This window comes from Moellerella wisconsensis ATCC 35017, from assembly GCF_001294465.1.
Taxonomy (GTDB): domain Bacteria; phylum Pseudomonadota; class Gammaproteobacteria; order Enterobacterales; family Enterobacteriaceae; genus Moellerella; species Moellerella wisconsensis.
In genome coordinates this window covers 1-115,343 of record NZ_LGAA01000010.1, presented here as the reverse complement: position 1 = coordinate 115,343, position 115,343 = coordinate 1, and the positions used below count along the sequence as shown (strand labels likewise).

89 protein-coding genes, 1 tRNA gene, 1 rRNA gene and 1 other annotated feature (1 of these 92 running past the window's edge) are annotated in these 115,343 nt (G+C 40.1%); of the genes, 31 read left to right on the top strand and 60 right to left on the bottom strand.

The features are described from left to right. Together M992_RS05355 and M992_RS05350 are read left to right on the top strand one after the other, a co-directional pair. On the top strand, positions 1-78 hold the final stretch of the coding sequence (locus M992_RS05355; RefSeq protein ID WP_053907657.1) for an acyl carrier protein phosphodiesterase. Its footprint begins 525 nt before the window's first position; only the last 78 of its 603 coding nucleotides appear in the window; its start codon lies beyond the left edge, outside the window; its stop codon occupies positions 76-78. A 189-nt stretch (positions 79-267) separates the two neighbouring features. Further along, positions 268-870, top strand: a complete 603-nt coding sequence (locus M992_RS05350; protein ID WP_047256459.1) for a peroxiredoxin C — start codon at positions 268-270, stop codon at positions 868-870. A gap of 295 nt (positions 871-1,165) precedes the next feature. Here M992_RS05350 and brnQ read toward each other — a convergent pair whose 3' ends face one another. From brnQ to phoB, 3 genes are all read right to left on the bottom strand, one after another. Beyond that, positions 1,166-2,494, bottom strand: coding sequence for a branched-chain amino acid transport system II carrier protein (gene brnQ / locus M992_RS05345; RefSeq protein WP_053907656.1), 1,329 nt, complete (start codon positions 2,492-2,494; stop codon positions 1,166-1,168). Positions 2,495-2,884: 390 nt separating this feature from the next. Continuing rightward, positions 2,885-4,192 (bottom strand): phosphate regulon sensor histidine kinase PhoR, encoded by a 1,308-nt coding sequence (gene phoR, locus M992_RS05340; RefSeq protein WP_053907655.1) that lies wholly within the window; start codon positions 4,190-4,192, stop codon positions 2,885-2,887. 22 nt (positions 4,193-4,214) lie between these two features. After that, positions 4,215-4,904, bottom strand: a complete 690-nt coding sequence (phoB, locus tag M992_RS05335; protein ID WP_053907654.1) for a phosphate regulon transcriptional regulator PhoB — start codon at positions 4,902-4,904, stop codon at positions 4,215-4,217. A 244-nt stretch (positions 4,905-5,148) separates the two neighbouring features. Between phoB and sbcD the strand changes: the two genes are divergently transcribed. The 3 genes from sbcD (at position 5,149) to M992_RS05320 (ending at position 11,020) form a co-directional block, all read left to right on the top strand. Continuing rightward, a complete protein-coding gene (gene sbcD / locus M992_RS05330; protein ID WP_053907653.1) occupies positions 5,149-6,381 on the top strand; it encodes an exonuclease subunit SbcD in 1,233 nt (410 codons plus the stop codon). Next, positions 6,378-10,064 carry an AAA family ATPase gene (locus tag M992_RS05325; protein ID WP_053907652.1) on the top strand — a complete coding sequence of 1,229 codons (3,687 nt, stop codon included), beginning with the start codon at positions 6,378-6,380 and terminating at the stop codon, positions 10,062-10,064. Before sbcD ends, M992_RS05325 begins: the two co-directional genes overlap by 4 nt. 356 nt (positions 10,065-10,420) lie before the next feature. Further along, positions 10,421-11,020, top strand: coding sequence for a nitroreductase family protein (locus M992_RS05320; protein ID WP_047256465.1), 600 nt, complete (start codon positions 10,421-10,423; stop codon positions 11,018-11,020). A gap of 144 nt (positions 11,021-11,164) precedes the next feature. Here the strand turns inward: M992_RS05320 and M992_RS05315 are convergent, their stop codons facing one another. Both M992_RS05315 and M992_RS05310 read right to left on the bottom strand, forming a co-directional pair. Beyond that, positions 11,165-11,941: a ribonuclease T2 family protein gene (locus M992_RS05315; RefSeq protein ID WP_053907651.1), complete on the bottom strand. Its 777-nt coding sequence runs from the start codon at positions 11,939-11,941 to the stop codon at positions 11,165-11,167. A gap of 117 nt (positions 11,942-12,058) precedes the next feature. Further along, entirely contained in the window at positions 12,059-14,011 is a 1,953-nt protein-coding gene (locus M992_RS05310; RefSeq protein ID WP_053907650.1) for a bifunctional 2',3'-cyclic-nucleotide 2'-phosphodiesterase/3'-nucleotidase, read from the bottom strand. Positions 14,012-14,517: 506 nt separating this feature from the next. Here M992_RS05310 and rdgC point away from each other — a divergent pair. The 3 genes from rdgC (at position 14,518) to mqo (ending at position 18,391) form a co-directional block, all read left to right on the top strand. Continuing rightward, complete coding sequence (gene rdgC, locus M992_RS05305; protein ID WP_053907649.1) at positions 14,518-15,426, top strand: recombination-associated protein RdgC; 909 nt, start codon at positions 14,518-14,520, stop codon at positions 15,424-15,426. A 326-nt stretch (positions 15,427-15,752) separates the two neighbouring features. Next, positions 15,753-16,268 carry a GNAT family N-acetyltransferase gene (locus tag M992_RS05300; protein WP_053907648.1) on the top strand — a complete coding sequence of 172 codons (516 nt, stop codon included), beginning with the start codon at positions 15,753-15,755 and terminating at the stop codon, positions 16,266-16,268. A gap of 479 nt (positions 16,269-16,747) precedes the next feature. After that, the gene (gene mqo / locus M992_RS05295) at positions 16,748-18,391 is read left to right on the top strand and encodes a malate dehydrogenase (quinone) (protein WP_053907647.1); all 1,644 of its coding nucleotides are present in this window, start codon (positions 16,748-16,750) and stop codon (positions 18,389-18,391) included. A gap of 268 nt (positions 18,392-18,659) precedes the next feature. Here the strand turns inward: mqo and yedF are convergent, their stop codons facing one another. The 4 genes from yedF to exbB all read right to left on the bottom strand — a co-directional run bounded on the left by yedF (position 18,660) and on the right by exbB (position 22,738). Further along, positions 18,660-18,899 (bottom strand): sulfurtransferase-like selenium metabolism protein YedF, encoded by a 240-nt coding sequence (gene yedF / locus M992_RS05290; RefSeq protein WP_053907646.1) that lies wholly within the window; start codon positions 18,897-18,899, stop codon positions 18,660-18,662. Continuing rightward, positions 18,896-20,110, bottom strand: a complete 1,215-nt coding sequence (yedE, locus tag M992_RS05285) for a selenium metabolism membrane protein YedE/FdhT (RefSeq protein WP_053907724.1) — start codon at positions 20,108-20,110, stop codon at positions 18,896-18,898. Before yedE ends, yedF begins: the two co-directional genes overlap by 4 nt. A 1,240-nt stretch (positions 20,111-21,350) precedes the next feature. After that, positions 21,351-21,779 (bottom strand): TonB system transport protein ExbD, encoded by a 429-nt coding sequence (gene exbD, locus M992_RS05280; RefSeq protein WP_053907645.1) that lies wholly within the window; start codon positions 21,777-21,779, stop codon positions 21,351-21,353. Positions 21,780-21,784: 5 nt separating this feature from the next. Continuing rightward, entirely contained in the window at positions 21,785-22,738 is a 954-nt protein-coding gene (exbB, locus tag M992_RS05275) for a tonB-system energizer ExbB (RefSeq protein WP_053907644.1), read from the bottom strand. Positions 22,739-23,289: 551 nt separating this feature from the next. On the opposite strand from exbB, the gene metC reads away from it, so the two are divergent. The 3 genes from metC (at position 23,290) to dkgA (ending at position 26,379) form a co-directional block, all read left to right on the top strand. Beyond that, the gene (gene metC, locus M992_RS05270; protein ID WP_053907643.1) at positions 23,290-24,474 is read left to right on the top strand and encodes a cystathionine beta-lyase; all 1,185 of its coding nucleotides are present in this window, start codon (positions 23,290-23,292) and stop codon (positions 24,472-24,474) included. A gap of 155 nt (positions 24,475-24,629) precedes the next feature. Next, positions 24,630-25,295 carry a DedA family protein gene (locus M992_RS05265; RefSeq protein ID WP_053907642.1) on the top strand — a complete coding sequence of 222 codons (666 nt, stop codon included), beginning with the start codon at positions 24,630-24,632 and terminating at the stop codon, positions 25,293-25,295. Positions 25,296-25,545: 250 nt separating this feature from the next. Then, positions 25,546-26,379: a 2,5-didehydrogluconate reductase DkgA gene (dkgA, locus tag M992_RS05260; protein ID WP_047255083.1), complete on the top strand. Its 834-nt coding sequence runs from the start codon at positions 25,546-25,548 to the stop codon at positions 26,377-26,379. A 98-nt stretch (positions 26,380-26,477) separates the two neighbouring features. Here dkgA and carB read toward each other — a convergent pair whose 3' ends face one another. The 8 genes from carB to ribF form a co-directional block, all read right to left on the bottom strand. Continuing rightward, positions 26,478-29,708: a carbamoyl-phosphate synthase large subunit gene (gene carB / locus M992_RS05255; RefSeq protein WP_047255082.1), complete on the bottom strand. Its 3,231-nt coding sequence runs from the start codon at positions 29,706-29,708 to the stop codon at positions 26,478-26,480. Positions 29,709-29,721: 13 nt separating this feature from the next. Further along, positions 29,722-30,885, bottom strand: a complete 1,164-nt coding sequence (gene carA, locus M992_RS05250) for a glutamine-hydrolyzing carbamoyl-phosphate synthase small subunit (protein WP_053907641.1) — start codon at positions 30,883-30,885, stop codon at positions 29,722-29,724. Between the two features lie 434 nt (positions 30,886-31,319). Continuing rightward, a complete protein-coding gene (gene dapB, locus M992_RS05245) occupies positions 31,320-32,141 on the bottom strand; it encodes a 4-hydroxy-tetrahydrodipicolinate reductase (protein WP_053907640.1) in 822 nt (273 codons plus the stop codon). Positions 32,142-32,433: 292 nt separating this feature from the next. Further along, positions 32,434-33,387: a 4-hydroxy-3-methylbut-2-enyl diphosphate reductase gene (gene ispH, locus M992_RS05240; protein WP_053907639.1), complete on the bottom strand. Its 954-nt coding sequence runs from the start codon at positions 33,385-33,387 to the stop codon at positions 32,434-32,436. After that, positions 33,368-33,838 carry an FKBP-type peptidyl-prolyl cis-trans isomerase gene (fkpB, locus tag M992_RS05235; RefSeq protein WP_053907638.1) on the bottom strand — a complete coding sequence of 157 codons (471 nt, stop codon included), beginning with the start codon at positions 33,836-33,838 and terminating at the stop codon, positions 33,368-33,370. The genes ispH and fkpB overlap by 20 nt, the downstream gene beginning before the upstream one ends. A gap of 95 nt (positions 33,839-33,933) precedes the next feature. After that, positions 33,934-34,440 carry a signal peptidase II gene (gene lspA / locus M992_RS05230; protein ID WP_053907637.1) on the bottom strand — a complete coding sequence of 169 codons (507 nt, stop codon included), beginning with the start codon at positions 34,438-34,440 and terminating at the stop codon, positions 33,934-33,936. Next, entirely contained in the window at positions 34,440-37,253 is a 2,814-nt protein-coding gene (ileS, locus tag M992_RS05225; RefSeq protein WP_053907636.1) for an isoleucine--tRNA ligase, read from the bottom strand. The genes lspA and ileS overlap by 1 nt, the downstream gene beginning before the upstream one ends. Before the next feature lie 38 nt (positions 37,254-37,291). Next, positions 37,292-38,218 (bottom strand): bifunctional riboflavin kinase/FAD synthetase, encoded by a 927-nt coding sequence (gene ribF, locus M992_RS05220; RefSeq protein WP_053907635.1) that lies wholly within the window; start codon positions 38,216-38,218, stop codon positions 37,292-37,294. A gap of 463 nt (positions 38,219-38,681) precedes the next feature. Between ribF and rpsT the strand changes: the two genes are divergently transcribed. Further along, positions 38,682-38,942: a 30S ribosomal protein S20 gene (gene rpsT, locus M992_RS05210; RefSeq protein ID WP_047255073.1), complete on the top strand. Its 261-nt coding sequence runs from the start codon at positions 38,682-38,684 to the stop codon at positions 38,940-38,942. 72 nt (positions 38,943-39,014) lie between these two features. Here the strand turns inward: rpsT and nhaR are convergent, their stop codons facing one another. Continuing rightward, on the bottom strand, positions 39,015-39,938 hold the full coding sequence (nhaR, locus tag M992_RS05205) for a transcriptional activator NhaR (protein ID WP_053907633.1): 924 nt from the start codon (positions 39,936-39,938) through the stop codon (positions 39,015-39,017). Between the two features lie 193 nt (positions 39,939-40,131). After that, positions 40,132-41,310, bottom strand: a complete 1,179-nt coding sequence (gene nhaA / locus M992_RS05200) for a Na+/H+ antiporter NhaA (RefSeq protein ID WP_053907632.1) — start codon at positions 41,308-41,310, stop codon at positions 40,132-40,134. A 382-nt stretch (positions 41,311-41,692) separates the two neighbouring features. Between nhaA and M992_RS05195 the strand changes: the two genes are divergently transcribed. Next, positions 41,693-42,541 (top strand): DMT family transporter, encoded by an 849-nt coding sequence (locus tag M992_RS05195; protein WP_053907631.1) that lies wholly within the window; start codon positions 41,693-41,695, stop codon positions 42,539-42,541. Between the two features lie 118 nt (positions 42,542-42,659). Here M992_RS05195 and dnaJ read toward each other — a convergent pair whose 3' ends face one another. After that, positions 42,660-43,817 (bottom strand): molecular chaperone DnaJ, encoded by a 1,158-nt coding sequence (dnaJ, locus tag M992_RS05190; protein ID WP_053907630.1) that lies wholly within the window; start codon positions 43,815-43,817, stop codon positions 42,660-42,662. A gap of 113 nt (positions 43,818-43,930) precedes the next feature. Then, entirely contained in the window at positions 43,931-45,844 is a 1,914-nt protein-coding gene (dnaK, locus tag M992_RS05185; RefSeq protein ID WP_047255068.1) for a molecular chaperone DnaK, read from the bottom strand. 338 nt (positions 45,845-46,182) lie between these two features. Here dnaK and satP point away from each other — a divergent pair, with 338 nt between their 5' ends. Further along, positions 46,183-46,746, top strand: a complete 564-nt coding sequence (gene satP / locus M992_RS05180; RefSeq protein ID WP_053907629.1) for an acetate uptake transporter — start codon at positions 46,183-46,185, stop codon at positions 46,744-46,746. Between the two features lie 57 nt (positions 46,747-46,803). On the opposite strand, the gene mog is transcribed toward satP, so the two are convergent. After that, entirely contained in the window at positions 46,804-47,379 is a 576-nt protein-coding gene (mog, locus tag M992_RS05175; RefSeq protein ID WP_053907628.1) for a molybdopterin adenylyltransferase, read from the bottom strand. Positions 47,380-47,774: 395 nt separating this feature from the next. Then, entirely contained in the window at positions 47,775-48,728 is a 954-nt protein-coding gene (gene tal, locus M992_RS05170; RefSeq protein WP_047255065.1) for a transaldolase, read from the bottom strand. A 287-nt stretch (positions 48,729-49,015) separates the two neighbouring features. Between tal and yaaA the strand changes: the two genes are divergently transcribed. Then, the gene (gene yaaA, locus M992_RS05160) at positions 49,016-49,792 is read left to right on the top strand and encodes a peroxide stress protein YaaA (protein ID WP_053907627.1); all 777 of its coding nucleotides are present in this window, start codon (positions 49,016-49,018) and stop codon (positions 49,790-49,792) included. Between the two features lie 121 nt (positions 49,793-49,913). Here the strand turns inward: yaaA and thrC are convergent, their stop codons facing one another. The 3 genes from thrC to thrA are packed head-to-tail and all read right to left on the bottom strand — an operon-like array spanning position 49,914 to position 54,601. After that, a complete protein-coding gene (gene thrC, locus M992_RS05155) occupies positions 49,914-51,206 on the bottom strand; it encodes a threonine synthase (RefSeq protein WP_053907626.1) in 1,293 nt (430 codons plus the stop codon). A gap of 3 nt (positions 51,207-51,209) precedes the next feature. Further along, on the bottom strand, positions 51,210-52,139 hold the full coding sequence (gene thrB / locus M992_RS05150; RefSeq protein ID WP_053907723.1) for a homoserine kinase: 930 nt from the start codon (positions 52,137-52,139) through the stop codon (positions 51,210-51,212). Positions 52,140-52,141: 2 nt separating this feature from the next. Next, complete coding sequence (gene thrA, locus M992_RS05145; protein ID WP_053907625.1) at positions 52,142-54,601, bottom strand: bifunctional aspartate kinase/homoserine dehydrogenase I; 2,460 nt, start codon at positions 54,599-54,601, stop codon at positions 52,142-52,144. 25 nt (positions 54,602-54,626) lie between these two features. Next, positions 54,627-54,750 (bottom strand) — a sequence feature (Thr leader region). A 677-nt stretch (positions 54,751-55,427) separates the two neighbouring features. Between thrA and arcA the strand changes: the two genes are divergently transcribed. Next, positions 55,428-56,144, top strand: a complete 717-nt coding sequence (gene arcA / locus M992_RS05140; protein WP_047255060.1) for a two-component system response regulator ArcA — start codon at positions 55,428-55,430, stop codon at positions 56,142-56,144. 75 nt (positions 56,145-56,219) lie between these two features. Here arcA and creA read toward each other — a convergent pair whose 3' ends face one another. Continuing rightward, entirely contained in the window at positions 56,220-56,699 is a 480-nt protein-coding gene (gene creA, locus M992_RS05135; protein ID WP_053907624.1) for a protein CreA, read from the bottom strand. A 188-nt stretch (positions 56,700-56,887) separates the two neighbouring features. Here creA and robA point away from each other — a divergent pair, with 188 nt between their 5' ends. Further along, complete coding sequence (robA, locus tag M992_RS05130; RefSeq protein WP_053907623.1) at positions 56,888-57,781, top strand: MDR efflux pump AcrAB transcriptional activator RobA; 894 nt, start codon at positions 56,888-56,890, stop codon at positions 57,779-57,781. A 209-nt stretch (positions 57,782-57,990) separates the two neighbouring features. Here the strand turns inward: robA and gpmB are convergent, their stop codons facing one another. Then, a complete protein-coding gene (gpmB, locus tag M992_RS05125; RefSeq protein ID WP_047255057.1) occupies positions 57,991-58,638 on the bottom strand; it encodes a 2,3-diphosphoglycerate-dependent phosphoglycerate mutase GpmB in 648 nt (215 codons plus the stop codon). A gap of 51 nt (positions 58,639-58,689) precedes the next feature. Between gpmB and yjjX the strand changes: the two genes are divergently transcribed. Further along, a complete protein-coding gene (yjjX, locus tag M992_RS05120; RefSeq protein WP_047255056.1) occupies positions 58,690-59,226 on the top strand; it encodes an inosine/xanthosine triphosphatase in 537 nt (178 codons plus the stop codon). An 80-nt stretch (positions 59,227-59,306) separates the two neighbouring features. Here the strand turns inward: yjjX and trpR are convergent, their stop codons facing one another. Both trpR and sltY read right to left on the bottom strand, forming a co-directional pair. Continuing rightward, on the bottom strand, positions 59,307-59,627 hold the full coding sequence (gene trpR, locus M992_RS05115; protein WP_053907622.1) for a trp operon repressor: 321 nt from the start codon (positions 59,625-59,627) through the stop codon (positions 59,307-59,309). 71 nt (positions 59,628-59,698) lie between these two features. Continuing rightward, a complete protein-coding gene (gene sltY, locus M992_RS05110) occupies positions 59,699-61,615 on the bottom strand; it encodes a murein transglycosylase (protein ID WP_053907621.1) in 1,917 nt (638 codons plus the stop codon). A 508-nt stretch (positions 61,616-62,123) separates the two neighbouring features. Between sltY and ettA the strand changes: the two genes are divergently transcribed. After that, on the top strand, positions 62,124-63,791 hold the full coding sequence (gene ettA / locus M992_RS05105) for an energy-dependent translational throttle protein EttA (RefSeq protein WP_053907620.1): 1,668 nt from the start codon (positions 62,124-62,126) through the stop codon (positions 63,789-63,791). Between the two features lie 76 nt (positions 63,792-63,867). Here the strand turns inward: ettA and nadR are convergent, their stop codons facing one another. Genes nadR through serB form a run of 3 tightly spaced genes read right to left on the bottom strand, consistent with a single transcriptional unit; the run spans position 63,868 to position 67,506 of the window. Continuing rightward, complete coding sequence (gene nadR / locus M992_RS05100; RefSeq protein WP_047255052.1) at positions 63,868-65,100, bottom strand: multifunctional transcriptional regulator/nicotinamide-nucleotide adenylyltransferase/ribosylnicotinamide kinase NadR; 1,233 nt, start codon at positions 65,098-65,100, stop codon at positions 63,868-63,870. Positions 65,101-65,113: 13 nt separating this feature from the next. Further along, on the bottom strand, positions 65,114-66,499 hold the full coding sequence (gene radA, locus M992_RS05095) for a DNA repair protein RadA (RefSeq protein ID WP_047255051.1): 1,386 nt from the start codon (positions 66,497-66,499) through the stop codon (positions 65,114-65,116). A 29-nt stretch (positions 66,500-66,528) separates the two neighbouring features. Next, positions 66,529-67,506 carry a phosphoserine phosphatase gene (gene serB / locus M992_RS05090; RefSeq protein ID WP_047255050.1) on the bottom strand — a complete coding sequence of 326 codons (978 nt, stop codon included), beginning with the start codon at positions 67,504-67,506 and terminating at the stop codon, positions 66,529-66,531. 181 nt (positions 67,507-67,687) lie between these two features. On the opposite strand from serB, the gene M992_RS05085 reads away from it, so the two are divergent. After that, the gene (locus M992_RS05085) at positions 67,688-68,464 is read left to right on the top strand and encodes an AhpA/YtjB family protein (protein WP_072165921.1); all 777 of its coding nucleotides are present in this window, start codon (positions 67,688-67,690) and stop codon (positions 68,462-68,464) included. 535 nt (positions 68,465-68,999) lie between these two features. Here the strand turns inward: M992_RS05085 and deoD are convergent. The 11 genes from deoD to M992_RS05030 form a co-directional block, all read right to left on the bottom strand. After that, entirely contained in the window at positions 69,000-69,716 is a 717-nt protein-coding gene (deoD, locus tag M992_RS05080; RefSeq protein WP_053907618.1) for a purine-nucleoside phosphorylase, read from the bottom strand. Between the two features lie 137 nt (positions 69,717-69,853). Further along, positions 69,854-71,077, bottom strand: coding sequence for a phosphopentomutase (gene deoB / locus M992_RS05075; RefSeq protein WP_053907617.1), 1,224 nt, complete (start codon positions 71,075-71,077; stop codon positions 69,854-69,856). Positions 71,078-71,246: 169 nt separating this feature from the next. Next, positions 71,247-72,569 (bottom strand): thymidine phosphorylase, encoded by a 1,323-nt coding sequence (deoA, locus tag M992_RS05070; RefSeq protein WP_053907616.1) that lies wholly within the window; start codon positions 72,567-72,569, stop codon positions 71,247-71,249. Positions 72,570-72,626: 57 nt separating this feature from the next. Then, positions 72,627-73,406 (bottom strand): deoxyribose-phosphate aldolase, encoded by a 780-nt coding sequence (deoC, locus tag M992_RS05065; RefSeq protein ID WP_053907615.1) that lies wholly within the window; start codon positions 73,404-73,406, stop codon positions 72,627-72,629. A gap of 699 nt (positions 73,407-74,105) precedes the next feature. Further along, on the bottom strand, positions 74,106-75,380 hold the full coding sequence (locus M992_RS05060; RefSeq protein WP_174721766.1) for a NupC/NupG family nucleoside CNT transporter: 1,275 nt from the start codon (positions 75,378-75,380) through the stop codon (positions 74,106-74,108). Between the two features lie 295 nt (positions 75,381-75,675). Next, positions 75,676-76,446, bottom strand: coding sequence for a TatD family hydrolase (locus M992_RS05055; protein WP_053907613.1), 771 nt, complete (start codon positions 76,444-76,446; stop codon positions 75,676-75,678). Between the two features lies 1 nt (position 76,447). Then, positions 76,448-77,554: a patatin-like phospholipase family protein gene (locus M992_RS05050; protein ID WP_082335393.1), complete on the bottom strand. Its 1,107-nt coding sequence runs from the start codon at positions 77,552-77,554 to the stop codon at positions 76,448-76,450. 243 nt (positions 77,555-77,797) lie between these two features. Continuing rightward, positions 77,798-78,205, bottom strand: coding sequence for a BON domain-containing protein (locus M992_RS05045; protein WP_053907612.1), 408 nt, complete (start codon positions 78,203-78,205; stop codon positions 77,798-77,800). Positions 78,206-78,508: 303 nt separating this feature from the next. Then, positions 78,509-80,098 carry a peptide chain release factor 3 gene (prfC, locus tag M992_RS05040; protein WP_053907611.1) on the bottom strand — a complete coding sequence of 530 codons (1,590 nt, stop codon included), beginning with the start codon at positions 80,096-80,098 and terminating at the stop codon, positions 78,509-78,511. 514 nt (positions 80,099-80,612) lie between these two features. Next, positions 80,613-81,077, bottom strand: a complete 465-nt coding sequence (gene rimI / locus M992_RS05035; protein WP_053907610.1) for a ribosomal protein S18-alanine N-acetyltransferase — start codon at positions 81,075-81,077, stop codon at positions 80,613-80,615. Beyond that, on the bottom strand, positions 81,046-81,474 hold the full coding sequence (locus M992_RS05030) for a DNA polymerase III subunit psi (RefSeq protein ID WP_231637001.1): 429 nt from the start codon (positions 81,472-81,474) through the stop codon (positions 81,046-81,048). The genes rimI and M992_RS05030 overlap by 32 nt, the downstream gene beginning before the upstream one ends. Before the next feature lie 123 nt (positions 81,475-81,597). Between M992_RS05030 and rsmC the strand changes: the two genes are divergently transcribed. After that, positions 81,598-82,611, top strand: coding sequence for a 16S rRNA (guanine(1207)-N(2))-methyltransferase RsmC (gene rsmC, locus M992_RS05025; protein ID WP_047255039.1), 1,014 nt, complete (start codon positions 81,598-81,600; stop codon positions 82,609-82,611). Positions 82,612-82,791: 180 nt separating this feature from the next. Then, positions 82,792-82,878: transfer RNA gene (locus M992_RS05020), tRNA-Leu, on the top strand. Positions 82,879-83,141: 263 nt separating this feature from the next. On the opposite strand, the gene M992_RS05015 is transcribed toward M992_RS05020, so the two are convergent. From M992_RS05015 to M992_RS04995, 5 genes are all read right to left on the bottom strand, one after another. Beyond that, entirely contained in the window at positions 83,142-83,402 is a 261-nt protein-coding gene (locus tag M992_RS05015; protein WP_053907609.1) for a DUF1435 family protein, read from the bottom strand. 368 nt (positions 83,403-83,770) lie between these two features. Beyond that, positions 83,771-85,420: a Na/Pi cotransporter family protein gene (locus tag M992_RS05010; protein WP_047255037.1), complete on the bottom strand. Its 1,650-nt coding sequence runs from the start codon at positions 85,418-85,420 to the stop codon at positions 83,771-83,773. A gap of 487 nt (positions 85,421-85,907) precedes the next feature. Further along, positions 85,908-87,353 carry an alkaline phosphatase gene (gene phoA, locus M992_RS05005; RefSeq protein WP_053907608.1) on the bottom strand — a complete coding sequence of 482 codons (1,446 nt, stop codon included), beginning with the start codon at positions 87,351-87,353 and terminating at the stop codon, positions 85,908-85,910. Between the two features lie 201 nt (positions 87,354-87,554). After that, a complete protein-coding gene (locus M992_RS05000; protein WP_248842488.1) occupies positions 87,555-88,166 on the bottom strand; it encodes a DUF3156 family protein in 612 nt (203 codons plus the stop codon). Then, positions 88,141-89,634: an APC family permease gene (locus M992_RS04995; RefSeq protein WP_053907606.1), complete on the bottom strand. Its 1,494-nt coding sequence runs from the start codon at positions 89,632-89,634 to the stop codon at positions 88,141-88,143. Before M992_RS04995 ends, M992_RS05000 begins: the two co-directional genes overlap by 26 nt. Positions 89,635-90,043: 409 nt before the next feature. Here M992_RS04995 and M992_RS04990 point away from each other — a divergent pair, with 409 nt between their 5' ends. The 4 genes from M992_RS04990 to M992_RS04975 all read left to right on the top strand — a co-directional run bounded on the left by M992_RS04990 (position 90,044) and on the right by M992_RS04975 (position 93,895). Beyond that, entirely contained in the window at positions 90,044-90,700 is a 657-nt protein-coding gene (locus M992_RS04990) for a helix-turn-helix transcriptional regulator (protein ID WP_053907605.1), read from the top strand. Positions 90,701-91,268: 568 nt separating this feature from the next. After that, a complete protein-coding gene (locus tag M992_RS04985; RefSeq protein ID WP_047255886.1) occupies positions 91,269-92,072 on the top strand; it encodes a DUF3100 domain-containing protein in 804 nt (267 codons plus the stop codon). Between the two features lie 2 nt (positions 92,073-92,074). Then, complete coding sequence (locus tag M992_RS04980) at positions 92,075-92,551, top strand: hypothetical protein (protein ID WP_047255887.1); 477 nt, start codon at positions 92,075-92,077, stop codon at positions 92,549-92,551. A gap of 15 nt (positions 92,552-92,566) precedes the next feature. Further along, the gene (locus M992_RS04975; RefSeq protein ID WP_241543334.1) at positions 92,567-93,895 is read left to right on the top strand and encodes an amidohydrolase; all 1,329 of its coding nucleotides are present in this window, start codon (positions 92,567-92,569) and stop codon (positions 93,893-93,895) included. Positions 93,896-94,009: 114 nt separating this feature from the next. On the opposite strand, the gene M992_RS04970 is transcribed toward M992_RS04975, so the two are convergent. The 4 genes from M992_RS04970 to M992_RS04955 form a co-directional block, all read right to left on the bottom strand. Further along, the gene (locus M992_RS04970; protein WP_053907604.1) at positions 94,010-95,503 is read right to left on the bottom strand and encodes an aldehyde dehydrogenase family protein; all 1,494 of its coding nucleotides are present in this window, start codon (positions 95,501-95,503) and stop codon (positions 94,010-94,012) included. A 47-nt stretch (positions 95,504-95,550) separates the two neighbouring features. Continuing rightward, entirely contained in the window at positions 95,551-95,919 is a 369-nt protein-coding gene (locus tag M992_RS04965) for a cupin domain-containing protein (protein ID WP_053907603.1), read from the bottom strand. 33 nt (positions 95,920-95,952) lie between these two features. Further along, complete coding sequence (locus M992_RS04960; protein WP_053907602.1) at positions 95,953-97,254, bottom strand: NAD(P)/FAD-dependent oxidoreductase; 1,302 nt, start codon at positions 97,252-97,254, stop codon at positions 95,953-95,955. A 369-nt stretch (positions 97,255-97,623) separates the two neighbouring features. Continuing rightward, the gene (locus tag M992_RS04955) at positions 97,624-98,379 is read right to left on the bottom strand and encodes a helix-turn-helix transcriptional regulator (RefSeq protein WP_053907601.1); all 756 of its coding nucleotides are present in this window, start codon (positions 98,377-98,379) and stop codon (positions 97,624-97,626) included. Between the two features lie 288 nt (positions 98,380-98,667). Between M992_RS04955 and uriH the strand changes: the two genes are divergently transcribed. Further along, complete coding sequence (gene uriH, locus M992_RS04950) at positions 98,668-99,609, top strand: uridine-preferring nucleoside hydrolase UriH (RefSeq protein ID WP_053907600.1); 942 nt, start codon at positions 98,668-98,670, stop codon at positions 99,607-99,609. A 75-nt stretch (positions 99,610-99,684) separates the two neighbouring features. Here uriH and M992_RS04945 read toward each other — a convergent pair whose 3' ends face one another. Next, on the bottom strand, positions 99,685-100,674 hold the full coding sequence (locus tag M992_RS04945; RefSeq protein ID WP_053907599.1) for a glycosyltransferase: 990 nt from the start codon (positions 100,672-100,674) through the stop codon (positions 99,685-99,687). Between the two features lie 216 nt (positions 100,675-100,890). Between M992_RS04945 and M992_RS04940 the strand changes: the two genes are divergently transcribed. Beyond that, positions 100,891-101,817, top strand: a complete 927-nt coding sequence (locus M992_RS04940) for a DUF808 domain-containing protein (RefSeq protein ID WP_053907598.1) — start codon at positions 100,891-100,893, stop codon at positions 101,815-101,817. Positions 101,818-101,995: 178 nt separating this feature from the next. Here the strand turns inward: M992_RS04940 and narI are convergent, their stop codons facing one another. From narI to M992_RS04915, 5 genes are all read right to left on the bottom strand, one after another. Continuing rightward, positions 101,996-102,673, bottom strand: coding sequence for a respiratory nitrate reductase subunit gamma (gene narI / locus M992_RS04935; protein WP_047255895.1), 678 nt, complete (start codon positions 102,671-102,673; stop codon positions 101,996-101,998). Beyond that, entirely contained in the window at positions 102,670-103,392 is a 723-nt protein-coding gene (gene narJ / locus M992_RS04930) for a nitrate reductase molybdenum cofactor assembly chaperone (RefSeq protein ID WP_053907597.1), read from the bottom strand. The genes narI and narJ overlap by 4 nt, the downstream gene beginning before the upstream one ends. Further along, the gene (gene narH, locus M992_RS04925; RefSeq protein ID WP_047255897.1) at positions 103,389-104,942 is read right to left on the bottom strand and encodes a nitrate reductase subunit beta; all 1,554 of its coding nucleotides are present in this window, start codon (positions 104,940-104,942) and stop codon (positions 103,389-103,391) included. Before narH ends, narJ begins: the two co-directional genes overlap by 4 nt. Continuing rightward, the gene (locus tag M992_RS04920) at positions 104,942-108,706 is read right to left on the bottom strand and encodes a nitrate reductase subunit alpha (RefSeq protein WP_053907596.1); all 3,765 of its coding nucleotides are present in this window, start codon (positions 108,704-108,706) and stop codon (positions 104,942-104,944) included. Before M992_RS04920 ends, narH begins: the two co-directional genes overlap by 1 nt. A gap of 79 nt (positions 108,707-108,785) precedes the next feature. Next, complete coding sequence (locus M992_RS04915) at positions 108,786-110,180, bottom strand: NarK family nitrate/nitrite MFS transporter (RefSeq protein WP_053907595.1); 1,395 nt, start codon at positions 110,178-110,180, stop codon at positions 108,786-108,788. A gap of 390 nt (positions 110,181-110,570) precedes the next feature. Here M992_RS04915 and narX point away from each other — a divergent pair, with 390 nt between their 5' ends. The 3 genes from narX (at position 110,571) to idi (ending at position 113,915) form a co-directional block, all read left to right on the top strand. Then, the gene (gene narX, locus M992_RS04910) at positions 110,571-112,379 is read left to right on the top strand and encodes a nitrate/nitrite two-component system sensor histidine kinase NarX (protein ID WP_053907594.1); all 1,809 of its coding nucleotides are present in this window, start codon (positions 110,571-110,573) and stop codon (positions 112,377-112,379) included. Between the two features lie 2 nt (positions 112,380-112,381). Further along, a complete protein-coding gene (gene narL, locus M992_RS04905) occupies positions 112,382-113,041 on the top strand; it encodes a two-component system response regulator NarL (protein WP_053907592.1) in 660 nt (219 codons plus the stop codon). A gap of 322 nt (positions 113,042-113,363) precedes the next feature. Next, positions 113,364-113,915, top strand: coding sequence for an isopentenyl-diphosphate Delta-isomerase (gene idi, locus M992_RS04900; protein WP_053907590.1), 552 nt, complete (start codon positions 113,364-113,366; stop codon positions 113,913-113,915). Between the two features lie 1,260 nt (positions 113,916-115,175). On the opposite strand, the gene rrf is transcribed toward idi, so the two are convergent. After that, positions 115,176-115,291 (bottom strand): 5S ribosomal RNA (gene rrf, locus M992_RS04890). Positions 115,292-115,343: the final 52 nt, after the last annotated feature.

The window sequence follows — 115,343 nt, the reverse complement described above, 5'->3', positions numbered from 1 at the left end:
ATCTTTTGGCAGTTTTACCCACAAATGATGCAAAAAGCGATAAAAAAACAATTTATCTCTGAGCATATCAAACCATAAACATAAGAATTTACTGCTTGAACTTTAGCAAAATAACCTTATCTTATTGGAGTAACACGTCAGAACGCCAATCATTGATAGACAAAATCTATCTTATTAATCGGTATTTTGACCTTTAATCTGGATAATAAATTCCTTATTATCCCTAAGTATTAAAAAAACTTTAATTCACACTCACAGGAGTAAATTATGGTTCTGGTAACACGTCAAGCCCCTGATTTTACCGCCGCTGCCGTTATGGGCAATGGCGAAATCGTCAATGATTTCAACCTGAAAGCACACCTGAACGGCCGCCCAGCAGTTATTTTCTTCTGGCCAATGGACTTCACTTTTGTTTGTCCTTCAGAGCTGATCGCTTTTGATCACCGTTATAAAGATTTCCAAGCTCGTGGCTTTGAAGTTATCGGTGTTTCAATGGACTCAGAGTTCGTACATAACGCATGGCGTAAAACCCCTATCGACAACGGTGGTATTGGTGAAGTTCAATATCCTATGGTTGCTGATGTTAAACACGAAATCATTAAAGCATACGGTATCGAACACCCAGAAGCAGGTGTTGCTCTGCGTGGTTCATTCCTGATCGACAAAAATGGTGTTGTTCGTCACCAAGTAGTTAACGACCTCCCATTAGGCCGTAACATCGATGAAATGCTGCGTATGGTTGATGCTCTGCAGTTCCATGAAGAGCACGGCGAAGTGTGTCCTGCACAGTGGGCTAAAGGCCAAGAAGGCATGAATGCATCTCCAGATGGCGTTGCAAAATATCTGAAACAGAACTCAAGCAAACTATAATCGACTAGATTAACGAGTACTGTCTCATAAGCCAGCGTAATTGCTGGCTTTTTTATACTTATTTTTGGCGATATATCTGTTTGATGCTTTATTTCTCCCCCCCCCCCTTTTTCATTCCACTCTTGATTAATCAAGCTATGCAGTTACTGAGGATTAATCAAATTAACAGTAAATATAAGCCATAAAAAAAACCTTAGCCCAAATGAGCTAAGGTTTTAAATTTGATAGATAATCTCATCTTTTTGCCGAAAAACCCTGAGTGTTTACTCTACATTGAGCGGCTTGATTGATTTAACTATGCTTGTTTGTGCTTATGATTTGCAGAAGCAAATAATAAATCATAAATAATTGCAGCCACCAGAACGATAGCAGTAGGCAATAGCCACGCTAAATCCTGATCATATAAAGGCATTTTAGTCATCCACAGCGGGATCCAATCCTTTAAATGATCTGACGCTTTTGCCGCACCGATTAAGCCGAAAATTACACTGGCTAACATGGTTGGAGAAACCACCGCTGGCGCATTCTTCCACCATTTCAATGTGAAGCTAAGCAAAATCAATACGATACATGGAGGATAAATAGCCACCAGCACCGGTAAAGAGAAAGCTATCAGTTTGCTTAGCCCTAAATTGGAAACTAACATTGAGAAGACCCCCAAAATTAATACCAATTTTCGATATGATATTGAAATATAACGGCTAAAGAACTCAGCACACGCACAAGTCAGGCCTACTGCAGTGACCATACAAGCAACAAAAATCAGTACCGCAAGGAAAAAGCTGCCGTAATTACCAAAGGTATACTGTACGTAGGCATGTAAAATATCCGCGCCATCAGCCGCTTCAGGGATCAACGTGCCACTATTTTCGCCCAGTTTAAACAGTGATAAATAAACGAGTGTTAACAGAACGCCAGCAATCAATCCAGCCCACATGGTATAACGAGTCAATAATGATGAATTCTCTACCCCACGCGAGCGAGCGGCATTCACAATGACGATACCAAACACCATCGCGCCCAAAGTATCCATGGTCAAATAGCCATTAATAAAGCCATTTGAGAATGCCATATCATGATAACCATTCATGGCTGGCATCGGATCGCCTGCCGGCCACATGACCGCAGCAATCCCCAATACAGCCAGAGCTAACATTTTGACTGGCGCTAAAATGTGCCCAACGCTATCGAGTAAACGGCCAGGATAAAGCGAAATACCAATGACCAAAACGAAATATACTGCGCTATAAATCAGCAAAGAAATATCAGATTCACCGCCAACTAAAGGGGCAATACCCACTTTGTAAGATACCGTTGCGGTACGTGGGGTAGCAAACAGCGGGCCGACAGATAAATACGCAATAACAGCCAGCAATAAGCCCGCAGTTTTACCAATCGGCGAACTTAGGGCCTCAACCCCACCGCCGACTTTAGCTAATGCCACCACTGTTAATACCGGTAATCCAACCCCGGTAATTAGAAAGCCAATTGCGGCAGTCCAAACTTGATCACCTGCCTGCAAACCAACCATTGGTGGAAAAATAATGTTCCCTGCACCGACAAACAGCGCAAAGGTCATGAACCCTAGGGCTAAAATATCTCTTGATGTTAAACGATGAGCCATAATTTTGTTAAATTTTTGTTTGAATTAAAGGAAGATGAGAGCTGTTAGCTCTTAACCTATTGAAAATTAACTGGCGACACTGAGTGCTATTTTAAAATATCCTTAACAGAATAATATACAGCGATATTAAATCTTATGAGTCAAAAATATTAAAAAACAGGAAAAATCGCCAACAACTGGCGACAAGTAAAACTTTTATAGGGCAAAAAGGCAAGCCAAATAGTACAGACAAGAATAAAATACCAAACTATTTTTCCAAACCAGTGATTACTATTAATAATCAAAGAATATGCACTATATGATGTGTATAAAAAACAAACAAGTATCGATATTACGAGTAAAAATTAAAAAATAAAACGCTCTATAGCGAAAGAATCGAAACAAATATAATCACTTAGGTGACTTTCTCTCAATAACAATCAACGCTGGTGGCAAAACAAAACTAAATTCACTGCCTTTACCAAGCATACTATTGATGAATAATTGGCTGTTATGATGCTGTAATGCATGTTTAACAATCGCTAGACCAAGCCCTGTACCTCCGCCACTTTGGCGAGAGCGCGCTTTATCCACCCGATAAAAACGTTCCGTCAGCCGTGGTAAGTGCTCGACAGAAATTCCCGGCCCATTATCCACCACCGAAAACGTAGCCCCTTGTCGCGTCTGCTGCCAGCTCACGTTGATTAAAGTACCGTCTGGAGTATGGTTAATCGCATTATAAACGAGATTAGCCATTGCGCTGCGTAGCTGTTCTTGATTGCCATACACCAACAGATTTTCATCGATATTAAAAGTAATCTGTTGTTTTCCTTGACTAAGGCTATGGGCTTCCTGCGCTAAAATGTTGAGAATTGACGGAATATTGACTTGTTCATTTAAGTTAATTTGTGGTGCAACTTCAATACGAGAGAGTTGGAGAAGCTGCTTGACCAAATTATCCATTCGGAACGCTTGCTCTTGCATTAATGTCAGTACTTTTTTATTGATTGGAGAAACATCGGGCTGATCATCCATCACTTCTAAATACCCTTGAATCACCGTCAATGGGGTGCGTAACTCATGGCTAACATTGGCAAAAAAGTCACGCCGTGCTTTTTCTAGTCGACGTTTCTCGGTGATATCTCTGGCGACCATTAACAACTGATCATCGGTATAAGGTAAAATACGAAATTCCACAACCGAGCCATTATTCAGCTCTAGCGTCAGGGCTTGAGTATAGTTTTTAGCACTAAAATAGCGATTAAAATCAGGATAACGCAATAAATTAATAATATGTTGCCCGCTATCTTCTGGCCAACGAAACCCGAGTAAATGCTGAGCATGGCGATTACACCAAAAAATAATGCCTTCTTCGGTCAGCATCACTATCGCATCAGGCAAAGATTCAGCACCGCTACGAAAGCGCTTAATTAATTGGCCTAATTCGCGACGACGTTTACGATTACGCCGCTGTAACTGATTAATTCCATAGAATATTGGCTCCCAGCCCCCTTTACCTTCTGGCGCTATCATGCTGCGATCAAGCCATAACCAATAAGAGAGTTTGAGTAAATTATAGCTGTGCCATATTAAGGCGGCTAACAGTGATATCACCAATAGCCATGCTAAGTGACCAACAAAAATAGCTAAAATAAAGGCGGGTAAACAAAATAAAATTAGCCCCCAAACCAGTTGTTTCCATGATAAACGCTCGAGCACGTAAGCTCTCCCTATGGATTAATCAGTAACGAACAGAAAAACGATAGCCAGTACCACGTACAGTTTGCACCATTTTTTCATGCCCCCCAATTTCTAAGGCTTTACGTAAGCGACGAATATGTACATCAACGGTTCTATCCTCCACATAGACATTCGCCCCCCACACATAATTAAGCAGTTGCTCGCGGCTATACACTCTTTCAGGATGGGTCATAAAAAAATGCAGTAATTTATATTCTGTCGGCCCCATGTCAATCGGGATATCGTTGCTAGTAACACGGTGGGAAGTCGGATCGAGAGCTAATCCATTCATATCAATAACATCTTCAGCCGCCATTGGAGAAATACGGCGTAAAATAGCTTTAACTCGCGCAATTAATTCTTTCGGTGAAAAAGGTTTAGTCAAATAATCATCGGCGCCGACTTCTAATCCCTTTACTCTATCTTCTTCTTCGCCTCTAGCAGTGAGCATCATAACTGGAATATCCCGCATCTCACTGTCTCGTTTCATATATTTAATCACTTGGATACCCGAGCCACCGGGGATCATCCAATCCAACAAAACTAAATCAGGATATGGATCGACCAACTGCCCTAATGCTGAATCATAATCATCGGCTTCGATAGGCTGAAAACCATTTTGTTCTAATACAAAACAAACCATTTCTCGGATGGGCGCTTCATCTTCAACAACCAGAATACGTCTTGCCATGGGTGATCCTGTGAATAAGGTTAGATTATTTGCGATTTTGCCGATTATGCGTCACTTTTATGACAGAATTATGAATTTACACTCTCGATTCTGACATACTTTCGTTAATTTAGATCTTTTCGCGCTTACCGTTGATATATTGCTGCGATTATTACTATCATTTTGTTGGTTTTTTTATTTCAACGTTCACAATAGCCACAATAACTTAAAAATACCGTGTTATCTCTCTTTTAGGCGGATCATTATGCGTATAATTCACACATCGGACTGGCATTTGGGGCAATATTTTTTCACCAAAACCCGTGCTCCTGAACATCAATATTTTTTACATTGGCTGATAGAGCAAGTTAAACATTATCAAGTTGATGCTGTGATTGTCGCCGGTGATATTTTCGATACCGGTTCACCACCGAGCTATGCACGCGAAATTTATAATCGTTTTATTGTTGAATTGCATAAAACAGGCTGCCAATTAGTTATTCTTGGGGGAAATCACGATTCGGTAGCGATGCTAAATGAATCTAAACAACTGCTTTCATATTTAAATATCCATGTTATCGCCAACGCTAATAATCAATCGATTGAACAATCAGTAATTGTATTAAACGATAGCCAAGGAAAACCGGGCGCGTTGCTGTGTGCAATCCCTTTTTTACGCCCTCGCGATATGATAAAAAGCCTGGCTGGGCAAAACAGCAGTGAAAAACAACAATCACTACTTGAGGCAATCACCGAGTATTATCATCAAAGTTATCAATATGCTGAGCAATTACGCCACCAGCTCGGCAAAGCTTTGCCGATTATTGCGACCGGGCATTTAACCGCAGTCGGTGCCAGCACCAGTGATTCGGTTCGGGATATTTATATTGGCAGTTTAGAGGCTTTCCCCGCCGATGCTTTTCCTCCCGCGGATTACATTGCTTTGGGGCATATCCATCGTCCACAAGTGATTGGTGGGCAAGCCCATATTCGCTATAGTGGCTCACCTATTCCGCTAAGTTTCGATGAAAATGGTCAAGATAAAACACTGTGTTTAATCGAGTTTACACAGGATAAATTAACCACTATCGAATGCCTCAGTATCCCCCAGTTTCAGCCGATGGCAACCCTTAAAGGTACACTTAACGATATTCAGCAGCAATTAAGCCCATATCAAAATTATCACGCTGAACGTCCGGTATGGCTGGACATTGAAGTTGCCTCGCAAGATTATTTAGCCGATATACAACAGCGAGTTGAACAAATGACCGCCGGATTACCGGTTGAAGTGATTTTATTACGTCGTGCTCGTCGCCAGAATCAAACGCTCAGTGCCACTGCCAATAATGAGACCTTGAATGAACTAACTGTCGAAGAAGTTTTTCTGCGACGCTTAGCCGATGCCGAGCTGGAAGACCCTCAATATCAACAGCGACTGACATTATTATTTCGCCAATCCTACGAAGCATTTCAGTCTACTGGGGAGGATCAAGCGTGAAAATTTTAAGCCTACGATTGAAAAATATTAATTCACTCAAAGGTGAATGGAAAATTGATTTCACTCAGGAGCCATTCGCTAGCCAGGGATTATTTGCAATAACAGGCCCAACAGGCGCAGGGAAGACCTCGTTGCTGGATGCCATTTGCCTCGCGCTTTATCACCAAACACCGCGCTTAGGAACGATTTCACAGAGTCAAAATGAGCTGATGACTCGCCATACCGGAGAATGTTTAGCTGAAGTTGAATTTGAAGTTAAAGGTATCGGTTACCGAGCTTTTTGGAGCCAACGTCGAGCAGGCGGCAAAGCCGGCGGAAAATTACAAGCGCCGAAAGGTGAACTAGCATACATAGCCGATGGAAAAATCTTGGCGGAAAAAGTTAAAGATAAATTAGAATTAGTTACTCAGTTAACTGGTTTAGATTTTGGTCGTTTTACTAAATCTATCTTGCTATCACAAGGGGAATTTGCCGCCTTCTTAAATGCCTCAGAAAAAGATCGGGCAGATTTACTGGAAGAAATTACGGGTACCGAAATTTATAGCCAGCTATCTAAATATATTTTCCAACAACATAAACTCGTCCGCAATTCGCTCGAGTTACTCAAGGCACAAGCCGGTAATATTGATGTGCTAACCCCAGAGCAACATCAATCTTTGCTTAATCAGCAGCAATTACTGACAGAGCAAGAACAACAGTTATCTCAACAGCGGCAGCAACTGCAACTCGCAGAACAGTGGCATCTTAAACAACAGCAATTGCTTGAACAGCAAAAGGTTCAACAAGTCCAAAAAATCGCGGCAGAAAAAGCCGTCACTGATGCCGCCCCCCAGTTGCAGATTTTAGCCAACAGCGAGCCAGCAGAAAAACTGCGCCCATTATGGAATGAGCTCCAGCGCAGTGAAAAAACTCTGGAGCAGCAGGCACAAAAACAACAACAAACCCAACAGCAACTCATCGCAGAGCAGGCTCGTTATCAACCACTTGAGCAGCAGAAAAAACAACTAGAAACTCAATTAAAACAGCATATAACGCAAACTTACCAACAAAACGAACTCATAGAAACTCAAATTCGTCCTCTGGATATAGATATCGATCACCTGCGTAAGCAATTATCGGGCGCAGAGCAACAGACCACCGATATTCAGCAACAACAGCAACAAAAAGCCACTCAACTAGCAAAAGTGGATACACAGTTAGCCCAAGATATTCAGCAGCAACAACAATTAGCCGGTGAACTGCAACACAACCAGCAGTGTACAGCTATCGCACCTAAACTTAGCGGCTGGCGACAAAATATTGCTTTATTATCAGGGTTATATCAACAACATGCCACACAGCAACAGCAGGCTGAAAAATTACAAATTGAGCAGCAAGAAATCCAGAAAACCCAGCAGACGCTGAGTAATAGCCTGCATTATGCCGAGCAAGAAAAACAACAAGCACAGCAACAATATCACCTTAGTCAGCAAGCCATCGCTCAATGGCAGCAACAGCATAATACTGATCAGCTAAAGCAGCATATAGAGCAACTGCAGCAGCGATTACACACGCTTAATCTGCTGCCCTATTTATTACAACAGCACAACGATAATCAGCAGTCGCTATCGTTAGCTGAACAGCAAATTATTGATTTATCAACATCGTTAAATCAATTAGCGCAGCAAAAAGTGACCTGTGAGAATAATATTGCGTTACGCCAGCCTCATCTAGATGATTTAACAGCAAAATTAGCACTCGAAAAGCAAATCGTCAGCTTAGAACAGCAACGCCAATTATTAATCGCAGGCGCGCCTTGTCCCTTGTGCGGCTCGCAAGATCACCCTGCCGTTGAAGCTTATCAACAACTGTCATCTAGCCAGACTGAACAACAATTAGCTCAATTAAATCAACAATTAGAACAAGATAAACAGCAACTCATCACGATCAATAGTCATATTGCGCTGGATAATGAACGTCTCGTCGAGCAACAAAAACAGCGTGAGAACTTAATTAAGCAGCAAAAAATCGTCGCACAGCAATGGCAAACAACCAGTGAGAAAGCCACAGAAACAGTATTACCTTATAGTTTAGAGGCCATTGAGCAGCGGCAACACAGCCTAAGCACACAATTAACTGAGAATACCCAATGGCTAGCCGAATTAGATATTTTAATTGAAAATCATAAGCATGCAGAAAAAATACTGACAACAAAACAAGAATACTATCAACAACAATCAGCAGCATTACAATTAGCTAATGAGCGTAATCTCCATAGCGTGCAGACCATAGCAGCCCTTGAGCAGCAACGGTATGCACTACATCAGCAACAACAAGATATCGAAGCCGAACTAAATAATCAGTTAGCTGAATATCAACTGTGTTTACCTGCCATAGAAGAACGACAATCTTGGCTGCAACAATTAGAGCAGCGTTGTCACCTATTTGAGCAACAGCAGCAACGTCTACAACAGCTTGCCCAGTCGATTGAATTGCAAAAAACTCAGCGCCAGTCATTGTATGAACAACAGATAACGCTAAGCCAACAACTTGATAAAATTCAACAACAAGTTGCTGAACATCGCCAATTAATTAATACCAAACACGCGTTGCGCGTTGCGCTATTTGGTCAGCAGCTAATATCGCAAGTACAAACTCAAGCACAGCAAAAACAGCAACAGCTAGAGCGTACACTGCAAGAAATAGATGCGGAGTTATTACTGGCTGAGCGGAAAATTTCCTCGCTACAAGGTCAAGCCAACGAGATTGAAACTGCACATAAAGAAGCTACCGCCGCTCAAGTAAAAGCACAAAACGACTTTGAACTAGCATTAAAGCATTGCCCATTTGCGACTCGTCAAGATTTTCTATCTGCGCTAATTACCGAAGAAGAAAGCCTGCGATTACAGCAATTAAAACAACAACTACAGCACGCATTATGGCACGCAGATAATCGTAGCCAGAGCATAGAACAATCGCTCAAAGAGCATGAGAATAATCAACCCGATCCCGCAAAACGAAACGCTATCGAAGCACTAAAAACACAGATTGAACAATATGATCTGGAAATTAGAAATATTACGCTACAGCAAGGGCAAATTCTCAGCCAATTAGCCACAGATAAGCAATTGCGCCAACAACAGCATGCGCTATTACAGCAAATAGAAAAGCAACAGCAACAATATGATGATTGGAGCTATCTAAATGAATTAATTGGCTCTGCCGAGGGTGATAAATTCCGCCGCTATGCTCAGGGATTAACCTTAGATCATCTCGTTAGTTTGGCTAATCTGCGCTTAAATAAGCTACATGGGCGCTATTTATTACAACGTAATAATTCAGGAACCTTAGAATTACAAGTGATCGACAGTTGGCAAGCAGACAGTGTGCGCGATATTAAAACTCTCTCAGGCGGCGAAAGCTTCCTAGTCAGTTTATCTCTGGCACTGGCATTATCCGATTTAGTCAGCCACAAAACACAGCTTGAATCTCTGTTTCTGGACGAAGGCTTTGGTACTTTAGATCCTGAAACCTTAGATATCGCGCTTGATGCACTCGATCATTTGAATGCCAGTGGTAAAACTATCGGAGTAATCAGCCATGTTGAAGCAATGAAAGAACGAATTCCACTGCAAATCGAGGTAAAAAAAATTAATGGACTGGGCTATAGTGAGTTACCAGGGAAATATAAAATATCAAAATAATTCAATGAATTATATTTGTTATCTTAACTTTATAACTGATTTTTTGGCCTAATTCTGCGATTAACACGTAAAAATTTGAACCTAAAGGTTAAAAATTTTTTCTATGATTTTTAGTGGCTACCGTTATAGTAGTTACAAGAGTTATTTATCAGGTAATTACTTACTGGATAATAATAAATTGTTTGAATAAACGTCAAAAATCATAAATTAACGAGCGCGCCTTACTCCGCATAAATAATCGTTAATTTATTGACATATAAAATATAAGTTATTGAATTACCTTATAGAAGCGCCTAGATAAAATACTAAAATTTTTAATCTATGCCGCATCTACCTAATGACCTAAGGAGACACACATGTCTAACGCCTTTATTGAAATGCTAAAAAACCGCCGTACTATTTATAATCTAGGCGATTCACTGTCAGTCTCTCATGACCATATCAGTCAGTTAGTTAAAGATGCCGTGAAGCACTCACCGTCTTCTTTTAATTCACAAACCTCACGTGTGGTCATTTTGTTCGGCGAACAACATAAAAAACTGTGGGATCTAACTAAAGAAACTTTGCGCGCTATCGTTCCCGCAGGATCCTTTGCTGCCACTGAACAAAAAATCGACAGTTTTGCCGCCGGTGCCGGTTCAATTCTATTTTTTGAAGATCTTAATGTAGTTAAAGGTCTGCAAGAAAAATTTGCTGCCTATGCGGATAATTTCCCAATTTGGTCTGAGCAATCCAGTGGTATGGCGCAATTAGCCGTATGGAGTGCATTGGCTGAAGAAAACATCGGCGCATCGTTACAGCACTATAACCCACTGATTGATAACTTTGTGGCTAAAGAATGGCACATCCCAGAACATTGGTTACTGCGTGCACAAATGGTGTTTGGCTCAATTAATGCGCCTGCGGGTGACAAAGACTTTATGGATGATGAACAACGTTTCAGAATCTATCAATAAAATTTTTAGTGGCCACAAAATAGCGCATCTACAATAGTGAGTGGTCACAAACCACACTATATAAAATATTAGCCATATTATACAAACGCCTCCTAGCTTATTTAAATTAGGAGGCGTTATTTATACTGTCTAGCAAATGCTCACTTAATGCTCGCGCGCTGGGCAATCAATCACCTTAAAATCGGTGCTATAACAAATATAAAATTCGTCGCGATTAATTTGGATATGCTTATTTTTTAATTGGGGATTATATTGCTGTAAAAATTCAATCAACTGCTTATTCGGCAATCTGTCAGCCGGTAAAACCAAACTATTAAATAGCGCCTGCTGTTTAGCAAAATATTGTTGTGGCTGCTCAAAATCACAAGCTCCGTGTTTTTCCCATTCACCTTGCAGTAAATCTGCCCCCGGCGAAGCACAAAGATACGGTTTCAATAACGAATAATCCACGGGCGCTAAATCACCTCGACATAAACGCGGATGCTTACTAATATCAGACCAATCGCGGCACTGTTCCATCGATTTACCATCACACGTTTGTGCCCATAAACCATGTACAATCCAACCAAATTTATTATCTGAAAAACATTGCAGTTCAAATTTTTTATATTCCTGCTGAGCTTTGTTTGCCTTATTTTTATACTTAAGCTGTTCAATACTGCGTCTTTTAGAATCACAAAATGTCGGCGAATAGTTAATAGCTAACTTAAAATAATCAGTTTTAGCCTGATCATTACGCCCATATTTATCGTGCTTCGCCTTAAAATTATAATCAATCGATGTAGTCGCAGGGACCTGACAAGAGACACCTTCAATTAATCTGTCTTGCGGCTTAAGCGTGGATGTAAGTTGACTTTCTGACGTCACACAACCTGCAGCGAGTAAAATCAGCACCACTGATAATCGTTTTAATGAACGCATCTTAAAATTCCCTGACTCGATATTTTATCTTTGAATTGTTTTTATAGTTTATTTTTGGATTAATAATAAAATTAGGTAACAGTAATAGGCCCACCCTAAAGGGCAGGCATTCTATTATTATTTTGCCATCAAATCTAATTGATAAACGGCGAAACCAATATCATCATTTCCAATATAAGTCATTGGATATTGGCCATGCTGCTGAATAAAATTAGCGGCTTTATCGCTCGGTGACGTTTCAATACGAATATCTAATTTTTTATCGCTATGAATTGGCATAAAGGACCAATTATTTTCTGCTTGAGTCGCAACTTGTCCCTGTTGTTTTGACACTTTGGCAATATAATTGGCTAAAATAGTCCGGTTTTCATCTGGGGAGGCAAAAGCGATATGATCATCACCGGTGCCGGCAAATTTACCGCCATAGCCCCGATAGTTATTGGTTGCCACTAAGAAAATCGCTTGTGGATCGATTGGTTTACCTTGATATGTAACGTCTTTAATGCGATTGGCTTGTTTATTCAGCAACTGGCAGTCGGTATCATATTTAGCTGGTTGTGTCACATCGACTTTATAATTTATGCCGCTGATGGTATCAAAATTATAGGTTCGAAAGCCGTCCCAATTAAGCAATGATTGCGGTTTACTGGAAGTCACATCAATTTGGTTATACATTCCTGCCGAGCATTCAAGCCATTCAATAACCTCGGCACCACTGGCTTTTACTACCACTAAGGTGTTGGGATAAAGATACAAATCGGCAGCATTACGAAATGTTAAATCGCCTTTTTCAACTTCAACAAAATCTGCGGGAGCATTTTTACGACCACCAGCTTTAAACGGTGCTGCTGCCGCTAATACTGGCAAATCAGCCAAATCTGGATCACCTTGAATAAACTGGCGTGTATAATCAGCCTGTGCATCATTAACTATTTGAACGGTCGGATCACTTTGTACTAAGGCTAAATAGCTGTACATATTTTCAGACGCTTTACCGATAAATTTGCCGACAAAATCACGGGTTCCCCGGTGCTGCTGTTCAATAATTTGTGCTAATTGAGCATCGCGTTCAACGAGCGGTTTTTTGTTGGTTTTATCATAAATAGGACGCGCTTCGGCCTTGGCTTCCGTGACTTTCCAGCTGCCACTGTCGTTATTCAATACCATATCGACGACTCCTAAATGATCGCCCCATTGACCCGGCATCACAGCAGGAACACCATTTACGGTACCTTTTTCAATATCAACGCCCTTGATATTGGCAAATTCTTGGCTGGGGAACACTCCGTGAGCATGGCCAAACATAATGGCATCTATACCAGCGACTTCGCTGAGATAATAAACAGAGTTTTCTGCCATGGCTTTATAAGGATCTTGTGAGAAACCCGAATGCGGAATAGCAACAATTAAATCGGCGCCTTCTTTTTTCATTTGAGGCACAAATTTGTTGGCAGTTTCGGTAATATCATTAACCACCACTTTGCCGTCTAAATTAGCTTTGTCCCAAATGGCAATTTGTGGTGGAACAAAGCCAATATAGCCAATTTTAATTGTATGGCTATTCCCCTCGCGATCTTTCACCGCAGTATCGACGATAATATATGGCGTAAAATAATTTTTGCCACTTTTAGCATCCATGATGTTGGCATTAATATAAGGGAATTTAGCGCCAGCAATCGCTTGTTTAAGATAATCGAGCCCAAAATTGAATTCGTGATTACCAAAATTACCCACGGTATAACCCATAGTATTCATCAGCATATGCGCCGGATGAGATTCTCCCTCAGCCAGCCCTTTGGCTGCCATATAGTCAGCAAGAGGGCTACCTTGGATCAGATCCCCATTATCGACCAATATCGCATTAGTTACTTCGCCTTTCGCAGCTTTGATCAAACTGGCGGTACGTACTAAGCCAAATTGCTCCGTTGATTTATCCTTAAAATAATCAAAATCAATTAAATTGCTATGAATATCAGAGGTTTCCATAACACGTAAATCAACTGTCGCCGCATTAACATTTGCAGCGATCAATAGAGCTAATGTTGAAATTTTCAACATATGCTTCACCATAATTACACCTCATTTATAGGTTATATCAAGGGGATACGCGAGTTTTACTTTCCCGGAGTTAACTCAGGGAATGCCATTCAAGATAAAGCCATTCATCGTCATATAACCGCGACGACTAGCTCGCTAAAAAACACTTTATTGCACTAAAAAAGCATGGATTTCAGCGAAAAATTTAAGCAATCATCGTTACATTACTAGTACATTAGTAAATAACACACCAATAAAATACACAGAAAAAACAATGAATTTCAATTATTTAATTATTCCGCGATACTATCAAAAAAGGTATATTTTTTCGTGAGTGTTATCACATTTGTCATGTTTACCTCAATCACATTACAAACATAGGGTGATCTACCCAGCAACTTTCTCAATTAATCAATTATTGCTGAGTTAAAATTACTTTGGCACTTAATGTTTTTAACCATCATTTTTTTCGCTAATCACCGGACAATTCGCTATCATTGAGCCAGTTCAATCTTGGAATAAAAAAGGTAGGTTGTGTCATGTGGTTCAAGAATTTAATTATTTATCGTCTAAATCGAGATTTAGCATTATCCGCCGATGATTTAGAACAACAGCTTGCCCCACTGGCTTATCATCCTTGTGGCAGCCAAGATATGATGAAAGTCGGTTGGGTACCGCCAATGGGACATCACAGCGATGCGCTCACTCATGTTTCAGGTAATCAAATTCTTATTTGTGCAAAAAAAGAAGATAAAATGTTGCCATCTCCAGTGATCAAGCAGGAGTTGCAAGACAAAATTGAACGTCTTGAAAGTGAGCAAGGAAGAAAACTCAAAAAAACTGAAAAAGATTCATTAAAAGATGAAGTGGTACACACCTTATTACCGCGCGCATTCAGTAAATTTAGTAAAACCTATATTTGGATAGATACCGTAAATCAACTGGTGATTGTTGATGCCGCAAGTGCGAAACGTGCAGAGGATAATTTAGCACTGTTGCGAAAAAGCCTAGGCTCTCTGCCGGTAGTTCCTCTGAGCTTTAAAAATCCAATTGAGTTGACTCTAACCGAATGGGTACGGGCGGGTGATTTACCGCAAGGTTTTGCTTTAATGGAAGAAGCAGAACTTAAAGCAATTCTGGAAGAAGGCGGTATTATTCGCTGTAAAAAACAAGATTTAGTCTCTGATGAAATTGCTGTACATATTGAAGCGGGGAAATTGGTTACCAAACTTTCACTCGATTGGGAGGAACGGATCCAATTTATGCTCGCCGATGACGGGTCATTAAAACGTTTAAAATTCAGTGAAACATTAAAAGATCAGAATGAAGATATAGGCAAAGAAGATTTTGCTCAACGTTTTGATGCTGATTATGCCTTGATGACAGGCGAGCTAAGTGCGCTTATTTTGCGATTAATTGATGTTCTTGGCGGCGAAGCTGAAAGTTAATTAGCCAATAATCAAATATTGCGTATGGAAATAGCTACCATGCGCAATTTCACCTTCCTTTCTCGATAATTACTATCCATTAATCCCCGTTGAGTATCACTAAAGCTAAACTAATCGCTCTAGCATTCAATTTACTGAAAAATATCCACTCCTTTGCAAGCTAAAATACGACTCCCATGACAGCTATCTGCTATTTTTTCACTCAGTTAACATCCTGATAACCCGCTTATTGACGGGATACAAAAACTCTGGTTGATTAAAAGTTAACTTCCCTCAGTCGTACTACCTAGCTCACATTATCCATATTCCATTATCGAGGAGACAACATGAGTATCGTGACCGAAACAATATTAGATCCAAGCTCAGTAGTTAGTCTGCAAAAAATCACCGCAGAAAACTTCTCTGAAATTTGCCTACTGAGCCACACTCTGGGTGAAGCTCAACGCTCAATGGTTGCAGATAATGCTTACTCGATAGTAGAAGCTCAGTTTTCTGATTGTGCTTGGTATCGCGGTATTTATGCTGATAATGTTCCTGTTGGATTCATCATGCTACATTCAGGATTAGATGATGATGAGCTCGAATATCAAGGTATTATGCTGTGGCGTTTTATGATAGCAGAACCTTATCAAAAACTCGGTTTTGGGCGCGAAGCTTTGCTGCAAGTTATTAATTATTTGAAAAATAAAGGCTACCCACGCCTATATAATAGCTGTGGCGAAGGCGAAGAGAGTCCCTTTGAATTTTATCAAAAACTGGGATTTGTCCCGACTGGAGCTTATGTTGATGATGAATGTGAATTAATGTTAGATCTTAATAACTGGCAAAATCTACAAAGTTAAATATATCGCTATATTTACTATGTTGTCTCATCCCTATTGATAAAAATAATACTATCAGCGCACACCGTATAACCTCAGCCATAGACGTCTACTAAATGGTATCGGTGTGCCAATTTCAATACTCTTATATTTAGTCCTGTAAAAATAACATCCCGCTGTTGTTTGAGATTCTCTCATAAACTATCTGCCGATTATTCCAATCTTTTTTACCGCTAATATGAAACAATCATTTCAATTACTATTAAACGATTATTTTTTGAACACCTGGCGATAATGGGTTTAAAAAACAAACAACAATTATTGATAAATTCAACTTTTTAAGTGAATTTTTAACTAAATTGGAAATATTAAACTATTTTTCATTTACCATTGTGGTCATTTGGATTATCGTAAAATGCTAAAAAATTTAAACATCAGCAAACAATTGTCTATAATTGGCAAAGAAGACTACTTTTTGTTAACAAACAAGGTTCGGGGATATGAAAAAGCTTTTAAAATATATTATAGGGATCATCATTCTTATAATTGTTGCTACATTAATTTTTCTTTTTAGACCAATAACTTCATCTCAGGTTAAAACTACCGCAGACGAGCCAGTGGTAGATGTCGTCCTTATCGGCGGCGGGGTCATGAGCGGTACATTAGGAACGTATCTGGCTGAGCTAGAACCAGATTGGCAGATCCGCATGTATGAGCGCTTAGATAATGTGGCTGAAGATAGCTCAAATGGCTGGAATAATGCCGGTACTGGCCACTCTGGTTTTATGGAAATGAACTATACACCGGAAAAAAATGGCAAAGTAGAAGTCTCTAAAGCGGCGGCTATTGCCCAACAATTTGAGATTTCAAAACAATTTTGGTCTTATCAAGTACAGCAAGATATTTTGGGCGCACCAAATACCTTCATTAATCCGGTTCCTCATATTGCGTTCGTTTGGGGCGATAATGTTGATTTCTTATCAAAACGCTATCAAGCGATGATCAAAAACCCGATGTTCTATGGCATGAAATATTCAGATTCGCCAGAAGAGATCAAAACATGGGCACCACTGATTATAGAAGGGCGTCCAGCTGATGAAAAAGTTGCCGCGACCCGCATGGATGTCGGCGCAGATGTTAACTATGGTGAAATTACTCGCCAGTTAATTACTAATTTAGCTAAAAACGATAATTTCAAACTTGAAACATCGACCGAAGTAAATGGGATTAGCCGTAATGACGATGGAACGTGGAGTGTCAGTTTTAAAAATGTTAAAACTGGAGCCGAAAGCCATGTTAAAACTCGCTTCGTCTTTATCGGTGCGGGCGGTGCTGCCATTAAATTATTGCAATACACTGGCTTAGAAGAATCTAAGCAGTATGCTGGCTTCCCTGTCGGTGGACAATTCTTAGTTTCTGATAATCCTGAAGTGGTAAAACAGCATACAGCAAAAGTGTATGGTAAAGCCTCGGTAGGTGCACCTCCAATGTCCGTTCCACATATCGATACCCGCTACTTAGACGGTAAAAAATATGTTCTGTTTGGTCCATTTGCTACCTATTCAAATAAATTCTTGAAATATGGAAGCCAATTAGACTTAGTCAATACCGTCAATAATAACAACTTATTCGGTATGATTGCTGTCGGTGCAGAAAACTTTGATTTGGTTAAATACCTGATAAGTCAGGTCATGTTAAACGATGAAGAACGATTCCAATCACTGCAAGATTATTATCCTGACGCTAAGAAAGAAGACTGGAAGCTAATCACTGCAGGACAACGTGTTCAGATAATCAAACAACCTGAAGGCAAACCTGCTGCACTGCAATTTGGTACAGAAGTATTTGTTTCTGATGATAAAACAGTTTCTGCATTATTAGGCGCATCACCAGGTGCTTCGACTTCTCCTTACATTATGCTGACTCTGTTAAATAAAGCGTTCCCAACAAAAGTGGAAAATCAATGGAATGAAAAACTGCATGAAATCATTCCTTCATACGGTAAAAATTTAGAAGAAGATCCACAACTTCTGGACCAAACACGTCAATATACTAGCCGTGTACTGGGCTTAAATTATACCCCAATGACACCTGCTAATGCGGAGCAATCCTCATCTGCGGTTACTGAAGCCCAAGCCCAGTAATCTATGCAGTAGCTAACTCGTCATTAATTTTAAAAGAGAGTATTTATATACTCTCTTTTTTTATTTCAAATTCTATCATCAGCCTCATATACGGGCGATTTTATACACCATCTCACCTTGTCTACTCGCTTTATCTCGCTGCCTTTTTTAGATACATGCTAAGGTACATATAAAAACTTACATAAAAAATCAGCCGGAAGATCATCGCTCTTCCGGCTGGCTATAATTATTTATCGATGTGATGGCTCAAACTCGATATTCCATCATTCTATTTTTGAATCAAATAACGAATTGTTGGACCATCTTGCTGAATATCTAATACTTTATAGCCATAATTAGCGGCATCAAGCGGAATATTATTGATGGATTGTGGACAATCACTAATTACCTCTAATATTTCTCCAGCCTTTAACGATGGCATAGCTTCAAGCGTCGCCACGGCAGGATATGGACAAGGTTCACCCACCATATCCAAACTATAATCAGGAATAATATTTTTCTGGCTCATACAGACTCCTTAACAGCCAATGGCATAGTTTGGATTCTTTTACGGAAAAAATGTTTTTCCCATACCAGCATCAAAATAAACGAAAGAGCAAGTAACAGATAAGTCACTCCTAATCCGCCCATCGGGCCAAAAGTTTTTAATAAATTAACTTTATCGAAATCGGTCGCTAACCACGGAGCAAAATCATCCCAGTAATAAGCTAATATTGTGGCGCCGATGATATTACCGAATCCAACCCACCAATAATGGACTTGCCCTTCGACCGCGCGATACATCCAACCTGTTTCACAGCCTCCCGCCAGCACAATACCAAAACCAAATAAGATCCCACCAAGAATAGCATTCGGCCCGGCCCAGAAGATTTTGGGTGATGCACCTAATTGAACATAACTAAAAATGCCTATCGTACTGACCGCCATTCCGATAATAATCGCTTTAGCCATATGAGTACGCCCAGTAATCCACAAATCGCGAAATGCAGAGGTAAAGCAGATTTGAGCCCGTTCAATTAATAAACCAAACCCAATACCGCACAGCATAGCAAAGCCCATAACTGGCGATTTTAACAAATAATAGAAAGCGCCCGCTAAAGAAAGCGCAAAAATAACCATGCCGAGCCTAAAGCGTCTACGCGCAACATCATGGCGCTGAGTTAACGGCGAAGCTGCAGTGACTTTTTTGAGTTTAACCGGAATACGGAACATCGGTAATAAGGTAAATTTAGCCCCGAAGTAAGAGCCAATAGCCGTCGCCACAGCAAAGAACCAAGCATGTAATGAGAACTGAGGGATACCCGTAAAAAATGCGGCTAAGTTACAGCCCATGGCTAAACGCGCACCAAATCCTGCAATAATACCACCAAGAATAGCTTGAAAAATACGGATACGATGTTGTGGCTGGCGTAATTTCACATTATTGGCCCATAATGCCGCTGCAATACAACCAGCAAACATACCAATAATCATCACACCGTCGATTCTGTCTAATGGTGTGCCTTCAAAGCCAATAATTTTAAAATATCCCCACTGCTCTGGATACGCACCAAACAACTGCATAATGTGTCCGCCCCAACGAGTAAACTCACCAGTCACAGCCCAAAAGGTGCCTGTTAATCCAAAATAATAGGTTGATAAGATACCGGCGGCAATGACCGCTGGCAGCGGTTTCCAAAAGCGCACCAGATAGAGTGATTTAAATTCAGACCAATTCATAATAAATTCCACAATATTCACGTCAGGCACCTGACAGAGAATGCTACTATCGCCAAATTTGCGCACAGCAGGTTTGATCGCGGTATCTTACTACGATTAAATATTTTCAACAGTACAATATAGAGGGGATTTATTAAAAAACTGTTATAGCTAAAAATAAAGCAAAAAAAAGCGTTATCAAAGATAACGCTGCTAAATATATAGCTTCATTGTATCGATAGAGGGGTAAATATATATGAAAAATTCACCGTAAAACGGCTTATTGCTTGCTATGCGTAGTAAAAGTCAGCCCATCTAACTTTCATTAATAACACGACAGAAACAATACTTATTTAATTTAAGAAACGAGAATAAAAGATAAAACTGATGTAACTTAATTATAAGTTTAATTGAAAAATAGATGTTCAATTAACTAGGTTTGAATAATTTAATACTTCAAAAAATGACTTAATATTATTCGCTGGTTTTGATCAGTATTGAAAAATTATCTTTTTGATAGCGTCCTGGTGTATAAAAATTTACTGGCTTAAATTAAAAAGTATTCAAAAATGTTTCAAAGTGTTATCTAACTGCATTATAACCCAACAACTGACTAGCGCAAGTATTTTTTTGATTTAAATCAAATTAACCAATAACAACAAAATTATACCAATAAAAACAATATCTTGAAATTTACATATAATTAAAAACACAGTAATAACTCTAATTAAAGGTTATTTTCATCAGCTTTACGCTGTTACAAATTATATTAACAAGTATTGATATCATCTGCTGGTTTGCTGTATTAAACACAAAAAATACGCATTAAATTAATCAGGCTAATTAGCCTTTAATTAATTTATCTTATTATTGATAAAAATAATCATGAATTTATTGAATGAGCCATAGCTAAAATGAATAACTAATGTTATTTCAAATATAATTAATTAAATAAATAATAAATTATTAAGTGACTTATTACCAATTCAATTTATCATTTAATTAACATTATTGATAACTAAGTAGGATTTAGATAAAGTAATAAAGCACTAATAATTTAAACCACATTATTATAATGGTTTAAATTAGGTAATCAATTATTAGTTAATTGCTACAAAAATAAACAGAAACAGCGCCTATGGCGACTAACATAAATAGTCAAAATCTACGGTAATATAATGTTTAATTTAAAAAAAAACGGCCTCAGCTATTTATATTGAGACCGTTTTAATACATTTCAATTAATGATTAATAAATTGATTTACGGTGCCTTAGAAACAGTTTCCATCCCGACTAAGCCAATCTTTAAATAACCAGCTTGACGTAACGCATTCATAACATTCATCATCGTTTCATAATCAACCGTCTTATCAGCTTGAAAGAAAATAGTCGTTTCTTTATTAGCACTAGTCAGACCATCGAGTACACTAGACAACTGTTCTTTTGATACTGCCTGCTCACCAACAAATAATTGACTATCTGCCTTAACCGTCAAGAATACCGGTTTTTCTGGTCGAGGCTGTGGCTGTGCCGTTGAGGCAGGTAAATCAACTTTAATATCGACCGTAGCTAATGGGGCTGCAACCATAAAGATAATCAATAAAACCAGCATCACGTCGATAAAAGGCGTGACGTTGATTTCATGCATTTCACCGCTATCATCCAGTTCTTCGCCTAAACGCATTGCCATAATAATTACCTTGCTTTGCTATTTTCTAAATCGAGATCACGACCTAGCAATAATGCAGCTTGTGCTGCCATATCACCGACCTGCCCCCGATAGCTGTTGATCATACGAGCAAATATATTATAAATAACTACTGCTGGAATCGCCGCAATCAAACCAATCGCCGTTGCCAACAATGCCTCAGCAATACCAGGAGCCACAACCGCCAGATTAGTTGTTTGTGAGTGCGCGATACCAATAAAACTGTTCATTATTCCCCATACCGTGCCAAAAAGCCCGACAAATGGAGAAATAGCCCCGATAGTTGCAAGATAGCCATTACCTCGTCCCATATAACGACTAATTGCCGCAACAGCGCGCTCAAGACGAAATGTTGTTCGCTCTTTTGTACCGGCAAGATCGGTGCTATTTAATGAGAGAGTACGCTCTGAGGCCGCTTCATTTAATAGCAAATATGAGATACTGGTTTTGCTAAATTTTTCAGCAATTGACAGTGCTTCATCCAGCGAAGCTACATCGGCTAAAGCCCGTTGCTCTTTTTTCAATCGACGACGGGCAGTTATTAGCTCGGCACCTTTGGAGAAAAATAATGCCCAAGTGATTACTGAGGCAATAATTAAGCCGATCATAACCACTTTTACCACTACATCGGCATTTTGATACATTCCCCAAACAGATAGGTCTTCATTAAATCCACCTTTGGGTTGTTCAGCGACGAATTCTTCAACCGCCACTGGCCGTCCTTCATTGCCTTCTAAAGACGCATTATTCTCAGTAATCGCAGGTATTGCCGAATCAGGCTTAGATTCCGCGATTGTTTGGCCATTTACTGCGCTAGAATTAGATGAAACTGAATTTAGTGGTGCTGATTGTTCTGCATTTGGCGTTGCGGGAGTGGTATCTGCAACCGCAGAACCCGACAAGCCGATTGCCAATAGAATAGAAGCTGTCAATTTACGCATCAGTTGGCCTATTACTCTCTTTTACCTATTTAATGAATATTTAGTCGCGATGAACTTCCTTTACATCGACTAACCCCGCAAAGCACACATCCATCCGCAAATGCTATGCGCCACTTTTCTTTGCTAATACTCCTCTGGAATACAGAGAGATGTTCAATAAAGCTATCTTAAAGCTATTCTGGAGCATAAGAAAAGTGCTGAAAATAACCGCAGTTTTAACATTACCGTCGCTGATAATTCAAACTACGCTGAATATATGCTAGAAAAACATGGCAAATAATAGCAGACACAAGATGAATTGATAGTAATTATCATTACTATTCAGCATTTTTTTGTTATTTTCCCAAAAAAACTAACTTGATTAAATAGTCGATAACTTTTTTTTATCTATTTTCCCGATCAAATTGAATAATTATCAGGTTCAAGATTTCTATTTGTACTTATCAAGCAAAATCATTTAACGTCAAAGCAAGGCTTTGTTAAATAAAAAATCAGCCTATGTAGTTTTAGATTAATAGCAATTCGAAGTATTTAGGGATCGAGAGGCCAATATGACAAACGAAAAATTATACACACAGTTAGTCCAGATAGGCAGAGATGCCAAATATACTCAAAAAGGCGTAAATCCGATTATTCAACGCTCCTCTTCCATTATCTTTGATTCGCTGGCGGATAAACAACACGCCACTACTAATCGCAGTAAACAAGCCTTATTTTATGGCCGCCGAGGTACGCAAACGCATTTTGCCTTTCAGCAGGCAATGACTGAATTAGAAGAAGGTGCGGGATGTGTATTGTATCCTTCTGGTGCAGCCGCTATCACAAATTCTATCCTCGCATTTATCCAAGCCGACTCTCATATCGTAGTGAGTGGTGCTGTTTATGATCCAACCCAGAATTTTTGCGATCAGATCCTCAGTAAACTGAAGGTGAAAACGAGCTATATAAATCCACTTATAGGCGAAGATATTACCGATTATCTGCAACCAAATACTCGGGTGGTTTTCCTTGAGTCCCCCAGCTCTATTACCATGGAGATCCAAGATATTCCGGCGATCGTACAAGCAGTGCGTAGTTATAATCCCGAAATTATCATAATGATGGATAATACTTGGGCTGCGGGAGTGCTGTTTAAACCACTGGATCATGATGTTGATATTTCTATTCAATCAGCCACTAAGTATATTAATGGGCATTCTGATGGCATGCTGGGTATTGCTGTGGCTAACCAACGCTGTATTGATACCTTACGTGAAAACTCTTATTTGTTAGGGCAAACGGCTGATCCCGATAGTATTTATATGGCAGGACGTGGTCTACATACACTCGCAGTACGCTTAAAACAGCATGAAAAAAGTAGCCTCGAAATTGCACATTGGTTAGAGAAACGCCCTGAAGTTGAATGTGTTTATCACCCCGCATTAGCGAGTTGCCCTGGACATGAAATATTTAAACGCGATTTTAGTGGCTGTAATGGCTTGTTCTCTTTTAGCTTAAAACAGACGTTATCCGGCCAGCAGTTCCAGAATTTTCTCGATTATTTTACCCATTTTAAAATGGCATTTTCATGGGGCGGCTATGAATCACTCATTTTAGGTTATCAACCCGAAGATCTCCGAGCGATGCGACAATATGATTATACTCCAGCCGCAGGAACCCTATTCCGCCTGCATGTTGGTTTAGAAGATAGTACCGATTTAATTGCCGATTTAGCCGCCGCATTTGCACGACTTTAATTGCAAATACCGGAGCAGTGAAAAAACAATACTCAGTATATTTATCTAGATCATTGCTCCTTCGGCCTTTTAACGTAAACAAATCAAAACGGAAGGTTTTTTTTATTGTAAAATAGCTAATAAATATAATTTATCAGCAAATAACAGGAACGATTATGGAAGTATTACACGAAATTGTGCGTGCCCTTTGGGATCACGATTTCATGAAACTCTCCAATCCCGATATCCTTTGGGTTATTTATGGGGTTCTTTTTATCGTTATCGTTTTAGAGAATGGTGTGTTACCGGCGGCATTCTTACCGGGAGATACACTGTTAATCCTCTCCGGTGCCTTGATTGCTAAAGGGGTTTTACATTTTATCCCTACGATATTAATCTTGACGGTCGCCGCTAGCCTCGGCTGTTGGCTAGGTTTTCTGCAAGGGCGATGGCTAAGTGATACCAAGGTGGTCAAACGCTGGCTAGAACAATTGCCGCAAGAATATCATCACAAAGCCAATCATTTGTTTCATAATCAAGGATTATATGCGCTATTAATCGGGCGTTTTCTGGCATTTGTTCGCACCTTGTTACCAGTATTAGCCGGATTATCCGAGCTAAGTCATCGTCGTTTCCAGCTATTTAACTGGTTAAGTGGATTATTATGGGTCGGCCTCATAGTGACTCTCGGCTATGCTCTAAATCAAATTCCATTTATTAAGCAACACGAACAATTGGTTATGAGCGCATTAATGATATTACCGATTTTATTGCTGGTTGCTGGGCTTATCGGCTCAATAGTTATGTACTGGAAGCACCGAAAAAATCGCTCAAGCCATTAATTAGTCGATAAATAGATACGACTCACCACATTGATACTGTAGGTGCCAAATAGGTGCGAGCTTAATTTTATATATAAGCCGCACCAAATGCCGACTCATTATTTTCAGTATTTTGACCTCGGCTAAAATCATCTCTTTGCTAAATATTTCTATAAAGTAAATATACGTATACCGCATCAAATAGCCTTTCAATGCAATTCACTCGTGCTATGTTTAATACAGATTGATACTCACTATTAAGGAGATAATCATGGATAAGCAAACTTACATCACGCTAGCTGATGGGAATCGCATGCCGCAATTAGGATTAGGTGTTTGGCAAGCGACAAATGATCAGGCCGAGAATGCAGTACACACCGCGCTTGATAACGGCTATCGTTCCATCGATACCGCAGCAATTTATCAGAATGAAGAAGGCGTAGGAAAAGCATTGAGTACCACGTCAGTGCCTAGAGAATCTCTGTTTATCACCACCAAGTTATGGAATACAGACCAACAACATGCACGTAAAGCATTGACCGATAGCTTAAAAAAATTGCAATTGGACTATGTTGATCTGTATTTGATGCACTGGCCAGTCCCAGAACAAGGGCATTATGTTGATGCTTGGCAGCAAATGATTGAATTACAAAAATCGGGCCTCGCTAAAAGTATCGGTGTATGTAACTTCCAACCAGCACATTTACTGCGCTTAGAAGCAGAAACTGGTGTTAAGCCGGTGATCAATCAGGTAGAAATTCACCCACTGCACGCTCAACTTGAGCTGGCGTGCTGGCAAAAATGTCATGATATAGTGACCGAATCTTGGAGCCCTCTGGCTCAAGGCGGTAATGGGGTCTTCGATAGCGAAATTATTCAAGCATTAAGTAAAAAATATGCAAAAACACCAGCACAGATTGTGATCCGCTGGCATATCGATCGCGGCTTAGTCGTTATCCCTAAATCTGTCACTGAATCACGAATTATAGAAAACTTAGCTGTCTTTGATTTTAAATTAGACAAAAGTGAAGTTTTAGCGATTAATTTACTGGATCAAGGTAAACGACTTGGCCCAAATCCTTATACCTTTAGCCGCGCAGATTAATTTTTAATTGGCTCAAAAAATAAATAGCCCGGTATGACCACCGGGCTATTTTCATTGAACAAACTAATTAATTTTTTATATCATTAGCTTTTATACTGTCAATTTTTAGCATTAATTAGCGCATGCATTTCCTGCACTGAAATCACGGTTTCAGTAGGATCGGCACTTAATGACATCGTTGTCGCAAAACCGCCATTTAGCGTAGTATCGTAATGCACTTTATATTGCAGCGCACTGCGACGCATCAGTTTAGAATCTTCGATAGCCTGGCGACCTGCCGTTGTATTAACGATATAGTCATATTCACCATTCTTAATTCTATCCTGAATATGTGGGCGTCCTTCATGTACCTTATTAACCAAACGTGGATTGATCCCCGCTTCCCCTAACACGATAGCTGTACCGTGAGTCGCATCGAGTTCAAAGCCATGTTTTAATAATTTAGCGGCTAAATCGACCACACGCGTTTTATCACCTTCACGCACTGATAATAAGGCACGGCCTGATTTTTTCATGGTCGAACTGCTGCCCAACATCGCTTTGGCGAACGCTTCGGCGAATGTACGGCCAACTCCCATAACCTCACCAGTCGAGCGCATTTCTGGCCCTAAGATAGGGTCAACACCGAGGAATTTGTTAAACGGCAGCACCACTTCTTTCACCGAATAATAAGGTGGAATGACTTCCTCTGTCACACCTTGTTCTGCTAAGGTTTGTCCTACCATCACGCGCGCGGCTACTTTGGCTAACGGCACACCAGTCGCTTTAGATACAAAAGGGACGGTTCTTGCTGCACGCGGATTAACTTCAATCAGATAAACTTCGTTGCCTTTTACCGCAAATTGGACATTCATCAACCCACGAACACGTAATTCGAATGCCAGTTTTCTGACTTGCTCACGCATCACATCTTGAATTTCTTGGCTTAATGTATAGGCAGGCAATGAACATGCTGAGTCACCAGAGTGAACTCCCGCTTGTTCGATATGCTCCATAATTCCACCAATAAAGACCATTTCACCGTCACAAATGGCATCAACATCGACTTCAACAGCATCATCTAAGAAGCGATCAAGAAGTACCGGTGCATCGTTTGAAACGCTAACCGCCGTCTGGAAATAGCGACGTAAATCTATCTCATCGTTAACAATCTCCATCGCTCGACCACCAAGCACATAAGATGGGCGCACAACCAATGGATAGCCAATCAAATTGGCTTTTTCTACCGCCTGTTCAATCGCTGTTACCGTCGCATTTTCTGGCTGTTTCAGGTTTAAGCGGTTTACTGCTTGCTGGAAACGCTCCCTATCTTCCGCTCGGTCGATAGCATCTGGGCTAGTACCGATAACAGGAACACCCGCAGCTTCAAGTGCACGTGCTAATTTCAGTGGCGTTTGACCGCCATATTGAACAATAACGCCTTTCGGCTGTTCAATACGTACAATTTCTAACACATCTTCTAAAGTAACAGGTTCAAAATAAAGACGGTCGGAGGTATCATAGTCGGTTGAAACTGTTTCAGGGTTGCAATTGACCATAATGGTTTCATAACCATCTTCACGCAAAGCCAATGCTGCATGAACACAGCAATAGTCAAATTCAATCCCTTGTCCGATACGGTTAGGCCCGCCCCCCAGAACCATAATTTTTGGTTTGGCGTCGCTCGGATTAGATTCGCACTCTTCTTCATAAGTTGAATACATGTAAGCGGTATCCGTAGAGAACTCCGCTGCACAGGTATCGACACGTTTATAAACGGGATGCAAACCATAACCTTGGCGTAATTTACGCACTTCGGCTTCAGAAACACCGACTAGGCTGGCTAAACGAGCATCTGCAAATCCTTTGCGTTTCAAATGGTACAAGAATTCTTTAGTTAATCCGTTAATGCCCAGCTCTGCAACTTGCTCTTCGAGACGGACTAGTTCTTCAATTTGCACTAAGAACCAGCGGTCGATGTTAGTCAAATTAAACACGCCATCGATAGATAATCCCGCGCGAAAAGCATCGGCGATATACCAAGCACGCTCAGCGCCGGCATCTTTAAGCTCACGGCGAATACGTGTCAAGGATTCAGGATCATCTAAGCTGACTTTTGGATCAAATCCGGTCGCGCCAACTTCCAGACCGCGCAATGCTTTTTGCATTGATTCTTGGAATGTACGGCCAATCGCCATCACTTCGCCCACAGATTTCATTTGTGTTGTCAGACGATCGTTAGTTCCAGCGAATTTTTCAAAGTTAAAACGTGGAATTTTAGTGACGACATAGTCAATTGATGGCTCGAAAGAGGCTGGCGTTAATCCACCTGTGATATCATTCATCAACTCATCAAGGGTATAACCGACCGCTAATTTTGCCGCAATTTTGGCAATCGGGAAGCCGGTCGCTTTTGAAGCTAAAGCTGAAGAACGCGAAACACGCGGGTTCATTTCGATAACAATCAAACGGCCATTCTTAGGGTTTACCGAGAACTGAACGTTTGAACCGCCGGTTTCCACGCCAATTTCACGCAATACTGCCATCGAGGCATCTCGCATGATTTGGTATTCTTTATCAGTTAATGTTTGTGCCGGAGCAACAGTGATTGAGTCGCCGGTATGAATACCCATGGCATCAAAGTTTTCGATTGAGCACACGATAATGCAGTTATCATTTTTATCGCGCACAACTTCCATTTCATACTCTTTCCAACCAATTAATGATTCATCAATCAATAATTCATTGGTCGGTGATAAATCTAAACCGCGGGTACATATTTCTTCGAATTCTTCACGGTTATAAGCGATACCACCACCGCTGCCACCCATGGTAAATGACGGACGAATAATACAAGGAAAACCAACATCATCGGCAACCGCATAAGCTTCTTCCATGGTATGCGCAATACCAGAACGGGCAGTTTCAAGACCGATTTTTTTCATCGCTTTATCAAAACGCTGGCGGTCTTCAGCTTTATCGATAGCATCGGCAGTTGCACCAATCATGGTGACGCCAAATTCTTTTAGTACGCCTTTGCGTTCAAGTTCTAATGCGCAGTTAAGTGCAGTTTGTCCACCCATCGTAGGTAAAACAGCATCTGGGCGTTCTTTTTCGATGATCTTACGCACAACTTCCCAGTGGATCGGCTCAATATACGTGGCATCCGCCATTTCAGGATCAGTCATAATGGTCGCTGGGTTAGAGTTCACCAGAATCACCCGATAGCCTTCTTCCCGCAATGCTTTACATGCTTGAGCACCTGAATAATCGAATTCACATGCCTGACCAATAACAATAGGCCCTGCTCCAAGGATCAGGATGCTTTTAATATCTGTACGTTTTGCCATTTTCCGCTCCCAATTATTCAGCTGTGCTACGTGGATTTTCTTGACGATATGCGGTGATCAACTCGATAAAGTGATCGAACAGTTTCGCTGCATCATGTGGCCCTGAGCTGGCTTCTGGGTGTCCTTGAAAACTAAATGCCGGTTTGTCAGTGCGATGAATACCTTGCAATGTGCCATCAAATAATGATTTGTGCGTCACACGCAAGTTAGCGGGTAATGTCGTCTCATCTACAGCAAAACCGTGATTCTGTGCGGTGATCATCACCACATCGTTATCGATATCTTTAACTGGATGATTGGCACCGTGGTGACCAAATTTCATTTTTATCGTACGTGCACCACTGGCTAAGGCTAATAACTGGTGCCCTAAACAGATACCAAAAACAGGAATGTCGGTGGTTAAAAATTGTTTAATAGCGTTAATCGCGTAGTCACATGGGGCTGGGTCGCCAGGGCCATTGGATAAGAAAATACCGTCTGGTGCCATTTTTAAAACGTCTTCAGCAGAGGTATCAGCAGGAACAACGGTCAAACGACAGCCTCTATCCACTAACATCCGTAAAATATTACGCTTAGCCCCAAAATCGTAAGCGACAACATGATACGGTAACTCAGCCGGATCTTTCGCAGCTTGCTGACCGTCTTGTAAGGTCCATGAACCTTGTGACCATGGATACGCTTCACGCGTTGTGACTTCTTTAGCTAAATCTAAACCATTTAATCCGCCAAAAGCTTTAGCTTTTTCTAAAGCAACTGCGGGATCTAAATTATCACCGGCAATAATGCAACCGTTCTGTGCGCCTTTCTCTCTTAGTATGCGCGTCAATTTCCTCGTATCTATATCGGCGATAGCAACAATCTGCTGGCGCTTCAAATAATCAGACAAACTTTCTTGTCCACGGAAATTACTATACACCAAAGGTAAATCACGAATAACTAACCCTTGAGCATGCACGCGAGGTGACTCTTCATCATCAGCGTTGGTGCCGACATTACCGATATGGGGATAAGTGAGAGTAACAATTTGGCGGGAATAGGAAGGGTCTGTAAGAATTTCTTGGTATCCGGTCATTGACGTATTGAAAACGACTTCTCCAACGGCGGCACCGACAGCACCGATAGCGCGGCCATGGAATTGGGTTCCGTCTTCCAGAACCAATATAGCTGACTTTATCAAAACACCCTCCAGGGAATAATAAATCACGGTTTGTGCATATTAATTCAGATTTGAGGATCTAAATCAATGCCAAATTGCTTTTTTAAGCAAAAATTTGGCAAATTGCGCGCATTCTAATGATGCAAAGGGCAGTTGTCTAGAAAAATCATTATATTTATTACTTTTTTCTTTCTTTGACCCTATTAAGTCCCTATAAACAGTAAAACAAAGTCTCATATGAGTAAAGTAAACGATTGCAATAGAAGATAATTAAAAAGCGTTATAGAAAAACAGCCATCACGCTTATAGCGGTGAATTATTAATCACAACGGCAGTTAAAAACAAAGATAAACAACAAAAACAACCAAATAAATAATAATTGATAATTACAAAGAGATAAATCACAATAAAGTTATTATTATTGTGATTTATCAATTAATTAAAAAACAATTAAATTAAAGTGAATCAAGATTAAGCACATCTTTCATATCAAATAATCCTTTATTTTTAGACTTTAACCAAACAGAAGCCTTAACAGCGCCATTTGCAAAGGTCATTCGACTCGAAGCCTTATGAGTTATTTCAACTCGCTCGCCGATATCAGCAAACATTGCGGTATGCTCGCCGACTATATCGCCAGCTCTCACTGTCGCAAAACCAATAGTGTGTGGTTTGCGTTCTCCGGTATAGCCTTCACGCGTATAAACCGCACAATCTTTCAGTGAGCGGCCTAATGCGTGGGCGATTGATTCTCCCATGGCCAATGCAGTGCCTGAAGGCGCATCTACTTTATGGCGATGATGAGCTTCAATAATTTCAATATCGCTATAATCGCCCATGATTTTTGCCGCTTTTTCTAGCAATTTCAGCACTAAGTTCACTCCAACGCTAAAATTGGCAGCAAAAACAATTGGAATAGAGTGCGCCGCATCAGCAATGGCTTGTTTACCCGCATCATCAAATCCGGTAGTGCCAATAACCATGGCTTTATGATGTGCACAGCAAATTGATAGATAATTAAGTGTGGCTTCTGGGCGAGTAAAATCGATAACCACATCAAAATTATCCGTAATTTTCGCCAAATCATCTTGAATCAGCACGCCATTACAGCCTATTCCTGCCATTTCACCCGCATCGACATCTACCAAAGATGAACCAACACGTTCGATTGCTGCACCAAGGCAGACGCCATCCAGTTGTGCTGTCGCTTGGATCAATTGACGTCCCATGCGCCCACCAGCCCCAACAATAGCAACTCGCACTAATGAATCTGTCATGTTTTCCCTTACTTAAAATATGATTTAAAGAAATTAATAACAGATTAGCGATCATCGTTGAGCTGTGCCAGTGTTAAACGACAGTTATTAACAAAAGCCTATAAAGCCATGGAATTATCAGAAAAACTTGTAATAAAACATGAAGAGGGAAAAGTATGACTAAAAAAAGGAAAAAATAGGGAGAGATGCCATCTTTATACGCTTAAGATGGCATTAAAAATAGGCAGCCACTCTACTAACTTAGAATGATATTATTGCTAAACAATGACAAAAAAGACGATGAAGCCATTTTTTAAATCACTTGTTTAACATCGACGCGCAGTTCTTTAGGCACTTCAAAAACAATGTTTTCTTCGCGCCCCTGCAAATCAGTCACCTCACCGGCGCCTAACTGCTGTAAACGCTCAATCACTTGGCGCACTAAAATATCAGGCGCTGAAGCCCCCGCAGTCAACCCAATAATCTGTTTATTTTCTAGCCATTCAGTTTGAATATCGTCAGCAGAATCAATCAAATAAGCAGGTTTATCCATACGCGATGCAAGTTCAGCTAATCGATTTGAATTGGACGAGTTTTTTGACCCCACCACCAGTACAATATCTGCCTGCTGGGCTAAATCACGAGCCGCTTCTTGACGATTAGTTGTGGCATAACAGATATCATCTTTACGTGGTCCGACAATTTTAGGGAATCGCTTAACCAAAGCATCAATAACATCCGAAGTATCATCTACAGACAGCGTAGTCTGGGTCATAAAACTCAGATTATCTTCATCTTTAACTTGGAGTTTCAATACATCTTGTGGATTTTCGACCAAGTACATCCCGCCTTCAGGGTTGTTATACTGCCCCATCGTGCCTTCAACTTCAGGGTGCCCAGCATGGCCAATTAAAATGGCTTCTTTGCCTTTACGGCTCGCGCGAGCGACTTCCATATGCACTTTAGTGACCAACGGACAGGTCGCATCAAATAGCATAGTTAAATTACGTTCTCGGGCTTCTTGACGAATAGCCTGTGACACACCATGGGCTGAGAAAATCAGAATAGCGCCATCAGGGACATCAGATATTTCTTCGATGAAAATCGCACCGCGTTCACGCAGATTATTTACTACGTAGCGGTTATGTACTACTTCATGGCGTACATAAATAGGTGCGCCATACATTTCTAACGCACGCTCGACAATACTAATTGCGCGATCAACACCCGCGCAAAATCCACGAGGATTAGCCAGCAATATCTGCATTTTGACTCTCCATTTGCGGGTCAATCTCAAGCACTTCAATATCGAAAGTGATATTTTGTTCGGCGAGAGGATGATTAAAATCAACGGTGATTGATTCACCATCGATTGATTTTACAACACCTGGCATTTCACTGCCATTAATGGCCGTAAACAGAATAATAGTCCCAATTTCTGGGATCCCAGAATCAATAAAATCACGTAAATGAAAATACTGAACTAAATCAGGATTACTTTTACCAAAAACGGTATCACCGGGCAGAGTAAACTGTTTTTTCTCCCCCACAGTCAACCCAAGAAGTTCAGCTTCTAATTCTGGAGACAGTGAGTTATCCCCGAGACGAAATAAGGTCGGTTTTCCCTGACTGAGTGACGAATCAGCGGTTGAGCCATCTTCCAGTTTAAGCGTAAAGTGCAGTAAAACTGCACTGTGCTCCTGCACCTGCGTAGACATGTATAAAACCTATTAGCAAAAATAAAAATCAGCCCGGCGAACCGGGCTGATAAGGTGTCATGGTAAGGCCGATCTCTTACAGGCTATCCAACCAACTATTTAGCCTGCTTGGCCTGCGATTTATTTTCGGGTAAAAAACTTTCGAAAATAATTAACGCCGCTCCGACACAAATTGCCATATCGGCAAGATTAAATGTCGGCCAATGCCAATTCCCAACATAAAAATCGAGATAGTCGATCACAAATCCATGCATTAGACGATCAATTAAATTCCCAATCGCCCCACCAATAATCAAGGCATAGGCTATGTTACTTAATCTTTTAGCGGCACTTTGGCGATACATCATGACGATTAAAATCACTGAAATAGCAATAGCTATTCCCGCAAAGAACCAGCGCTGCCAGCCACCTTTATCGGCTAAAAAGCTAAATGCAGCGCCAAAATTTTGCGCATACATTAGATTAAAAAATGACGTAACTTCAATCGGTACATACAGTCTGAAATTTTGATAAACGTATTGTTTAATCGCAATATCCAGAATTAAGACCAATACAGTTAACCATAACCAACGTAAACCAGTGGAAAAAATGGGTGTCTTCATTATGCAAACTTACGCTTTTCACCGTCACCGGCGACATTAGTAACACAGCGGCCACACAAATCAGCATGCTCTGCATCTTTACCGATATCGGTCGTGTAATGCCAGCAACGAGGGCATTTTTCACCTTCGGCTTTGCTAAAGGCAATTTTCAGACCGCTCAGCTCGCTGTCTTGAGCTTCGGCTGGTGCTTGTGCGATATCGACTACTTTGGCTTGCGATGTCAGCAGAGCAAAACGTAATTCATCACCAAGTTGATTCAGTTTTTGCGCTAATTGGCTATCTACATACAGAGTTACAGCGGCTTCCAATGAACTTCTGATATGTTTATCAGTACGTGCTTGTTCAAGCACTTTGTTCACTTCGCTACGAATAATCAGCAATTCAGCCCAGAAATCATCATTCATTTGCTCATCGGCTTTTAAGCCAAACAGCTGCTCGTACCACTCTTCAGTTAATACAAATTTACTGCGCTCGCCCGGCATCTGCTGCCAAATTTCTTCTGCGGTAAAGGACAGAATAGGCGCAATCCAACGAACCATAGCTTCTGATATATGGTACAACGCGGTTTGACAGCTACGACGCGCAATACTGTCGCTTTTCGCCGTATATTGACGATCTTTAATTATATCGAGGTAGAAAGAACCCATTTCGATAGAACAGAAATGCATCAGGCGCTGAACCACTGATAAGAAATCATACTCTTCGTAATGTTTCAAGATTTCTTCTTGTGCTACTTTTGCACGGCCTACCGCCCAGCGATCAAGGCTGACCATATCTTCTGGTTTAACCTGATCGGTTTCTGGATTAAAACCGTTTAAGTTCGCCAGCAAGAAACGGGCAGTATTACGAATACGGCGATATGAATCAGCAGCGCGTTTCAAGATTTCATCAGAAACAGCAATTTCACCCGCGTAATCGGTTGAAGCTACCCATAAGCGCAGAATATCGGCACCCAGTTTATTCATCACATCTTGTGGGCTTACCGTATTGCCCAGTGATTTTGACATTTTACGGCCTTGGCCATCAACGGTGAAACCGTGAGTCAGAACCTGACGGTAAGGCGCTTTGCCTTTCATCGCGGTAGATAACATCAGCGATGACATAAACCAACCACGGTGCTGGTCTGAGCCTTCCAAATAGATATCAGCAGAATGACCTTTAAACTCAGGACGCGCATCAACCACCGCAAAATGGGTCGAGCCAGAGTCAAACCATACATCCAGTGTATCTGGAACTTTACGGTAATTAGCCGCATCTGCGCCTAATAAATCCGCCGGGTCAAGATCCCACCACGCTTGAATCCCATCAACTTCTACACGTTTAGCCACTTCTTCCATCAGCTCAAGCGTACGCGGATGCAATTCTTCGGTTTCATTATGTACGAAGAGAGACATTGGCGTGCCCCAAGTACGCTGACGAGAGATACACCAGTCTGGGCGATTTTCAACCATAGATTCGATACGTGCACGTCCCCAACCAGGGATCCACTCGACGACATCAATTTCTTTCAGTGATTGTTTACGCAGACCGTTTTTATCCATACCGATAAACCATTGCGGAGTCGCACGGAAAATAACCGGTGTTTTATGACGCCAACAGCATGGATAGCTATGCTGAATCGGTTGTTTAAACAGCAGTGTGCCTTTTTCATCTAATAAATTAACGACAATATCATTCGCTTTGAAAATAAATACGCCGTCTAATTCCGGATAAGTATTAGCTAAGAAGCACCCATCTGGACCGACTGGATTAGCAACTTCTAAATCATATTTTTGACCAATGACATAGTCTTCAGGACCGTGGCCTGGTGCAGTATGCACTGCGCCCGTACCTGCATCTAGCGTGACGTGGTCGCCTAAGATAACGGGAACATCGAAGCCCATAAATGGATGATTGAAGCGCAGTAATTCAAGTTCACTGCCCGTACATTGACCGACAACTTGCCACTCAGAAATACCGACCGTTTTCATCACATCTTCGACTAAATCCTCAGCCAAAATCATCAGCTCGCCATTAGCTTTTAATAGCTGATAATTAAATTCAGGATTCAATGAAATAGCACGGTTAGCTGGCAACGTCCATGGAGTGGTTGTCCAAATAATCATTGAAACGGACTGACCATCAGCGTTAAACGCAAATTTTTCAGCCACAACAGCGCTATCAACCGCAGGGAAACGGACATAAATAGATGGCGATGTTTTATCGTAATATTCAACTTCCGCTTCTGCCAGTGATGAACCACATGCGGTACACCAATGAACCGGTTTTGCGCCTTTCACTAAGTGACCGTTAGCGATAGTTTTAGCGAGTGCACGAATAATGTTAGCTTCTGTTTTAAAATCCATGGTCAGATAAGGATGTTCCCAATCGCCTAAAACACCAAGACGAATGAAATCAGCTTTCTGGCCTTCGATTTGTTCTTTTGCATATTTACGGCATTCGGCACGGAATTCAGCGGCGGAAACTTTTTCGCCCGGTTTACCGACAATCTGCTCAACTTTATGCTCGATTGGTAAACCATGGCAATCCCAACCAGGGATATACGGTGAATCAAAACCTGATAACCCTTTGGATTTAATAATAATATCTTTGAGAATTTTGTTGACTGAGTGACCAATATGAATATTGCCGTTGGCGTACGGAGGGCCATCGTGCAAAATAAACATTTTTTTGCCCGATTTTGCTTCACGAATAGCCTGATACAAGCCTTCTTTATACCAGTTATCTAACATTTGTGGCTCGCGTTTAGCGAGATCACCACGCATAGGAAACCCTGTTTCAGGTAGATTCAAGGTGTTTTTATAGTCACTCATTCGATTCTCAGTTCCAATTTTCCGCTAAATTATATGACTTATTGCGACAGATATTTTCTTGCCGCGATCACATCATTTGCGATCTGCTCCTTCAATGCATCGAGTGAAGCAAATCGCTGCTCATCGCGTAATTTTTTACGCAAAACAACATCAATATGACGACCATACAAGTCCATGCAGGTATCAATAAGATGAACTTCTAGTTGCTGACCTTTGCCTGCGACCGTTGGCCGAGTACCAATATTCGCCACACCGGGTAACGGTTTTTCGTCTAGTCCGTACACTTCAACCGCATAAACCCCTTTTACAGGGGCAACCAAACGCTTTAACGGTAGGTTGGCGGTTGGGAAGCCAATCGTACGTCCGAGTTGGTTTCCGTGAACGACTCGCCCACTGATCCTATATGGGTGACCTAATAACGTTTCCGCTAATAAAAGGTCATCTTGCTGGATTGCTTTGCGTATTGCAGTACTGCTAATACGCAGCCCTGAATCACAAAAGCTTTCAGTATTGGCCACTTCAAAACCAGAAGCCTTCCCCGCATCTTGTAAGAATTTGAAGTCGCCCTGACGATTTTTACCAAAACGAAAATCATCACCGACGGCTAAAAATTTCACACCCAGTTTTTTAACCAGTAATTGTGAAACAAATTCATCGGGCGTCAGTGAAGCGAAATGATCGTTAAACTCAACACAGAGTAAATAATCAAGGCCATTTTCTGCAAGATATTTCACTTTGTCACGCAAACGTGTCAAACGTGCGGGTGCTTTATCACCCATAAAAAATTCTAACGGCTGAGGTTCAAAAATCATTACCATAGTAGGTAAACCCAACCTTTGTGCCTCAAGCTTTAAATTTTTCAATAAAGCTTGATGTCCACGATGCACACCATCAAAGTTACCGATTGTTAATACACAACCATGATGACACGCCCGTATATTCTGTATACCGCGAATTAGCTCCATAACAGGCTCAATACCGTGGAAATTACTGGATTATACCTTGTACTTGACCCAAGGTTAACCCAAGATCGTAAAAGGATTTCATTAACATCAGTGATCAATACAACAAAATTGTCCTGACGTCTCGAAAAATATGAAATTTATTGCATTTTATCACGCTCAAAAAACAGGTGATTTTTTTATCGGTTATAATTTGTACAAATAAAATGCTTTTCTATGATAATTATGAACAAAAATGCCGATTAGTGACAATGTTTTCATTTCAGATTAATCAATTAACATTTTTTCGTGTTAAAGTCTGTATTCTGGTGGCGTTAACTGGTAAAATCCTTCGCCATTCACAACGCAACAATAGTGTCGATGTACAAGACGCTTGTTTGCACAAATCCATTGACAAATGAAGGGCGACAGGGCATATTCCTCGACCTTTGAATGTCCTCGAAAGAATATATTTGGGAGTTTGACCTTGGCTAATATCAAATCAGCTAAGAAACGCGCCATTCAGTCAGAAAAACGTCGTCAGCATAACGCTAGCCGTCGTTCTATGGTGCGTACTTTTATCAAGAAAGTATACGTTGCTATCGCTTCTGGCGATAAAGAAGCTGCTCAGAAAGCATTCAATGACATGCAACCAATTGTTGATCGTCACGCTACTAAAGGCCTGATCCACAAAAATAAAGCAGCACGTCATAAGAGCAGTTTAGCAGCTCAAATCAAAGCAATGTAATTTTTTGCTTTTGATTAAATTAAAAAAACCGGCTCTGCCGGTTTTTTTATATCTGCTATAAAATATCTGTCATTACACTTTTTGTTCTAATCGATTAAACGGTGTATTAAATAATTCAGAAAAATCTTTATTGCAGACTCGTTGAACCGCTGGGTGTTGGATCATACGTTCGGCAAAAATAACATAATACTCTTCTTTTACGCTGTCTAATGTGCCTATCTCAACTACTTCATCATCGGAAAAAATATCCTTAGCATACAATGATGGTGCCACAAAAATTGCATTATGATACATACCAAACGCTTTCATTAATGCCGCATCATCAAACTCGCCAAGCACTTCAACTTGTAAATTTTTATTACGGATCCAAGTTAATAGATGACGACCTAGCATTGAACGTCTTCCCGGGATCAGTAAACGGCGTTCTTCTAAACATTCAGGAAATGGTTTCTTAGGTGCAGGCTGACGGCAAAAAAAGCTTACGCTACATTCGCCTAATTTAACCGAAAACAATCCTTCTTGTTGCGATGAATCAACCGGGCAATCGGATAAGATCATATCCAATTTATGCTGACTCAACTGCTCTAATAACATTTCATGAGTCGATTCAAAACAACGTAAATGAATTTGTTCATGCTCCACAACCGCAGTTTCAAGTACCCGACTGACTAAACGTTTAGATAATGCATCTGCCACACCAACATCAAATAATAAATTTGACTCACGGCTATAATTCACAATATCTAGCATTTCTTGGCTCAGCATAAACATTTTATCCGCATAACGGAAAATAAGCTGCCCCAATTCTGAAGGCACTAAACCTCGTCCTTGTCGTTTAAATAATTTACCCCCTAACCGTTCTTCCAGTGCTTTAATTTGGCCTGTAATGGTTTGTGGCGTCAAATACAAGGCTTCTGCGGCTCCAACTACCGAACCTTCCTTACAAACATGCCAAAAATAATAAAGATGGTTAAAGTTTAAATGTGACACCTGCATATCAATTCCTTCTGTACTGCCAACAATAGTAATAACAAATACAGACTCAGTAGCCTCTATCTGTTCTCCATTCTAAGGAGCTAAAACAATAAAATACTTGCAGTATGAAAAAAATAATCATACTGCAAGCACATAATTGAAGATTAATTCGGAAATTCTGACGTTAAATCTTATTACAATTATAAAGTTTAGTCTAAGATTGTATTGTTGCTCGTTTCGGTAAGGATAACTTTAACAAGATAAAACCGATCACCGCAGCTACCGTCGAACCAATTAAAATACCTAGGCGCGAGTAAGTACTGTAGCTTTCAGCTAACCCATCAAAGGCTAAACCGGCAATAAAGATAGACATAGTAAAACCGATCCCACAAAGTACCGATACAGCAAAAATTTGCTTCAGGTTAATCTCACCGGGTAGCTTAGCCAACCCTAGTTTTACCGAAACCACGCTAAAGAGAAAAATCCCTAATGGCTTACCAATAAATAATCCAGCAGCTACCCCTAAAGGCAAGGTGCTAATTAATCCATCGAATGTCACACCCTGAAGTTGAACGCCTGCATTTGCAAAAGCAAACAGAGGTAAAATTAAATAAGCAACCCACGGGTGCAAAACATGCTCCAACTCTTCAGAGGGTTTGGTATTACTGGTACCACGTAGCGGAATTAAGAAACCGACCACGACACCGGCTAACGTCGCATGTACGCCTGATTTTAAAATACAGACCCACAAGATTAAGCCAACCACTAAATAAGCTGATGAGTTTTCCACTCGGCGCCAGTTCATCAAAATTAACAATAAGATACATACGGCAGCTAACCCTAATGCAACGAGTGACACCGACTTAGTATAGAAGAACGCAATAATGACAATCACGCCCAAATCGTCAATAATCGCTAGTGCTAACAAGAAAACTTTAAGCTCTGTAGGGACACGCTTACCTAATAACGCCATAACACCCAGTGCAAAAGCAATATCCGTTGCGGCAGGAATCGCCCACCCTTGTCGAGTCACCTCGTCTGCACCATTAAATACTAGATAGATAAGCGCAGGCGCAATCATGCCGCCTAACGCAGCAATCGCCGGGAAAATAGCTTTATCACGCCCAGCCAAAGAGCCTTCCAATAATTCTCTTTTAACTTCCAAGCCCACCACTAAAAAGAAGATCGCCATAAGAAAATCGTTAATCCACAATATAAGTGGCTTATCAATCTCTAATGCAGCAACTTTCACTGCCACTGGGATATCTAAAAATTGCTGATATATCGCCTGTAATGGTGTATTTGCCATAACCAAAGCGATAATGGCAGCAATAATAAGCAACAAACCACCCGCTGCTTCTAACCTGAGAAATTGACGTATAATTGCTGTCATATTTACTAACCTTATAAATTGATTTGATTGTTAATATTATGCTAACAATCAACTCGAAAAAAATCGTTTATTTATGAATAATAACTCGGAAAAACCAACGCTATAGGATTATCATGATTAAATAATCTAAATACAGTTAATTAATTGTTACCTTAATATTCAATACACTATATTTTGTGAGTTATCAAAATTTAGTACGAGAGTCATTAATATTAATGTTATCGGCGGTAAGCTGTTTTTTTCGTAGGTTAGGATGAAAAAATAACAATAGAAACTGTAAGATAACCATTCAGATCGCATAACATCATCATATTACGTGGGAATATACAGTGGAAACTCATCACATGACTGATTCTAAGATACGGAGCGACAACATTAACTTATGACTATTTCTGTATTACTTGCCGTATTATTTGCTGCTTTTTGCCATGCCAGTTGGAATGCGCTAGTTAAATTTGGTAATGATCGATTGTTTGGTCTGCTTATCATTGCTTTCTTTTCAGGCTTACTATCAGCGCCTGCACTATTGTGGGTCGGGTTTCCCCCATCTGAATCAATTCCTTGGCTAGCTTTATCCACTTTATTTCATATTGGTTATACTTTTTTTCTGAGCAAAGCCTATTCAACTGGCGATTTAAGTCAAATTTATCCAATATCGCGCGGTACCGCACCACTTATGGTGGCAGCTCTGAGTATCATTATTTTTAATCATCCTCTATCTCTAAACGAATTGGCCGGTATTTTATTGATTATCACCGGCGTATTGTTGATTGCTTTAGTAGGTAAAGAGCGACAACTGAATATTAAAGGAAAAGCATTAATTTATGCTCTAATTACCGCCTTATTTACCGCCTGCTATACATTAGCCGATGGACAAGGTGCGAGAGCAGGCGATTCGCCACTTAGCTATACACTGTGGCTATTTTTTATCAATGGACTAGTTTTGATTATTCCAGCAATAATTAAATACCGAACCACACTACTGAAGGGATGTCGCCGTTATTGGAAAATAGGGATATTCGGTGGATTAATGCAATTAATGAGTTATGGCATTGTTATTTGGGCTATGAGTAAATCGTCAATTGTTTTAGTTGCCGCTTTAAGAGAAACCAGTGTGTTATTTGCGATGTTTTTATCTATCGTCTTTCTGAAAGAACATTTTAACCGTACACGCATAATCGCCTGCGTGGTTATTCTAGGCGGTGTATTACTAGCTAAAATGAGCCACTGATCATTTCTCCTCCTAATCGCCTTTCTATTAAAAATAATAACGCCCATATTACTCTCATAATATGGGCGTTATTTTTAACTAGAATACAGCTAAGCTATGATGATAAACGACAGAAAAATTATTTATTGGTCAAATCATCAAAGAATTTTTTCACGCTATCTAAAAAGCGTTTTGAACGCGGGCTATTTTTTTCGCCACTAGTCCCGCCTAAAGATTCGCCTAATTCTCGTAATAATTCTTTCTGTTTTTCGTTGAGTTTAACCGGTGTTTCTACCACGATATGGCACATCAAATCTCCCTGATGTCCACCACGGACAGATTTCACACCTTTATTCTTCATACGGAAGATTTTGCCTGTTTGCGTTTCTGCTGGGATCTTAAGTTTTACTCGACCATCCAGCGTTGGCACTTCAATTTCACCGCCTAATGCAGCCACGGTGAAATTAATCGGCACTTCGCAATGCAGGTTATTATCATCTCGCTCAAAAATATGATGAGGTAAAACTCTTACCTGTACATATAAATCACCCGCTGGTGCGCCATTATCTCCGGCTTCACCTTCGCCACTTAAGCGAACTCTATCTCCAGTATCAACGCCCGCTGGGATCTTAACGGATAAGGTTTTATATTTCTCAACTCGGCCATGCCCATGACATTTGTTGCACGGCTCTTTAATAATTTTTCCACGACCATGACAAGTTGGACAAGGCTGCTGAACCGAGAAAAATCCTTGGCGCATATGAACTTGGCCTGCACCATGACAGGTAGAACAAGTCTCAACATCAGTACCCGGTTTCGCTCCATTACCATGACAAACATCACAAGTTTGTAATGTAGGAATACGGATCTCTTTGGTCACCCCACGAACAGCTTCTTCTAGTGTTAAGTCGATGTTGTACTGAAGATCAGATCCACGACTAGAGCGTTGCTGACGGCGTCCTCCGCCGAATATATCGCCGAAGACGTCACCAAAAACATCGCTGAAATCAGCGCCACCGCCGAAACCACCACCGAAGCCGCCACCGCCGCCTCCGCCCATTCCACCTTGCTCAAAGGCTGCATGACCATATTGGTCATAAGCGGCACGTTTTTGCTCGTCAGAAAGGACTTCGTATGCTTCCTTGATTTCTTTGAATTTTTTTTCAGATTCGTCTTTATTGCCCTGATTACGATCAGGATGGTATTTCATCGCTAAGCGCTTATACGCTTTTTTGATCTCTTGATCTGTTGCGGTTTTAGAAAGACCTAAAACTTCGTAAAAATCTATTTTTGCCATTTAATTTACCCTTAACATACGCACACGGGCGAAGAGTTTCCTCAACGCCCGTGTCCGGAATTCAGCAACTGATAAGATTATTCCCTATCGGGTCACTGCGCCCGCTAAGGGCCTTATTTTTTGTCTTTGTCGTTAACTTCTTCAAACTCTGCGTCAACAACATCATCATCTTTTTTAGCTTCTGCGCCTGCATTTGCTGCACCCGCTTGAGCTTGCTGCTGAGCCATTTCCATCAGTTTAGATGAAGCTTCTACCAGCGCTTGAATTTTCGCTTCGATTTCTGCTTTATCTTCACCTTTTAGAGAGGCTTCCAGTTCAGATAAAGCTTTTTCGATTTTCTCTTTATCTTCTGCTGGCAATTGCTCACCGGCTTCTTGAATTTGTTTACGTGTACCATGAACCAGTTGGTCAGCTTGGTTACGCGTTTGAACCAATTCTTCAAATTTACGGTCAGCTTCAGCATTGGCTTCCGCTTCATTAACCATTTTCGCGATTTCTTCTTCGTTCAGACCAGAAGATGCTTTAATGGTAATTTGTTGCTCACGACCACTATTTTTATCTTTCGCAGAAACATGCAAGATACCATCAGCATCAATATCGAAAGTAACTTCGATTTGAGGCATCCCACGAGGCGCAGCCTGGATACCATCCAGATTAAACTGGCCCAGTGATTTGTTATCACTTGCACGTTTACGTTCACCTTGCAGCACGTGAATTGTTACTGCTGATTGATTATCTTCAGCGGTAGAGAACACTTGGCTGTGTTTAGTTGGGATCGTGGTATTTTTAGCAATCAGAGCAGTCATAACACCGCCCATAGTTTCAATACCTAAAGACAATGGAGTTACGTCAAGTAACAGCACATCTTTAACATCACCCGCTAACACACCACCTTGAACCGCAGCACCAATCGCAACTGCTTCGTCAGGGTTGACGTCTTTACGTGGTTCTTTACCAAAGAAATCAGCAACAACTTTCTGTACCAGTGGCATACGAGTCTGACCACCGACTAAAATAACGTCGTTGATTTCGTTTACGCTTAAGTTTGCATCTTTCAGAGCAACTTTTACTGGCTCCATAGAGCGTTTGATTAAATCTTCTACCAGTGACTCTAATTTTGCACGAGTCACTTTAATATTCATATGTTTAGGACCTGATGCATCTGCAGTGATGTATGGTAAGTTAACATCCGTTTGCTGTGCAGATGATAGCTCAATTTTAGCTTTCTCCGCGGCTTCTTTCAGACGTTGCATTGCCAGTGGATCGTTATGCAGATCAACACCTTGTTCTTTCTTAAATTCGTCAACCAGATAGTTAATCAGACGGTTATCAAAGTCTTCACCGCCTAAGTGAGTATCACCATTGGTTGCTAAAACTTCATAAGTTTTTTCGCCATCAACTTCATCAATTTCAATAATTGACAGGTCGAATGTACCACCACCTAAGTCATAAACCGCAATAGTACGATTACCGATTTCTTTATCTAAACCGTAAGCCAATGCAGCCGCTGTTGGTTCGTTGATGATACGTTTAACATCTAAACCTGCAATACGACCAGCATCTTTAGTTGCTTGGCGCTGAGCATCGTTAAAGTAAGCTGGAACAGTAATCACTGCTTCAGTCACTGGCTCACCTAAATAATCTTCTGCTGTTTTCTTCATTTTTTTCAGGATTTCAGCAGAAATCTGTGGTGGAGCTAATTTTTGACCTTTAACATCAATCCATGCATCACCATTATCAGCAGAGATAATTTTGAATGGCATGATTGATTCGTCACGCTGAACTTCTTCGTCTTGGAAACGACGACCGATCAGACGTTTGATTGCAAACAGTGTATTTTGTGGATTAGTTACAGCCTGACGTTTTGCTGGCTGACCTACTAAAATTTCACCGTCCTGTGTATAAGCAATTATTGAAGGGGTAGTACGATCGCCTTCAGCATTTTCTAATACGCGCGCATTTGCGCCATCCATAATTGCTACACATGAGTTAGTAGTACCCAAGTCGATACCAATAATTTTACCCATTCTAAACGCCTCCAAAGGAATTCTTTTTATTAAATCTCGTTACCAATCTATATGAGGCTCAATATTTCATTTTCAAGGGAGTTTTTTCTCCAACCTCAAAAAAAATTTCTGTCTATAACAGTGAATGAGACCGATAACTGTGGTTGATATAAAAGATGGGGGCATAAATTAATTCATCAAGGGGAAAATTAAAAATTTTTCAGATTTTTTATCAAAAAATACAGCTCATGATCATTGTCTGCACGATTAATTGTACGTATGATGCGCGGCCACGGTCAATCTCGTGGTTTTTTATTTTAATTATATATTTGAAATTATTATTCTTTTTCAGAGGTTATATGCACTCAAGTACGCTTGCGAATCCCGGTCCATTAGGATTACTAGGTTTTGGTATGACAACCATCCTATTAAATATTCATAATGCAGGTTTTTTCCCCCTTGCCTCTGTTATTTTGAGCATGGGAATTTTTTACGGTGGTATAGCTCAAGTTATCGCAGGTATTTTCGAATATAAAAAAGGAAATACTTTTGCTGCGACGGCTTTTACCTCTTACGGTATGTTCTGGCTCACTTTAGTTGGCTTACTATTTTTACCTACAATGGGGCTAGCAGAGCCGACTGAGCCTGCATTTTTAGCAGTCTATTTGCTAATTTGGGGAATTTTCACTCTGTTTATGTTTGTTGGCACACTTAAAGCTAACACCGCTTTGCAATTTGTCTTTGGGAGCTTAACTGTTCTGTTTGCTCTGCTGGCGATTGCTAATTTTACCGGCAGTGAGTCATTATTAAAAATCGCTGGCTATGTTGGAATTATTTGCGGAGCAAGTGCATTTTATTTAGCAATGGCTGAAGTATTAAATGAACAATATGGGCGTACAGTACTGCCTATTGGTCAACGCTAGTTATATATTTGGATTAATCAGGTGAATTCAATCACCTGATTAATTTTTATGCCTAAATTAACGAATCGCAGATTTTGGTCGAAAGGCTGTTACAATCTTTGGATTAGTTTCTACATAAGGGCCATCGAGTAATTGAATGCAATAAGGAACGCTAGCAAAAATACCAGCTACAATCACCTCACCTTGCTGATTTTTCAATCCTTCCAGTGTTTCCGCAATAGCTTTAGGTTGTCCAGGCAAATTCAATATCAATGATTGATGACGAATAACGCCAACCTGACGAGATAAAATAGCCGTCGGAACAAACTGCAAGCTAATTTGCCGCATTTGTTCACCGAATCCAGGCATTTCACGATCAGCAACAGCCAAAGTTGCATCAGGAGTGACATCCCGCCTCGCTGGCCCGGTTCCCCCAGTAGTTAATACTAAATGACAGCCAAATTCATCAACCAACTCACATAATGTTTGTTCAATCAGCGATTGCTCATCTGGGATTAAACGGGTTTCTACACTAAATGGTGTCGTTATCACCGTAAATAACCAATTTTCTAGTGCAGGGATCCCTTTATCTTCATAAATACCATTAGAAGCACGATCGGAAACCGAAACCAGACCTATGCGCAACTCATTCATACCAACCTCTAATTAACTCGCGGGATAGCTCAAATTCAAAAGATATTCAAAGGCAAGTACTCTCGTCTCACCGCTTTTCTATGAACTAAATAGTATCATGAGGGTTATTAAAGTTGCAGCGTTATCCTATGTTATCGTATAACTTCCCCCGATTATTTGTCAGGATTTATACCCCCATAAATTAACGTGAATTTTTATTTAACGCTAACTCTGGTTTAACAATGATATAAAAATAAACCGGTGATCACCCTAAATTCACATTCATATGGCTGATAATTAAATTAGACTATTATCAACACTCGCTAAACGTAAAAAAGACCGCCCTTCTCAGGTGCAGTCTTTTTATCAATTAATATCTTATCTGTAAGATATTATTAAAAATAATCTCTAGTTACTTACAGTAAATCAGCGATCATTTTTTCCAGTTTTTCTTGGTCGATAGCAAATTTACGGATACCTTCCGCTAGTTTATCAATCGCCATTGGATCTTGATTATGATCCCAATAGAATTCCGCTTCAGTTAATGGTGCAGGAAGCTGCTTGGTTTTGCCAGCATCAGTCAATTTACGTACCACTTCACCTTGGCTTTCTGACAATTCTTTGAGCAATGCTGGAGCAATAGTCAAGCGGTCACAGCCCGCTAGCTCTAAAATTTCACCGCTGTTACGGAAGCTTGCGCCCATAACAACCGTTTTAAAGCCATGTTCTTTATAGAAATTATAAATTTCAGTTACAGAAATAACACCTGGATCTTCCTGTGGTGCGTATTCTTTTTTATCACTGTTAGCTTTATGCCAATCCAAAATACGGCCAACGAATGGAGAGATCAGGAAAACACCGGCTTCTGCACAAGCACGCGCTTGAGCAAAGGAGAACAATAAGGTCAGATTACAGTTGATACCTTCTTTTTCCAGTTGTTCTGCAGCACGAATACCCTGCCAAGTTGAGGCCAATTTGATCAGAATACGGTCGTTGCTAATACCCGCTTCATTATACAGTTTAATTAAACGACGAGCTTTAGCGATACACGCTTCGGTATCGTATGACAGACGCGCATCCACTTCAGTTGAAACACGACCAGGAACTAATTTTAGGATTTCTAAACCAATATTGACTGCAAGTTTGTCGCACGCATCAATAATTTGTTGAGCACGATTATCACTTTGCTTACGTGCCCATTCTACCGCTTCATCGATAAGTTTACGGTATTCAGGAATTTGTGCAGCATTAAGGATAAGAGATGGGTTAGTTGTCGCATCTTCAGGTTTATAAAGCTTCATCGCTTCAATATCGCCAGTATCTGCAACTACGGTGGTTAATTTACGTAAGGAGGTTAATTTATCGGTCATTTCTTATAATCTCGTTGTTATAGATGGAGTTGAGGCAAATGCCGTACCGTTCATTGATAATAACACGGACGTAGTTAGCTGCAAGGAGCTTAATCATTTCAAACTCAACTATTTGATTAGCAAACGATTTCGCTAGTGAAATTAAAACTGAATCCATTAAGCCATCATAATAGAATAAGACGAATATGATTAAAATGTTAATCATTTTTTCTTATTTCAGCTATTAACCTTTTTGCATTAAATTTTGTTACAGTAAATACAATATTGTCTTACAGGGATTAATTTTTATGCTGATTACTATTTCGCCTGCAAAAACATTGGATTATGAAACACCTTTAGTGACAAAAGAGTTTACACAACCTGAATTACTCGAACAGTCACAGCAGCTTATTGATATATGCCGACAGCTAACACCTGCCGATATCAGCCGTTTAATGAAAGTGAGTGATAAAATTGCCGGATTAAATGCAGCTCGCTTTGGCGAATGGCAGCCTAATTTTACACCAGAAAACGCTCGCCAAGCTATTCTGGCTTTTAAAGGCGATGTTTATACGGGTATGCAAGCTGAAACTTTTAGTTCTGCAGATTTTACCTTTGCACAGCAGCATTTAAGAATGCTATCTGGCCTATATGGTGTTTTACGTCCACTAGATTTAATGCAACCTTACCGTCTAGAAATGGGAACGCGGCTTAAAAATCACCGTGGTAAAGATCTGTACGAATTTTGGGGCGATATTATTACACAGCAACTAAACCAAGCTATTAGACAGCAAGGTGATAATATCTTAATTAATTTAGCCTCAGATGAATATTTTAAAGCCGTTAACCAAAAACAACTGGAAGCCACAATTATCAAGCCTGTTTTTCTTGACGAGAAAAATGGACAATTTAAAGTCATCAGCTTCTACGCTAAAAAAGCTCGAGGGTTGATGAGCCGCTTTATTATTCAAAATCAGTTAACTACCGTAGATCAGCTGACTGAATTCAATCTTGAGGGCTATGTTTTTGCCGAGTCTGCATCACAAGATAATGAATTAGTGTTTAAACGCGCTGAGCAGTTTTAATTTCAGCAAATCACGCTATCTGACCAATCCTATCTCGTACTATAGGCTATAAGGTATGCACAATACACTATATGCTATAAACCATAAAAAAACGGAAGCATTTAGCTTCCGTTTTTACTGATTATTTATTCGCAACTTTCATCAAAAAATCACGTAACTGGCTAAAATCAGCCGGTAAATAATGTGACAACAATGGCAATTCAGCGCGCTCCGCCAATGCCTGTGGCAGCGGTAATGTTTTTTGCAAAATAGCTTCTACGCTCTCTTTAAACTTGGCTGGATGAGCTGTTCCTAAGAATAACCCATATTCGCCAGCTTGCAGTTGATTACGCAGAACATGATAAGCGACCGCAGCATGTGGCTCAGAAAGATAACCTTTTTTATCTAATTCACGTACCGTTTCTTTTGTTACTTCATCAGTAACTGCGCCATGAGCTAACTCACTCAATGACCAGCCTTTGCGCTGGAATAACTCTTCAATACGCGGCCAGTTGTTCGGCTGGCTAACATCCATGGCATTAGATAATGTCGCTATGGTTTGATGTGGCAGCCATTTTCCATTTTCTAAATAACGCGGCACAGTATCATTAACGTTAGTCGCTGCAATAAAGCGTTTAACAGGTAAACCCATGGCTTTAGCCAATAAGCCCGCGGTTAAATCACCAAAATTACCACTTGGAACTGAAATAACTAACTGTTCACGTTTATCTTCAGCTATTTGTGAGACAGCTTCAAAGTAATAACAAATTTGTGCTAATAAACGACTGATGTTAATAGAGTTAGCTGAGTTTAGATGTACCGCTTTTTTTAATTCTTCATCATCGAACGCTTGTTTTACTAACGCTTGGCAAGCATCAAAATCATCTTTAACTGCTACGGTGTGGATGTTTTCACCCAGCGTGCAGAATAATTTTTCCTGTAATGGGCTAATTTTGCCCTCTGGGTAAAGGATAACAACACGAACGTTATTTAAACGATAAAACGCATGTGCTACCGCGGCTCCAGTATCACCTGATGTGGCGGTTAAAATTGTTACCGGCTCATTACCCGCAACTTGTGTCAGCATTTGAGCCATGAAACGGCCACCAAAATCTTTAAATGCTAATGTAGGTCCATGATATAGCTCTAGACTCGCCACATCATTCTCAACTTCAACCACTGGCGCAGGAAAAGCAAACGCAGTTTTAACTCGCTCAGCTAATTGCTCCGCAGGAATTTCATCGCCAATAAAAGCAGATAGAATGCGGCTACTGCGTGTGACAAAATCTAATTTTAATAATTGATTAATTTCATCACGGCTAAATTCTGGCAGATCTTGAGGAAAAAACAGCCCTTGTTGTCTGCCTAACCCTTGTTTAACCGCCTGCGCAAAACTGACTTGTTCACTATTATCTTTTAAATTATACAGTTTCATTATTTACCCTATTGTCCTTGCGCCTGCGAGATCCAGACGGCAGATATGCACAAATCCTTCATCATTTTGAACGTAATTTTGTTCCAGCCACTCAGCCATTGTTTCAGCGGTTTGTTGATCATTACAAATAGCAAATAATGTCGGCCCTGAACCAGAAATCCCACAAGCCAATGCACCAATTTCACGTGCGGCTTCTCTTGCTTGTGCAAACCTTGGCAATAATTGAGTTCGGTATGGCTCGGCAACCACATCTTTAATCATGCTTACGGCTAATTCTGGCTGCTGAGTATGACAAGCATGAATAAAACCGGATAAATAACGCCCATGATTAATAATATCTTTACGCGAATAGCTGTCTGGTAAAATTGCACGCGCCTCTGCCGTGGAAACTTTAATTCCAGGATAAGCCATAACCCAGAACCACTGTTCGAAGGCGGGTACAGGTTGTGAAATAATTCCATTTTGTTCGAGGATCAGCTGTAAACCGCCCAAATAACATGGAGCCACATTATCGTAATGAACGCTGCCTGAAATTCGCCCTTCAAGTTCACCCATCATTTCTAACAGTGTGGTTTCGTTAAACGGCTTTCCCGCATATTCATTTAATGCCATTAATCCAGCAACAACGGAACAAGCACTTGATCCTAATCCCGAGCCGATTGGCATATTTTTTTCTAATATCATTTCAACATTCAATGTGTTGCCAAGCCGCTCACAAAATAATTGCCAGCATTGATAAACGATATTGTGTTCAGGTTTTTTAGGGAGTTTACTAACAAAGCGCCCTTCATTTTTTAGTGAGAATCCATCGGCTGATTTGACGGTAACACAGTCACCTAATAACGTGCCATCAATCGGAGAAACTGCTGCACCCAGCACATCGAATCCGACACTGACATTCCCAATTGATGCTGGCGCATAAACTTTAACCACTTTTAAACCCCCAGTTTCCACGATAAAGTACGTAATACATCAGCAAAAACACCGGCTGCTGTGACATCATTACCCGCACCATAGCCTCTCAGCACTAACGGGATGGGTTGATAATAGCGTGTATAGAAGGCTAAGGCATTCTCACCGTTTTTAACTTTAAACAGTGGATCGTTGCCATCTACAGCAACCATTTTAACCTGACAACGCCCTTCTTCAATCATACCAACATAACGCAGCACTTTCTCATCCACTGCTGCTTGGTGAAGTTTGTCTGCAAACTGTTGATCTAATGAAGGCAAACGGGTCATAAATTCAGCAACATCGCCACTGCTATCGAAATCAGCCGGTAATACCGGTTCGATATTAATATCGTCTAATTCTAATTTATAACCCGCTTCACGGGCGAGGATAAGTAATTTACGCGCCACATCCATTCCCGAAAGATCATCACGAGGATCGGGCTCAGTAAATCCTTTTTCTTTAGCTAATAACGTAGCTTCAGATAACGACATGCCTTCATCTAACTTACCAAAAATAAAGGATAATGATCCTGATAGTATTCCACTAAAATGGACTAATTCATCCCCGGCATTTAATAAATTTTGTAAGTTTTCAATCACCGGTAATCCCGCACCGACGTTAGTATCATAAAGGAACTTACGTTTTGAATGTTCAGCTGCTACGCGCAATTGATGATAATAATCCATGCTCAGAGTATTGGCTTTCTTGTTTGGAGTAACGACATTAAAGCCATCTTGCAAGAAGTTAACGTACTGCTCAGCAATCGCCTGATTAGAAGTACAATCAACAATAACAGGGTTCAAGAAGTGATATTCACGCTCTAAACGAATTAAACGGCTTAAACTAAATGGCTCAGAAGCTTCTGTCAGCGCAGATGCCCAGTGACTCAAATCTATCCCTTGCATATCTGTTAGCATAGCTTTTGAATTAGCAATCCCACAAACACGCAAATCGATATGTTTTTGGCGTAACCATTGCTGCTGACGATGAATTTGTTCAATCAATGCGCTACCCACGCCACCGACACCAACAATAAAGACTTCAACTACTTGCGCTGTATTGAACAGCATCTGATGACATAAGCGTACCGCAGTCGTTCCCGCTTCATTAGCAATAACCGCAGAAATAGAACGCTCTGATGACCCTTGAGCTATCGCCACAATATTAATATTACCGCGAGTTAATGCCGCAAAGAAACGGGCTGAAATTCCTTTCAAAGTACGCATTCCGTCACCAACAACCGAAATGATCGACAGCTGTTCCATAACATCCAGCTCGTCTAATAGACCGTCTTTTAGCTCCAGATAAAATTCTTCTTCCAACGCTAAACGCGCACGTTTCAATTCATTTTGTGGCACACAAAAACTGATGCTATATTCAGAAGATGATTGCGTAATTAACACGACTGAGATGCCTTTACGTGACATGACAGAAAAAATACGCGCAGCCATACCGACCATGCCTTTCATACCCGGCCCAGATACGTTGATCATCGCCATATTACTGAGATTAGTAATCCCTTTAACTGGCGTACTGTCATCTTTTTGTCCATCTCCAATTAATGTTCCAGGAGCGGATGGATTAGTAGTATTTTTGATCAGACAAGGAATTTGGAATTGAGCAATTGGAGCAATAGTGCGGGGATGTAAAACTTTAGCGCCAAAATAAGAAAGTTCCATTGCTTCTTGATAAGACATGCCCTTTAATAATCGGGCATCAGCAACAACTCGTGGGTCACAAGTATAGACTCCATCAACATCCGTCCATATTTCACAGCAATCAGCACGCAAGCAAGTTGCTAATACTGCGGCCGAATAATCTGAACCATTACGGCCAAGAACAACTAATTCGTTTTTCTCATTTCCTGCAGTAAATCCTGCCATTAAAATTATATGATCAGAAGGAATATTTAATGCAGAAATACGTTGTGTTGATTCACTTATATCCACTGCCGATTCTAAATAATGCCCTTTCGCGAGTAAACTTTTCACCGGATCTATTACAGTTACTTTATGGCCACGGGCAGTTAATACTGATTCCATAATAGCGATAGATAGTTTTTCACCACGGCAAATAATAGTAGCATTGATGCTGTCTGGGCATTGACCTAGAAGAGAAATACCATGCAGTACTTGTTTAATTTGGGCGAATTCGTTTTCAGTGAGTTTTTTGAGTCGTTCGTAATCAAAACCAGGCTGCTTATCGCGTAAACCTGTTAATAACGTATCGAAGATCTGCTCAGCATCATTCACATGAGTAATGACATCTTTACCTTCTACTGTTTTTTCAATCATTGCCACCAAATGATTGGTAATTTTTGCCGGTGCAGAAAGCACCAACGCGACCTGTCCATCTTCAAGTTTACTTTCCGCAATCTCAGCAACGTTTAATACCCGTTGATCATTTGCGACTGAAGTTCCGCCAAATTTTAATACTCGCATGGTATTTATCTCCTGATCCTTGCCTCAAAAAAAAGCCCGCATCTTATTGGATGCGGGCTTTTTTCATTTGTTTTTTAAGATGCGTCAGCCCGCCCCGTTACCTGTGGTTTCGGTGGTGGTTGTAATAATAATGGTTGTCAGGCCGATTGTGCGCATAAATTCCTGTCTGTCTATTGAGTCGTTAACTTCTACCCTATACTGGTTAAAGCAATCAGCATAAATTGTCAAATTGTTAGCTATTTTCAAGCTCAATATCAATCGACAAATTACAGTAAATATACCAACTTCTGATTTTAAAAAATATTCATCGTCGGTAATATACTAAAAAACCAATATAAACAACTAAGTTAGCTTAAATAACAAAAATATTTAACTTTAATTTAAATGTTGATAACTTAAGCACATTAATGTTCAATAAATAACCATGAAATAGTCCCCGAAAAGAGAACCAAAAAACCTAAATTTCACACTCGTTAGCTCTACTTTTATGATAAAATTTATATTTATTTATCATAATTTACACATCGAAAACTTTGTTAACGTGCTACAATTAATTTTGATATGTATCAATAAAAGTTATTTTTTTAGGTGGTAAATGCAGTATTAGCTGTTATATTGCTGTTAACAAAACCATGCCATAAAATATCTATATTTATCCTTACTTCCTATAGAATAAAATATAGTAGTATTCAATGCATTGGTGTTTTGTAATACAAGATTAATAACTTATGTCAGGTTTTTGGTTCCCAAAAAGAATAAATAACTCATTCACTAAAAACATAACTTAAGTCTACGATTTCTATTTTTAAATATTTAGGTAGCAACTATGCAAACCCCTCACATTTTAATTGTTGAAGACGAGATTGTCACACGCAATACACTCAAAAGCATTTTTGAAGCAGAAGGATATATTGTTCACGAAGCTACTGATGGCGCTGAAATGCACAATGTATTATCTGACCATGATATTAATCTGGTCATTATGGATATTAATTTACCCGGTAAAAATGGTTTATTACTGGCTCGTGAATTACGTGAACAAGAAAGTATTGCATTAATGTTTTTAACTGGCCGTGATAACGAAGTTGATAAAATTCTCGGCCTAGAAATTGGTGCTGATGATTACATTACTAAGCCGTTTAATCCTCGCGAATTAACTATTCGTGCACGTAACTTGCTTTCTCGTACGATGAATTTAGCAGGTAATAGCGAAGAGCGTCGCCAAGTAGAAAGCTATAAGTTTAATGGCTGGGAATTAGACATTAACAGCCGTTCATTAGTTAGCCCAGCTGGCGAGCACTACAAGCTGCCACGCAGTGAGTTCCGTGCCATGCTGCATTTCTGTGAAAATCCGGGCAAAATTCAAACCCGTGAAGAACTGCTGAAAAAAATGACTGGCCGTGAGCTTAAACCTCATGATCGTACAGTTGATGTGACTATTCGTCGCATCCGTAAGCATTTTGAATCGACACCAGACACACCAGAAATCATCGCGACTATTCACGGTGAAGGCTATCGTTTCTGTGGTGATTTAGTCGAATAATATTAGTCTAAATCATTTTGATATAAAAATAACCGACGCTGATATGACCAGCGTCGGTTATTTTTTTATTCAGGTTTAATGCCAAGGAATGATCGGTACGGCACTTAATGCGTTATCCGGGGAGCCTTCAATAACTTTATCTGAATAAGTAAGGTAAATCAGAGCATTGCGTTTATCATCATAAAAACGCACTACCTGCAATTTTTTGAAAACTAAGGATGTCCGTTTTTGAAATACCACTTGTCCTTTTTTAGGCGAGCGTTTAATCCGATCAGTTAATGTAATCGGCCCAACCTGCTGACAAGAAATCGCTGCATCTGCAGTATCTTCGGCTAAACCAAGCCCGCCTTTTATACCACCGGTCTTGGCTCGACTAATATAACACGTGACATTCTCAACATCAGGATCATCAAATGCTTCGACTACAATCTTATGGTCTGGCCCAAATACTTTAAAAACAGTATCAACAGAGCCAACAACTTCAGCATGAGAAATAGCTGGCAGAGCACTTAATATCACTGCTAAAAATAAGTTTTTTACATGAAGCAATCGCATACTGTTTTCTCTCTAAATATTTTTTAGCCGAATATCCAGCAGATAAATAACGTAGTGAATAATAACCTACTGAACAATAGTATAGAATTAAACGTATTTACTATAAACGAAAAAGCTAACTTGATATAGAATAGCGGATTGTTAATCACCTATATCAATTTTTCAGGTCTAATTGACTAGGAATATATATGGATCAGACCAATATTATTCGTGATCTTCTCCGCTGGTTGGATGAAAATCTAGACAAACCCCTTTCGCTAGATAATGTCGCCGCTAAAGCGGGATATTCCAAATGGCATTTGCAACGAATGTTCAAAGAGATCACTAATCAAGCGATTGGTTCCTATATTCGTGCTAGGCGTCTTTCTCGTGCGGCTGTTGCGTTAAGGCTTACTAGTCGCCCAATTTTGGATATTGCTTTGCAGTATCGTTTTGATTCACAACAAACCTTTACGCGTGCTTTTAAAAAACAATTTAATATTACACCAGCATTATACCGCCGTAATGAAGAGTGGTGTGCCACGGGTATTTGCCCGCCGATAATTCTCGATGAGCGCCCTCATGCTGAACCTGAGTTTGTTAATTTACCTGAAAAACAATTACTTGGTTTCGAACAAAGTTGCAGTTATGCCCTGGAAGAATGGTCGACAGCCTGCTCTAAAATGCGCCATGATTTTTGGCATTATTATTTAAGTCATACTACCGTCGTTCCTACAGAAGTTTTTGGTTTACATCATGTAGTGCATAATTCAGAGCATGACGATGATCAAACAGTATTTTATACCACAGCGGTAGAGCCTAAAAATGCAGATTTGAATAATGATAAATACCGAGAAATTAATTTACCGGGCGGTGATTATGTGAAATTTGGTTTTAGAGGGGAACCTACACGCCAGAATCTGCAAGAATTTTTGCATATGATCTACGGTGTGTATTTGCCACAACTAAAATTAACTCGTCGATCGGGCTATGATATTGAACATTATATTTTAAAACCACTGTCTCCTGAAGATATGGAGAATGCTGATCCTAAACATCATATCGCGGCTTTTGATTACTACGTGCCAATAAAACAGTACTAATTAAAAAACAGTTCTAATAAAGCGGTTATAGTAGAATGAAAATATATCGATGAAAATACCATTATCTAGAAATAACGCGTATAAAATAGACATCCATTCAAAAGTAGCGTAGTTAAAATATCAATAATATCATCAACTACTGATATTTCAGGCCGAGTTCTATCAATTGAAATCGGCCTGAAACATCACATTAGCAGATAAAATATAATTTACGCTTGCTGTTCATCCAGTGCTGGCTGGGTTAAATGTGTCACTTCACCAGCAGTTTCAACAATCCAACCATTTGCTAACCACGGACTATTTTGATAATCAACCCGCGATATTGAACAGTTACGTAAACGCAAACGACGTTCCGAATGAGCTGGAACTCCGAGAATTCGGCTAAGTAATGCGCTTAATGCAATTCCATGACTAACCAATAATGGGCGACTTCCCTCGGGTAAATTACGGCAGTTTTCTAATGCCGCAAACATACGAGTAGCCAACTCATTCATTGATTCACCTTCAGGAATTCGTCCGTCAGGCGTACCATCAATCAGGCTTTTACGCCATAATTCTTCGGTTTCAGTAAGAGAATCGATATCGCGTTGCTCTAGTACTCCCATGTTTAATTCACGTAAACGAGGATCGGCAATCACTTGGCAATCACATTGTTGTGCAATTATTTGTGCAGTTTCGCGTGTGCGCCCCATATCACTAGTGATAATATGCGTTATACCTTCGGATTTTACTCTTTCCGCAACCTGCCTGGCCTGTTGTTTCCCGGTTTCAGTTAAAGGACTGTCGGACTGACCCTGAATACGGCGAGCCACGTTCCATTCGGTTTCGCCATGGCGAACAAGATAAACCTGTAACATAGATTTGTTCCGTAATTACTTCGCGATATATGTTCAAAGGAAAAATAATTAATGTATCAAGTTATAGCTGCAACGACTAATCCTGCCAAAATAAAAGCGATTACCCTTGCTTTCGATGCTGTATTTGGACCAGGCAACTATCAAATTGAAGACATCAACGTCGATAGCAGCGTTCCACAACAACCTCTCGGTAATAATGAAACACGCACAGGCGCAAGACAACGCGTAATGGCGTCACGTCAAGTTCGCCCTGAAGCTGACTTCTGGGTGGGAATTGAAGCAGGGGTTGATGAAGATATGACTTTTGCTTGGATTGTCGTCGAACATAAACAAATTCGAGGAGAATCACGTTCTGCAAGTTTAATGATACCGGAGAAAATCCTAGCAGGAATTCGTGAAGGTCGCGAGCTAGGTGATGAAATGGCAGATTTAACCGGAATTGATAATATCAAACAGCAAGGTGGCGCAATAGGGTTCTTCACCAATGGTTTATTAACCCGCACAAGCGTATACCAACAAGCGCTGATACTTGCACTGGTTCCCATCAAGCATGAAATTTATAAAGAGCTTAACCAGATAGAAGATTGATTATACCCAAAAAATAAACTAAAAGGGGCATTGTTTGCCCCTTTCTCGTAAAATTTAGCTTAATTTATTGATAAAACTAATTATTTAAGCAACTGTTCTTCTAACCAGTTTTTCACGTCTGTCGGTGCTGATTTCAAGCTATTTGAACCACGAGTTATCGTTGCAATCCCGACACCAAGCTCAGATTTTAACTCCCGCTGGCTCATTTCTCCACGCATTAATTCCTGAATAATACGTACGCGAGTTGCTAATGCCGTACGTTCATCAGGAGTTAATAACAGTTGCAGAACTGGATGCTGTAGATCTTGCTCAAAAGCATGCTGAAGTAACCGGACAAAGCGTTGCCAGTCATCGTTTTCATCAACCATCAGCGCTGGATCATTAAGGTGATTTGCTGCCATGTTATTCCGCCATACTATTCAACTAGTACAAATCATAACATAAAAGCACACAAATCACCGCATTTCCTACTTTAATAACGCATTAACCACTCTGAATTAGTCAGAACATTCGCTTTTTGATGCAAAAAATTCTTATAAAACAAATCGTAAGCTAATACATTTTTAACATAGCCTCGGGTTTCAGAGAACGGAATACTTTCAATAAATGCCACGGCGTCCAAACGCCCTGCACTATTATTAAGCCAACGATTCACTCGCGATGGACCGGCATTATACGCCGCGCTAGCTAAGATACGGTTATTACCAAACTGTTGATAAACCGACTCTAAATAAGCAGTACCAATTTCGATATTTTTAATCGGATCAACTAACTGACTACTATTCACATAGCCGCTAATCCCTTGAGTATCAACAGTATGCTTTGCAGTAGCTGGCATAATTTGCATTAAACCTGTTGCTCCAACCGGTGAACGTGCCTGAGGATTCCAAGCACTTTCTTGGCGAGCAATCGCCATCGCATAACTTTTATCGATACTTTTATTTTTAGTATAACGATCAAATTCAGATCCCCAAGCTAATGGAAATCGCTCTTCTAGATGATCCCAAAGTTTGGCACTAATCGTAGCCTGAACGCTTAAATCGGCCCAATTTTGTTGCAATGCATAGCGGGCAAGTTGCTCTTGTTTATTGGCTGGCTGAGTTGAAACTAAATTAATCCATTCATTTCTTGCCTGATTATCCATTTCCCAATACATCAATTCACGAATACGATTAATTTCAGGCAATGAAGCTATACTGCTATCAGGTTGTTCAGCAGCCTTGATATATAAAGGATATGTTAGATTAAGTTGCTGTGCAGCAACCATAGGATAAAAGCCTCTTGACTCCATCAACTTACGTAAAATAGCCTCACCTTCAGCTTTTTTACCTTGATCAATCAACGTCATCGCCAACCAATACTGCCATTCCTCTTTGGTTTTACTTTCTTCAGGCAGTCTTTTCAGCCATTGAGCCACGCCCGGTTTATCATTTAAACCTAATGATAAACGAACTCGACGCTCCAATAATGATGCAGAATCAGAATTATTAATCACCTCATCGCGCCATTTTTGCTGCTCAGGAGTCACCTCGCCCATATATTGCCAAGCGACAGATTCACTCATTTGTTGACGCTCTTTAGCATTCATTTTTTGCGCACGAGCAATAGTATTAATCGCTTCTCTCGCCTGATCTGGCGATTGACGAGCAAAGCGGCTAAACGCAGCTAACGTAGCTTCGCGAGTAAAATCAGTCGCTGCAGTTTCGCGCGCGAATTCAGTCACCGATGCCGGATTATTTTGCAATTTAATTAAAGCATCAGAAATAGTTTTATAACTCGCAGGTAAGCGCTTGGCCAAATAACTCGCAATTGAGGTATTTCCACTTTTAATTGCTAAGCTAATACGCTGTAAGATCAATTCGGGGGTTAATTGGCCTTCTTTTTCCCAAGCGTCAAATAACTTATCGCAACTTGATGGCATTGAATTTCCATTCAGCCAAGCTTCTTCAGCGCCCTGCCAAGCAATTTGTTGTTGCCCTGTTACCCAGTTAGCATAGTAATAATTGCATCTTGCTTCTGCTGGCTTGGGCGCTTCGGGGCTAAAAGCCAATAATGCAGACCATTCTTGACGGCGTGCTAATTCATTGACAAATCGAGCTTTAAGCGAGCGTGCTGGCGGTAAATTAGGATGCGTTGCAATAAAATCATTCACTTGCTTGGCGGAGACAATATCCATATCTTGGGATAATTCGCGATACTCTAAATAAGGATATAATGGATAGTCCTGTAAAGTTGGCATTAATCGCTCAACTTCATCCATATTTTTAGCATCCCAAGCCTGTTTAATCGCCTGATAACGTTCACGTTGTTGCGAAAGACTGTCTGCCCAACTGGCTGCTGATACCAGCATTACCGCAGCAGGTATCGCTGCTATCCACCACTTATTCATGAAGCACCGCTCCTTATTACCTTGATATTTATACCGTTAACCTGAAAATGATTTTAATTTTTTCGCTAACAACAATAATTATCCATCACTTTATCAAATATTTATCTATTTGCATGTGATTATTCAATACTTTAAGACGATGATTAACACTGCTCACTCTAAGTTTACGGCGTTTAACCAGAATAATTTAGCTAATAACAATAAAATACCACATCTCCCATCATCAGCTCATAATCAGTTCTTAAATAAGTTTAAGCACAATCATAAACAAACGACTAAACCCAGCATGATAGATAGGATAAAAGAATAAAAAAGGCTAAACTATCAAGCAAACAAGTTTATCCAATTAGTGATAATCAGGTTATTGCTGATAGCTGATATTGGTTAATCAGTATTCTGCTGACTTAGAATAGTTATAAGTTAAAGAAAGAACTGATAAAAATCATATAATTCATTTAATTAGCGATAGCAAAAACGATAACTTTTAGAAATCATAGGGTATATAAAATTGGCTCAATACGTTTATTCTATGCACCGCGTGGGGAAAGTTGTCCCACCTAAGCGGCATATTTTAAAGAACATCTCTTTAAGCTTTTTTCCGGGAGCAAAGATCGGTGTTTTAGGTCTTAACGGGGCAGGTAAATCCACCTTACTGCGCATTATGGCGGGTATCGATACAGATATTGAAGGTGAAGCGCGCCCGCAACCAGGAATTAAAATTGGTTACCTGCCACAGGAACCTAAACTTAATTTAGAACATACCGTACGTGAAGCGGTCGAAGAAGGCGTTAGCGAAGTTAAAAATGCGCTGAATCGTCTGGATGAAGTGTATGCGGCTTATGCAGATCCTGATGCTGATTTTGATCAATTAGCCAAAGAACAAGGTCAATTAGAAGCCATTATTCAATCACACGATGGCCATAATCTGGATAACCAGTTAGAGCGCGCGGCAGATGCACTTCGCTTACCTGCTTGGGATGCCCAAATTAAACATTTATCTGGGGGTGAACGCCGTCGCGTAGCAATTTGTCGTTTACTGTTAGAAAAACCAGACATGCTGCTGCTCGATGAACCAACTAACCACTTGGATGCTGAATCCGTCGCTTGGTTAGAACGCTTCTTACATGATTATGAAGGTACTGTTGTGGCAATTACCCATGACCGTTACTTCTTAGACAATGTCGCTGGTTGGATCTTAGAGCTTGACCGTGGTGAAGGTATTCCATGGGAAGGTAACTATTCTTCTTGGTTAGAGCAAAAAGATAATCGCTTGGCGCAAGAAGCCTCTTCAGAAGCGGCTCGCCGTAAATCTATCGAGAAAGAACTTGAATGGATCCGTCAAAATCCAAAAGGCCGCCAAGCCAAAGGCAAAGCCCGTTTAGCTCGTTTCGAAGAACTTAATAACGTTGAGTATCAAAAACGTAACGAAACTAGCGAGCTGTTTATTCCACCAGGTCCACGTTTAGGCGATAAAGTTCTCGAAGTTGAGAATCTGAGCAAATCGTATGACGATCGTATGCTGATCGATAACCTGAGCTTTGCTATTCCTAAAGGAGCGATTGTCGGTATTATCGGTCCGAACGGAGCGGGTAAATCAACATTGTTTCGCATGATCTCCGGTCAAGAACAACCAGATTCAGGAACCATCAGTTTAGGTGACACGGTTAAAGTCGCGTCAGTTGATCAGTTCCGTGATGAGATGGACGACAGCAAAACCGTCTGGGAAGAAGTATCTAACGGCCAAGATATTATGCGTATTGGCAATTTCGAACTGCCAAGCCGCGCTTATGTCGGTCGATTTAACTTTAAAGGAACAGACCAGGGTAAGCGCGTAGGAGAACTCTCCGGAGGTGAACGGGGTCGTCTGCATCTCGCCAAACTGTTACAAGTTGGCGGTAACATGCTGTTATTAGATGAGCCAACCAATGACCTAGATATCGAAACTCTGCGTGCGCTGGAAAACGCCTTATTAGAATTCCCGGGCTGTGCAATGGTCATTTCCCATGACCGTTGGTTCCTTGACCGTATCGCAACGCACATTATTGATTATCAAGATGAAGGTAAAGTCGCGTTCTTCGAAGGTAACTTCACCGAATATGAAGACTTCAAAAAACGCACTCTGGGCGCGGAAGCACTTCAACCACATCGCATTAAATACAAAAAAATGATCAAATAATTATTATTTTGACATCTTGTTGATAAATATAATTAAAACGGCACCTTCTGGGTGCCGTTTGTTGATTCAAAATAACTTAATTTTCCATCATTAATAGCTGTTGGACTAACTCTACACAACGTAAAAAACGCGTATCATAATCAGGAGAGTCCACATGCACAAAATCGACATTATTTTTATTTAGCATTTCAATCAGTAAGGTTTGAAATGTCTGGCGATCTTGATCGCTTCCTAAGCTGCGTAATCCATCTGCCACCCACGGAGTATTATTCTCTAATAAAATAACCAAATCAAAACGATACTCATCAATGAGTGCTTGAACAAACGGATGTTCTTTACCTTCATAGCGTTTGCAGAAAGCCTGTGTGGTAATAAAATCAGTATCAATAAAAGCAACTTTATTTGCATATTTAACTGCAAAATCAATATATTGAGCGTGACCCAATGCAATTTTATCGTAATCTGAGTATTGCAATGCCATTTCATCACCGCCAAGGTGAGAAAAAACATAATCCCGACCGAATTCCCACGCACTGGTAGTATTGAAAATATTGGCTAATTTATTGACTAAAGTTGATTTTCCACTCGATTCTCCACCTAAAATCGCTACTTTTCGCACAAAGAATGGCTTAACTTCAGTTGGAATGTATTCCCAATATTTAAACGGCGCCTGCCGGATTTGGTGGCCACTAATATTCATAAAACTACGTTCAGGATCTATCAACGTGGTTTCAATACCCAAGTATTTTTTATAGCGTGGCGCATCGTTTTTTTCGCCCGAATAAATATAACTTGGGCGAATATTTTTCTGCTTAAGAAACTTATGCATTCCTTCGCTCCACACTTGCCAACCGTGCGGATAGGGTTCAATACCTTTTTCATCAAATAAATGGATATGAATATTTTTCTGATATTTAAAAGTTTGTAATAACCAACGTAAGCGATCGCTCACTGTTGGCTGCTGTGACATCGAGCTGTTAAGGAACAGATTTTTATCCCGCGGCTCATCATGGCAAAGGATTACATGTAATTCATCGACCTGACTACAAGCACGTTGTATCAGATAAATATGGCCCGTATGTAAAGGATAAAATTTACCAAAAACCACTCCGACCACTTTCTCTTTTTGTGGGTATTCCAAACCAAGAAAACGGTGCAAAGCAGCTATTTTTTGGGCGCTTGGACTTTTGATTTTATTATTAATTAGCTGACTCAAATAACCTTTAGTCATCTCGCTAGCATCGGCAACTTGTTGTAAGGTATAACCTGTCTGCCTAATCGCATCTTTTAAATAATCAAACTCTGCCATCAGTCCCTCCGATTCAGTCAAATTCTTCCATTACGCTGAGTGCATCAGCAAGTTTTTTTACGCCGTACACTTTCATGTTCGGTAAGGGCTTTTTAGGCATATTAGCATAAGGCACGATGGCGCGTTTGAACCCATGTTTAGCCGCTTCAGAAATACGTTCTTGTCCACTAGGAACGGGGCGAATTTCACCGGCTAAACCAACTTCGCCAAATACCACTAAATCCCGTGGTAGAGGTCTATCACGAAAACTAGACACTAAAGAGAGTAATAAAGCTAAATCCGCACTAGTTTCAGTGACTTTTACCCCACCAACGACATTGACGAATACGTCTTGATCCGCCATCAATAATCCACCGTGACGATGCAGCACGGCCAATAAAATAGCTAAGCGATTTTGTTCTAAGCCAACAGCAACACGACGCGGATTAGACATCATTGAATGATCCACTAGCGCTTGGATCTCAACCAATAAAGGTCGCGTGCCTTCCCAAACTACCATGACCGAACTGCCAGAAGTAATTTCTTCGCCGCGACTCAAAAATATAGCAGAAGGATTGCTAACCTCTTTAAGTCCTTGCTCTGTCATGGCAAAGACCCCCAGCTCATTCACCGCCCCAAAACGATTTTTATGGCTACGTAAAGTTCTGAACCGTGAATCACCATCGCCATCGAGCATTACTGAGCAATCGATGCAGTGCTCCAATACTTTAGGGCCAGCTAATGAACCATCTTTGGTGACATGCCCGACCATAACGATTGCTACACCTCGGGTTTTGGCAAAGCGTGTTAAATAAGCAGCTGTTTCTCTGACCTGCGCCACGCTCCCCGGGGAGGATTGAATATCAGCCATATGCATGACTTGAATCGAGTCGATAACCATTAATTTAGGGTTTTCTTGTTCTGCTGTTAAGCAGATTTGTTCGATACTGGTTTCCGATAACATATTCAAATTATCGGTCGGTAACCCTAAACGATGGGCTCGCATCGCCACTTGCTGCAAGGATTCTTCACCAGTGACATACAGAGTTTTCATTTGTGCCGATAACTGACACATCGTCTGTAACAATAACGTACTTTTCCCTGCACCAGGATTTCCACCGATCAATATGGCACTCCCGGGGACAACCCCTCCCCCTAACACGCGGTCAAACTCTTTAAATCCAGTCGAAAAGCGAGGGACTTCTTCTAAGCTAATTTCAGAAAGCTTTTGTACTTTACTGATACCGCTATTACCCGCGTAGCCAGTAAATCGATCATTACGAGCCGCTGCTGGGCTGGCCGCTAAACGGATTTCTGTAATGGTATTCCACGCATTACAGGCAGTGCATTGCCCCTGCCATCGAGGATAATCTGCACCGCATTCATTACAGACAAATGCTCGTTTTGCACCTTTTGCCACAACCTGCTCCTATTTTTTATAAAATTAGCTTAACGTTCTTCGTGTTTTAGTCCACCACTGAGCACACATAATACGCCCATTAAATCGGCATGACGGATAGCGACTGCGGCACGTGCATAGACTTTTGGCTTAGCATGGTAGGCGATACCTAATCCAGCTTTGCGGATCATTTTTAAATCATTTGCACCATCACCTATCGCGACCGTTTGTTCTAGCGGAATGTTGAGCTGCTCGGCCAATTTAATCAGCGTTTGGGCTTTATATTTGGCATCGATAATTGGTCCTTTCACTTTTCCAGTTAGCTTGCCAGCTTTTACGTCAAGCTGATTAGCCACTGCCGCCACTAATTTTAATCGTTGACGCAAATCATCGGCAAAAAAGGTAAATCCCCCCGAAGCTATTGCTACATGCCAGTCCATAGCTTGTAATTTACGTACTAAGCTGGTTAAGCCGGGCATCAAAGGCAGTGTTTCTAAGACTTGATGTAAGATATTGGCATCAGCACCTTCTAATAAAGCTACCCGAGCGCGTAAACTTTCAGTAAAATCTAATTCGCCTAACATAGCGCGTTCTGTTACTTCGGCAACTTGTTCACCAACACCCGCTAAGCGTGCGATTTCATCAATACATTCAATCTGAATCGCCGTTGAATCCATATCCATAACTAATAAACCTGGGGAACGTAAACGTGGAATTTTCCCTAATGGAACCACATCCAATTGGCATTCATCGGCTAATTTTTTAATTCGGCTATTTAGGCTTCCGGCAATTCTAACCACTTGATAATCATCAATTCGCCAAGAAGATACAATCACAATTGCAGCGCCTAGACGTTGTTGAAAATTACTGATTCGAGTTTTATCTAGCCCACGGCCATATAATAGCCAACCACTGTCGCCTGCGCGATAATCCAATGGCATAACCTCTTCCCCAGTGAGTGACAGAGGTAATCCTGGCCATTTTTGGATCTCGTCGGGTAAATAACAATAGGTTAAACTTGTTGACATGAAAACTTGCTCCTGTAATCCTCACTGCCCTATTTTAGGAAAATGGTGGTTAGCCATTAATAAAACTGCGCTTCAAACTACCCTATCTATCTAACCTCTGGCAACATATACCCGTGATACTTCACGCTATGGGCTCATTGTCGATAGCGGCTATAATGGCAAAACAACAGTGAAAATGTGAATGATGATCCAGACAAAATTGTCTTTTCGACTGCATAAATCAGTAATTATTATTACCTGTATTGCGCTTATCGCGCTATTAATGCAAAGCGTATCCTATATCAGCCGTATTCATTATCAGGCGCGAATCGATCAGTTTAAACAGCTGTCTCATACACTTGCTGAACAAGTGGCGTTTAGCTTATCCGATTATATTGTCGACGGCAGTAAAGATTTTAATCGTGAGGTGATTATCGCTAATCTGGATAAAATGACCTCCAATAGTCGGATCCTCGATGCCAGTGTTTATCTTAATAATGGGACTCTTATCGCTGAATCAGGGGAAAACGTTCCAATCAAATCGCGTTTAGCTATTGATAATGCAAATAATCAACATCCATTTCAATATCAATTGGTTGTGCCTATCCCTGATGCAGTTCATCCCAAAGGATATATGCGTATGACCATCGATACTCAACAATTATCAACCGAAGCCCAGCAAGCAGATAATACCACTAATGTTTTACGTATGTTTATGCTGTTAACTTTTGCTACTGGATTTGTTTTGGCTAATACATTATTCCGTTTAAAACATAAAAAAGGACAAAAATTACCTTTCCCATTGATGGAAGATGACGATCTGACTGAAAACCACCTAGAGCCACAAGCTAATAGTGAACAAAAAATGGCTATGAAAAAAATAAAAAAAGAATCAAAGAAATCACGGGCTCATCGTGATAAATACCATCATGCGGCAAAACATAAGCCCAAGAAACCAAATGTGAAAAAAGTGGAGTAGTAATTCTATCTTTTCGACAATCTATCAATAGAGACAAAATATATAAGGATTTATCTTAAAAAAACAAAATCAAATAAGATAAATCCACTTGTCACAACAAGATAAAAATAAACATTTAAATCAATTAATTACAATAAAAAAAAGACCAAGGTATTAATGTGATATTTTTTCACTCAGATTTATCACTGGGTTAACTTATTAAATGTGTTAGTTTTAAGTTATTATGCTATAAATTTAACTATTTTAATTTTTTATTCTTAACAAAGTAAAACCCAAAATTAATCCTACGAAAATATTTGCTTAACAAAGAATATATTATTGTTTATGCTACTTAACAGAGAGGATGATGCGATTTAATTCATTATCCATTATAGGATTTAATGAATTAGGCTAGGAAGCCATACAAGGATGTATAAACAAGGACGTACTCTCTACCTACCTTTTTATTCCTCTGCTTTTTTTTCCTATTTTTTCTATAAAAAACCCCAACAAAAGTCAGGGTCTTTGCATCAAATATGTGTCTTGAGACTAGAAATTATTTATCACCCAATAAAACAGAATCTAATGCAATTTCAATCATTTCATTGAACGTAGTTTGACGCTCTTCGGCAGTTGTTTGTTCACCGGTTTTAATATGATCAGAAACCGTACAGATAGTTAATGCCTTCGCACCATACTCTGCTGCAACGCCATAAATGCCTGCAGCTTCCATTTCCACACCCAGAATACCGTATTTTTCCATCACTTTGAACATATCAGGATCTGGAGAATAGAATAAATCTGCTGAGAATAAGTTACCAACGCGCACCTTGATATTTCTAGCTTTTGCCGCTTCAACTGCATTATGTACTAAACCATAATCAGCAATAGCCGCGAAATCATGATTTTTAAAACGTTGACGGTTAACGTTAGAATCAGTACATGCACCCATACCAATAACGACATCACGTAACTTAACATCATCCATTACCGCGCCACATGAGCCCACACGAATGATAACTTTAACACCAAAATCTTTAATTAATTCAGTTGCATAAATAGAGCATGAAGCAATACCCATACCATGCCCCATTACTGAAATTTTACGGCCTTTATAGCTGCCGGTAAAACCAAGCATACCGCGAACATTATTAACCTGGCGAACATCATCTAAAAAGGTTTCAGCAATATATTTTGCGCGCAGTGGATCGCCTGGCATCAAGACAACATCTGCAAAATCACCCATTTCTGCATTAATATGTGGGGTAGCCATTATTATTCCTTATTATTTAATCAATTAACACTGCATAACTTGGCATAGCCTTGCGTTGCAGCCGTTCTGATAATGATGACAAAAGCATGCGACTAATAATAATCAATCGCATGCTTAATGAAATTATTTAGCACAAATTAAAACATTACTTTGCCATAATCCATCGGAGATAGGTCAAAATAATTAGCTACCGTTTGACCTATATCAGCAAAGCTTTCACGGTGGCCGAGAGAGCCAGCTTTGATTTTCGGACCATAAACTAATACTGGAATATGCTCGCGAGTATGATCGGTGCCCGGCCATGTTGGATCACAACCATGATCTGCGGTCAAAATCAGCATATCTTCGTCTTTTAGCTGCGCCATCAATTCAGGTAAACGACGGTCAAATAATTCAAGTGCTGCCGCATAACCCGCAACATCGCGACGATGACCATAAGCAGAATCAAAATCGACAAAGTTAGTAAAGACGATCGTTTTATCGCCAGCTAATTTCATTTCTTCTACGGTGGCGTCAAATAATTGATCTAATCCAGTCGCTTTGACTTTTTTAGTGATACCTACATGGGCATAGATATCAGCAATTTTACCGATAGAAACCACTTCACCTTGTTTCTCTTCAACCAGTTTTTGTAACATAGTTGGTGCCGGTGGTTTAACCGCATAGTCATGACGATTACCCGTACGAGCGAAGTTACCTGCTTTATCACCAATAAATGGACGTGCAATTACACGGCCGATGTTATAGCCACCTTTGGTCAGCTCTTCACGGGCAATTTCACACAGTTCATACAGTTTATCTAAACCATAAGTTTCTTCATGGCATGCAATTTGGAATACGGAGTCAGCAGAGGTGTAGAAAATTGGTTTACCGGTTTTCATGTGCTCTTCACCCAAAGCATCCAGAATAACCGTACCCGATGAATGACAGTTTCCTAAATAACCTGGCAGATTAGCGCGTTTAACTAAAACATCCAGTAATTCTTGTGGGAAGCTATTTTCTTCGTCTTTAAAATAACCCCACTCAAACAGCACCGGAACACCTGCAATTTCCCAGTGGCCTGATGGTGTATCTTTACCTGAAGAGAGCTCACTCGCGTAGCCATAGGCACCAATAACTTCAGCATTAGCATCTAAACCTGCTGGGAACTGACCACATGATTCTTCTGCGGCTTTACCTAAACCTAATTTAGTTAAATTAGGTAGGTTTAATGGACCCTTACGGCCAATATCAGCGTCGCCACGCGCACACGCATCTGCAATGTGGCCTAGTGTATTTGCGCCAATATCACCAAATTTGTCGGCATCACCTGCGGCACCAATACCAAAAGAATCCAGTACCATAATAAATGTACGTTTCATAATACTCTCCTGCGCTATACTTTTATGAACATCATCTTCTTGAACATCAAAAGCATTTCGCTGATAAATTCAATACGTCTTACCTATTATACTCGAGGTTAAATATTATAGAGTTGCAATACCACTATTTGCCTACTACAACTCTATTTTCGAACATAACTAGGCAATATTATTCACTAATCTGACGATAAATCATTGGATTAGCTGGCGCAGCCTGCTGTCCCAGAGTTATTGCATCACGAACTTCTTGTGCTGCTGCCTCCCATGATTTTTCATCGTTAGCATGGATCATCGCTAATGGTGTTTTGCTATCAATTTTAGTACCAAGTGCAGCAATATCACTTAGACCAACACTGTAATCAATCGCATCAGTCGCTTTACGTCGACCGCCACCTAAAGTCACCACAGACATGCCTAGTGCACGGGTATCCATTGCAGTAATGATACCTTCAGCTTGGCTATAGACAGGTTTGCTTAATACCGCAGTTGGCAGATACTTAGCATAATTTTCAACAAAATCTGTTGGGCCTTTTTGCGCCGCAACCATACGGCCAAACACTTCAGCCGCTTTACCGTTATCTAATACTGCTTGCAGTTTTTCACGCGCTTGTTGACGGTCAGATGCTAAATTAGCAGAAACCAGCATTTCAACACACAATGCCATGGTAATTTCAAACAGACGTGGATTCCGATATTCACCGGTTAAGAATCGAACTGCTTCACGAACTTCAACTGCGTTACCTGCACTTGAAGCTAAAACCTCGTTCATATCGGTTAATAGTGCGGTTGTTTTACAACCGGCACCATTAGCAACTTGCACAATAGATTCAGCCAATTCAGTCGATTTTTCATACGTTGGCATAAATGCACCAGAACCAACTTTAACGTCCATGACTAAGGCATCAAGCCCTTCAGCTAATTTTTTACCTAAAATAGAAGCCGTAATTAATGGGATAGCATCAACCGTTGCTGTAATATCTCTAGTCGCATAAAAACGCTTGTCAGCAGGTGCTAAAGAATTGGTTTGACCAATAATTGCGACGCCAACATTTCTGATAATATCGCGGAAACGCGCATCATCAGGAAAAATATCAAAACCAGGAATTGCTTCGAGTTTATCCAAGGTCCCACCGGTATGGCCCAAGCCACGACCAGAAATCATCGGCACATAACCACCACATGCAGCAACCATTGGACCCAGCATTAGCGAAGTCACGTCACCGACGCCACCGGTAGAATGTTTGTCTACAATTGGGCCGTTAAGATTAAGTGATTTCCAATTTAATACGCTGCCTGAATCACGCATAGCCAAAGTTAATGCAACGCGCTCGTCCATAACCATATCATTAAAATAGATAGTCATTGCTAAAGCGGCAATTTGACCTTCAGACACCGAGTTGTCGCGAACACCGTTAATAAAGAAACGAATTTCTTCTTCGCTGAGTTGTTTGCCATCACGTTTTTTACGGATAATTTCTTGTGCTAAAAACAAAATATACTCCTTGAAATTCAATCAGAGAGGAAACTCAATCTGCGGATTTCTCCGAGATTAATAACCGCTATTTTGCTTTTGTCCCGCAAATCCCAACGTGCTGAGTAAACTACCCAGTAAACTTGATGCACCAAAGCGGAAATGACGTGCATCAGCCCAGCCTTCGCCCATAATTCTGTCTGCCAATGCTAAATATTGAGCCGCTTCTTCAGCTGTACGCACACCACCCGCTGGTTTGAAACCGACAGTTTTACCAACACCCATATCATGAATAACTTGGATCATGATCTCAGCGCTTTCCAGCGTTGCATTAATAGGTACTTTACCCGTTGATGTTTTAATAAAATCAGCGCCTGCGTTAATCGAGATTTCAGATGCTTTACGAATTAATTCCGCTGTTTTCAACTCGCCCGTTTCAATAATAACTTTTAATAGCACGCCTGCTTCCGCACAAGCTTCTTTACATGCTTTAACTAAATCAAAACCAATTTGTTCATTGCCAGCCATCAATGCACGATAAGGGAAAACCACATCTACATCATCAGCACCATAAGCGATAGCTGCACGAGTCTCGGCTAATGCGATATCAATATCATCATTACCATGAGGGAAATTAGTGACAGTAGCGATACGAATATCTGGGGTGCCTTGCTCACGTAAAACTTTACGTGCTAGCGGAATAAAACGTGGATAGATACAAATTGCCGCGGTGTTACCAGCTGGGCTTTTTGCTTGATGACATAAATCTGTGACTTTTTGGTCAGTGTCATCTTCGTTAAGTGTAGTTAAATCCATCAAAGCCAGTGCGCGTTGCGCAGCTGCAGTTAAATTAGTCATAAAACTCTCCAACGATATTATTTATTTATCAGAACATTATGTTCTTTGTTGGCGAGCGGGCTTGGTTCCTTAAAGATGTTGCGATAGCCAATGGCTAAAGTAACAGCTGAGTTCCGTCTCACCGCACGATGCTCTCTGATTCCACCTTTGAGAGCGGTTACCTTTCCATAAATGCTCAATATAATGTTATTTGAACATGGAACAGAACGTATTTATGTGCCATAAATCACATTATCCAATTGTATGTTACATAATTAAATGCAACCACGTGATCACAGTCACTAATTATACGCTATTTAACCTCAGTTTTATGCTCTCTAATCAGTTTTATTCCATAAAACTCGGTTATTTTGAGTTATATTGCATTATCAAAATAGAAAACCATCAAGAATAAACCGTTTAATAAAATAAAATGAGAAAAAATATAACTGAAAATAAAATGGATGCAGCTTCTCTTCAGTAATAAACACTTAAAATAATAATCAATATAGTTAACTCAGCTATTAAGATTAACTTACAGAAATCAGCGAATAAATTATTACCTTAGAAATTACAAGATGAATAACTACTGGTGAAGAGTATACAACAGATTAACAATTAATAAGTAGAATGACACAGAGCTACGAAGCTGCTCACAAAATTAGACTGCCATGGCGAAAACTTTCATCATGGCAGTCGAACAATCTCGCTTAAACTCAATTAAATAACTGCAAGCGTCAAGAAGAAGCCCGCAATAGTAGCACTCATTAAATTAGACAGGGTCCCGGCCATTACAGCTTTGAGTCCTAAACGTGCGACATCTTGACGGCGGTTAGGTGCCATGCTGCCTAATCCACCAAGAAGAATAGCGACAGAAGATAAGTTAGCAAAACCACATAAAGCAAAGGAGATAATGGCTTTAGTATGTTCTGATAGTACCTGTTTACCGGCCGCGATGACATCAGCATCAGGTTTGAGGTACTCGCCAAAATTAACGTATGCCACAAATTCATTGACTACAATCTTCTGCCCGATGAATGCCCCCGCAATATTAGCTTCGCTCCAAGGAACACCTATCAAATAAGCAATTGGAGAAAAACACCAACCGAGGATCAACTCAAGCGAAAGTTGTGGGTAATCAAACCAACCACCGATACCGCTTAAAATACCATTTAATAACGCAATTAAGGCAACAAAAGCTAATAGCATCGCACCCACGTTAAGCGCTAATTGCATACCTGATGCCGCACCTGATGCGGCGGCATCAATTACGTTAGCTGGGCGTTCATCCTCAGCCACTAGATCCATCGCATCAGCTCGGTCTTTCATGTCTTCAGTTTCTGGCACCATTAATTTAGCAAATAATAAACCGCCGGGAGCCGCCATAAATGAAGCTGCAATCAAGTATTCCATCGGAACACCCATTTGCGCATACCCCACCAATACAGCACCAGCAACAGAAGCCAGCCCACCGGTCATGATGGCAAATAGCTCAGAATTAGTCATAGTAGCAATATAAGGACGTACAACTAATGGTGCTTCAGTCTGACCCACAAAAATATTTGCGGTAGCTGACAATGATTCAGTTCTTGAAGTTCCGAGCAGTTTTTGCAGCCCACCGCCAAGAATTTTAATAACGAATTGCATAATGCCCAGATAATAGAGCACGGCAATTAATGAGGAAAAAAATACGATAACTGGCAATACGCGCAAAGCAAAAATGAAGCCACCACCGCCAAACAGTTCAAACATTTTATCAGAAACTAGACCACCGAAGATAAAGTCCATTCCTTCTTTACCGTAACCGATTACATTTGATACCGCATCAGATATAGCGAGTAGAACTTTACGACCCATTGGGACATACAGTACTAAAGCACCAATTCCTATCTGAATAAGAAAAGCACCAATGACAGTTCGGAGCTTAATTGCACGGCGATTAGTTGAGAATAATACAGCAATGAAAATCAAAGCTGCCATCCCCACCAGGCTCATAATGAGTTGCATGGAAGTATCCCTGTTCACTTAATTCTAAATTGATATATCAGCAAACTTATTTATTTGCCGACTCTTTTCGACGCTGATTATACCGAGCCAACACTAATAACACTTAATCTTTGTCACAAATCCGGGTTGATAAAAGTAACAAGAAAGTACGTTTTGTGACATTTATCACAAAAAAATCCAGTATTATAGAATGCTAATAGTATTGAGAATTGATTAAAAATTAATGATATGACTATGATAGCTCGTGTACTAACTCATATCATTTAGTATATTGATTGGAAATCTAATAAAGATTAAATAATGATTGGCTATTATTGTAAAGCTGAGCTGCGATTTCTTCAGGCGGTTCCTGACGTAGTTCACATAATGTCTGAAAGACATAGCCTATCATTTCTGGACGATTCGCTTCACCTTGGAAACCACTGAGAGGCATATCGGGAGCGTCAGTTTCTAATAATAGAGAAGATAATGGTAATTGCGCGATAACTCGCCGCGTTTTTTGTGCTCTTTCGTAAGTTATCGTGCCTCCCACACCTATCGAATATCCTAATTTAATAAAAGCCTGGGCTTGGGATAAGCTTCCCGAAAATCCATGTACTACACCGGTCGCAGGCACAGGATGACGCCGCAATATAGCCGCTAATTGATCATGGCTTTTGCGAGAATGTAGAATTACCGGTAAATCATAATATCTGGCTAATTTAAGTTGTTCTATTAGCACAATTTTTTGTTGTTCTACTGGAGCATCTGTCTGATAAAAATCTAAGCCAATTTCTCCCACCGCAACACATTTTGGATTTTTTTCACTCAATCGTTGGGATAATTTATCAATATGAGAGGGCTGGAATGACGCAAGAAAAAGAGGATGAAAACCTAAAGCAGCATATAATTCAATATGTTGACAAGACAAATTCCAAACCCGATCAATATTGGCAACATCAATTGCGGGCATAATAATATGCGAAATTTCAGCCTGTCTTACCCGTTGTAAGCTATCGACAATATTTTCACTAAACAATGGGAAATCAAAATGACAGTGAGTATCTATAAACACTTTATTTTCCCGATGCTATACGCTCAATAATATTAACCTGCTGCTTTTCATGTTCATTCAGTTCGCTATTTTGTTGTTTATCTAATTGATATTGAGCAACGGCGGCTTCGACATAATCATCTTCAAGTAAAATTTCATCTTGCGCTGTTTGCTTATCAAAAGACTCCGTAAGATGAATATTTTGCTGAGTGAAACAATCGCCTAATGCAGCTAGAAAATAGCGGCCACAATGTCGACCCGTATGATAATCATAATTTAATGATGATAATCGGCTACCAAGTGCACTGCTTTTTAATGGCGTAGGAGGATATATTTCAAATACTTGCAAGTTACCCGGCGGGTTCTCAATAAATTCTTGGGTACGACGATAGCTTTTTAAATGGGTTTTCATAATCAACGCCATTTTTTGTAAGCTGCTGGTTTCTAACCAACGCGTCATTCTTTTAACCCATTCAGGAGTAAAATAGACTTGAGAAGGTACCGTTCTAATCACTACAATAGTATCTGCACCACGCAGATAGGCTTCCTCAACAGGGATGGCCGCAGTAATCCCTCCATCAAGATACAAATGCCCATCGAATTCAACCCCCGAACGATAAAACCCTGGAATTGCACTTGAGGCACGAATAATATCTAACCAATTATCTTTATCTGGCTGTAAATAAACCGCATCAAAATTATCACTCCGGCAAGTACTCATTAAGAATTCTCGACCAGAATCAATCAATTCCAATCCTTTTTCGAGCGCTAGTGGATTCTCTTGATTAGTTACATTAATCAACCAATCGAGATCGATTAAGTGCCCGCCACGAATAAAACGTAATGGATTAAAGAATTGTGGATTAGTCGTATAACGAGTGATTATTCGGCGAGCGTAACCACGCTGACCGCAAATATATGAAGATAAATTTTGGGCGCCGGCAGAGGTGCCGATCATGATGTCAAAGGGATTAAAATCAGCTTTAAGAAACTCATCCAGTACACCCGCGGTAAAAATTCCGCGCTGACCACCACCTTCACAAATAAGCGCTGTTTTTCCGGAATTAATTTTTTCGTAAAAGGCAAGTGGCTCGATGCTACCTAAAGTGACTGAAACATGTTTTCCCATAACTGATTCTCAAATAATCATAATTAACAGAATAATAGACAGACATCGTAACATATTGAGTTAACAAAAAATTATCATCCTGTAATAATGCACGGAATTCGGGCTATCCTCGACGGATAACCCGATGTAATAACGTGATAACTTATTACCGGAACGATATCGATAACTGCACGATAGATAGGTCAAATACTGTAATTAATTTATATTACCCGATTATAAGCTCAGTTTAGCCGATTATTAGGCTTAATTGGCGACCATCAGGCTGCTTTGAACTGATTTAACACCATTGATTGCAGAAACCATATTAACGACTTGGTCTATCTGGTTATCATTTTTCACAAAACCAGAAATATAAACCACCCCTTTAACAGTTTTTACAGAAATATCATTGCTGTCTATACCACTAGTTGATAACAGTTTACTTTTAATTTGTGCTGTAATACTGCTGTCATCCATATATTTATCAACGTTATTAACACCTTTGGTGATCGCTTGACCTGCATCTTTGCCTGCCATATCAACCGTTTCTGTCGCGCTATCCCAAGTTTGAGATGCCTGTTGTTTTAATGATTCTGCTGATGCAAAGCCACTAAACAAGGCACAGCTCAATCCAATCGCTGTTAGTGAGCGTAAAAGTGCTGTATTTCTCATCTTGAACCTTCCTTAATAGTTAATAATATTTCCGCTATTAACATGTTAATTAATATAGGCGGTGGGTCATGAATCAAGCCCCGTAAGATTAAAAATAATCTTCATTCAAACTAGAGCTCTCAATCAATTGATAAAGTATAGCCTATGAAAAATAAACTAAAAAAGAAAGGGAAAAAATTAGCAATACAGAATATTCTGGTGAATAAAAACAAAAGAAAAGAAAACCAATCCAATACTGACGTTCTTTACCAAACTAAACACTGCCAAAGTACATTCCTCTGGCAGTGTTAGCTTAATCAACGATTAATGTTCGCGAGTTTTACGGAATAAAACTTCAGGATAACGTTCGCTAGTAATGTTTAAGTTAACCATAGTTGGAGCAATATACGCTAAGTTATCACCCCCATCTAACGCCAAATTCTGTTCATTTTTACGTTTAAACTCTTCGAATTTCTTCACATCATTGCATTCAACCCAACGTGCAGTTGATACGTTGATATTTTCATAAATCGCTTCAACGTTATATTCATTTTTCAGGCGTGATACCACGACATCAAATTGCAGGACTCCGACAGCACCAACAATCAAATCATTATTGGCTAGAGGACGGAAGACTTGCACCGCACCTTCTTCGGATAACTGCACTAATCCTTTGAGCAACTGTTTCTGCTTGAGCGGATCACGTAGACGAATTCGGCGGAATAATTCTGGCGCAAAGTTAGGAATACCGGTGAATTTCATATCTTCACCTTGAGTAAAGGTATCACCAATTTGGATAGTACCGTGATTATGCAATCCGATAATATCTCCTGGGAACGCATGTTCAACATGTGAACGGTCGCCAGCCATAAAGGTTAATGCATCAGAAATTACAACATCTTTATTAATACGTACTTGACGCAGTTTCATGCCTTTTTCATAGGTTCCAGACACAATACGCAAAAAAGCGACGCGATCTCGATGTTTTGGATCCATATTGGCCTGAATTTTAAACACAAACCCGGTAAATTTCTCTTCTGCTGCCACGACTTCACGGGTATCTGTTTTGCGTGGCATCGGCGTTGGCGCCCACTCAACTAAGCCATCCAGCATATGGTCAACACCAAAGTTACCCAACGCAGTACCAAAGAATACTGGGGTTAACTCGCCTGCTAAAAAGGCGTCTTGTTCAAATTCGTGGGAAGCCCCCTGAACAAGCTCTAGCTCTTCGCGTAATTGTGCTGCTAAATCGTCACCCACGGCATCTTCTAATTCAGGATTATTCAGCCCTTTAATAACACGGACATCCTGAATAGTGTGGCCTTTACCCGTCTGATAAAGATATGTTTCATCACGCAGGAGATGATAAACACCTTTAAATAATTTTCCGCAGCCGATCGGCCAAGTAATCGGGCAACACGCGATCTTTAGCTCGTTTTCGACTTCATCCATTAACTCCATCGGATCACGAATATCTCGGTCGAGTTTATTCATAAACGTTAGGATGGGTGTATCACGCAGACGTGTAACTTCCATCAATTTGCGGGTACGATCTTCAACCCCTTTACTGGAATCGATGACCATCAAACAGCAGTCAACAGCAGTTAAAGTACGGTAAGTATCTTCAGAGAAGTCTTCATGCCCTGGGGTATCTAACAGATTTATCAAACAGTCATGGTATGGGAACTGCATCACTGACGTAGTAATCGAAATACCACGTTGTTTTTCCATTTCCATCCAGTCTGATTTTGCATGCTGGTTAGAACCACGGCCTTTCACCGTACCCGCGCGTTGAATCGCTTGTCCAAATAACAATACCTTTTCGGTAATCGTGGTTTTACCGGCATCAGGGTGAGAAATAATAGCGAAAGTTCGACGTTTAGCGACTTCCTGCAAAAATTCAGATTGAGACATCAATTAAATCTTCTAGTTTAAGCACAGAGTTAAGCACCAATAAAAAAACACCCATTGGGTGAATTTTGGGCATGCCAAATCCGTTATGTTAATAGACAATTAGCTTTATTTTCGCTGATTTTGGCTTGAGAAACAATCAATGCTTTCCTTCCACAATATATTTCATGTCCATAAAAAGCGACATAGGTGCAATCACCTAAGTGATCTTAACACCATCAAAATCGGCGCTAATTATTTGTATACTGATAATTATGTATCTTCAAAGAGTTGCTTATAGAGCAGCAATGAGTTACCGACTATTTTTCAACTATATTTTCCAATCATATCTCCCGACTAGATTCCTCGACTAGATCCCCCAATTAGTGACTATTCAAAAATCTATAGTTCTTTTTATAAATCAATAACTATTGGAAATAATTTTTCAGAATAAATCTAAGTTGATCTGATATTTACTATAATCAATCGATATATTTACAGTTAAAATATGGGCAATATCCAAGTTAGCTGGCTGCCATTATTCGAGTGTAAAAGTATCCTGAAATAATGTAAGCGCGAAAATAAGTGCATCTTCACGGCCATGTTTAGCAGGATAGTAATCCTTACGCACAGTAACCTCATGAAATCCCATATTTTCATACAGTCGAATGGCAGCGCGATTTGATTCACGAACTTCTAACCATAACGTTAAAATATTCTTTTCTGTTAAGTCCTGAATTAAACGTTCCATTAATTGACGACCGTATCCCTGCCCCTGAAAATCAGGATGGATAGCGATATTAAATAATGTCGCTTCGTCTAAAACAGATTGTGTAATAGCAAAACCAATTATCTGATTATCGACCGAGATTTTTAAATTATAATATTTTTCACCCTGATTACCGTAAAAGACGCGCTCACTCCAGGGAAAATCATGGCTCAGCTTTTCAATTAAAAAGGCTGTCGCTAAATCAGATTGTTTTAACGTTGAAATTTTCGTCATTTTGATAGATTTGCTTCCATAAAGACCGTTTTGCTTCACTACTGATACTAAGCTTTGCGAGTGCTGGGCTGGTGATCAGCGCACTTTTTGTTTCTGGTATGCGGCTGTCACCGCAGACCCAACAAGGCACAGATACTGGTGATGGCAACATATCGAGCTGCTCTGAATCAATGCACACAATATCCGTTTTATCTATTTTTATTGCCTGAAAAATATCTTTCAATAGCTGATTATTTAAATCGATCCCATCATCAGCGATAATAATAAGCTTAGCTGATTCTGGAATATTTACCCCTCTCTCACCCTTAAGTGCTGAGGGATGACGCAGTATCCATTGGGTTATCCCCATGGACTTTAAAAGCTTGTCTCTTCGGGTCATGCGAGTTGTTCCAGCCATCAGTAAATACCCATGACATCTTATCAGAGCAGATAATTAGCGCCAATAATACAGATTTATTCAGCCAATATCTGGTAAGGTAGCACGGATTATGAATTATTTATTTACGGAGAATTAGAGACTATGTCCTTACTTACACCAGCCAGCGAAGTAATACAGCGCCATCTGGAACATTTTGCTGATCGCCATGTCATTCTGGCAGGTGATATTCAGGACGAGCTCGCGGTGGTATTAGATGCCGCCAGCGTACGTGTTCTCACTAATCAGTATCATCAATGGCAAGTATTGGAGCCATTATTAAAAGATAACGTGCAATTTAATTTTATTGCCGAAGCTGATTTTATCGCTAAATGTAATACCTTGATTTATTTCTGGCCAAAAAACAAACAAGAGGCTTGTTTCCAGTTAGATAATTTATGCACTTATCTACCCGCTGATTGCGATATCTTCATTGTGGGCGAAAATCGTAGCGGTGTAAAAAGTGCTGAAAAAATCATGGAAGGTATCAGCACACTGAAAAAAATTGACTCTGCTCGTCGTTGTAGCCTGTTTTATGGCGCATTAGAAAATCAAACTGCCTTCGAGTTAAATCAATGGTGGCGCAATTATAGTTTCGAAGATACACAAGTCAAAGCGTTACCGGGCGTATTCAGTCAAGACGATTTGGATATGGGTAGTCGCTTACTACTTTCAACATTAGAGCAACCTATCTCTGGAAGTTTACTCGATTTAGCTTGTGGTTCTGGTATTTTAGCGGCCAACTTAGGCCAACAAAATCCTGAATTAAAATTAACTCTCAGTGATGTTAGCGCAACTGCATTATATTCAGCAGCTGAAACCCTGAAAGCTAATCAGTTAGAAGGTAAAATTATCGCTAGTAATGTTTATTCTGAAATTAATGATAAATTCGATTGGATTATTACTAATCCGCCATTCCATGATGGTATCCATACCAACTATTCTGCGGCTGAGAATATGATCATGCAGGCACCTAAGCATTTAAAATCTGGCGGTAGATTTAGAATGGTAGCAAATGCATTTTTACCTTATGCAGATCTACTGGATAAAGCTTTCGGTGGGCATATTGTATTGCTGAAAACCGGTAAATTTAAAGTTTATGAAGCCACTAAACGATAATTTGTATCAAGCTAAAACCTAAGCTATTTGCTCGGGCTATATAGCGTTGATTAGTGCTGATGAATTTTGCGTCAAACAATGCATTCAGCACTAAAAAATTATTGACCTACACCAGAATTAGCCTAAAATCCGCCCCGTACTATTTTATAATGTTATGGCTGATTATATTAAGTCTGAACTGCGAGGGTGGCGGAATTGGTAGACGCGCTAGCTTCAGGTGTTAGTGTCCTTACGGACGTGGGGGTTCAAGTCCCCCCTTTCGCACCAACAGACAATGTCAATAGCATTTTAATCATTTAAAACCAATGAGTTAACCCATCATTGGGCGATAGCTTTTTAATTATAATCTGTATTCTTCTCTTCTCTTCTCTTCTCATTATTTTTGATATTTTAATTTAATCAATATGTTAGGTTGTAATTACTTTATCATATCAGGGTATTTATTTTAGCTGCTAATCTTCCTCTAGCTATATTATAAATTTATAATAATAATTATTCGATTTATTTATAGTGATATTTGATAGGCCAAATTAGGGAAATAAGTGCACTGAAAAAGCCAGTAAACTAAAGGCCAACGCTAATACTGCCGGTAAAATTAAAAATAAGCGCGAACTCTTATTAAATAACATTACTGCAGTCAATAGCATCGCAATAACTGTCGCTATCTTCAGATGATCAATACCGGATTGACTCATAAGATAGATAATACTTAATAAAACAACGGCAATAACACCCCATAATCCGGGGCTATTTGAGCGTATCGATATACGCTGACTGGCTTTGATTGTCATATTTTCACCCCTGGTATTTTGCAGGCTGTCGCTAAGTAACTATTTTGAAAGTGACGTTAATTGCCACACCCAAATGATAATGATTATCAATCATATCTGTTTTTTAGCGAAAAACAACACCATTCTTACTAAGGGAAAAGATTTTTTAGCTACGCTTTACAAAGCTAAAATATTAACTAATTATTTGATTAATAAAACTTAATCATCTTATTTATATACAAATAAAAAGCAAAATAAAAAAGTTAATAAAAATAAATACTCTCTACCAGTGATTACTGAAAGCTACTATATAAAAAAATCCTCGCCACAAAGCCTATAGCGAGGATTATTCAGTAACCCATAATGATTAAAAATGTCTAATAAGTTGGCTATTTTTTCTCATGATCTATATTCATTTGCTCAGCTCTTTGATCAGCGATACCTTCGAGGGCATGGTAAGCCACGGCACTAAATAGTGAATTAAGCCGCTTCATGTCACCCAATAAGCTAACATGCAAATTACTGGTATCGAGACTCTGCATATTTTGTTCATGTAAACGTTCAACATGAGAATAAGCATATCTTTGATTTAATAGACGAAAACGATGTTTTGCCCGACGTAATCGACGTGCATTATCCAGATCACCAGAGACAAATACTGACATCCCTAAACTGAGATTATGCTGTAGCCGCTCCATCAAGGTATTTAATTCTTTAAAGCCATTAGGCGAAAATGAACAACGATTATCTAATGATTTCTTGATCATTTCTGATGTCATACGATGAATAATCGTCGCGGATTGCTGCAGATTCAATGCAGTATCAATAATTTCAGCCCAGCGTCTCGAATCATCTTCACTCAGTTCATTTTGCTGTAACTGAGCAAGATATAACTTAATGCTACTGTGCAACATATCCACTTCTTCTTCGAGATGATTAATCTCCCTACGCTGATCTTTATTACCGTTCAAAACCTCAATAAAACGTTGCAACATTTGCTCGACAACATCGCCCATGCGTAACGTTTCACGTACAGCATTAGCTATCGCCAATGATGGAGTTTCTAACGCACTTTTATCCAGATAACGCGGGCCAATTTCACTTTCAGTTTTCGGTGGTGTGGGGATCATTACCATACATACGCGAGCCATGGGGCCAACAAATGGCAACATGATTAAACAACGAATTAAGTTATAAAAAACATGAAAATAAATCACGACTTCAGCTTCATTAAACCCGTATTGATCAACTGACATCGAAAGAGGTTTAATCCATGGTAAAATAATCAAACAGCCAATCAATTTGAAGAATAAGCTACCTAATACAACTTGCCGAGCAATTTCATTTTGCCCACGGCTGCTCATTAATGCCAATAATCCACTGCCGATATTCGACCCTATCACAATGCATAAGCTAATATACAGTGGCACTAATCCGGTCGCACTTAGCGTTGCGGTGATCAGTACTGCGGCAAGGCTCGAATAACTGATCATGGCAAAAATAGCCCCAACTAACAGTGCTAAAACCACATCACCGCTCAACGAGGTGAAAATCGTTCGAACCGCTTCTGCATGAGTAATAGGCTCAGCCGCGGCTACAATTAATTGCAGTGCCAGTAAGATAAGCCCGAGGCCAATACCTACGCGCCCCATTTGACCAATCCGATTCTTTTTATGACTTAAAAATGTGCTTACACCCGCTAAAATGAGTAGCGGAGAAAGCCAAGAAAGATCAAAAGTCAGCACCCTCGCCATAAGCGCAGTACCCACATCGGCACCCAGCATAATCACCATGGCAGGGGCGAGCGAAATTAGCCCTTGGGAAACAAAAGAGATCACCAGCATTGCCGTGGCATTACTGCTTTGGACCAATGCCGTAACACCAACACCTGCTAAAAAAGCGTTTGATTTTCGGTTAATGCTTTTTCCCAATATTCGGCGTAAATCTGCGCCAAAAACTCGCATAATGCCGGTCCGGACGATATGCGTCCCCCAAACCAATAATGCGACCGAAGATAAGAGATGTAATAATATCAGCATTAAAATCCTAATAGATAAATTGTGTCCGTCGTTTCAAAGACGACTGTTGTTAATAACCAAAAAGGAAGAATATATGTATAGAAAATAGTGTTATATCAATATATACAGCCTGCAATCATTAATAGCTTAGCGTCTATTTTGCAACCAGTATACCATAAGCGACCTAATAACATTCTTTGTTTTTCAATATATTACAAAAATACAGCCAGATTATAAAGTCAATCGCTGTCTGATAAACATACGCTTAATTGCCAAAAAATCTCATCATAATAGGCAGTTTATTTAGCATTTTTCTGTAGACTATCATAATAAAATACAGCAAAAAATCACTCCACAATCGGCTGATTTTCTAATCTCAATCAATACTCTCGCGTACACTATTCCTCCAGTGTTACTGATATAATAAAAGAAACAAAAAAATCCCGCAGAGATCCTCTCCACAGGGATTTTACTTAAGTAGGGCGGTTAATTAATTATTAATCGGAGATTATTTTAATCCCATCGCATCACGCATAGTAAAAAATAGGTCGGTCTGATCGGTTAATCCCATCACATTAGCAGCATAAGGACCAAATGCGGCGACCCGCAACTGTGAGCCGGTATGCTCTTGCGATTCACCTTCTGAGTTCCCATAATTGACCACCATGACCGCACCATCTTTAGTCACCAGGGCTTGGGTTAAACCGCTTGATTTCACATCCTCGCCAATAATCTGGCTGGAATGTGCATGATCAGCGGTAACAATGACTAAGGTATCACCGTGCTTTTTAGCAAAATCTAGCCCGACTTGAACCGCTTGATCTAACGCTACCGTTTCACCAATTTGTCCACAAGGATTCGCCGCATGATCTTGTTTGTCAATTGAGGCGCTTTCTACCTGTAAAAAAAAGCCATTCGGATTTTCTTGCAGTAAATTTATAGCTTTTTCAGTCATTTGTGCTAATGTCGGCGCATTAGGATCAAACTTGGCATTCGGTTTACATGTCAGAGGTTCAGCAGATAAATCACGCTGATAACGTGCTTTTGGACCTTCCCAAGCAACCGCCATATTGCCCTCATGAAATAATCCTAATACAGGTTTTTGTTGGTTAGCCGAACTTACTGCCGCTAATGATTTCGCATCACGAACAATCTGATAGCCCCGGGCTTCGGCCTGTTGCTCGAGTGTTTTACCTTGATATTCACCGGCTTTGGCAAATTGCTTAAAACTTTTTGCTCCACCGCCGAGAGTTACATCAGCTCGAGTCACTAACAATTGCTCTGAAATGGAACCTCGTCCCCCATTCTCTAACGCATTACTGGCGCATTTCTCACTGGTTTCTTCTGGACCATAGCATTTACGCGCGGTTACATGAGCTACCATTGCGGCAGGTGTCGCATCCTGAATTTCAGAGGTCGTTACATTACCCGTCGCTTTGCCATTACGCTTGGCAATTTCTAACAATGTTTCATGGTCTTTACCATCAACATCGACCCCGAGGGCACCATTATAGGTTTTAACTCCTGATGACCATGCGGTCGCTGATGCTGCAGAATCCGTCACATAATCCGGTTTTTTACTGTGTTTATTTAATGAATAGTGAGTGTATTGCCCGGTGATTGGCAGCGCATCAATACCTTTAAAAAAGCCGCCGGCACCTTCTGCATAGTTACGCGCGACCGTAATTTCAGAATCCCCCATGCCATCACCAATAAATAGAATGACATTTTTAGCTTGGCTATTTAACAGCGCTGCGCGCATCGCCTCAGTTTGCTCTGCTGATAATCGACGCGCACCACCAAATTGAGTGATATCACCTTGAGCAGTACGGTTTTGAGCCAATACATCACTGCTTTCAATGGTATTTTTTGCCGCGATAGCTGGTATAGACGTTGCCGACACCATGGACGTAATAGCTAAAGCCAAAATAGATTTCATACGACGATTCATCATGTTTATTTCCTTGCTTGCAATAAGAGATATCAAACAATGTGTATCTCGAATGGCAATCATCCTAGGGGATATACATGACAGTTAGATGAACTCTTTGTGTCAAAATTAAGTGTCACTCACGCAAATTAAATAGGAACAAACAAAAACAACCAATTCAATAGGCAACAATCTATTACTGACTGAATAAATAAAAGAAGCTGATCACAAAGACAGCTTATTCATTAATTGACTAACTAATTGTAATGCACTCAATAATCGATGGCGCTGTTCTGGGATTAAACGTAAATAACGCCGGCTCGCGGGCAGTCTGCTGACCAACTCTGATGCCGTAAACGGTGTTATCTCACAATGCCAATTCCCTTGTTTAATTTCCAAATTAATCGAAGTAAAATCAAGCTGTTCTAAGGTTTGAGTTATCACAGGATAGGCCGAAAACTGCGCAATAATCTGTTGCCCTACAGGTTGATGCGAAATCCACTTAATTTTTTTTTGGCGTAATACGCCTGTTGTTTTCAACTCAATTCTGGCATCCAGTGAGATAGAAAGCGCTCCATGAACCGAGAAACGCGTGTTCACAATAAATGCTAAAAATAACACCTTAACCTGCTCAATAACGCTAACCGTTAATTGATTATCCAGACTAATGACTAATTCAGTTGGCGTAATACGCTGAGACGGATACGACAATAGATCTCGTTCTAATCGATTTAAGGTGATCCCAGCTTGATAACCCGCGGGAAGACGTGGCTGATTCAATCGTTGCCAAAAAGTACTTTTTTTCATCGGATTACGCGAGGCTACGCAGCGGCTCAAGTTGCACCTCCGAAGGTGAATTACTACCAAATGCTTGCGCTAAAACGAGTTCAACGTCGACGGGCTTAAATGGATTTACTTTTTGCACCAATACCGTCCAGACTAAAGCATAACTAGCCGTTAATCCCAACATAATAGCAAATGGAATATACACATCGGCCTTATCCATTCCCGGCGGCGTGATATATAAAATAGCGACAATAATACCGATACTGGAAATAATCTGTGGCAATGGGAAAAAAGGCGATTTATAAGCACGGTGTAAATCAGGACGGCGAATACGCAATAATACGACTGAGATTGTCACTAATAAATAAGCCGTGCCCCAAGAACATACAGCAGCCAGTACTAAAGACATAATTCGATTTAAATCGCCTTGAATGGCAAAGGCATGCAAGCAAGGAATGAGAACCGCAACTAAAATACCGAATACAGGGGTTTTAAAGCGCGGATGCAAATAAGCAAAAATACGCGGTAACGCACCATCTAACGCCATACCATATAAAATACGGGGTACCGCAGCCATTAACGTATTTATTGTGGCACCACCAGCAAGTAATAAACCTATTCCAATCCAGTATTTTCCCACCTCCCCCATGACTTGTTCAGCAAATGCTGGTATTGCCATTGGCGTTTCGAGCAAACTAATATTAGTTTTGCTATCGATAATAATATTTTCAACTTGATGGGTCATGGCCGCACCATACATAAACATACAAGCCGCCACACCACATAATCCGGTCGCCATCGCGCGTGGAATAACTCGAGCAGAGTTTTTAATTTCTGGCGCCATCGGGGTAACTAATTCACAACCAACAAACATAAACATTGCCATGCCAATAAAACTCACCACCAGCGTAGGATCAGAAAGATTTAAAGCCTTCCCAAACCAACCGTCTACTGGCACATTAAAAGGCATTAATAAACCACACAGGCTAAAGATAACCAAAGTACTCCACATGGCAAAAGTCAGAATAATTTCAACCTTACTAAAAGCTTCAATTCCAAAAGCGTTTAATAAACCAAACGTAATAACTAAACCCACTCCAACCATCCATGAAGTATTATTACTTTCCATCACAGTGTTTAGACTTTCGAAATTTACCAATGCCATAATACCGGACAAAATAGTCTCTGCGGTACCCGCAAAAATATGTACTATCAAGTAAGCTGATAATGCGCCGGTAATTGCCCAAAAGCGTCCCATGCCGCAAGAAATATAATCATAAACCGATCCTGATGTGGGTAAAATAGCCGCCGCTTCAGAAAATGTGGTCAATTGCGCCTGCATCATAATAAAACTAAGTAATACCGCTAATGCAAATGTATCTCCCCCAATACCAAAACCACTGGTGACGGTTAAAATAACCGGGCTCGCCATAATAACACCCACCGAGCTGGCTAATGTCGTCGGGAAACCCACTTTACCTTTCTCTATATGAGAGGTTAATTTTCTCGCTATATCCATCGTGCACCTCTATCACTATTGCCAAAAATAATAGTTAATATTGTTGTTAATTTTTTGTAGCGTGAATTAGTAATAGCCTAAAGCAGGAAATAATAACCATCGTCCTAAAGAACGATAACTCGAGGGGGAGAGAATGACTGAGAAGATAATAGAAAGTACCGGTGATCAGAGTAGCTATTTAGATAACATCTTAAATACAATAAGCAATTTTAAAAATAGATTATTAATATATTAATTAACTTTGTTTGATTTATACCAAAGCACGCTACTCAACTGGCTTGAAGAATAAAAATACAATTAGAATTGTGTAATCTAGCTCACGTTATTAATATGTATACTTGGTGTTAATTTATGTTTAATGCATGATATTCGCAGCTCATTCTATTCGGGTTATAAAATAGGTTAAAATATGGATCGCGCACCTTTTACCCCTCACCAGCGTTCACTTATTGACTGCTGTCTTAATACCCTCGCTCATATTATTCCGATATCTGGCGCTGCCTATTATTTAGTTGATGAGCAATGGCGTGCTGAACACTATGTGTTATATGGTATTTCGTTGCAGATACATCAACATTATTTAGATCACTTTCAGCTACTCGATCCTTTACAGCCTGCTAATTTTAAAAATAACGATCAACAAGTGATCGGGCTATATCATCAGGCAGAGGTTCATGATCATGCTTTTTATCGTAAATTTATGTGTCCAAATAATTTATGCGATAGGGTAGAAATCTTCGTTAGGCAAAGAAATAAAATTATCGCGGGGATCTCTGTATTAAGAAATACACCGTTTCAACACCATGAAATAACCCGTCTAAGAGCTATCTTGCCGATTGCAGAACTAGCCACTTTCGATATATTGCCAGAATTAAGAACAAATTTAACGCCAAAAGAAGTAGAAGTCGTACAGTTAGTCCGTGAAGGCGCCAGTAATAAACGTATCGCCTTATTATTAAATATCTCCCTCTCAACTGTAAAAACTCATTTACGCAACATCTTCGCTAAAACCAAAGTCACTAGTCGTACAGAGTTAGTCTCATCTGGATTTATTATTAAACAATAAATCACCTTTTACGCTAAAGTGATAGATACTATGTAACCACCTTAAAGACAGTATTTATCGCTAAAAAAATATATTTACTTGAACTTAATAACTGAATTTTATTAAACGTAAATTATTTTAGAATTGTAGGAAATACTGCTTATATATAATAATTTTTTATTTATTTAGCCTTATACCCATCAATAATTCATCATAAAAAGTCTTTTTAACAATTATTTATTCGATGATGAAAATTATCAAATATATTTTTATTTTAAAATTCAATATTTAATATTTATAAAAAATCATAAATAAAAGAGAACAAAAAATTATTAAAGAGACTTATTATCATCTAAAAATAAGAATTAATACATTGTTTTAAATGAATAATTAAATGATTATTAAAATTTAAAAAATATAGACAATATAATTAAATTTAATCAATAATATAGGTCATGCCATGGAAGCATGATCTATTCACTTCTTGCATATTGCCAATAAAATAATATTTTAAGTAGTATGAAGCTGACAGGGTAATTTTTAGCCACAGTATATTATTCATTACAATAATTCCTCAAAAGGAAGTTCTATGGACATATTAAAAGACAGTAAACTACTTCTAGTCAGTATATTTATTATATTACTGGCAGAAGCTATCGGGCAAATAAAAATCGGGTTAGTGATGGTTTTTCCTATGCTTTATTCGATGTTAATGGGTGGGGTCATAAGCTTTCCTAAATTTAAAATACTAAACGAAAAAAATATGGCGCGAGCAGCCTCAATCATGAGTGTGGCCTTAGTCTTATTGATTGCTAAATTAAGTACCTCGGTTGGAGCCTCATGGGAAAAAATCATACAAGCTGGCGGTGCACTAGTTTTGCAAGAAGTCGGACACTTTATTGGCACGATTTTATTAGGATTACCGCTAGCCATTATGCTTGGCATGGGTCGTGAAGCCGTTGGCGCGACTTATTCCGTCGGACGAGAACCCAATATTGCGATCATCGAAGCTAAATATGGCTTAAGCTCTCCAGAAGGCCGGGGAGTCATGGCGATGTATATTTGTGGAACCTTATTTGGCGCCATATGGATGGGGGTTCTCGCCAGTGTTATTGCCGGATTAAATATTCTTAGTCCATTAGCCTTAGCTATGGGTGCAGGCGTTGGTAGTGGTTCAATGCTCGCTGCGGCCGTAGCCCCATTACTCGAAATTTATCCTGACCAAGCGGCGGATATTCAAGCGTTTTCATCTTCGGCTAATCTGATGTCTTCCGTGCTCGGCCTGTATATCTATATTTTCTTTTCCTTGCCATTTGCCTCGTTCTTATATAACAAACTAAGCAGAAAACGGGCTATCGATGATGTTTGTACACTGGATAATAAGGATAATTAATAATGAAAAAACTCATCGAAATTGCAATCATTTTAGTTTTACTGATGATTATAACCGCATTAGGGGATGCCGTCGGTGGTTCTATGTCTGGCCGAGGATTATTTTCTACTCTCTTTATCGATACTTTGATAGCAATGGCTTTACTGGCTGTGATGTCCTTTGCTGCCTACCTTATCGGCCAAATCCCACTGTTCAATAAACTACCAGTGATCTTCTGGGTCTCGATTATTTCTGCCCTATTATGCTCCCCATTATTTCCTTACGATAAAGAAATGATAGCCATGACTAGCAAAGTATCGATTGCCGTCATCAGTACCGTGGTACTGGCCTTTGCCGGTTTATCTTTAGGCAAAGATATCGATAAATTTAAAGCGATTTCATGGAGAATAATCCCTGTTTCTCTCGCTGTATTCTCAGGAACCTTCTTATTCGCGGCACTTATTGGGCAATTAACCCTCTCATGGAGTGGCGTAATTTAATTCAGGAAAATACTTATGATGACTAAAGAACAGCTCAAATCGCAGGTTTGTGCGGCAATTGCAGCTAGAAAAAATGATATAAAACAACTTGCTGAAAATATTTGGCGCGAACCAGAATTAGGTTTTAAAGAGACTAAAACAGCGCAAAAAGTAGAACAGGCGTTTGATGCATTGGGGGTTCCTTACCGTAATAAATTAGCGCTTACCGGAGTCAAAGGCCGCTTAAAAGGTGGAAAAGCCAGTAAACGTACGATTGCGGTAATAGGCGAACTGGACGCGATTTTATGCGCCGAACATCCTGATGCTGATGATCAAACAGGCGCAGCTCACTGCTGTGGACACAATGCGCAAATCGCCAATATGATGGCTGTCACCATGGGATTAATTGACTCAGGTGCAATGGCTTATTTAGCAGGTGATGTTGTGCCCTTTGCCGTTCCCGCAGAGGAATATGTTGAACTAGCATATCGTAATAAATTAATTGAACAGGGCAAAATCAGCTTTATTGGTGGCAAACCTGAATTAATTTCTCGCGGTGAATTTGATGACATCGATATGGCATTACAAATTCACTTAACTAGTGTAAAACCTGAACGTGATAATGGTTTTATTGAAATATCAACCACCACCAACGGTTTCGTCGGTAAATTAATTAATTACAAAGGAAAACCATCCCATGCGGCTGCCGCACCTCATTTAGGCGTCAATGCGCTAAATGCTGCCATGATGGGGATAATGGGGGTTAATGCGATTCGAGAAACCTTCCAAGAAAAAGACTATGTGCGTTTCCATCCCATTATTACCCAAGGGGGCGATCTCGTTAATGTCACCCCAAGTGATGTTCGCCTAGAAAGCTATGTGCGAGCGTCCAACGTACCGGCGATGATAGATGCCAATGAACGAATTACCCGAGCATTAGTTGCTGGAGCGATGGCTGTCGGTGCCGATGTTGAAGTCAAAGATCTCCCCGGTTATTTGCCGCTATATAACAACAGTTCACTGAATAATTTATTGCAACAAAATGCTGAGCACTTAATTGGTGAAGAAAATGTTTGGGTCGCTAAACATATGACAGGCAGTACCGATACCGGTGATTTGTCTCATATTATGCCGGTTAGCCACCCATGGATAGGCTCTATTCGCGGAGGATTGCATGGCAAGGATTATACAGTTTTCGATGAGGATATGGCCTATATTCGCCCAGCCCAAATGATGGCAATGACCATTATTGATCTGCTATTTGACGATGCACAACCCGCAGAAGAGCTATTAGCTAACTATCAACCGTTGATGTCTAAAGATGAATATCTCGCTTTCATTAATAGCTTTAAGAACGCATCATAATGGCTCAGTTTGCGATAATACATAAAAATAGCACTTAAAATAGTGTTTAAAAAGTAGTTAAGGCCCCCAGATATTGGTGGCCTTAATTATCTAATTCTAATAATTATCAAATAATTAATAACGTATCATGATCGATTTCAGTTCAGTATAATATTCAATAAACGCACTACCGAATTCACGGCCGATCCCTGATGATTTGGTCCCACCAAAAGGAACCGCAGGATCGAGAAACGTATGCATATTAACCCATACCGTCCCAGCTTTAATGTGTGGGATCATACGCATTGCTTTACCCAGATCGTTGGTCCACACACTCGCCGCTAACCCAAAAGGCGTATTATTGATCATCGAAATAAGCTCGTTTTCATCGTCATAGGCTAAAAAGGTCCCTACGGGTCCAAACGTCTCTTCTTGCATCAAACGATCTTTGGAGCTATGCGCGCGAATGATCGTCGGTAAAACAAAATAACCTGCTCCTGCCAATGGTTCAGCACCGTAAATAATCTCACTGCCGTCGCTGCGTGCTTGAGCAAATAATTTAAGAATTTTATCGTAATGGGCTTTATTGGCTAACGGCCCCATATCTGTCGATTCATCCAATGGAGAACCAATTTTAAACCCCGCAAGACGTTGTTTTAAAGCGTCCAATACCGGTGAAATTAATTTAGCTGGGATATAAAAACGCTCTGCGGCGGCACAAATTTGTCCTTGATTCAGGTAACCCGCCTCAATTATCCCCTCAACCATTTTATCTACCGATAAATCAGCCAGAAAAACTGCTGCATTTTTACCACCTAACTCTAACGTCACATGAGTCAGTTTACCGTCCATCGCGGCTTTACCGACTGCAAGCCCAGTGGGTACCGAGCCAGTAAAAGTCACTTTTGCACACAACGAATGGCTGATTAATGCAGAACCAAGCTCTCGCCCATCACCGTTAATAATATTAATTACACCATCGGGGATGCCAGCTTCTTTAGCTAATTCAGCCACTCTAAGCATCGTTAAGGGCGTGAATTCACTCGGTTTCAGTACAATGGTGCAGCCACACGTCAGCGCTGCGGCAAGCTTCCATATCGAAATCATAATTGAAAAGTTCCACGGAATAATTCCTGCAACCACGCCCAGAGGTTCACGGCGCGTAAATGCGCTGTATTGCTCGCCATGGAAAGAAGGCAAAGAAACATTCAAGGTTTCGCCACTGATTTTGGTCGCCCATCCTGCAAAATAGCGTAAAAACTGAGCGGAAGATCCAATTTCAAGAGCACGCGCTAATTGAATAGTTTTACCAGAACATAACGTTTCTAACTGAGCGAGTTCTTCATTATGTTTTTCCAATAAATCTGCTAAACGATTCAAGCATTGGCCACGTTCCATGGGTGTAGTTTGTGCCCATACGCCTTGAAATGCAGCTGATGCTGCCTGCATCGCCGCATCAACTTGGTCCAACGTTGCCCCATTAACTGTCGCGATCACGTGTTCTGTCGCCGGATTTATTACAGAGAAACTGTTTGCACCGTTACCAAGCACCGCTTGGCCATTAATATAATGCCCGTGTTGGCGCTGAATAAACGATCTCACTTCGGGTAATAAGGCAATGTCACTCATCTTTCCTCTCCACTATTTCACAGCTCTTTCGCGACTCTATTGAGCAGTTAGCCATTTACGCAGGCAATATAATGTTTCACAAAACGCTCTGCGGTAATTTCCCAAAGAACTTCCGTGCCTTTTACTGCAAACCAGCTATCACCACGTTGGTATTCAATCATTACGCCGGTTGTTAAATCGGTTAATTTAACCGAGCCTTCATAAACCGTTGCCATTTCATCAAATGGGTAGGTCATTTTGAAACTGCCGGTGGTACAAGCAAAAATACCACATGTCAGATTATCCGTCGGTTCACCATGGATCATGGCGACACTGGCTTGTGGATCCCCGGAAACTACCTCAGAGCCAAGATGAGTTACGCTTCCAATATTCAGCAGTTCTGGCAGAGGTTTATTCAGTAATAAAGGAGAAATCATGATGTTATACCTTGTTAAGTTAGGGAGAATTAATTAACGACGCCCTTGCCAATAGCCCGAGGTTTGGTGCCAAATTTTACCAAGGGAGACAATCACATTGCGTAAACTATCTTTACCAAGAATAGTGGCATGGGGAATAGAACTCATCAGCTCATAACGCGGTGATCCTTCAGCCATCCCTTCAGCAAGAACTTTGCAGACAATATGGCTAGGGGTTACGCCAAAACCGGAATATCCCTGCACAAAAAATACATTTTTATGCTGAGGTAATGAGCCAATTTGTGGAAATAAGTTTGCGCTACAGCACATCGGTCCCCCCCAGGCTAATTCAATTTTTACATCGTTGAGATAGGGGAAAACTTTTAGCATTAAGTTACGATTCCAAGCTTTAAGATCCGCCGGAATATACTCTAAAAAGCCGGTTGCACTGCCAAATAATAAACGGTTTTCTCGGGTGACTCGGTAATAATCGATCACCGGGCGAATATCACTGTATGCACCACGGATCGGGCTGATCTGATTGATTAGATCATCGGATAACTCTTCGGTCATCATTTGGAATGCATAGGTATTAATGGTCTTACTGTAGAGCGCTGGCTCTAAGCCATCGAGGAAGGCATTGCACGCCCAAAGCATTTTTGTCGCACGAACTGATCCCATTGCCGTGTGAACTGTGACTCTATCGCCATAATCGACTTTCAGTACTTGGCTATTTTCAAAGATTTTAGCTCCGTACTCGCTAACGGCTTTTGCTTCACCTAACAATAGGTTTAATGAATGGACATGCCCACCCCCCATATGCTTTATTGCACTGGTATAGGCATCGGAGCCAATCACTTTCCTCACTTCTGAGCCGGTATAAAACTCAATATCTTCGTCTGGCGTGATAGCTTGAAACTCTTTTATCCAGCTGCGTAAAGTTTTTTCTTGCCGTTGATTACTGCCCAGATAAGCATAGCCATGACAAAAATCAGCATCAATATTGTATTTTGCGATACGCTCACGAATAATTGCAGCACCCATATTACTGATTTTAAATATGGTTTCTAAACCATCTGCACCAACGTGTTTTTTGATCACGTCGAGATCATGACCGATCCCTGCCATGACTTGCCCACCATTACGCCCTGTTCCCCCGTAACCGAGATAACGACCTTCCAAAATAGCAATATTGGTGATGCCCTTTTCGCACAGCTCTAATGCGGTGTTGATCCCTGAGAACCCGCCACCAATGATCACAACATCAACATCTAGATCCTCAGTTAACGTCGGGAAGCGTAAATCATATTTTTTCGTTGCCGAGTAATAGGTTAATGATTCAACTTGATTATTCATTTGGATACCCTGTTAGTATCTTGTCATAACCTTGATTATCTTCACCTAGGATTAACTTTTATATGTCCCTTTAGGTACATTATAAACATTTATTTAACATTTGTGATGGATATAGAAAAATGAACAAAAATATAACCATGATCTAAAATTAATTTAATCATTGTTTATCAAACTATTAGACTGATATTTAGTGATATATCGGCATAATAATGCAGCATAATTCATCGTATAAACCAGCAAAAAATGCTTGATCTTTATTATTTATTTTTAATATTTTAATTATTTGATTTACATGAATAAATAATATTTATCATCTTAAAATATTGGTATTAAGTTAAAAACTAATTAATCGGCTTAATTTATAATAAATTATAGATTTTTTAAGCTCATTAATAAGTTAAACAATTCAGCTTGAGAGTTAATATTTAGTTTTTGATAAATATTTTTACGATGGTTTTTTACCGTACCCGGACTAATAAATAACGCTTGTGCAATATACGGCGTTCCTTTACCTGCTAAAATGAGTTCAACCACCTCATACTCTCTTGGGGTTAAACTAAAATGACGCCGAACATTTGACTGAATAGAAGGAGTTGAAGGCTCGGCAACAGTGGCTATTTGTATTTGACGATGTAATCGTGCGACGCTAGAAATAATCTCAATAGCCTCTTTAAACTGGGTTTGGCGCTGTTTTTCTAGCCTAAATTGCTGCTCTTCATTACCAAAAAATAGCCCTATTCGTTTATCTGGTGACAACTCAATCAATAACCCAGCTTCATCTTGCCAACCGGTTTTCCGATAAAAATTCAGATAATAATCAGTATGATAAAATCCATTTGGTGCAAGATCTTTCAAAGTAAGTAGTTGATTATCGCCACCTTTAATTAATTGCTGATAAAATGGATCCATTAAATATGCGCCTTGCTGGTAGATCCGATTCAAGGCGTCACTATTTCGACGTTCCACTTTGATTAAACAGTGTGGCGGTGTGTCGTTTTCAAACGCGTAAATAATGGCATTATCAAACAGAATGAAATCACTGAGCCAAGTTAATAGGTTAGGATAAAAATTATCGGTTGCGACAGCATCGATTACTTGCGGTAATCTCTCTCTGTATCCTTCCATTTGGCCCCCATGAATTATTTCATTTCAATATTAATAAATCCTATTTTATATCTGTGGCTAAAATTTAAACCTGTCTATAAAAAACACATTCAGCTAAGAAGCTCAATTCTTATGTTATTAATATGTTAATTAAATCACACTATCATGAATACTATTCTGAATACTATCTTGCAAAAGTAGAGAGAACCTATTAACAGAGACTAAAATTGAGCGGCATAAATCGCTTTTAGCTCACAGGAAATTTATACCAAATCACATATGATTGAATATATTTAATTAGGAGGAACTATGACACAACAGAAGATCATTCTTGACTGCGATCCAGGGCATGACGATGCAATGGCTATTTTACTGGCACTGGGGCATCCAGATATTGATTTACTGGCAATTACAACAGTTGTCGGTAATCAAACACTGGAAAAAGTCACCCATAATGCGCGCGCTATAGCCCAATTTGCGGGCATGAAAAATAGACCCATCGCCGCCGGCTGTCATCGTCCTTTAATCAGATCAATTCAAAATGCCGCACAAGTTCATGGAATTAGCGGGCTAGATGGAACCCATTTACCTGAACCTACCTTAGCTTTGGATAATCGCCATGCTGTTGATTTAATTATTGAAACATTAAAATCACATCCAGCAAAAACCATTACATTGGTTCCCATTGGAGGGCTAACCAATATTGCCCTTGCCGTAAGAAAAGCTCCAGAAATTGTAGAGTTGGTCAAAGAAGTGGTTTTGATGGGCGGTGGTTACCATATAGGTAATCAGTCTGCGGTCGCTGAATTCAATATTCGTATTGATCCCGAAGCTGCTCATATTGTATTTAACGAGAAATGGCCATTAACCATGGTGGGGTTAGATTTAACCCATCAAGCCAAACCAACCGCACAAATTATGGCTGATATTGCAGCATTAAATACACCGATTAGCCAGTTTGTTACTGACTCCATGAATTATTACACTGCCGGTTACCGCCAACGTAATCAAGCTACAGATTACGCTCCGGTTAATGATCCTTGTGCCGTGGCTTATGTGATAGATAAAACGTTAATAACCACTCAACGAGTACCGATAAATATCGAACTTCAGGGGCAATTAACCTGTGGAATGACTGTTGCTGATTTTCGTCATCCTGCGCCGCAGGACTGCCATACTCAAGTTGCCGTCAGCTTGGATAATCCGCGTTTATGGCAATTATTTATAAACGCATTAAAAAATCTGGCTTAATTTGCCTATAAATAGCGATACCGAACAGCCAGTAAAATATAGTCTCTAGCTGTTCGAATAACGTTAACTTGTTTATTAATTATTAATTATTTTCTTTAATGGTAAATAGCGACGAATCAAACGCCAACGTAGCTTTAAGCTAGTGGCATTGCGCCACACAATATCCCAATAACCATTATCTAAAAATTTTCTCGCCATCTGCCGCTTTAACTCGGGGGATTCAATCGACATAATCGCAAGGATCACCCCTAATCCTTCTTTGCCGATTTGCCACAAACAGGCGGGTGCTTGTTTAACTTGATCAGGATAACGCTGATAAATAGCCATTAACATATCTATAATTTTCAAATAGGTATTTATTTTTCGTACCTGTCGTTCATCCCCTTGCAGCGAATGGGATACCGATTGATTATGGACTAAATAATCGTAAAATGTCTCATTAGTAAACTGTACGCGTTGCGCGGCTAATAGTACTTCAGTAGTCCAAGGAATATCCTGATGATGCAGTTTTGGCTCAAAAGCAAATTGATGGGCTCTCAAAAAATCTAGACCATAGACATTCAGCCAAGCAACATGCAAAAATTTACGCGAACTTAATCCGATTTGTAGCCATTCAGCACCAGAAATCACCCCCGTCGAAGGAACTCGGTTAGGAGGGAAAATTGTTTTTTTCGGCGAACCATCAGTATAAATGTAGGTACCATTACAGGTTGCGACATCTAATTTATTGGTCTCAACCATTTCTAATAAACGCTTATACATCCCTGGATGGATAACATCATCGATATCAGGAAAAGTAATATAATGCCCTGTCGCAGCAGCCATACCGCGATTACGGGTTACAGAAACGCCTTGATTCTCATGCTCTAGGATCTTAATACTTGGAAATTTATTTTGATATTGACGGATTAATGCCGCACTGTCATCCGTTGACCCATCATTAACTAAAATAAGCTCCCAGTTATCCAGCTGTTGCGCTAATAAGCTATCAAAAAACTGGGGGAGAAATTTACCGCCGTTATAAACAGCAGCAACAATACTCAATATAGGTCGAGAAGAGTGCATATTTAAACCTTATAAAATTCAGCTTAACTTAATAATAAAAATAATTAATCAAAATATCACACTGCTCATTAGAATAAAGACGAAAATAAACCTCATATACTTTGTATTTATATATTCAAATATATTAAAAATATTAATATTTAAATATCACTGTTTACTGGCTAATTTTTTTATTATTATTTCAATCAATATTCAATCTTACACCAAGGAAATAACGTGGCTGGGAGTAGCTTATTAGCCTTATTAGATGATATCGCCGCAGTATTAGATGATGTCGCATTGATGACCAAAGTTGCCGCTAAAAAAACTTCAGGCGTTTTAGGCGATGATCTGGCACTGAATGCTCAGCAAGTCACCGGAGTACGAGCAGACAGAGAGATCCCTGTCGTTTGGGCAGTCGCAAAAGGATCGTTTCGTAATAAATTGATCTTAGTCCCACTCGCGCTGTTGATCAGCGCATTTGCGCCTTGGGCAGTTACTCCGCTATTAATGTTGGGGGGAGCATTCTTATGTTTTGAAGGTGCTGAAAAACTGGTACATAAATATTTGCATCGAAAAGAAAGTCATAGTAATGAAGATATTACGCCAGTAATGACGGCTGAAGAAATTTCCGCCTATGAACAACAAAAAATCAAAGGTGCTATTCGTACCGATTTTGTTCTCTCGGCAGAAATCATTGCACTAACTCTGGGGATAGTTGCAGGAGCAACATTACTGAATCAAGTCGTGGTGTTATCTATCATTGCCATTGTGATGACTATTGGTGTATATGGTCTAGTCGCGGGGATCGTTAAACTTGACGATCTGGGATTTTATTTGCAAAAAACAGCATCGAAGCTGCTGAGAAAAATCGGCGATGGTTTAATCAGCGCCACTCCTTACTTAATGAAAACACTGTCTGTCGTCGGAACTGCAGCCATGTTTATGGTGGGGGGCGGGATTCTAACCCATGGTATTAGCCTGCTGCATGAGCCGATTGAATCTCTGACTACCCGCGCAAGTTCAGTGCCGGTAATTGGTCATATTTTACCCCTTATTACTCCGACACTGCTTAATATGCTTGCCGGTGTTATTGCTGGTTTACTGCTGGTTGGAGTGATCACCATATTTAGTCGCTTCAAAAAACAGCCTAACAATGCGTAATGTATGCAACATATTTATAAGGCTATATCAACGTAAAAAAAACCCATCTCATAAGAGATGGGGGCTTTAAGCGCAGCAATAATTGTAAATCGTTCTGCTGGAGAACGGGGATAACTGTCAATATCCCCGGGTTCCGCTGATGTTTAACTAAATTTAACTGGATTGCTAACAATATCAACTAGTGGCGATTCCTTACTAGCTGATAACGGCGTGTTAAATATTCGATTGGTGCACTCCAGATATGTACCAAACGGCAGAATGGAAACAGCAAAAACAGCGTCATTCCTAAAACTAAATGCAACTTAAAGATTAATGCAACACCTTCAAGATGGGCAGCCGCGCCCCAGTGGAAAGTAACGATGGATTGCGCCCAATCCACCAGTTTTAACATTTCGCTGCCGTCCATATGTTGCGCGGAAAATGGAATAGTCAGTAAACCTAAACACACTTGCACCACCAGCAACGTCAAAATAAGAATATCTCCGAAACTGGAGGTTGCTCTCACTCGCGGATTGGTTAAACGGCGTTTAAGTAACATTGCCCCGCCAATCAACATTAATACGCCACAGATCCCACCGCCAATCATCGCCATCAATTGTTTAATATGCATTGGTAGGAAAGATTCATACATCCAATGAGGTGTTAACATGCCTAAGAAATGCCCGGCAAATACCCCAATAATCCCGATGTGGAATAAATTAGAGGCCAAACGCATGCCTTTTTTATCCAACATTTGGCTAGATCCTGCACGCCAAGAGTATTGCCCATAGTCGTACCTTAGCCAACTACCGACCAAAAATACCGTACCGGCAATGTACGGATAGATATCAAAAAAGAATTGATTGATATAATTCATTTGCTCACTCCTGATGTTAAATCAGAATCCAAATCGAGATATTGTGGCACTACCGCGCCAGCAAAGCGGCGCTGATGACGCGAGATATCACTATCACAGGTTTTATCATCGGCAAAAAATTTAACCTGTTCTTCTTCCCACACTGCATCCAGCGCTTCGGGCGTGTCGTCGCGAGCTTCTTTCGCAACCTGTTCACTGAGCTGTTGGGTCTCTAATTCACTGTTTGATAGCACTAATAACAACTCAAACAACTTAGCAAAGCGGCTTTCACGTTGCTTTAAACGCTCCCCAACTAAGGCAAGAATAGGGGCAATATTGAGCAGCCCTTCTTGTCGCTCTTTGGCTGGCAGTGTAGTTAGATATTCCAAATATAGCGGTAAATGATCCGGCAATTCACGGCTATCAATTTGCAGTCCATTCTGTTGATATTGCGCCATTAAATCGACCATAGCCTGACCACGATCGCGAGATTCAGCATGTACGTGCTCAAATAACAGCAATGATGTTGCTCGGCCTTTATCAAATAATTCGCAATATTCAGCCTGTCTATCAAGCAAAGGTGCGCCAGTATAGTCACGCACAAACATCATTAATTGCACCGCTTGTGTAAACGGTAATTCATCGGCACGCTCTAGCGCCTCGATCAATTCATCACGATGCGCCCAAAGCTCCTCTGTAGGATATTCAAGTAAGCAAGAAATCACTTTTAGAGAGATCATAGTGAGTTCTCCTTTGAGTTTGTCGAAGCTGTTTTTGGTGTGATATCAATGGCATCAATTCGTTTGCTATTAAATAAATTGAATTTACTGTCACTGCCATGGCAGCCATCTCCAAAACTAAAACCGCAAGCTTTCGCTTCAGGGAAGGCTTCAGCAGCTAATTCCCGGTGACTAGAAGGGATCACAAAACGATCTTCATAGTTAGCAATCGCTAAATAACGGTACATTTCCTGCGCTTGGGCTTCAGTCAATCCCACTTGCTCTAGCGCTTGTAAATCTTGTTTTTTCTCGACGGTTTCCGCACGTTTATAATGGCGCATCGCCAACATACGTTTTAACGCTAATAACACGGGTGCGGTATCACCCGCTGTTAATAAATTAGCCAGATATTGCACCGGGATACGTAAACTTTCGACATCCGGTAACACTCCGTTATGCGCTAGCATTCCAGCATCTGCTACCGATTGGATCGGGGATAATGGCGGCACATACCAAACCATTGGTAGCGTGCGATATTCAGGATGCAAAGGTAACGCCAGTTTCCATTCCATCGCCATTTTATAGACCGGCGATTTCTGCGCGGCATCGATTACACTGAGCGGGATTCCATCTTTTTGAGCTTGCTCGATAACCGCAGGGTCATGCGGATTAAGAAAAATATCTAACTGACTTTGGTACAGATCTTTTTCATTCTCAACACTTGCCGCCTGCTCAATTTTATCGGCATCGTACAGTAATACGCCTAAATAACGGATACGCCCAACACAAGTTTCTGAGCATACGGTTGGCATACCTGATTCAATACGTGGATAACAGAAAATACATTTTTCTGATTTACCGCTTTTCCAATTGAAATAGATTTTTTTATACGGGCAGCCAGTCAAACACATCCGCCAGCCACGACATTTATCTTGATCAATCAAGACAATCCCGTCTTCAGAACGTTTATAAATGGCTCCACTCGGGCACGTAGCCACGCAAGCCGGATTTAAACAATGTTCACATAAACGCGGTAAATACATCATGAATGTATTTTCAAATTGCCCATACATCTCTTTCTGCATATTGGCAAAGTTCATATCGTGGGCGCGTTTTTCGAACTCACCGCCAAGATCGTCTTCCCAATTAGGCCCACCATTAATATTGCTCATACGCTGCCCTGTGATCAGCGAGCGAGGGCGAGCCGTCGGTACATTCTTACCTTCTGGGGCATTTTTCAGATGCCCATAGTCATAATCAAAAGGCTCATAATAGTCATCTAACGCAGGAACGTCTGGGTTAGCAAAAATTTTTGATAATACCCCGACTTTATTACCCATTTTAGGTACTAATTTGCCTTTAATATTACGGATCCAACCGCCTTTCCATTTTTCTTGGTCTTCCCAATTTAATGGATACCCGACACCTGGCTTAGTTTCTACATTATTAAACCAGGCATATTCAACACCTTCGCGGCTGGTCCATACATTTTTGCAGGTCACAGAACAAGTATGGCAACCAATACATTTATCTAAATTCAAGACCATGCCGACCTGAGAACGAATTTTCATTAGGCTTTCTCCTTCCCGCTCAGAGTCTGTTGATAACCATCTTGCTCACCATCGAGCCAATCAACTTGTTTCATTTTACGCACCACCACAAATTCATCACGGTTTGACCCGACCGTTCCATAATAATTAAAGCCATACGCTAACTGACCGTATCCGCCTATCATATGTGTCGGTTTTGGACAGACTCGTGTAACTGAGTTATGGATCCCACCGCGTTGCTGGGTAATTTCTGAGCCGGGTAAATTAATTAAACGTTCTTGGGCGTGATACATCATGATCATCCCATCAGGAATACGTTGGCTAACAATGGCTTTTGCCGTCAATGCACCATTCGCATTAAACGCTTCCACCCAATCATTGTCCTGAATGCCTAACTGATTCGCGTCGTCCTCACTAAGCCAAACCACAGGGCCGCCTCGGCCTAATGTCAGCATCAATAAGTTATCGCTATAAGTTGAGTGAATTCCCCATTTTTGATGCGGAGTCAAAAAGTTAAGCGCTTTCTCTGGGAAACCGTTCGGCTTAGCGCCCAATAACGGCTGTGCTGCGCGAGTATCAATCGGCGGACGATACACCACTAAACTCTCACCAAACGCGCGCATCCACTCATGATCTTGATACAATTGCTGACGGCCACTAATCGTGCGCCACGGGATCATTTCATGCACATTAGTGTAGCCTGCGCTATACGAGACATGTTCATCTTCTAAACCAGACCATGTTGGGCTCGAAATAATTTTACGCGGCTGCGCGACAATATCGCGGAAGCGAATTTTTTCATCTTCTTTATTGCGTGCTAAATGCGTGTGATCACGCCCCGTCACTTTACCCAGAGCTTCCCACGCTTTTACCGCCACCTGACCGTTAGTCTCCGGCGCTAATGATAAAATAACTTCAGCCGCATCAATCGCTGTCTCAATTTTAGGACGTCCCGCATTCGGACCACCTTCTGGCTGAACTTGATTTAAGCGTTTTAAAAATTCAACTTCATCTTGCGTATTCCAGCTAATTCCCTTACCGCCATTGCCCAATTTATCTAACAATGGACCTAAAGAGGTGAAACGTGCGTATATCGCGGGATAATCACGCTCAACCGTCAATATATGCGGTGCTGTTTTGCCCGGAATAAGCTCACACTGGCCTTTTTTCCAATCTTGAACATCATACGGTTGTGCCATTTCAGCCGCGCTATCATGTTGGATAGGCAAGGTCACCACATCGGTTTCTTTCCCTAAATGGCCGACGCTGACTTCTGAAAAGGCTTTCGCGATGCCCTTATAAATTTCCCAATCACTTTTAGATTCCCAGGCTGGATCAACGGCAGCAGACAGCGGATGAATAAATGGATGCATATCCGAAGTATTCATATCGTCTTTTTCATACCAAGTCGCGGTTGGTAACACTACATCAGAAAATAGGCAAGTACTGGACATACGGAAATCCAGTGTCACCACTAAATCAACTTTGCCTTTCGCGCCTTCATCCTGCCATTCCACTTCTTCTGGTTTAACCCAGCCTTGTCCGCCTAAATCTTTTCCTTGAATACCGTTCTCAGTACCTAGCAGATACTTCAGTAAATATTCATGCCCTTTACCTGCTGACCCCAAAAGATTAGAACGCCAAATAAATAGATTTCGTGGGAAATTTTGCGGATTATCAGGTTGTTCCGCAGCAAAGCGTAAACTACCGTCTTTTAAATGCTTAACCGTGTAATCGACCGCCGATAAACCTTCAGCTTCCGCTTGTTTAGCAATATTAAGCGGATTAGTGGCTAATTGCGGGGCAGAAGGAAGCCAGCCCATACGTTCAGCACGCACATTTAAATCAATTAAACTTGGGCTAAAACGGGTTTTATCCGCCAGCGGTGATAATAATTCTTGAGTATTTACCGTTTCATAGCGCCATTGACTGGAATGATTATAGAAAAATGACGTACTATTCATATGCCGTGGTGGGCGCTGCCAATCCAAACCGAAGGCCAGCGGTAACCAACCCGTTTGTGGGCGTAATTTCTCTTGGCCAACATAATGCGACCAACCGCCGCCGCTTTGTCCAACACAACCACAGAAAATCAACATATTGATAATCGCACGGTAGGTCATATCCATATGATACCAATGGTTAATACCCGCGCCGACAATCACCATAGAGCGGCCATGCGTTTTTTCTGCATTGTCCGCAAACTCACGCGCAATACGAATAATATTCTGGCGGCTTACCCCTGTGACTTGCTCTGCCCATGCCGGTGAGTAAGCCCTTACATCATCATAATCTTTCGCGCAGTTTTGATCGTCAAAACCACGATCAATACCGTAATTAGCCAGCATCAAATCATATACGCTGGTCACGAATGCTTGACTACCATCAGATAATTGAATTCGTTTAACTGGCAGTTTATGCAGCAGAACATCTTTTAGCTCAACATGATTAAAATGTTCGGTTTCAATTCCACCAAAATAAGGGAAGCCAACATCCAGCACATCATCATGTTTGCCCGCTAAGCTCAATTGCATTTTTAACGGTTGATTATTGGCAGCATCTCGCGGTTCTAAATCCCACTTGCCGCTGCCATCCCAACGGAATCCCATCGAGCCTTGTGGAATACACAATTCCCCATTATTTTCATCGATAGCTACCGTTTTCCACTCGGCATTTTGTTGCTCACCGAGAGCATCGGTCAGGTCAGAAGCCCGCAGCATACGGCCTGGTACATAATAGCCATCTTCACGTACGTCTAAGCGTACCAACATCGGCATATCGGTGTAAGTACGTACATACTCACGGAAATATTCAGCTTCACGTTTAACATGGAACTCATTCAAGATGACATGGCCCATTGCCATCGCCATCGCACTGTCCGTCCCTTGTTTCGGATTCAACCAATGGTCACATAACTTAGCAATTTCAGCGTAATCCGGAGTTACCGCAACAGTTTTGGTTCCTTTATAGCGAACTTCGGTAAAAAAGTGAGCATCCGGAGTTCGTGTCTGCGGAACATTAGATCCCCAAGCAATAATATAAGATGAGTTATACCAATCCGCAGATTCTGGAACGTCGGTTTGTTCGCCCCAAGTCATAGGTGAAGCAGGAGGTAAATCGCAATACCAATCATAAAAGCTAAGACAAGCACCACCAATTAAGGATAAATAACGGGCGCCGGCTGCATAAGAGACCATCGACATCGCAGGAATTGGCGAGAAACCGATAATACGGTCAGGGCCGAATTCTTTTGCAGTCGCCACATTTGCCGCAGCAATTAATTGGTTAACCTCTTGCCAGCTAGAACGGACAAATCCGCCACGGCCTCGCGCTTGTTTATAACTTTCAGCCTTTTGTGGATCATTAATAATCGAGAGCCACGCATTAACCGGATCTGAATGCTGAGCTATTGCTTCACGCCATAGCTTAAGTAAGCGCTTACGAACCATTGGATATTTAACCCGGTTAGCGCTATATAAATACCATGAATAGCTCGCTCCACGCGGGCAACCACGTGGTTCATGATCAGGCAAATCAGGGCGGGTACGCGGGTAATCGGTCTGCTGAGTTTCCCAAGTGACTAGCCCATTTTTAACGTAAATTTTCCAGCTGCATGAGCCGGTACAGTTCACACCGTGAGTAGAACGTACGACTTTATCGTGCTGCCAACGGCTACGATAGCCATCTTCCCAATCGCGGTTGACGTTCAATTCTTGACCGTGCTCACCGGCAAAGGTTTCGCCTAATTGCTTAAAATAGCGAAATCTATCTAAAAACTTGCTCATTCGGATTGCCTCCTGAGGACACTGGCGCTGCCAATGCCGTACATTGCTTAATAAAGGTTATCTTTATATTTTGAATTTATTATTTACTTTTACGTCCGTAGATTAGCCAAGTGACCAAGACACAAACGATATAAAATACGAAGAAGATTTTCATTGCTCCAGCAGGTGAGCCGGTTAATGCCAATGATGTTCCAAAAGCTTTAGGGATAAAGAAACCGCCCATTGCGCCAATAGCAGAGATAAACCCTAAGGCAGCGGCACTTTCTGTTACTGATTTTGTTTGTGCTTCATCATCACTGCCACCTTGAGCTTTAACGCGATCTACGGTTATTTTCCGAAATACCACTGCAATCATTTGGAAAGTAGAACCGCTGCCTAATCCTGCAGTTAAAAACAGCACCATGAACACCGCATAAAAGGCAATAAAAGAGCCACCAAGACCATGAACAGGCAAGGTTAAAAACAATAAACCGGAGAAAATAGCCATCACTATAAAGTTAATTAAAGTTACTTTTACCCCGCCAAAACGGTCAGACAACATGCCGCCAAGTGGGCGAGCTAATGCCCCGAGAAATGGACCAAAAAAGGCAAATTTGAGAATAACAATGTCAGGAAATTGGGTTTTAGACAGCATAGCGAATCCAGCAGAGAACCCAATAAATGAGCCAAATGTCGCCAAATACAGCAAGCTAAGTATCCATAAGTGCCCACGTTTTAATACTGGCAACTGCTCTTTTAGTGACGCCTTATTGGCCGCAAGATCGTTCATGCCAAACCACGCCATAACAGTAAAAAACAGTAAAAAAGGCACCCAAATCCAAGCCGCATTTTCTAACCACAGCGAGCTGCCATCATCCTGTACAACGCCTTCGCCACCAAAGATGCTAAATACACCGACGCCAATGATAAAAGGAGCGACCAACTGCATGACACTGACGCCTAAATTTCCTAAGCCACCATTCAGGCCCAAAGCGCCGCCTTGATGTGCTTTAGGAAAGAAAAAGCTGATATTCGCCATACTTGAAGCAAAATTAGCGCCAGCAAAACCACAAAGTAGCGAAATAATGACAAAGATACTGAAAGGTGTTGTCGTATCTTGAATAGCTAATCCAAGCCATACACAAGGAATAATAAGAAACACTGTGCTGATAGCCGTCCAGCGACGCCCACCAAAAATAGGAATAACAAACGAATAAGGCACACGCAAGATTGCGCCAGAAACAGAAGGTAAGGCCGTTAATAAAAATAACTGATCGGTGGTAAAATTAAAGCCGACTTTATTTAAATTCACCGCTACTGCACTAAAAAGCATCCAAACACAAAACGCTAATAACAAACATGGAATAGAGATCCATAAATTGCGGGTTGCAATTTTTTTTCCTGTTTGTAGCCAGAATTTATTATCTTCAGGATGCCAATCCTGAATAATACGTTCAGTTTTATTGCTATTATTAGATTTCGATAATTGACTCATTACTCACCCCAGTGGATAGTATTTCTGGGCTGAGTTTGTAGCTAATTAGAATTAACTTAGATGATCTAAATCAAGGGATATGTGGCTATTTTTTCGCCCTATTAATCGAATAATACTTTGGGAGCACCGAGGGGTAATATAGTTTATTCATTGATTTTAAAATTAAAAATAAAATTATAATCGATGATATCCTAATAAATAACCCTATTAATCGGATGGTTAGATATTTAGTATTAACCATAAAGTGGTATATTTAATTTATCTGATTAATTTAACAATATATCATGAGTCTAAGCGATTAGTATTTGATAAAACGACTTCTCTTTTAAGAGCCTACTTCACTCATGGAACCGTGATTTATAATATTACTGATAGCTAATAGGTTATAATATGATACCAAGATCTAAACGATTTTCTATTATTAATCAAGTCATTGGATTAATGCTATTGATTGCAATATTAGGAATTATCGGTATGACAATTTCTAACCGAATGATTATCAGTGTGCAAGGTAATGCGCATGCAATTAATAAATCAGGCTCATTAAGAATGCAAAGTTATCGTCTACTCTCTTTGCTCCCATTAAATAAAGCCTCAGAACCTTATCTTGAGGAATTAGAGCAGACACTAACCAGTGACGAATTATTGCAAGCAGTACAAGCAGAGAAACTTTCCGCACAATTTGCTGAGATAACTTATTACTGGAAAAATAGACTGAAACCGACATTAGAAATAGCTAAAAATCCTAATGAAGCTAAAAATGAAGTGATTGAATTTGTAAATAAATTAGATCATCTAGTATATAACATCGATGAAACTACGGAGAATAAATTTACCTACGTAGCGATGACGCAAATCATGTTTATCGCCTTAGTTTTTTTACTATTAATCTGCACTATCTGCCATTTAAGACGCAAATTTCTTTATCCATGGAATAGACTGCTTAATATTGTTAGCGCCATTGGACATAAAGATTTCAGCCAACGCTATCCCGTCACTGGTAAACAAGATGAATTAGATGCACTAGGTCTTACTTTAAATCAAATGTCTGATGAATTAGCCGAAAGTTATCATCAACTTGAAGCACGAGTAGAAGAAAAAACCGCCGACCTATGGCACAAAAATCAGCAGCTGTCTTTTTTATATAAATCTAATCAAATGCTGCATTCTCGTGAACCTATATGCGCTAAAATACAGAAAGTATTAATTGAGCTGCAAAAAATAACAGGTATAAAAAACTTACGTTTTCGTCTATATGAAGACAATAACGAAAAATATTATAACGAAATCTTTTGTTATAAAAATAAATCTCATCTAGATTGCCAACATAACAACTGCCAAATATGTCAGCAAAATATGGATTATAAGCCGCTTGTTAAGCCGGCTATTCTTAGCTGGGAACTGGCCGATAATATCCATCGCTATGGTGTAATTATTGGTGAAGTAACTTCAGATAATATGTTATCGCAAGAGCAAGATAATCTCGTGCTCATGTTGGTCAAACAAATCTCCGGCATGTTAGCGATGGAATATCAAATTGAGCAACAACAGCAATTATTATTAATGGATGAACGCTCGGCGATTGCTAGAGAATTACATGACTCAATCGCACAATCGCTTTCTTGTTTAAAAATGCAAATCAGCTATTTACAAATGCAAGCTAATACGCTGCCGGAAAATTGCCAAACATTATTAGGGGAAATGCGGCGAGAAATTAATTCAGCTTACAGCCAATTGCGGGAATTATTAACCACATTCCGTTTAAAACTTGCCGAACCAGGGTTATTACCATCGCTTGAAAATACCCTAAATGAATTTAATCAGCGACTCGGATTTATCATTGAACTCGATTATAATTTACCCGCAAAAAGTGTTTCATCTCATCAGGCGATACATATCATACAGATTATCCGAGAAGCATTAAGTAATATTCTCAAACATGCACATGCCAATTGGGCGGCTATTTCCTTATCTAAACAAGATAATAAAATCATTGTTATTATTAGTGATAACGGCGAAGGAATTGAACCAAATCCTGAAAAACAGAATCATTATGGGCTAATTATCATGAAAGAACGCGCTCAGAGCCTAAATGGTACATGTATTATTACCCCAAGGAAATTAGGGGGTACTGATGTTAGCCTGACTTTCCCGTTCACCCCGAAGACAATAAATACAAAAAGTGATGGAGTAAATTAATCATGGATAAGCAATGTAGCGATACACAACAAGCAACTATTTTGCTAATAGACGATCATCCAATGCTACGAAGCGGCGTTAGGCAACTAATTAGTTTGGCTCCTCAACTTAACGTTATCGGTGAAGCGGGTGATGGCGTTCAAGGTATTAAACTCGCTGAACAATATGATCCCGATTTAATTCTATTAGATCTTAATATGCCAGGTATGAATGGGCTTGAAACTTTAGATAATCTAAGAAGACGAGAGCTCTCTGGTAGAATTATTGTTTTTACTGTATCTAATTACGGCGATGACTTAATTAACGCATTAAAGCGCGGCGCCGATGGTTATTTACTGAAAGATATGGAGCCCGAAGATTTATTAGAAGCATTAAAACAAGCGGCGGCAGGAAAAATGGTCGTTAGCCCAACTTTAACCTCTATTCTAGCCACGTCATTACGTGAAGGTCGCAATAATGATGATAGTAATAATTTAGCCTCATTAACCCCTCGAGAAAGAGATATTTTAGATTTAATCGCACAAGGATTGGCCAATAAAATGATCGCACGTAAACTGGATATTACCGAAAGTACGGTTAAAGTTCACGTTAAACATCTATTAAAGAAACTAAACTTGAAATCACGTGTTGAAGCAGCTGTCTGGGTACACCAACAAAAATAATTCAAAATAAAACCTGATTGTTAATCATTTCTGATAATTAACAATCAGGTTTTAATAAAAATAACTTTATTTAATATAATAATAGTTAAAATTATTTTTACTATTATTATATTAATTGCTTTTAAATTCAGTCAAATAAATAATTATAAAAACAATAAATTACTATGAAATATTTTTTATTATTTTCCACATGTAATCAATTGAATGAAAATAAAGTTAAGCTACTCTGGATTAAATATAAAATAAATTACAGTTTATTTTATAATGCGTATATATTATAACGAACCATTAAAATAATATAACCAGAATATTAAGGTGAAAAATGGAAGATTTACTCATTTTAGTTGATAAGCATGATAAACCACGAGGGACGATGCCCAAAATGCAAGCCCATCAGTTAGGTGAGCTTCATCGCGCCTTTTCAATTTTCTTATTTAACCAACAAGGTCAATTGCTAATACAACAACGAGCTTTTCATAAATATCATTCAGCAGGGCAATGGGCAAATAGCTGTTGCAGCCATCCTAAGCCAACAGAGCTAACACTGGATGCCGCCAATCGTAGGCTAGGTGAAGAATTAAATATTACCAGCAATTTAATTCACATCGGCGAATTTATCTATCAATCTGAAGTAAATGGTGGATTAATAGAGCATGAATACGATCATATTTATATTGGCTTATTTGATGACTTAATTAGCCCTAATTTTCAAGAAGTTGCAGCAACGCGCTGGATCGATATTAAAAGCTTATATGATGAAATAAAAAATAATCCGCAAAATTATACTGAATGGCTGAAGATTATTTTAACTCATCATTCTGCTTCAACGATAGAGAATTGGTTTTCGCAATTACAAATCCCAATACAAATATAAATATTTCATTCATAATTAAAAAAATATACAAAATATTAATTCCCATAATTAAGGGAATTAATTATATTTTCATAAAGATACTGCAAGATAATTATACCAGTAATTATCCGGCTAATTCTTATGTGCTGGCCTTCCCATCCATATTACAAATTAGTAAATTCTGTTATCAAATCACAGTCTCAATAATACTCGTAATAATATTATGCTAGATAAAAACCTAAATGTTGCATTATGATTATCGTAGCCCAAATAGTCCCGATAATATTAGTAATATTTAAATCGGCAATATTAGAAACAGAACTGTGAACTGGCTCTAATATCGAAGGCAAATTAAAAATAATCTGTAGCTCCGAGTTTGTCATACTTATATAAATCTCTATATCAGCAATCATCGATCTTATTATTAAATGTTACGGATCACAATTAATCTAACAGATCCCAGTGTTAATATAATAATTGGAAATATTAACGTCGCTATTTGTATTAGCGAAATTATTCTAGCTCATAAATATTACTCAATTAATAGCTCATAACTGACAAATTTCATTCGCTTAGTCTAATCACTTGATACATAATGATTATTCTCAATATCCGTATGATCTGGAAAATGCGACTGTATTACTCGATAAGAACGCAACTAATTACCAACATAATAGAGACTTGGACGATAAAGAAATATTCTGATTACATCACCGAATAATCGGTTACGTGTAAAAACAAATGCTGGCCTGCTGCATGTATTTATCGAAAATTTAAAATATAATCAATCTATCTCAACATGATATTTGTGCGATACTTTATCAGTCTCTATTATCATCTCTTATTACCGTATTCTTTAATTGTCAGTATCTTGCCTAAAATTAAAATCATCTAAAGTAATAAAGCTATCATTTGCTACAAGATTAAAATTATTTTTATATTCCCAATTGATAAGATTACCAATAAAAAGACTAAATCTAGTATGTATTTTGTGATATTAGAAACCAGATAACTCAGGATATTAGTCTGTGAATTTTAGAGCTAATAATATACGAAAATTATATACAAACACAGTATATAGGGATTATATATAAAAGTTATATGTAGAGGTTATGTTCAGAGGATTATCGGTTGGGGAACTATGAAGAGTTGTGGGCAAGAGTCACATATAGAAGATCTGAAAGAAAATACACTTTATCCCTCTAACTAGTTGTTTATTTTTATCTTTTCTATCGACGCAAAAAAGCCACCCTATTGGGTGGCTTCTTCGTCTTTATTAAAGTCTGGCAGTTCCCTACTCTCACATGGGGAGACCCCACACTACCATCGGCGCTACGGCGTTTCACTTCTGAGTTCGGCATGGGGTCAGGTGGGACCACCGCGCTATCGCCGCCAGACATATTCTGTCTGTCAACATGATGTCACCTTTCGGCATTCATCACATTAACC

Bases quoted from the DNA above. Each gene is read 5' to 3' on its own strand.
- metC (WP_053907643.1), top strand. From the start codon at position 23,290: ATGACAAACGAAAAATTATACACACAGTTAGTCCAGATAGGCAGAGAT.
- M992_RS04990 (WP_053907605.1), top strand. From the start codon at position 90,044: ATGGATCGCGCACCTTTTACCCCTCACCAGCGTTCACTTATTGACTGC.
- M992_RS04975 (WP_241543334.1), top strand. From the start codon at position 92,567: ATGATGACTAAAGAACAGCTCAAATCGCAGGTTTGTGCGGCAATTGCA.
- phoB (WP_053907654.1), bottom strand. From the start codon at position 4,904: ATGGCAAGACGTATTCTGGTTGTTGAAGATGAAGCGCCCATCCGAGAA.
- M992_RS05030 (WP_231637001.1), bottom strand. From the start codon at position 81,474: ATGGCTGGAACAACTCGCATGACCCGAAGAGACAAGCTTTTAAAGTCC.
- sbcD (WP_053907653.1), top strand. From the start codon at position 5,149: ATGCGTATAATTCACACATCGGACTGGCATTTGGGGCAATATTTTTTC.
- dnaK (WP_047255068.1), bottom strand. From the start codon at position 45,844: ATGGGTAAAATTATTGGTATCGACTTGGGTACTACTAACTCATGTGTA.
- M992_RS05300 (WP_053907648.1), top strand. From the start codon at position 15,753: ATGAGTATCGTGACCGAAACAATATTAGATCCAAGCTCAGTAGTTAGT.
- dkgA (WP_047255083.1), top strand. From the start codon at position 25,546: ATGGATAAGCAAACTTACATCACGCTAGCTGATGGGAATCGCATGCCG.
- M992_RS04920 (WP_053907596.1), bottom strand. From the start codon at position 108,706: ATGAGCAAGTTTTTAGATAGATTTCGCTATTTTAAGCAATTAGGCGAA.
- narH (WP_047255897.1), bottom strand. From the start codon at position 104,942: ATGAAAATTCGTTCTCAGGTCGGCATGGTCTTGAATTTAGATAAATGT.
- deoD (WP_053907618.1), bottom strand. From the start codon at position 69,716: ATGGCTACCCCACATATTAATGCAGAAATGGGTGATTTTGCAGATGTT.
- thrC (WP_053907626.1), bottom strand. From the start codon at position 51,206: ATGAAACTGTATAATTTAAAAGATAATAGTGAACAAGTCAGTTTTGCG.
- serB (WP_047255050.1), bottom strand. From the start codon at position 67,506: ATGTCAACAAGTTTAACCTATTGTTATTTACCCGACGAGATCCAAAAA.
- M992_RS04915 (WP_053907595.1), bottom strand. From the start codon at position 110,180: ATGAGTCAATTATCGAAATCTAATAATAGCAATAAAACTGAACGTATT.
- nadR (WP_047255052.1), bottom strand. From the start codon at position 65,100: ATGGCAGAGTTTGATTATTTAAAAGATGCGATTAGGCAGACAGGTTAT.
- ispH (WP_053907639.1), bottom strand. From the start codon at position 33,387: ATGCAGATATTGCTGGCTAATCCTCGTGGATTTTGCGCGGGTGTTGAT.
- M992_RS05320 (WP_047256465.1), top strand. From the start codon at position 10,421: ATGTCTAACGCCTTTATTGAAATGCTAAAAAACCGCCGTACTATTTAT.
- M992_RS05015 (WP_053907609.1), bottom strand. From the start codon at position 83,402: ATGACAATCAAAGCCAGTCAGCGTATATCGATACGCTCAAATAGCCCC.
- mqo (WP_053907647.1), top strand. From the start codon at position 16,748: ATGAAAAAGCTTTTAAAATATATTATAGGGATCATCATTCTTATAATT.
- M992_RS05310 (WP_053907650.1), bottom strand. From the start codon at position 14,011: ATGGTGAAGCATATGTTGAAAATTTCAACATTAGCTCTATTGATCGCT.
- trpR (WP_053907622.1), bottom strand. From the start codon at position 59,627: ATGGCAGCAAATCACCTTAATGATCCAGCGCTGATGGTTGATGAAAAC.
- M992_RS05350 (WP_047256459.1), top strand. From the start codon at position 268: ATGGTTCTGGTAACACGTCAAGCCCCTGATTTTACCGCCGCTGCCGTT.
- thrA (WP_053907625.1), bottom strand. From the start codon at position 54,601: ATGCGAGTATTAAAATTTGGCGGAACTTCAGTCGCAAATGATCAACGG.
- M992_RS04995 (WP_053907606.1), bottom strand. From the start codon at position 89,634: ATGGATATAGCGAGAAAATTAACCTCTCATATAGAGAAAGGTAAAGTG.
- mog (WP_053907628.1), bottom strand. From the start codon at position 47,379: ATGAATGAGTTGCGCATAGGTCTGGTTTCGGTTTCCGATCGTGCTTCT.
- M992_RS04945 (WP_053907599.1), bottom strand. From the start codon at position 100,674: ATGCACTCTTCTCGACCTATATTGAGTATTGTTGCTGCTGTTTATAAC.
- yaaA (WP_053907627.1), top strand. From the start codon at position 49,016: ATGCTGATTACTATTTCGCCTGCAAAAACATTGGATTATGAAACACCT.
- rdgC (WP_053907649.1), top strand. From the start codon at position 14,518: ATGTGGTTCAAGAATTTAATTATTTATCGTCTAAATCGAGATTTAGCA.
- yedF (WP_053907646.1), bottom strand. From the start codon at position 18,899: ATGAGCCAGAAAAATATTATTCCTGATTATAGTTTGGATATGGTGGGT.
- tal (WP_047255065.1), bottom strand. From the start codon at position 48,728: ATGACCGATAAATTAACCTCCTTACGTAAATTAACCACCGTAGTTGCA.
- M992_RS05045 (WP_053907612.1), bottom strand. From the start codon at position 78,205: ATGAGAAATACAGCACTTTTACGCTCACTAACAGCGATTGGATTGAGC.
- dapB (WP_053907640.1), bottom strand. From the start codon at position 32,141: ATGACAGATTCATTAGTGCGAGTTGCTATTGTTGGGGCTGGTGGGCGC.
- narJ (WP_053907597.1), bottom strand. From the start codon at position 103,392: ATGATCTCTCTAAAAGTGATTTCTTGCTTACTTGAATATCCTACAGAG.
- M992_RS04960 (WP_053907602.1), bottom strand. From the start codon at position 97,254: ATGAATAATCAAGTTGAATCATTAACCTATTACTCGGCAACGAAAAAA.
- deoB (WP_053907617.1), bottom strand. From the start codon at position 71,077: ATGAAACGTACATTTATTATGGTACTGGATTCTTTTGGTATTGGTGCC.
- deoC (WP_053907615.1), bottom strand. From the start codon at position 73,406: ATGACTAATTTAACTGCAGCTGCGCAACGCGCACTGGCTTTGATGGAT.
- uriH (WP_053907600.1), top strand. From the start codon at position 98,668: ATGACACAACAGAAGATCATTCTTGACTGCGATCCAGGGCATGACGAT.
- M992_RS05010 (WP_047255037.1), bottom strand. From the start codon at position 85,420: ATGCTGATATTATTACATCTCTTATCTTCGGTCGCATTATTGGTTTGG.
- yjjX (WP_047255056.1), top strand. From the start codon at position 58,690: ATGTATCAAGTTATAGCTGCAACGACTAATCCTGCCAAAATAAAAGCG.
- idi (WP_053907590.1), top strand. From the start codon at position 113,364: ATGGAAGATTTACTCATTTTAGTTGATAAGCATGATAAACCACGAGGG.
- lspA (WP_053907637.1), bottom strand. From the start codon at position 34,440: ATGAAGACACCCATTTTTTCCACTGGTTTACGTTGGTTATGGTTAACT.
- M992_RS05315 (WP_053907651.1), bottom strand. From the start codon at position 11,941: ATGCGTTCATTAAAACGATTATCAGTGGTGCTGATTTTACTCGCTGCA.
- prfC (WP_053907611.1), bottom strand. From the start codon at position 80,098: ATGTCTCAATCTGAATTTTTGCAGGAAGTCGCTAAACGTCGAACTTTC.
- phoA (WP_053907608.1), bottom strand. From the start codon at position 87,353: ATGATGAATCGTCGTATGAAATCTATTTTGGCTTTAGCTATTACGTCC.
- satP (WP_053907629.1), top strand. From the start codon at position 46,183: ATGCACTCAAGTACGCTTGCGAATCCCGGTCCATTAGGATTACTAGGT.
- M992_RS04965 (WP_053907603.1), bottom strand. From the start codon at position 95,919: ATGATTTCTCCTTTATTACTGAATAAACCTCTGCCAGAACTGCTGAAT.
- M992_RS04970 (WP_053907604.1), bottom strand. From the start codon at position 95,503: ATGAGTGACATTGCCTTATTACCCGAAGTGAGATCGTTTATTCAGCGC.
- narX (WP_053907594.1), top strand. From the start codon at position 110,571: ATGATACCAAGATCTAAACGATTTTCTATTATTAATCAAGTCATTGGA.
- M992_RS04985 (WP_047255886.1), top strand. From the start codon at position 91,269: ATGGACATATTAAAAGACAGTAAACTACTTCTAGTCAGTATATTTATT.
- fkpB (WP_053907638.1), bottom strand. From the start codon at position 33,838: ATGTCTACGCAGGTGCAGGAGCACAGTGCAGTTTTACTGCACTTTACG.
- narL (WP_053907592.1), top strand. From the start codon at position 112,382: ATGGATAAGCAATGTAGCGATACACAACAAGCAACTATTTTGCTAATA.
- creA (WP_053907624.1), bottom strand. From the start codon at position 56,699: ATGCGATTGCTTCATGTAAAAAACTTATTTTTAGCAGTGATATTAAGT.
- exbD (WP_053907645.1), bottom strand. From the start codon at position 21,779: ATGGCAATGCGTTTAGGCGAAGAACTGGATGATAGCGGTGAAATGCAT.
- nhaA (WP_053907632.1), bottom strand. From the start codon at position 41,310: ATGACAGCAATTATACGTCAATTTCTCAGGTTAGAAGCAGCGGGTGGT.
- M992_RS05265 (WP_053907642.1), top strand. From the start codon at position 24,630: ATGGAAGTATTACACGAAATTGTGCGTGCCCTTTGGGATCACGATTTC.
- ileS (WP_053907636.1), bottom strand. From the start codon at position 37,253: ATGAGTGACTATAAAAACACCTTGAATCTACCTGAAACAGGGTTTCCT.
- exbB (WP_053907644.1), bottom strand. From the start codon at position 22,738: ATGCGTAAATTGACAGCTTCTATTCTATTGGCAATCGGCTTGTCGGGT.
- sltY (WP_053907621.1), bottom strand. From the start codon at position 61,615: ATGAATAAGTGGTGGATAGCAGCGATACCTGCTGCGGTAATGCTGGTA.
- brnQ (WP_053907656.1), bottom strand. From the start codon at position 2,494: ATGGCTCATCGTTTAACATCAAGAGATATTTTAGCCCTAGGGTTCATG.
- gpmB (WP_047255057.1), bottom strand. From the start codon at position 58,638: ATGTTACAGGTTTATCTTGTTCGCCATGGCGAAACCGAATGGAACGTG.
- M992_RS05050 (WP_082335393.1), bottom strand. From the start codon at position 77,554: ATGGGAAAACATGTTTCAGTCACTTTAGGTAGCATCGAGCCACTTGCC.
- M992_RS05060 (WP_174721766.1), bottom strand. From the start codon at position 75,380: ATGAGCCTGGTGGGGATGGCAGCTTTGATTTTCATTGCTGTATTATTC.
- nhaR (WP_053907633.1), bottom strand. From the start codon at position 39,938: ATGCAGGTGTCACATTTAAACTTTAACCATCTTTATTATTTTTGGCAT.
- rsmC (WP_047255039.1), top strand. From the start codon at position 81,598: ATGTCCTTACTTACACCAGCCAGCGAAGTAATACAGCGCCATCTGGAA.
- M992_RS04980 (WP_047255887.1), top strand. From the start codon at position 92,075: ATGAAAAAACTCATCGAAATTGCAATCATTTTAGTTTTACTGATGATT.
- carB (WP_047255082.1), bottom strand. From the start codon at position 29,708: ATGGCAAAACGTACAGATATTAAAAGCATCCTGATCCTTGGAGCAGGG.
- M992_RS05195 (WP_053907631.1), top strand. From the start codon at position 41,693: ATGACTATTTCTGTATTACTTGCCGTATTATTTGCTGCTTTTTGCCAT.
- ribF (WP_053907635.1), bottom strand. From the start codon at position 38,218: ATGGAGCTAATTCGCGGTATACAGAATATACGGGCGTGTCATCATGGT.
- M992_RS04955 (WP_053907601.1), bottom strand. From the start codon at position 98,379: ATGGAAGGATACAGAGAGAGATTACCGCAAGTAATCGATGCTGTCGCA.
- yedE (WP_053907724.1), bottom strand. From the start codon at position 20,110: ATGAATTGGTCTGAATTTAAATCACTCTATCTGGTGCGCTTTTGGAAA.
- arcA (WP_047255060.1), top strand. From the start codon at position 55,428: ATGCAAACCCCTCACATTTTAATTGTTGAAGACGAGATTGTCACACGC.
- rimI (WP_053907610.1), bottom strand. From the start codon at position 81,077: ATGACGAAAATTTCAACGTTAAAACAATCTGATTTAGCGACAGCCTTT.
- M992_RS05085 (WP_072165921.1), top strand. From the start codon at position 67,688: ATGATGATCCAGACAAAATTGTCTTTTCGACTGCATAAATCAGTAATT.
- narI (WP_047255895.1), bottom strand. From the start codon at position 102,673: ATGAATTATATCAATCAATTCTTTTTTGATATCTATCCGTACATTGCC.
- dnaJ (WP_053907630.1), bottom strand. From the start codon at position 43,817: ATGGCAAAAATAGATTTTTACGAAGTTTTAGGTCTTTCTAAAACCGCA.
- robA (WP_053907623.1), top strand. From the start codon at position 56,888: ATGGATCAGACCAATATTATTCGTGATCTTCTCCGCTGGTTGGATGAA.